This is a genomic window from Actinomadura oligospora ATCC 43269 (assembly GCF_000518265.1).
Classification (GTDB): Bacteria; Actinomycetota; Actinomycetes; order Streptosporangiales; family Streptosporangiaceae; genus Spirillospora; species Spirillospora oligospora.
Window position 1 is genome coordinate 114,007 of sequence record NZ_KI912411.1, and the last position, 115,343, is coordinate 229,349.

102 protein-coding genes, 4 pseudogenes and 2 CRISPR repeat arrays (2 of these 108 only partly in view) are annotated in these 115,343 nt (G+C 69.1%); of the genes and pseudogenes, 49 read left to right on the top strand and 57 right to left on the bottom strand.

Translation table 11 applies throughout. From position 1 onward, the window contains the following. From P696_RS0137560 to P696_RS0137600, 9 genes are all read left to right on the top strand, one after another. Positions 1-292 carry the 3' portion of a hypothetical protein gene (locus tag P696_RS0137560; RefSeq protein WP_026416349.1) on the top strand. 104 nt of this gene lie to the left of the window's left edge, so 292 of the gene's 396 nt are visible here — the last part of the coding sequence; its start codon lies beyond the left edge, outside the window; it ends in the stop codon at positions 290-292. After that, entirely contained in the window at positions 289-1,032 is a 744-nt protein-coding gene (locus P696_RS0137565) for a hypothetical protein (protein WP_026416350.1), read from the top strand. Before P696_RS0137560 ends, P696_RS0137565 begins: the two co-directional genes overlap by 4 nt. Continuing rightward, positions 1,029-1,433 (top strand): hypothetical protein, encoded by a 405-nt coding sequence (locus tag P696_RS0137570; protein WP_026416351.1) that lies wholly within the window; start codon positions 1,029-1,031, stop codon positions 1,431-1,433. The genes P696_RS0137565 and P696_RS0137570 overlap by 4 nt, the downstream gene beginning before the upstream one ends. Beyond that, entirely contained in the window at positions 1,417-2,946 is a 1,530-nt protein-coding gene (locus tag P696_RS0137575; protein WP_157430154.1) for a hypothetical protein, read from the top strand. The genes P696_RS0137570 and P696_RS0137575 overlap by 17 nt, the downstream gene beginning before the upstream one ends. Before the next feature lie 10 nt (positions 2,947-2,956). After that, complete coding sequence (locus P696_RS53365) at positions 2,957-3,916, top strand: DUF2637 domain-containing protein (protein ID WP_051468745.1); 960 nt, start codon at positions 2,957-2,959, stop codon at positions 3,914-3,916. 133 nt (positions 3,917-4,049) lie between these two features. Further along, positions 4,050-4,388 (top strand): hypothetical protein, encoded by a 339-nt coding sequence (locus P696_RS0137585; RefSeq protein WP_026416353.1) that lies wholly within the window; start codon positions 4,050-4,052, stop codon positions 4,386-4,388. Further along, complete coding sequence (locus tag P696_RS0137590; protein WP_026416354.1) at positions 4,385-6,334, top strand: toprim domain-containing protein; 1,950 nt, start codon at positions 4,385-4,387, stop codon at positions 6,332-6,334. The genes P696_RS0137585 and P696_RS0137590 overlap by 4 nt, the downstream gene beginning before the upstream one ends. Positions 6,335-6,360: 26 nt before the next feature. Continuing rightward, positions 6,361-7,257: a hypothetical protein gene (locus P696_RS56590; protein WP_157430155.1), complete on the top strand. Its 897-nt coding sequence runs from the start codon at positions 6,361-6,363 to the stop codon at positions 7,255-7,257. 14 nt (positions 7,258-7,271) lie between these two features. Further along, positions 7,272-7,547 (top strand): hypothetical protein, encoded by a 276-nt coding sequence (locus P696_RS0137600; RefSeq protein ID WP_026416356.1) that lies wholly within the window; start codon positions 7,272-7,274, stop codon positions 7,545-7,547. Between the two features lie 134 nt (positions 7,548-7,681). Here P696_RS0137600 and P696_RS53370 read toward each other — a convergent pair whose 3' ends face one another. Then, positions 7,682-8,164: an ATP-binding protein gene (locus P696_RS53370; protein WP_051468747.1), complete on the bottom strand. Its 483-nt coding sequence runs from the start codon at positions 8,162-8,164 to the stop codon at positions 7,682-7,684. A gap of 297 nt (positions 8,165-8,461) precedes the next feature. Next, on the bottom strand, positions 8,462-8,656 hold the full coding sequence (locus P696_RS0137610) for a hypothetical protein (protein ID WP_026416357.1): 195 nt from the start codon (positions 8,654-8,656) through the stop codon (positions 8,462-8,464). Positions 8,657-9,071: 415 nt separating this feature from the next. Here P696_RS0137610 and P696_RS0137620 point away from each other — a divergent pair, with 415 nt between their 5' ends. Together P696_RS0137620 and P696_RS50770 are read left to right on the top strand one after the other, a co-directional pair. Further along, positions 9,072-10,604 (top strand): helix-turn-helix domain-containing protein, encoded by a 1,533-nt coding sequence (locus tag P696_RS0137620; RefSeq protein ID WP_157430157.1) that lies wholly within the window; start codon positions 9,072-9,074, stop codon positions 10,602-10,604. Then, on the top strand, positions 10,597-11,145 hold the full coding sequence (locus P696_RS50770; protein ID WP_051468749.1) for a GNAT family N-acetyltransferase: 549 nt from the start codon (positions 10,597-10,599) through the stop codon (positions 11,143-11,145). The genes P696_RS0137620 and P696_RS50770 overlap by 8 nt, the downstream gene beginning before the upstream one ends. Before the next feature lie 160 nt (positions 11,146-11,305). Here the strand turns inward: P696_RS50770 and P696_RS0137630 are convergent, their stop codons facing one another. Then, on the bottom strand, positions 11,306-11,836 hold the full coding sequence (locus P696_RS0137630) for an NUDIX domain-containing protein (protein ID WP_026416360.1): 531 nt from the start codon (positions 11,834-11,836) through the stop codon (positions 11,306-11,308). 58 nt (positions 11,837-11,894) lie between these two features. After that, positions 11,895-13,280 carry an NsdA family TPR-like regulatory protein gene (locus P696_RS56595; RefSeq protein WP_245627965.1) on the bottom strand — a complete coding sequence of 462 codons (1,386 nt, stop codon included), beginning with the start codon at positions 13,278-13,280 and terminating at the stop codon, positions 11,895-11,897. A gap of 174 nt (positions 13,281-13,454) precedes the next feature. Here P696_RS56595 and P696_RS50780 point away from each other — a divergent pair, with 174 nt between their 5' ends. The 4 genes from P696_RS50780 to P696_RS0137655 are packed head-to-tail and all read left to right on the top strand — an operon-like array spanning position 13,455 to position 17,509. Continuing rightward, positions 13,455-14,645 carry a hypothetical protein gene (locus P696_RS50780; RefSeq protein ID WP_064744262.1) on the top strand — a complete coding sequence of 397 codons (1,191 nt, stop codon included), beginning with the start codon at positions 13,455-13,457 and terminating at the stop codon, positions 14,643-14,645. Positions 14,646-14,666: 21 nt separating this feature from the next. Continuing rightward, entirely contained in the window at positions 14,667-15,635 is a 969-nt protein-coding gene (locus tag P696_RS50785) for a phosphotransferase (protein WP_051468750.1), read from the top strand. A gap of 13 nt (positions 15,636-15,648) precedes the next feature. Then, positions 15,649-16,644, top strand: a complete 996-nt coding sequence (locus P696_RS0137650; protein WP_026416361.1) for a hypothetical protein — start codon at positions 15,649-15,651, stop codon at positions 16,642-16,644. 31 nt (positions 16,645-16,675) lie between these two features. Further along, entirely contained in the window at positions 16,676-17,509 is an 834-nt protein-coding gene (locus tag P696_RS0137655) for a class I SAM-dependent methyltransferase (protein ID WP_026416362.1), read from the top strand. 142 nt (positions 17,510-17,651) lie between these two features. On the opposite strand, the gene P696_RS0137660 is transcribed toward P696_RS0137655, so the two are convergent. Next, on the bottom strand, positions 17,652-18,167 hold the full coding sequence (locus P696_RS0137660; protein WP_026416363.1) for a hypothetical protein: 516 nt from the start codon (positions 18,165-18,167) through the stop codon (positions 17,652-17,654). Positions 18,168-18,438: 271 nt separating this feature from the next. Next, positions 18,439-19,728 carry a helix-turn-helix domain-containing protein gene (locus P696_RS0137665; RefSeq protein ID WP_026416364.1) on the bottom strand — a complete coding sequence of 430 codons (1,290 nt, stop codon included), beginning with the start codon at positions 19,726-19,728 and terminating at the stop codon, positions 18,439-18,441. Positions 19,729-19,937: 209 nt separating this feature from the next. Here P696_RS0137665 and P696_RS0137670 point away from each other — a divergent pair, with 209 nt between their 5' ends. Then, entirely contained in the window at positions 19,938-21,086 is a 1,149-nt protein-coding gene (locus tag P696_RS0137670; protein ID WP_026416365.1) for an alpha/beta hydrolase, read from the top strand. Positions 21,087-21,216: 130 nt separating this feature from the next. On the opposite strand, the pseudogene P696_RS55285 reads toward P696_RS0137670, so the two are convergent. Both P696_RS55285 and P696_RS0137685 read right to left on the bottom strand, forming a co-directional pair. Next, positions 21,217-22,171, bottom strand: a pseudogene (locus P696_RS55285) (transposase). A 330-nt stretch (positions 22,172-22,501) separates the two neighbouring features. Continuing rightward, positions 22,502-22,735 carry a hypothetical protein gene (locus P696_RS0137685; protein WP_026416367.1) on the bottom strand — a complete coding sequence of 78 codons (234 nt, stop codon included), beginning with the start codon at positions 22,733-22,735 and terminating at the stop codon, positions 22,502-22,504. A 165-nt stretch (positions 22,736-22,900) separates the two neighbouring features. Here P696_RS0137685 and P696_RS50790 point away from each other — a divergent pair, with 165 nt between their 5' ends. Beyond that, entirely contained in the window at positions 22,901-25,573 is a 2,673-nt protein-coding gene (locus tag P696_RS50790; protein ID WP_157430159.1) for a tetratricopeptide repeat protein, read from the top strand. A 30-nt stretch (positions 25,574-25,603) separates the two neighbouring features. Here the strand turns inward: P696_RS50790 and P696_RS0137695 are convergent, their stop codons facing one another. Beyond that, on the bottom strand, positions 25,604-26,218 hold the full coding sequence (locus tag P696_RS0137695) for a recombinase family protein (protein WP_051468754.1): 615 nt from the start codon (positions 26,216-26,218) through the stop codon (positions 25,604-25,606). Between the two features lie 690 nt (positions 26,219-26,908). Then, complete coding sequence (locus P696_RS56600; protein WP_157430160.1) at positions 26,909-27,046, bottom strand: hypothetical protein; 138 nt, start codon at positions 27,044-27,046, stop codon at positions 26,909-26,911. 1,007 nt (positions 27,047-28,053) lie between these two features. Here P696_RS56600 and P696_RS53375 point away from each other — a divergent pair. The 4 genes from P696_RS53375 (at position 28,054) to P696_RS0137720 (ending at position 30,520) form a co-directional block, all read left to right on the top strand. Beyond that, positions 28,054-28,734, top strand: a complete 681-nt coding sequence (locus tag P696_RS53375) for a DUF4145 domain-containing protein (RefSeq protein WP_170026698.1) — start codon at positions 28,054-28,056, stop codon at positions 28,732-28,734. A 572-nt stretch (positions 28,735-29,306) separates the two neighbouring features. Beyond that, positions 29,307-29,798, top strand: coding sequence for an RNA polymerase sigma factor (locus tag P696_RS0137710; RefSeq protein WP_026416369.1), 492 nt, complete (start codon positions 29,307-29,309; stop codon positions 29,796-29,798). Between the two features lie 252 nt (positions 29,799-30,050). Further along, positions 30,051-30,263 carry a helix-turn-helix domain-containing protein gene (locus tag P696_RS58550; RefSeq protein ID WP_026416370.1) on the top strand — a complete coding sequence of 71 codons (213 nt, stop codon included), beginning with the start codon at positions 30,051-30,053 and terminating at the stop codon, positions 30,261-30,263. Beyond that, complete coding sequence (locus P696_RS0137720) at positions 30,260-30,520, top strand: hypothetical protein (RefSeq protein ID WP_026416371.1); 261 nt, start codon at positions 30,260-30,262, stop codon at positions 30,518-30,520. Before P696_RS58550 ends, P696_RS0137720 begins: the two co-directional genes overlap by 4 nt. Before the next feature lie 701 nt (positions 30,521-31,221). Here the strand turns inward: P696_RS0137720 and P696_RS0137725 are convergent. From P696_RS0137725 to P696_RS59465, 3 genes and pseudogenes are all read right to left on the bottom strand, one after another. After that, positions 31,222-32,742 (bottom strand): serine/threonine-protein kinase, encoded by a 1,521-nt coding sequence (locus P696_RS0137725; RefSeq protein ID WP_051468760.1) that lies wholly within the window; start codon positions 32,740-32,742, stop codon positions 31,222-31,224. A gap of 152 nt (positions 32,743-32,894) precedes the next feature. After that, positions 32,895-33,143 (bottom strand): hypothetical protein, encoded by a 249-nt coding sequence (locus tag P696_RS58555; protein ID WP_245627966.1) that lies wholly within the window; start codon positions 33,141-33,143, stop codon positions 32,895-32,897. Positions 33,144-33,274: 131 nt separating this feature from the next. Next, positions 33,275-33,484 (bottom strand): annotated as a pseudogene (locus P696_RS59465) (recombinase family protein); the annotation flags it as partial. Between the two features lie 257 nt (positions 33,485-33,741). Here P696_RS59465 and P696_RS0137735 point away from each other — a divergent pair. Next, positions 33,742-34,140 carry a hypothetical protein gene (locus P696_RS0137735; protein WP_157430161.1) on the top strand — a complete coding sequence of 133 codons (399 nt, stop codon included), beginning with the start codon at positions 33,742-33,744 and terminating at the stop codon, positions 34,138-34,140. Positions 34,141-34,718: 578 nt separating this feature from the next. After that, entirely contained in the window at positions 34,719-35,660 is a 942-nt protein-coding gene (locus P696_RS0137740) for a hypothetical protein (protein WP_026416374.1), read from the top strand. 357 nt (positions 35,661-36,017) lie between these two features. On the opposite strand, the gene P696_RS56605 is transcribed toward P696_RS0137740, so the two are convergent. The 6 genes from P696_RS56605 to P696_RS53380 all read right to left on the bottom strand — a co-directional run bounded on the left by P696_RS56605 (position 36,018) and on the right by P696_RS53380 (position 42,970). Then, positions 36,018-37,772, bottom strand: coding sequence for a relaxase/mobilization nuclease domain-containing protein (locus P696_RS56605; RefSeq protein WP_157430162.1), 1,755 nt, complete (start codon positions 37,770-37,772; stop codon positions 36,018-36,020). A gap of 52 nt (positions 37,773-37,824) precedes the next feature. Then, on the bottom strand, positions 37,825-38,250 hold the full coding sequence (locus P696_RS0137755; RefSeq protein WP_425394175.1) for a plasmid mobilization protein: 426 nt from the start codon (positions 38,248-38,250) through the stop codon (positions 37,825-37,827). A gap of 167 nt (positions 38,251-38,417) precedes the next feature. Continuing rightward, positions 38,418-38,963: a hypothetical protein gene (locus P696_RS0137760; RefSeq protein WP_157430163.1), complete on the bottom strand. Its 546-nt coding sequence runs from the start codon at positions 38,961-38,963 to the stop codon at positions 38,418-38,420. Positions 38,964-39,141: 178 nt separating this feature from the next. Beyond that, positions 39,142-40,377 carry an MFS transporter gene (locus P696_RS0137765; RefSeq protein WP_026416379.1) on the bottom strand — a complete coding sequence of 412 codons (1,236 nt, stop codon included), beginning with the start codon at positions 40,375-40,377 and terminating at the stop codon, positions 39,142-39,144. After that, positions 40,374-42,176: a S9 family peptidase gene (locus P696_RS0137770; protein ID WP_157430164.1), complete on the bottom strand. Its 1,803-nt coding sequence runs from the start codon at positions 42,174-42,176 to the stop codon at positions 40,374-40,376. The genes P696_RS0137765 and P696_RS0137770 overlap by 4 nt, the downstream gene beginning before the upstream one ends. 41 nt (positions 42,177-42,217) lie before the next feature. Further along, positions 42,218-42,970, bottom strand: coding sequence for a helix-turn-helix transcriptional regulator (locus P696_RS53380; RefSeq protein WP_170026700.1), 753 nt, complete (start codon positions 42,968-42,970; stop codon positions 42,218-42,220). Between the two features lie 755 nt (positions 42,971-43,725). On the opposite strand from P696_RS53380, the gene P696_RS0137780 reads away from it, so the two are divergent. After that, complete coding sequence (locus P696_RS0137780; protein ID WP_026416381.1) at positions 43,726-44,133, top strand: hypothetical protein; 408 nt, start codon at positions 43,726-43,728, stop codon at positions 44,131-44,133. A 557-nt stretch (positions 44,134-44,690) separates the two neighbouring features. Here the strand turns inward: P696_RS0137780 and P696_RS56610 are convergent. Continuing rightward, a complete protein-coding gene (locus tag P696_RS56610; RefSeq protein ID WP_157430166.1) occupies positions 44,691-44,924 on the bottom strand; it encodes a Mur ligase domain-containing protein in 234 nt (77 codons plus the stop codon). 106 nt (positions 44,925-45,030) lie between these two features. Between P696_RS56610 and P696_RS0137790 the strand changes: the two genes are divergently transcribed. The 3 genes from P696_RS0137790 (at position 45,031) to P696_RS59470 (ending at position 48,945) form a co-directional block, all read left to right on the top strand. After that, the gene (locus P696_RS0137790; RefSeq protein WP_084338815.1) at positions 45,031-46,344 is read left to right on the top strand and encodes a helix-turn-helix domain-containing protein; all 1,314 of its coding nucleotides are present in this window, start codon (positions 45,031-45,033) and stop codon (positions 46,342-46,344) included. Further along, positions 46,341-48,134: a S9 family peptidase gene (locus P696_RS50810; protein WP_051468763.1), complete on the top strand. Its 1,794-nt coding sequence runs from the start codon at positions 46,341-46,343 to the stop codon at positions 48,132-48,134. The genes P696_RS0137790 and P696_RS50810 overlap by 4 nt, the downstream gene beginning before the upstream one ends. Before the next feature lie 436 nt (positions 48,135-48,570). Next, the gene (locus tag P696_RS59470) at positions 48,571-48,945 is read left to right on the top strand and encodes a protein kinase domain-containing protein (protein WP_084338817.1); all 375 of its coding nucleotides are present in this window, start codon (positions 48,571-48,573) and stop codon (positions 48,943-48,945) included. A gap of 22 nt (positions 48,946-48,967) precedes the next feature. Here P696_RS59470 and P696_RS56615 read toward each other — a convergent pair whose 3' ends face one another. The 8 genes from P696_RS56615 to P696_RS50820 all read right to left on the bottom strand — a co-directional run bounded on the left by P696_RS56615 (position 48,968) and on the right by P696_RS50820 (position 58,918). Continuing rightward, the gene (locus P696_RS56615) at positions 48,968-49,474 is read right to left on the bottom strand and encodes a hypothetical protein (protein WP_157430167.1); all 507 of its coding nucleotides are present in this window, start codon (positions 49,472-49,474) and stop codon (positions 48,968-48,970) included. A gap of 23 nt (positions 49,475-49,497) precedes the next feature. Continuing rightward, the gene (locus P696_RS56620) at positions 49,498-50,739 is read right to left on the bottom strand and encodes a hypothetical protein (RefSeq protein ID WP_157430168.1); all 1,242 of its coding nucleotides are present in this window, start codon (positions 50,737-50,739) and stop codon (positions 49,498-49,500) included. Positions 50,740-51,244: 505 nt separating this feature from the next. Then, positions 51,245-51,955, bottom strand: a complete 711-nt coding sequence (gene cas6e / locus P696_RS0137810) for a type I-E CRISPR-associated protein Cas6/Cse3/CasE (protein ID WP_026416386.1) — start codon at positions 51,953-51,955, stop codon at positions 51,245-51,247. A 7-nt stretch (positions 51,956-51,962) separates the two neighbouring features. Beyond that, positions 51,963-52,709, bottom strand: a complete 747-nt coding sequence (cas5e, locus tag P696_RS55300) for a type I-E CRISPR-associated protein Cas5/CasD (protein ID WP_211245956.1) — start codon at positions 52,707-52,709, stop codon at positions 51,963-51,965. Beyond that, positions 52,706-53,851: a type I-E CRISPR-associated protein Cas7/Cse4/CasC gene (gene cas7e / locus P696_RS0137820; protein ID WP_026416388.1), complete on the bottom strand. Its 1,146-nt coding sequence runs from the start codon at positions 53,849-53,851 to the stop codon at positions 52,706-52,708. The genes cas5e and cas7e overlap by 4 nt, the downstream gene beginning before the upstream one ends. Positions 53,852-53,863: 12 nt before the next feature. Further along, positions 53,864-54,598, bottom strand: coding sequence for a type I-E CRISPR-associated protein Cse2/CasB (gene casB / locus P696_RS50815; protein ID WP_084338819.1), 735 nt, complete (start codon positions 54,596-54,598; stop codon positions 53,864-53,866). Continuing rightward, positions 54,517-56,223: a type I-E CRISPR-associated protein Cse1/CasA gene (gene casA, locus P696_RS0137830; RefSeq protein ID WP_051468768.1), complete on the bottom strand. Its 1,707-nt coding sequence runs from the start codon at positions 56,221-56,223 to the stop codon at positions 54,517-54,519. Before casA ends, casB begins: the two co-directional genes overlap by 82 nt. Continuing rightward, entirely contained in the window at positions 56,216-58,918 is a 2,703-nt protein-coding gene (locus P696_RS50820; protein WP_051468769.1) for a CRISPR-associated helicase/endonuclease Cas3, read from the bottom strand. Before P696_RS50820 ends, casA begins: the two co-directional genes overlap by 8 nt. A 371-nt stretch (positions 58,919-59,289) precedes the next feature. On the opposite strand from P696_RS50820, the gene P696_RS56625 reads away from it, so the two are divergent. After that, positions 59,290-59,436, top strand: coding sequence for a hypothetical protein (locus P696_RS56625; RefSeq protein ID WP_157430169.1), 147 nt, complete (start codon positions 59,290-59,292; stop codon positions 59,434-59,436). A gap of 168 nt (positions 59,437-59,604) precedes the next feature. Next, a complete protein-coding gene (locus P696_RS0137840; protein WP_026416390.1) occupies positions 59,605-60,375 on the top strand; it encodes an IS5/IS1182 family transposase in 771 nt (256 codons plus the stop codon). Between the two features lie 21 nt (positions 60,376-60,396). Here P696_RS0137840 and P696_RS0137845 read toward each other — a convergent pair whose 3' ends face one another. Further along, positions 60,397-61,170, bottom strand: a complete 774-nt coding sequence (locus tag P696_RS0137845; protein WP_026416391.1) for an IS5/IS1182 family transposase — start codon at positions 61,168-61,170, stop codon at positions 60,397-60,399. A gap of 731 nt (positions 61,171-61,901) precedes the next feature. After that, positions 61,902-62,663: a CRISPR direct-repeat array (repeat unit 29 nt; unit sequence CTGCTCCCCGCGCACGCGGGGATGGTCCC). Positions 62,664-62,912: 249 nt separating this feature from the next. On the opposite strand from P696_RS0137845, the gene P696_RS0137850 reads away from it, so the two are divergent. Beyond that, entirely contained in the window at positions 62,913-63,212 is a 300-nt protein-coding gene (locus tag P696_RS0137850) for an NIPSNAP family protein (RefSeq protein WP_026416392.1), read from the top strand. Here P696_RS0137850 and P696_RS58565 read toward each other — a convergent pair. From P696_RS58565 to P696_RS50830, 6 genes and pseudogenes are all read right to left on the bottom strand, one after another. Further along, on the bottom strand, positions 63,206-64,042 hold the full coding sequence (locus tag P696_RS58565; protein WP_157430170.1) for a WD40 repeat domain-containing protein: 837 nt from the start codon (positions 64,040-64,042) through the stop codon (positions 63,206-63,208). The genes P696_RS0137850 and P696_RS58565 overlap by 7 nt on opposite strands. Before the next feature lie 30 nt (positions 64,043-64,072). Next, positions 64,073-64,288: pseudogene (locus P696_RS59475) on the bottom strand (hypothetical protein); the annotation flags it as partial. Continuing rightward, a pseudogene (locus P696_RS59480) lies at positions 64,225-64,599 on the bottom strand (WD40 repeat domain-containing protein); the annotation flags it as partial. The pseudogenes P696_RS59475 and P696_RS59480, both read right to left, overlap by 64 nt. Then, positions 64,556-66,793: a WD40 repeat domain-containing protein gene (locus tag P696_RS55315; protein WP_084338825.1), complete on the bottom strand. Its 2,238-nt coding sequence runs from the start codon at positions 66,791-66,793 to the stop codon at positions 64,556-64,558. The pseudogene P696_RS59480 and the gene P696_RS55315, both read right to left, overlap by 44 nt. 292 nt (positions 66,794-67,085) lie before the next feature. Then, positions 67,086-67,847: direct repeats of the CRISPR family, unit length 29 nt; unit sequence GGGACCATCCCCGCGTGCGCGGGGAGCAG. Positions 67,848-68,278: 431 nt separating this feature from the next. After that, positions 68,279-69,631, bottom strand: a complete 1,353-nt coding sequence (locus tag P696_RS0137860; RefSeq protein ID WP_211245958.1) for a tyrosine-type recombinase/integrase — start codon at positions 69,629-69,631, stop codon at positions 68,279-68,281. Positions 69,632-70,246: 615 nt separating this feature from the next. Further along, positions 70,247-70,705, bottom strand: coding sequence for a MarR family winged helix-turn-helix transcriptional regulator (locus tag P696_RS50830; RefSeq protein ID WP_034489042.1), 459 nt, complete (start codon positions 70,703-70,705; stop codon positions 70,247-70,249). A 239-nt stretch (positions 70,706-70,944) separates the two neighbouring features. On the opposite strand from P696_RS50830, the gene P696_RS0137870 reads away from it, so the two are divergent. Next, positions 70,945-72,351, top strand: coding sequence for an FAD-binding oxidoreductase (locus P696_RS0137870; RefSeq protein WP_026416394.1), 1,407 nt, complete (start codon positions 70,945-70,947; stop codon positions 72,349-72,351). 21 nt (positions 72,352-72,372) lie between these two features. Here P696_RS0137870 and P696_RS0137875 read toward each other — a convergent pair whose 3' ends face one another. Next, positions 72,373-73,647: a cytochrome P450 family protein gene (locus tag P696_RS0137875; RefSeq protein WP_157430171.1), complete on the bottom strand. Its 1,275-nt coding sequence runs from the start codon at positions 73,645-73,647 to the stop codon at positions 72,373-72,375. Positions 73,648-73,826: 179 nt separating this feature from the next. Between P696_RS0137875 and P696_RS0137880 the strand changes: the two genes are divergently transcribed. Next, positions 73,827-75,158: a phthiocerol/phthiodiolone dimycocerosyl transferase family protein gene (locus tag P696_RS0137880; RefSeq protein WP_026416396.1), complete on the top strand. Its 1,332-nt coding sequence runs from the start codon at positions 73,827-73,829 to the stop codon at positions 75,156-75,158. Between the two features lie 84 nt (positions 75,159-75,242). Here P696_RS0137880 and P696_RS0137885 read toward each other — a convergent pair whose 3' ends face one another. From P696_RS0137885 to P696_RS0137905, 5 genes are all read right to left on the bottom strand, one after another. Then, positions 75,243-75,923, bottom strand: a complete 681-nt coding sequence (locus P696_RS0137885; RefSeq protein WP_026416397.1) for an O-methyltransferase — start codon at positions 75,921-75,923, stop codon at positions 75,243-75,245. A gap of 33 nt (positions 75,924-75,956) precedes the next feature. Continuing rightward, positions 75,957-76,889 carry an NADP-dependent oxidoreductase gene (locus P696_RS0137890; RefSeq protein ID WP_026416398.1) on the bottom strand — a complete coding sequence of 311 codons (933 nt, stop codon included), beginning with the start codon at positions 76,887-76,889 and terminating at the stop codon, positions 75,957-75,959. A gap of 82 nt (positions 76,890-76,971) precedes the next feature. Continuing rightward, entirely contained in the window at positions 76,972-77,772 is an 801-nt protein-coding gene (locus P696_RS0137895; RefSeq protein WP_034489045.1) for an SDR family oxidoreductase, read from the bottom strand. Between the two features lie 7 nt (positions 77,773-77,779). Beyond that, positions 77,780-79,021 carry a cytochrome P450 family protein gene (locus tag P696_RS0137900; RefSeq protein WP_034489050.1) on the bottom strand — a complete coding sequence of 414 codons (1,242 nt, stop codon included), beginning with the start codon at positions 79,019-79,021 and terminating at the stop codon, positions 77,780-77,782. Next, a complete protein-coding gene (locus P696_RS0137905; protein WP_026416401.1) occupies positions 79,018-80,097 on the bottom strand; it encodes a methyltransferase in 1,080 nt (359 codons plus the stop codon). The genes P696_RS0137900 and P696_RS0137905 overlap by 4 nt, the downstream gene beginning before the upstream one ends. 286 nt (positions 80,098-80,383) lie before the next feature. On the opposite strand from P696_RS0137905, the gene P696_RS50835 reads away from it, so the two are divergent. Next, the gene (locus P696_RS50835) at positions 80,384-81,226 is read left to right on the top strand and encodes an AfsR/SARP family transcriptional regulator (RefSeq protein WP_051468772.1); all 843 of its coding nucleotides are present in this window, start codon (positions 80,384-80,386) and stop codon (positions 81,224-81,226) included. 31 nt (positions 81,227-81,257) lie between these two features. Here the strand turns inward: P696_RS50835 and P696_RS0137915 are convergent, their stop codons facing one another. Next, a complete protein-coding gene (locus tag P696_RS0137915; RefSeq protein WP_026416402.1) occupies positions 81,258-82,061 on the bottom strand; it encodes an AfsR/SARP family transcriptional regulator in 804 nt (267 codons plus the stop codon). A 164-nt stretch (positions 82,062-82,225) separates the two neighbouring features. On the opposite strand from P696_RS0137915, the gene P696_RS0137920 reads away from it, so the two are divergent. The 7 genes from P696_RS0137920 to P696_RS50840 all read left to right on the top strand — a co-directional run bounded on the left by P696_RS0137920 (position 82,226) and on the right by P696_RS50840 (position 87,907). Beyond that, a complete protein-coding gene (locus P696_RS0137920) occupies positions 82,226-83,062 on the top strand; it encodes an aromatase/cyclase (protein ID WP_026416403.1) in 837 nt (278 codons plus the stop codon). Beyond that, complete coding sequence (locus P696_RS0137925; protein ID WP_026416404.1) at positions 83,059-83,811, top strand: cyclase family protein; 753 nt, start codon at positions 83,059-83,061, stop codon at positions 83,809-83,811. Before P696_RS0137920 ends, P696_RS0137925 begins: the two co-directional genes overlap by 4 nt. Next, a complete protein-coding gene (locus P696_RS0137930) occupies positions 83,808-84,182 on the top strand; it encodes a lipocalin-like domain-containing protein (RefSeq protein WP_026416405.1) in 375 nt (124 codons plus the stop codon). Before P696_RS0137925 ends, P696_RS0137930 begins: the two co-directional genes overlap by 4 nt. 254 nt (positions 84,183-84,436) lie before the next feature. Beyond that, positions 84,437-85,705, top strand: coding sequence for a beta-ketoacyl-[acyl-carrier-protein] synthase family protein (locus tag P696_RS0137935; protein ID WP_026416406.1), 1,269 nt, complete (start codon positions 84,437-84,439; stop codon positions 85,703-85,705). Continuing rightward, on the top strand, positions 85,702-86,964 hold the full coding sequence (locus P696_RS0137940) for a ketosynthase chain-length factor (protein WP_342669059.1): 1,263 nt from the start codon (positions 85,702-85,704) through the stop codon (positions 86,962-86,964). Before P696_RS0137935 ends, P696_RS0137940 begins: the two co-directional genes overlap by 4 nt. A gap of 38 nt (positions 86,965-87,002) precedes the next feature. After that, the gene (locus P696_RS0137945; RefSeq protein WP_026416408.1) at positions 87,003-87,275 is read left to right on the top strand and encodes an acyl carrier protein; all 273 of its coding nucleotides are present in this window, start codon (positions 87,003-87,005) and stop codon (positions 87,273-87,275) included. Further along, positions 87,275-87,907: an NADPH-dependent FMN reductase gene (locus P696_RS50840; protein ID WP_051468774.1), complete on the top strand. Its 633-nt coding sequence runs from the start codon at positions 87,275-87,277 to the stop codon at positions 87,905-87,907. The genes P696_RS0137945 and P696_RS50840 overlap by 1 nt, the downstream gene beginning before the upstream one ends. Here the strand turns inward: P696_RS50840 and P696_RS0137955 are convergent. The 14 genes from P696_RS0137955 to P696_RS50870 form a co-directional block, all read right to left on the bottom strand. Next, entirely contained in the window at positions 87,889-89,001 is a 1,113-nt protein-coding gene (locus P696_RS0137955; protein ID WP_051468777.1) for an acyl-CoA dehydrogenase family protein, read from the bottom strand. The two genes, P696_RS50840 and P696_RS0137955, sit on opposite strands and share 19 nt — an antisense overlap. A 126-nt stretch (positions 89,002-89,127) precedes the next feature. Further along, positions 89,128-89,865, bottom strand: a complete 738-nt coding sequence (locus P696_RS0137960; protein ID WP_026416410.1) for an SDR family NAD(P)-dependent oxidoreductase — start codon at positions 89,863-89,865, stop codon at positions 89,128-89,130. A 258-nt stretch (positions 89,866-90,123) separates the two neighbouring features. Continuing rightward, on the bottom strand, positions 90,124-91,299 hold the full coding sequence (locus P696_RS50845) for an IS701 family transposase (protein ID WP_084338827.1): 1,176 nt from the start codon (positions 91,297-91,299) through the stop codon (positions 90,124-90,126). Between the two features lie 166 nt (positions 91,300-91,465). Next, the gene (locus tag P696_RS50850) at positions 91,466-91,783 is read right to left on the bottom strand and encodes an STAS domain-containing protein (RefSeq protein WP_051468781.1); all 318 of its coding nucleotides are present in this window, start codon (positions 91,781-91,783) and stop codon (positions 91,466-91,468) included. Continuing rightward, positions 91,780-93,768, bottom strand: coding sequence for a glycogen debranching protein (locus P696_RS50855; RefSeq protein ID WP_051468783.1), 1,989 nt, complete (start codon positions 93,766-93,768; stop codon positions 91,780-91,782). The genes P696_RS50850 and P696_RS50855 overlap by 4 nt, the downstream gene beginning before the upstream one ends. Continuing rightward, positions 93,765-95,582 carry an AGE family epimerase/isomerase gene (locus P696_RS0137980; RefSeq protein WP_026416411.1) on the bottom strand — a complete coding sequence of 606 codons (1,818 nt, stop codon included), beginning with the start codon at positions 95,580-95,582 and terminating at the stop codon, positions 93,765-93,767. Before P696_RS0137980 ends, P696_RS50855 begins: the two co-directional genes overlap by 4 nt. Continuing rightward, the gene (locus P696_RS50860; protein WP_211245959.1) at positions 95,572-96,210 is read right to left on the bottom strand and encodes a DJ-1/PfpI family protein; all 639 of its coding nucleotides are present in this window, start codon (positions 96,208-96,210) and stop codon (positions 95,572-95,574) included. The genes P696_RS0137980 and P696_RS50860 overlap by 11 nt, the downstream gene beginning before the upstream one ends. 64 nt (positions 96,211-96,274) lie before the next feature. After that, the gene (locus P696_RS0137990; RefSeq protein WP_157430173.1) at positions 96,275-96,919 is read right to left on the bottom strand and encodes a nuclear transport factor 2 family protein; all 645 of its coding nucleotides are present in this window, start codon (positions 96,917-96,919) and stop codon (positions 96,275-96,277) included. A gap of 35 nt (positions 96,920-96,954) precedes the next feature. Then, on the bottom strand, positions 96,955-98,583 hold the full coding sequence (locus tag P696_RS0137995; protein ID WP_026416413.1) for a thiamine pyrophosphate-binding protein: 1,629 nt from the start codon (positions 98,581-98,583) through the stop codon (positions 96,955-96,957). A gap of 40 nt (positions 98,584-98,623) precedes the next feature. Further along, a complete protein-coding gene (locus P696_RS0138000) occupies positions 98,624-99,451 on the bottom strand; it encodes a type 1 glutamine amidotransferase domain-containing protein (protein ID WP_026416414.1) in 828 nt (275 codons plus the stop codon). A 270-nt stretch (positions 99,452-99,721) separates the two neighbouring features. Beyond that, on the bottom strand, positions 99,722-100,882 hold the full coding sequence (locus P696_RS0138005) for a PQQ-dependent sugar dehydrogenase (protein WP_211245960.1): 1,161 nt from the start codon (positions 100,880-100,882) through the stop codon (positions 99,722-99,724). Between the two features lie 5 nt (positions 100,883-100,887). After that, entirely contained in the window at positions 100,888-101,676 is a 789-nt protein-coding gene (locus P696_RS0138010) for a glucose 1-dehydrogenase (RefSeq protein WP_211245961.1), read from the bottom strand. Between the two features lie 247 nt (positions 101,677-101,923). Further along, positions 101,924-102,823, bottom strand: a complete 900-nt coding sequence (locus P696_RS50865) for a helix-turn-helix domain-containing protein (RefSeq protein WP_051468786.1) — start codon at positions 102,821-102,823, stop codon at positions 101,924-101,926. 261 nt (positions 102,824-103,084) lie between these two features. After that, complete coding sequence (locus tag P696_RS50870) at positions 103,085-104,557, bottom strand: MFS transporter (RefSeq protein ID WP_084338829.1); 1,473 nt, start codon at positions 104,555-104,557, stop codon at positions 103,085-103,087. A gap of 318 nt (positions 104,558-104,875) precedes the next feature. Between P696_RS50870 and P696_RS0138025 the strand changes: the two genes are divergently transcribed. The 7 genes from P696_RS0138025 to P696_RS0138055 all read left to right on the top strand — a co-directional run bounded on the left by P696_RS0138025 (position 104,876) and on the right by P696_RS0138055 (position 110,273). Beyond that, positions 104,876-105,742 carry an LLM class F420-dependent oxidoreductase gene (locus P696_RS0138025; RefSeq protein ID WP_026416417.1) on the top strand — a complete coding sequence of 289 codons (867 nt, stop codon included), beginning with the start codon at positions 104,876-104,878 and terminating at the stop codon, positions 105,740-105,742. Then, positions 105,739-106,332: a nuclear transport factor 2 family protein gene (locus P696_RS53385; RefSeq protein WP_051468788.1), complete on the top strand. Its 594-nt coding sequence runs from the start codon at positions 105,739-105,741 to the stop codon at positions 106,330-106,332. The genes P696_RS0138025 and P696_RS53385 overlap by 4 nt, the downstream gene beginning before the upstream one ends. Next, complete coding sequence (locus tag P696_RS50880; protein ID WP_084338833.1) at positions 106,329-106,826, top strand: nuclear transport factor 2 family protein; 498 nt, start codon at positions 106,329-106,331, stop codon at positions 106,824-106,826. The genes P696_RS53385 and P696_RS50880 overlap by 4 nt, the downstream gene beginning before the upstream one ends. Positions 106,827-106,844: 18 nt before the next feature. Continuing rightward, positions 106,845-108,281, top strand: coding sequence for an ankyrin repeat domain-containing protein (locus P696_RS0138040; protein WP_026416418.1), 1,437 nt, complete (start codon positions 106,845-106,847; stop codon positions 108,279-108,281). A 153-nt stretch (positions 108,282-108,434) separates the two neighbouring features. After that, positions 108,435-108,743 carry a muconolactone Delta-isomerase family protein gene (locus P696_RS0138045; protein ID WP_026416419.1) on the top strand — a complete coding sequence of 103 codons (309 nt, stop codon included), beginning with the start codon at positions 108,435-108,437 and terminating at the stop codon, positions 108,741-108,743. 11 nt (positions 108,744-108,754) lie between these two features. Beyond that, on the top strand, positions 108,755-109,447 hold the full coding sequence (locus P696_RS0138050) for an EthD domain-containing protein (RefSeq protein ID WP_026416420.1): 693 nt from the start codon (positions 108,755-108,757) through the stop codon (positions 109,445-109,447). A gap of 28 nt (positions 109,448-109,475) precedes the next feature. After that, on the top strand, positions 109,476-110,273 hold the full coding sequence (locus tag P696_RS0138055; protein ID WP_051468791.1) for an SDR family oxidoreductase: 798 nt from the start codon (positions 109,476-109,478) through the stop codon (positions 110,271-110,273). A 73-nt stretch (positions 110,274-110,346) separates the two neighbouring features. On the opposite strand, the gene P696_RS0138060 is transcribed toward P696_RS0138055, so the two are convergent. Then, positions 110,347-111,768 (bottom strand): trehalose-6-phosphate synthase, encoded by a 1,422-nt coding sequence (locus P696_RS0138060; protein WP_157430174.1) that lies wholly within the window; start codon positions 111,766-111,768, stop codon positions 110,347-110,349. A 433-nt stretch (positions 111,769-112,201) separates the two neighbouring features. Here P696_RS0138060 and P696_RS0138065 point away from each other — a divergent pair, with 433 nt between their 5' ends. Together P696_RS0138065 and treS are read left to right on the top strand one after the other, a co-directional pair. Beyond that, entirely contained in the window at positions 112,202-114,166 is a 1,965-nt protein-coding gene (locus P696_RS0138065) for an alpha-1,4-glucan--maltose-1-phosphate maltosyltransferase (RefSeq protein WP_026416423.1), read from the top strand. A 65-nt stretch (positions 114,167-114,231) separates the two neighbouring features. Further along, positions 114,232-115,343, top strand: partial view of a maltose alpha-D-glucosyltransferase gene (gene treS, locus P696_RS50885; RefSeq protein ID WP_084338939.1) — the 5' portion only. Its footprint extends 562 nt past the window's final position; 1,112 of the gene's 1,674 nt are visible here — the first part of the coding sequence; its start codon is at positions 114,232-114,234; its stop codon lies off the right edge, out of view.

Here is a 115,343-nt window from a genome sequence, read left to right on the forward strand (position 1 = left end):
CACCGCTCTCCTCGCCGAAACCGCCCCCGAGCACCTCCGGACAGACTGCAACGAGGCGTTCGAAGCCGCCATCGACGCTTGGTGGGCCCTTTCCGACGCGCCGACCTGGAGTGACCCCGGCGGCTCTCCTCCGCCCGAACTTGCAGCCCAGGTCTCGTCGCTGGTGCTCCTGGTGAGCCAGACCCTCCTCAAGGCAGCCAACAGGGCCACCGTTCCTGCTGATCGGGTCGCCTGCCTGTCCGCCGTCCACCATGCCGGACGTGCCCACGCCGCGTTGAAGAAGGTCGCATGAACACCGTCCCCGCTTCCATCACTGCCGGATCCGGCGACGACCCGGCAGTCCAGCGCATCGGCGCCGTGACCGAGGCGCTCCGCACCTACGAACGCCGCATGTTCGGCGACGGGCCGTCCGCGGTGCCCGGCGAGCGCACCTACGTGCAGACGCTGACGTCGGCGCTGCTCTGTGACCTGGAGCACTTCGCGTCCGCGAACGGCGTAGACTTCACGGAAGCCGCTGTCGCAGGACACGAAACCTACGCTGACGAGATCGCAGCCGCCCGCCGGTACGCGATCGGAGACGCCGTCCAGCTACGCCACAGTCCCCACCGGCGCGGCATCATCAGCGGCATCGACGACGCCCACAAAGAAGACCCGTCGTACCTGGTCAGAGTCCCAGGGCTTCCGTACGTCCACCATGAGCACGCCGTCTCCCTGGAACCCGTGGGGTCGTTCCCGCCGGTCAAGGGGATGTTCCGGGCCGCCGTCACTGTGGACCAGGCCGAGGCCGAGTTGATCGACGCATGGGCGCACCTGCATCTCGGCTCCGCTGAGGCCGCCTGGACGCAGACCTACGACCGCGTGCTGAAGGCGCTGACCGCCTGGAGTGGCAGCACCTCGCACGAGCTCCTCACCAACCTCCAACCGCAGATCAACGAACGGGTGCGGCAGCTGCGCGCCGCCGTCCCGCTCCAAGAGCACCCCGCGCGTCTCGCATCACACGACAACACCACCCACCCGAAGGGATCAACATGAATTTCACCGCGACCAAGCCCGAACCGGCATCCGTCCTCGAAGCGGTCTACGCCGAGCTCTCCCGCGCCAAAGCGCTCATCACCAGGGCCATCGACCAGACACCGGACGGCTACATCCGCCTTGGATTCGCCGAGGGCGAGGCCAGTGACGCCCTCGGCGCCCTACGAGTCGCCCCGTCCCTGCCGTCCACAGCCATCTCTCGCGCGCAGACAATGGCCGCTGCGGTGGCCGACATGACCGCGGACGACCTCACGGCCGCCTTGGACCAGATCGCCACAACCGCCGCCCGCGCGTGCGCGACCCTGATCGGCTTGGCCGAGACCAGCTCAGATGCCAGTGACGTACTGGCCTGCCTGGATGCGGCCCGGTACGTGGGACGGCTGCGTGAGCAGTTCGAGTAGCGGCCAGTCGGGCGTGGCGACGTTCGGGCAGTTGGCGGCGGTCGCCGACCGCCATCGGTCCGAGGTCCACGAGGCCCTGCGCCGTCCGGACATCGCCGTCCAGGCCAGCCGCCCCGGCTCGATCACCGAGCTGGGGCGGCTGGCCCAGGTCCTGACGCGCTACACCGACCGCATCGCCCATGGCTTCGGCCTCCCCAGCGACGACGGGGCGAGCACCCGAGATATCGCCCGCCAGGCCGGTGCGTCCCTGCGCCACGCGACGGCCTACCTGGACAGGCCCACATCCGACGCGGAGCAGGACACGTCCCTGGCGCAGAACCTGCGAGCGTCCGCGGCGGCACTCGGCTGCGGCCTCGACCTGCTGTTCACCCACCTGCCGTCCCCAGAGAGCAGTCGGCAGCCGACATCCGTCGCGTCCGTCATCTCCGCGCCCGACACCGCAGGCCAACTGTTCCGCCTGATCAGCGACCACGCCGCCACCGCCGGGCAGCTGGCTCTCAGAACCGGTCCCACCCCACGCCCGGCGGGCCAGTTCCTGCTGCGGGCGGCAGCGCTGACCGGTATGGCCGCCCACAACCACGAAACGGGCCTCCAAGCCGTTTCCCTGCCCAAGATCCCTGACCGGATCCGTCCCGAGACGCATGAGGATCGCGATCAACTCCTGGCCGGTATCGACACCAGCGTCCGCCGACTGGACGCCACCCAGGCCGAGAGCTCGGTGACCACCTGGCGGTACCTCGCCCGTGCCGCCACCATCACCCACGAGCTCGACCACCGCCTGGTCTGCCTGCTCCGCCTCCGCCTGGAGACCCTCGAAGGCTCCCAAGCCGCCGATCAGCTGTGGCCCGTGATCAAGACGATGAGCCTCATGAGCAGGCGATGGCGGAGCATCGCCCGAACCTGGAACGAGCTGACCGCCGGGCTCCGCGACCCCGAGATCGGCCCAGCCAGGGATGCGAGCGACCTGGTCCTCCGCCTCGGACGGCTCAGCCGCACCGATCCGACCTGGAAACCGGGCCACCGCACGCCGCCCACGGCCACCGATCCCGCGCTGCTCGCACCGGCTCTGTCCGATGTCGCCAGGATCGGCCTCACCGTCATCACGACCCTCGGCGCCTGCAACCAGATCGCCGCCCAACACCGCCACGCCATCAACGACCTGGCCCGCGCCCTGAGCATCCACAACATCAAGCCGGAACGCGCCTACGTCGGCCCGAGGAACCACGGCAGTCCGGTGGAGATCGCCAAGCTCCGCCACAACTACCCCGCCAACTACGCCGACGGGCGCGAAGCCGTCGCTCGCCTCTCCGGCTTCTTCGGCGAGATCGCCCCTGCTCTCGACCCGCAAATGACCCTCGCGCTGCGCAGTGCGGCTTTGCCTTCCCCTTCCTCCCTGGCCAGCGCCGACTGCCCATTGCCGTTACTCGCCGACGGGGCCTTCCACATGGGCCCGCCTCCTCCGACTCCAATCCACCAGCCCGCCGATCCCCGGCGGCCGTCACCACGCCTCTGAGAGGAGGGGCATGTCTGACGCCCCGACCGCTGCGACCTCGATCGCACATCCCGCCGAACGCCCCGTTCCGGCCGAGTTACCGGCCGCTGAGCAGGTTCGAGCCGTCCGGATCGTCGCCGGAATACTCGCCCCGCTGATCGTCGCCTTGGCGTTCCTCGGCGCGATCGGGTCGTTCACCACGGTCCGCATGATGGCCGAACCGTGGTTCGGCGGACACGCCTGGATCGTCCCGGTCGGTATGGACGTGGGAATCCTGGTGCTGCTCGCCTGGGACCTGCTGATGGAGTACCTGGGCATGCCCTGGCCCATGCTCCGCTGGGTCGCCTGGGGATACATCGCCGCCACGGTCGCGGTCAACGTCGCGGCGGCGCGCGGCGACCCCGCCGGAAGCCTCATGCACGCCGCGATGCCCACCCTGTTCATCACCGCCATCGAGGGCATCCGCCATCTCATCCGGCGTCGGGTCGGGCTCGCCACTGGCACGCGCCCCGAGCCCATCCCCACCTTGCGGTGGCTCCTGGCACCGCTGTCCACAGTGCTGTTGTGGAGGCAGATGGCCCTGTGGCACATCACCTCCTACCGGGAGGCACTCGACTTGGAGCACCGCCGCCTCATCGAGGTCGGACGGCTCCAACAGCGATATGGGCGGCTCGCGTGGCGTTGGCGCGCCCCACTTCCCGAACGCCTGAACCTCCGCCTGCTCGCCGTCAACCACGAGCCGCCCGAGGCGGCCGTTCCAGCCCAGGCTTCACCAGAGCTCGAACCGCCGACCCCGGACTGGCTCAATCCTGAACTGCTTCTCGCGGCACGGCACGTCCTGCGCGATGGCCTCGCCGAGGGACGCGTGCTGAGTCGCACCGAGCTCGGGCAGCAGCTACGGAAGCTGGGCTTCAGCATCTCCAACGAGCGCCTCGCCGAGCTCCGCCAGCTCGCCAGCGCTGGTCCCACGGCCACCAGGACAGAGCCGTAACGCGAAGACGACAGCTCATTCAGGTCGTCGCTCATGGTTGACATCGATTTACCGAACGTGCATTGTCGAAGATCCAACAACTTTAGTTAATGAGATCGAATCACATTAACGATCAAGCACTGGGAGGACGTCCATGACCGCATCCGCCTCGTTGCCCGCCACCCACCAGACCGTCCCCGGCCCCAGGAGCCGCGTCCAGCTCGACCCCGACCAGAGGGCCCGCGAAGTCGCTCTGCACCGACTGCGCACTGTGCTGACAACCCTCGGCGTCCGGACACGCCTCACCCGGCCCCGCAGCCGCATCTGGCGGCTACGCGTCCACAAGAACGGATGGCACGAGACGGTGATGTGCGGAGGCAGTGACGGGACCTTCGCCTTCGTCACCGCCCACGGACGTCTCCTCGGCCCGACCAGCGATGTCCAGTCCATCGCCCGCCTGCTCATCTGGATGCTGGACCACCAGCAGCGATGACCTCAGCCGACTTCACCCCGCCCACGCAGGACGGCGGCACCGAGTCCAGTGCCAGCATCGACCAGGCCCACGCCGAGCGACGGAGCCAGCTCGCCGTCCTGCGAGGCATCGCCGCTCACCAAACCCAGCAGCTCCTGGACGGACGACTCGCCTGGACGGCCTGGCTAGACCTGGCTGCCAGGCACGGACGATTCGGGTTCAGCAACACCTTGCTGATCGGCGCACAACGCGCCACAGCAACAGAAATCCGCACCTACAACGACTGGCAGAGCCGTGGGCGCCAGGTCCGCAAAGGTGAGCGCGGCATCCGCCTGGTCTCCCGCCGGAACATCCCCTACTCCGTCTTCGACATCACCCAGACCGACGGCCCAACGCTGGACAGCGCCCCGCCCACTCAGCCCACTCCTGCCTCCGACGCCCTCGAACGACTCCTGCGGGTGACCGCCGACCTGGGCATCTACGTCGACCGAGGAAGCTGGCCCTATCTAGGACGTCCCGACCGCCGAATCGTCCTCCCGGGTGAACTCGGCGACGAGCTGGCCCTGTCCGTCCTGGCCCACCAGCTCAGCCACGTCCTCCAACGCGGCGAGCAACCCGACCCTGATCTTCAAGCGCTCTGCCGCGGTGTCCGTCGCGTCCGCGCCGACTCGATCGCCCACCTCACTCTGTCCCAGCTCGGAGCCGACACCGGCGAGATACCGTTTCCGCCCGTCGACTCATGGGCCGGGACCGACCCTCGCTCGCCTTCTCTGGCTGCGGTCAGCAGTACGGCCACGCAGATCGTCCGCACTGCCCAGCAGATCTCCCGTCGCTTGGAGTCCGCGTTCCCGGCGCACGCGGACCGTCCTGCAACGCGAGCCACAACACCCAAAGCGGCAGCCGCATCCAAACACGAAGACTTGGTCGATGCCCTCGCCAGCGCACATGAATACTTCCGCACCCGCCTGTCCAACAGCTGGGTCCCGGGCTACCTGTCCGAACGCGGCATCACTGCAGTCGACCTGGACGCATGGGCGATCGGATACGCGCCCGCTGAGGGCATGGTGGAACACCTCGCGGCACTCGGGTTCACCGACTCCGCCCTCCACGATGCCGGGCTCACCCGTGACATCGGCAACCGCCGGCGACCACTGTTCGCTGATCGGCTCGTCTTCCCGCTCCGCACACCAGATGGCACGGTGATGGGTTTCGTCGGCCGCCGCCCCGACGCCGGCCGCGGTCCCAAGTACATCAACACTCCCACCAGCAGCCTGTTCAACAAGGGCCGGCTCCTCTTCGGCCTCCACGAAGGCCGGGAGCAGCTGAACGCTGGAGCACGCCCGCTGCTGGTCGAAGGCCCGCTGGACGTCATGGCCGTCACCGCAGCTGCCCCGGACGGCCTCGTCCCGGTTGCGCCCTGCGGCACTGCTTTCACCGCCGAACACCTCGCGAGCCTGCGCGATCTCGCCGACCTCGACACCGTCGGCCTGGTGCTCGCGCTGGACGGAGACACGGCCGGACAGCGCGCGATGCTACGCGCCTGGAAGACACTCCAGCAGGTCAAGGGGCCAATCGACGCGGTAGTTCTCCCCAAAGACCAGGACCCTGCCGACATCCTGCGTTACCAAGGGTCCATGAGGGTACGCGAAGCATTACGGTCGGTGACTCCACTGGCTGACCTGGTCATCGACGCGCAGATCGAGCGGTTCGGCGGAACGCTCGACCACGCCGAGCAGCAGGTGACGGCCGCCCGCGCCGCCGCCACCCTCATCGCCCAGATGCCCCAAGAGCAGATCACCCGCCAGGTCCCCCGCGTCGCCACATCAACCGGCGTTCCCATCGACACCGTCACTGCTTTGGTCGCCGACGTGATCAGCCCAGATGTCCCAGCCGCACCCACCCCCAGGCACAGGCGCCGCTCCGCCACTTCAGACCCCTATCCCGGGCCGAGACGGCACACCCGCTAACCCGCCCAAACGACAGGAGACCAGCCGTGAGTGAGAACCATCCCGATCCGTTCACTGAGGGCCTCACCCTCGGCGGCCAGCGCCTCAGCCAGTTCGCCATGGCCGCAGTGATGGGCGTACAGGTATGCAACGCCATCATCCGCCGGTTAGAAGAGGCTCGCCGCGCGCAGGACGAAGCCGCTGCCGAAAGGGAACGTGCAGCCCTTCGCGCCGCGCGCGAGGAAGCACGGACACGATGGACGCCCGCCCACGATCGAGAGTGGCTGAGCCAGTCCAATCTCTATGACGTCGGGCAGGCCTGGGCCGCGGCGCTCCCTCACATCGACAGCTCGAAGTCAGCACGGTCGGCCGCTGACAAATGCGAAGCCCGCCTCCGCGTCCTCCACCCGTACGCCATGCAGCGCTACGACGAGCTACGCCGCGAAGGCGAGAGCCGGCCGGACGCAATGTTGGGAGCAGCTCCCTACTTCGCCAAGGCCCCCAACACTCGCTCCGGCCAACCCGCGCCCATACGCCCGGCCCTCGCCCAAGGGACAGGAGCCACCTGGGCCGCCAATCCTCACGGCCCCACCCGTGCTGATCTGAACACCGCTCAACAGGACGCACGCGCTCAGCAGATCGCCGCCGACCTCCGCACCCAAGCCCGGGAGAAGGGGCACGACCCGAATCCCATCGAACTGCGCACCATGCTCGAGGTCGCGACCAACCTCCCTGAGGAGGCCATCACCAGGGCCGTCCCGCTCGAACCACCCCGCCGCACCGGCAGCGGAATCGCCACCCCTGAAGGCGAACTCGCGGACAGAGGCTTCCCCTTCACCATCGACGAAGCCCTCGCCGTGTCCACAGCCCGACCGGCCGAGCATGCCCCGTCCCGCCGGAAGCCGGGCCCGACCCCAGACCGCAACCGCCGACGCAACCTCTGATCAGGACGGAGACCATGACCATGCAGCTCCCCACCGGAAACGCCGGCCTCTCACTCGCCTTCCTCATCATCGTCGGCGTCGTGACGCTCCCGCTCCTCCCCACCTGGATCGCCGTGATCAGACGCGCCGAAGCGATCTCCTTCGTACTCCTGTTCAACATCCTCTGCTGCGCAACCGTCCTGGGCTGGCCACTGGCCCTGGTTCTCGCCTTCAAAATGCCCAGACGAAGCGAGTTCCGGCTGCCCCCTTCCTCCCATGTCCGGTCGCCGCCGCCCTGGCGGGGATACTGAGCAACCCACACCGCAATCTACGCAAGAAGACCCCTCCCATTACGCCCGAATCGGCGTAATGGGAGGGGTTCTCCGGTCTGTTCCTCTATCCTGGCCTCCGGGGACCAGCCTGATATGGACAGGCTGGTCCCTCCCTAGGACGCCAGCGGAATGCTGAGTTCGCCCAAGGTCTCCAGGGTCTGGCGGCGATTGAGGTCCACCCACACGGTATGTCCGAGGGCAGGACTCCCGTGGATGCCCATCGCGAGCGCCAGCTGCGAAACCATGTACAGGCCGCGTCCGCTCTCCTGCCTTTCGTCAACCTGCCGAACCGCGGGAATGCCGCCACCGCCCAGGTCGGTCACCCCGACATAGACGGGATCCCCGTAGGCCAGCTCAACGCCGAACCAGCCGCCCTCCTCGCCTGAGCGTGTATGCCGGAGGGTATTGGCCGCCAACTCCGCGACAGCAAACTCGACCACGTCGGCGCATTCGTCCCCAGCGAACATCATCCGGGCAAGCCGACGCACTTTCGACACCTCTTGCAGTTCACCGCGGTAGGTGCGCCGCCACCGCATAGGGCCTGAGTCGTGCAGCCACTCGGCCGCGGTGCTGTATCTCCACGTTGTTGTATCCATTCTTTCTCCTCTGCCTCTGGTTGCATCTCTTGGTTCGAGTGAAGGCCCTGAAGCGAATACGAAGCAGTCCGCGTTCGCCGTCGAAGGCCCAGCTCCTCCGGCCCGCAGTGCAAAGGAGGAGGTGGGCGGCGTCGGTGTCCAGAGGGACCTTGGGTGTCGCGGACCACGTCGAACGTTGCGCGGATGTCCGCTTGGGGACGCTGAGTGGTGGCCGTGACCCGAACGCGCGAGCTCAGCGTCCGGGCCACGGCAGCTTGCGGAATGAACCACGAGTCGCCAGCGGTCCCCTGGGCGGAGCTAGGAGGCGTCTTCCATGCGCAGCGCCGCGATGTTGTCGGCGGCGTAGCCGCTGATCAACGCAATCGTGCTGTTCAGGAGACCGTGGTCACGCATGGCCTCTTCGTAGGCGGCCCGGGCGACCTCGAACGCCTGATCCACGGCCTGACCAGGTGCGAGCGCGGACGAGTCGACCTGGGTTTCGTTCATCGGCATGGGCCTTCCTTCGTGCGGGTCAGCTCCGCTCTGATCGCGGCAGCCGCTCTTTCCGGCATCACCACCGGCGCGATCTGTGCGCCCGACCGTTCCCACTGGAAGACGGCTGCGGCCTGGTCCTCAAGAGGCGGTCTCACGGTGACCCATCGTTGAAGACCGTCACCGACGAGCAGGCGTGGACAGCCTCCGCTGAGGCGGTCCAGGCGGGCGTACAACGTCGGATCCAGGCGGTGCAGCGCCATCCGCAACATGTCCAAACTCGTCATGGCGGCTTCGGCGCTGAAGCATGATGCTTCTCCCGGCGTTTCCATCGGCGCCGCTTGGGCACGGTCGAAGGACACTCGGTGACGGGGCTCGTGTCGGAACCTCACTGTGTCCTCCGGGTCGCGGCTTCGCGGGTGCCCCAAGACTTCACTTGATCACGCTGCGCAACCACATCAGCACTGCATCGGAAACAGCCGTCGGTGATGCAGCGATGAATAGCTGGGGTGCCGCCGACCGGGAAGGCCACAACATGAGCACGACGAAGAGAACGTGCACTCGCTGTGGAACACCGCTGAGCCGCTACACCCAGGGAGAGATCTGTGGCCCCTGCATCACCGCCGCACGCCTTGCCCCCAAACCGCCCGAAATTCAGCTCCCAGTGGAGTTCTGGTTCTCTGATCCCATCAGCAGAGCCTTGGCCCGATGGGACTGGTCAACCCTCCTGGTCGCCGTCCACAACCACACCAAGGCAACACAGAGCGCCATCGCCTCGCAGACCGGAATGTCCCAAGGCTCGATATCGAGGCTCATGGCGGGGCGCAGCGGTGGGCAGACGATCGAGACCGCGCTCAAGATCGTGGATGGGCTCGGAGCCCCTCGAACCCTCGCTGGCCTCACTCCGAAAGGACTCAGCCACCTCTCCGAGGACCGCGGCGATCAGGGATCTCAAGGAACGGGTACGGCAAACCACGTGAACCGCCGCGAATTCTCCACCAAGCTGGTACTCGCTGGCCTCACAATCCCGTTGATCGGCCGGTCAGCGAGTACCTCGGGGGCTGACGTCGACATCGTGACCGGTCTCGACCGTCCCGCCGATGCCGTTGCCGACCTGTACGCCCTGGACGCCAAGCACGGCGGGGCCGCCCTTGTTGAACTGGCCGAAGCTCGATTGTCGAGCCTGCTCGCACAGCTCAGGCAAGTCACCCTCAAGCCATCCGATGAGCCCTTCGTGTACTCAGTGGTCGGCCAGGTCACCACTGCTGCCGCATGGTTCGCCTACGAGCGCGGCGACCTCGACCGTGCGGAGAACCTCCTCAAGGACGGCCTGTACGCGGCACACTGCGCGAGCGACGTCGGGCTGCGGCTCCAGGTACTCAACATCCTTGCCATGGTGAGCCGGTCCCTGAACCACCCTGCCAAGGCCGTCGCAGCCGCCCAAGGAGCCATCGACGCAGGCTCACGAGCCGACCCTCAACTGCGGGCGCTGTTGTCCATGCGTCTCTCGCTCGGCCACGCGCGCCTCCGAGACGCACACGCGTACGAACGGTTCAAAGGCGAAGCCTGGGATCTCCTGGGCATGTCTACCGGCCAGACCGACCCCAGCGAATGGTTCCGCTTCTTCGGTGAGGAGGAGATGCACGGTCTCGAAGCGATCGGCCAGACCTTCCTTGGCCGCCATGCGGAAGCCGCCGATCTGTTGGAGGACACCACCGCCTCGATGCCCCCACGCAACCGCGCCTACTACCGCCTCACTCACGCCGAGGCTCTCGCGCGGTCGGGCAACGGCAAGCACGCGATCGATGTCTTCCACGAGAATCTGCCGCTGCTGACCCAGATGACCAGCGCCCGCATCACCGACAAGGTCCGCGACTTCGCAGGGACGCTGCGCACCGTCCCCGGCGATGACGCCTTCCAGACCCGGCGCATCGCGCTCAGCCTGATCGGAGAGCCCCCCCATGCCTAACGGCGCCGACTACACCTTCACCAAGCACGACGGCTCCGCCACCCTCGCCATGCTGGACGAGATCGCCACCGTCTACGTCCCCGCCTACGCCGATCCGCCCTACAAGCCGCACCCGATGTTCAGCCTCGAAGGATTCACAGAACGCACCACCAGCCAAGCCAAACGCGATGGCTTCTCTCTCATTGCCGCCCGCAGCCCCGACGGCGATCTCGCAGGCTTCAGCTTCGGACTGCCCTTCGAAGCAGGTCGGTGGTGGCGCGACGCTTCCGGCTCCATGCCACCGGCCGAGGTTGTCCAGGCGCCCAAGTTCGCCGTCATCGAGCTCGTAGTCGCCAGCCCTCACCGCGGCCGGGGCCTCGCCCACCGCCTCATCAACACCTTGCTGGAAGACCGCCCAGAGCCCTACGCCACCCTGCTCGCCAACACCGACGCTCCCGCCCGCAGGATGTACGAACGCTGGGGCTGGAACAAGGTCGCCGACGTCCAGTCCTACCCCGGGGCTGACAAAGACGATGCCCTCATCCTCAGACTGAGGAAATAGGGGAACGCGAGCTGCGCTGTATCGCCGCCATTCCAGCGGAGTTGTCAACTCTTTCCTGAGCGCCACAGTACGAACCACGTCGTGGGGACGCCGCCTATCGCTGCTGCGGCGGCAAAGGCGGCCACGACGAGGACGGCGAGGTAGAGCCAGCTGCCGCCCGTCACGGTGTCTCCGGCGTGTGCCCGGTCGCGGGCCGGGCGGGGTGTTCGCTGTAGTCGACCGTGTGGGTGCGGAGAGCCCGGAGCGCCCGTTGGAGTCGTTGGGCCATGTCAGGGCGGAGGCGCCGGTGAGCCTCTTGTGGTGCCAGCATCGCAAACTCGCTGATTTCGCCATCAACGACGCGCAGGGCGGCGAGTTCGGCGCCGATGAGGATCCCGCCGTCGAAGATGAAGACGAGTTCGTCGTCCCACGGGCCGTGGGGACCCACCCAGTCCAATACGAGAAGGGCGCCGGGTTCGAGGTCGATGCCGAGTTCTTCGGCGATCTCACGGCGCACGGCGGAACGCGGCGGCTCGTTACTTTCCGCCATCCCACCGGGAAGGTCCCAATGCTCCTTGTAGGTGGGGTTGACCAGCAGGATCCGGCCCGCTTCGTCGCGGACCAGGACATCGGCGGCAACGCGTTTGCGGGCCTGCCGGGCGTTGCCCTCAGCTAGGTAGGCGAAGTGGGCTTCGTCGTCGGTGACGGCCACGCGGGGTCCTGGCCTTCCTGTGCACCGGGGATCTGGCTGAGTCTGGTGAAGGAGCTTGCTACCTCGGGGGCCGTGCCCGCCGACCTGTCCGTCCGTAGATGTTAGTGAGGGCGTGTTCGGCCTCCTGGACCCGTTCCTCGGATCGGTAGGCCACCCATGATGTGCGGATCCGGGCGACCTGGTGCGCGACGCGTGCTGAGCGGACGGCCGTGAGGTCGTCGCGCAGGCTCATGATGGTGGCGGCTGCTTCGTCGGGGTGGCGCTGGTGGAGTTGGGCGGCGGCGAGCCGTACGCCGATGAGGGCCCTGGTCCTGCGCTCGGTTGGTCGGCGGGTGGCGACGGAGGCGGCGAAGTGCTTCTCGGCTCCCACGTGGTCGCCCCACTGGGTCAGCGCCAGGCCCTGCTGGTGCTCGTAGCTCTCCTGGTGGTAGCCGCCCACGCTGTGGGAGTCACCGAGGGAGTCTGCGCGGTTGAGGTCCTTTTCGGCTGCCTGGAGCAGGTGGCGGGCCCGTGCCCGGTTGAAGCCGGTCGCGGCCTGTGCCTCACCGGCCATGCCGTTGGTCCAGGCGCGGCGTCGGGCGGTGCTGCCGGGCCGGAGGCTGTCCTGGGCTGCGGAGGCGAGGGCCAGTGCGGCGCCCGCGTGTCCGAGTTCGACGGCCTGGGCGGCCAGTGACCGGAACGCGGCCGAGCGCATCTCGTGGTCGCCGGCCTCGTCGGCCAGCCGTACGGCCCCGATGTAGTACCGCTGTGACAGGCCAGCGCATCCGTCGTCTGCCGCCATCCAGCCGAGCAGGTACAGAACCTCCGCCGCGGCGCTGAAGAGCCGGGGCCGTACCGGCCCACCGGGGGTGCCGTGCAGGAGCGGCGCGACCTCGGTGACGTAGTAGGCGGCGGCAGCGGCGCGGCCGTGGCCGCCGCCGTGCAGGTCGTCCAGGGCGCCGAACATCTGGCAGGCCGAGTGGATGCGGGCGACGTCGCTGGCGCCGGCCCGGCGCCCGCCGGGCCGCAGCACGGGGGTCGTAATGAGGTGTCCGGGCAGTTTGGGTACGGCTGCGGCGGCGATGCTCCACAGGCCTGTTGTGAGGGTGGTGCGCCGGTTCATCATGTCGTGAGTCCCCAGGGTGATGGCCATGGCGACCGGATCTCCACGCCAGGGGTTTGCAGGGGGCACGGCGGGCTCCGGCCAGCCCAGGTCGGTGGCGGACAGGTCCGGCCGGTCCGCCAGCCGCGCGAGCGCCTCCACCACGGCGGCCCTCGTCACCGGCACAGGAACGGCCCCATTAAGCCATTGCCCAAGCGCCGCGCCCGTACACGACAGGGCGACACCGTTTTCCGCTCCGACCTTGTTCACCGCTGACGCGATCGCTCCGTAGGTCTTGCGGGTCTCGTCGATGACACGGGCGAGACTCGGGTTGCTGATCGGCGTCTTCCGAGGTCGTCCCATACACCGGCCACCTCCTCCGCCACATCGCGCGCCTACCGGGTCTCCACAGAGTCCCCTCCGGCGGCGGGCGCCGCAATAAGGCGCCATAGGCGTAATACGACGCAATACGCACAGCTCTGGAAGCCGCCCTGGCCCAAGGCTTTCCTGAGTAGGCGAGCTCGGGAGGAGGAACCGATGAAGACGCAACTTCGGCCCCGCCCACTGGACGGGGCCACGGCGCGCGAGACGGTCGCCTACTTCAACGGTCCTGTGCAGAACGGCGACTTCACGCTGGCCGATGACGTGGGGAAGGCGACGGGGATGCGGATTGCCGCGGCCGCCAACGCGCTCCTTGACGTGGGGCCCGTGCCGCATCTGTGGAACACCGTCACCCTCGCCGGAGATCTGGCGCGCCGGGGAGTTGCCGACCGTGCCGGTGCCGAGCTCGCGGCGGTCGTCGACAAGTACGACGGCGGGCTGCCCGGAGCAGGAGTGCTCACCGACACCGACCCGGACGTGGTCCGTCTGACGCTGGAGCTAGTCGAGCACGGGCTGACGGCGGGGACCTTGGCGATCGAGCCGCTCGCGGTCCCCACCTGCGTGAGTTGCGGTCACCTGGCCGGGACCGCCGGCACCTGCCGCGCCTGCGGCAGCACCACTCTGCGCTCCTGCACCCGGCCCCTTCTGACCGCACGCCGTCCCGGTCGCGCGCTCGGACGGGACGACTTCCACGCCACGGCCTGCCGGCCACCGGCCCATTTGATCGGTGTCGCCGCTCATGTGCCCGACCCGCTGATCCTGTCGCGGACCCGCGCTCACGGCGTCGGCCTGGAGGACGTCGGGCTGCCGGGCCTGGTGCTGGACCCCCGCGCCGGCGTGCACGTCACCGTCCTGGCCGCCGCCCGGAAGATCGGCGCCGGGACGGCGGTGATGACGGCGACCGCCGTCCCGATCGCTCATGTCGCCGCCTACGGCGCTCCGTTCCGCGCCGCCCCCGGGCTGCGGCTGCGCTACGGCCTGCACGGCTTCATCCCGTACGACCACCACGAGCCGCATCGTCGGCACGGGGAGGTCGGGCGCGGTGAGCAGCTGCGGGAGTTGCTGTGGGGGTGGTTCCTGCCGCTGTACAGCTTGCACGCCCGTTCCGGCGTGCGGGGCGACCAGTTGCCCGCTCTGGTTCGGTTTTTGCGTCGCGCCCTGCTGGCCCGTCCGGACCGGCCCGACGCCGCCGCGGTCGAGCGGGTGCGGGCTGCGCTCAGGGCCGGTGACACCCGCTGGCTGACCGACGCCGCGCTGCTCCCGCACGTCCTTCCCGAAACCGTCCCGGATGACGGCGCCACGCGTCCTACGCTTCCGGTCACGACCCGGCCGCGAAGCCGCAGGTGAACCAGCCGAAAGGGAGACGCCATGACCGGCGAGACGTGGGAGATGGTGCAGCACCGGACCGGAGGCGACGGTGCGGTGTGGCGGTCCTGCGACGGCCGCCGCTACAAGCGGACCGGGCCGGACGTCCTAGCCGAAGCAGCATTCCTGCGCCGCATCGAAGCCCTGGGCTACCCCGTCCCGCGAGTGCTGGACGAAGGACAGAACGAGGACGGGACGGCCTTCTTCGTCGAGGAGGCGCTGCCTGGCTCGTCGCTGCACGAGATGGCCGACCGCCTGGCGGCCGCCGGCGGTGCGCTTGACGCCGAGGTCGCCGCGACGGCCGCGAAGGTGTCGGCCGAGCTGCTGCGCGCCCAAGCCACCCACCCGGTCGCCACCTCCGCCAAGTTGCTGGCCGAGTTCGGAGAGAAGGCTGGATACGCCGCGAACGTGTGGGCGGAGAACCCCGACCTGGACACCCCGCACCGTCGCGCGGTAATCACGTCCGCCCTGCGGAGGCTGGAGAGCCTGCCGCTGTGCGCCTCCAGCCTGGACTACGGCCTGCCGAACGTCTTTCCCACCGGGGTGATCGACTGGCAGCACCACGGTCTGGCGCCGGTCGGATATGACGTCGTCCCGGCCCTGGAGATCATCGTGTTCCGCGGTGGCACGGGCCGCTACTCCCCCACGGCCGTGCAACGCGCCGCTTACCTGACGGCCGTCGACGACGCGGTCGTCCCGCTGCTGGACCAGCGGCCCAGCGGCTTCCTCGGGGAGTTCCTGGTCGTCAAGAGCATGTTCTTCCTCGCCCTCACCCGCCCCGCCGAGGCCTCGCCCGACAGCACCCTCGACGGCAAGGCGGGCAAGTGGCTGTACCGCCGGCACCTGTTCACCGAGTGTCTGGAGCAGTATGAACACGCAGGGACGGTCGACACCGCCGCCTTCCCCTCCTTCGCCGAGTTCCGCCAGCACTTCGCCGGACGGTCCGAGAGCACGGCCCCCAACGATCCGTGACCGGGACTACCTCTTGGACAGCGCGGGAATCATCTACAAGGTGATCGGGGACTCCCACCCCGGCAGCCACTACCTCGGGTACGTCAAGTACCACCCCGACCCGCACGGCGACCGGCACCTGTTCGGCGTCACCTACCGCTGCAACAGCGTGGTGTCCAAGGCGGTCGGGATCCTCGCCGACCGGCCCGAGTGCTATGTCTACTCCGACGCGGTCGGCTGCGTGATCACCGGAGTACCGCGCGACGACGTCGTCCACCACTACTCCTGCCGCCAGGCCCTGGCGGCGATCCTCGCCGATCCGGCCCTGGTGCGGGATTCGGCGACCGGCCGGGACCTGCTGGCCATCATCGACGCCGCCGACACCGCGGGAGCCGCCGACCTGATCGGGGTCACCGGGTCGTTCCTCGTCGGCTGTTTCAACGGCCGCTCCGACATCGACCTGGTCTGCTATGGGCCGGACGGGTACGCCGCCGCCCGCGACCTGTTCACCGACCGCGCCCTGATCCACCCCTACGAGGGCGACGACCTGCACCGGCTATACCTGCGCCGCGCCAAGTACATGGCCGGGTCGTCCTTCACGGCCCTGATGCGCCAGGAGGCCCGCAAGCTCCAGGGCCTCACCCCGTCCGGCGCGCACATCAACTGCGAGCCCTTGCGGGTCGACGGCGACAAGACCTTCACCGACGTGATCGTCAAGGAGATCGGCGAGATCGAGCTGCTGGCCACCGTCACCGACCACGCCCACGGCCTGGCCACGCCCGCCCTGTACGGGATCACTGTGGACACCGTCATCGGCTCCACCGTCGACGACCCGGAAACCTTCGCCCCTCGCATCACCCACATGCGGTCCTACCTGGGCGCCTACACCGGCGCGTTCCGCGACGGCGACGCCGTCTACCTGCACGGCAAACTCGTCCACGCCACCGGCGGCCCCCAGGAGGGCTTCGGTGTCGAACTCACGCCCTGGACCGCGGCCCGCTCCTACCTGGCCACCCTCACCCAGCCCTAACCGTCCCGCTCCCCTCGGACAGGAGGACGTCATGGCCTCTCCCCACCACTCCCCTGCCAGCCTGCCCAACGACGCGTTCGCCGGGACCGCCGCCTACTACGCCCGCTACCGGCCCCGCTACCCCGCCGACCTGTACGACTACCTCACCGCCCGGTTCGGCCTCGACGGAACGCAGACCACCCTCGATCTGGGGAGCGGGCCCGGGATCATCGCGCTGCCGCTCTCGCGGCTCGTCGCCCACGTCTACGCCGTCGACCCCGACGCCGACATGCTCACCGAAGGCCGCGCCGCGACGGAGGCGACCCGAACGACCAACATCACCTGGGTTCGCGGCCGGGACGCCGACCTGCCCGGCCTCGGCCTGCCCGCGCTGCACCTGACCACCATCGGCAAGGCCTTCCACTGGATGGACCGCCGCCAAACCCTCACCGACCTGGACGCCCTCACCGCACCCGGCGGCGGCGTGGCCCTGATCTCCCCACACGCCTACCCCGACGTGTTCATCCCTTCCCGCTGGCGGCCGGTCATCGACGAAGTCCGCATCCGCTACCTCGGCCCCGACCGCCGCGCCGGCAACGGCCTCTACCCGACCACCGGCCGCCGCCACGAGGAACTCCTGGCCACCTCCCCCTTCAACCACGTTGAAACGGTCACCTGGACCCAGACCGTCACTCGCACCCTGGACGAGATGGTCGGGCTCCAGCTCTCCCAGGCCTACACCAGCCCCGCCCTGCTCGGCCCCCACCAGGACGCCTACGAACACGACCTACGAGAAGCCCTGACCGAGCTTCAACCCGACGGCGTGTTCACCCAGGACCTGCCCACCACGGCAATCATCGCGACCCGGGCGCACGAGGAACCGTGACCCCGCCCGCCCACCGTCGCCGATCTCTGCGTTGCCCCAGAACAGCGAACCGCCCGCCGACACGTGGTCGACGGGCGGTTCGAGGTTCGGGCTTTGCGGCGGTCTCTCACCGCAGCTCAGCCACCGGGAGATTGGACCAGCCTCACGAGGCGTGAGGCTCGTCTGTCGCGGCTGGGACGGCTTTGGCGTCGATGACGACTGGAGGCACAGCGGTTCCGGGGGCAGCCGCCGGGTCAACCTGGCTGACCACAGCCACGAACGCCGCGTAGAAGCGCGTGCCGAAAATTCGCCGCTCCTGGTCCTCGCTCTTCTGGTGCCAGTACAGCCTGCTCATGATGTTCACGAGGACGGGACCAGACAGAGCCACGGTCAGCACGTTCGGGTCGTCTGGCGCAGCGGAACGGATGCTGTCTTGGGCCTTGGCCTTGGTCTTCTCCCAGATGATGCACCACCTGTAGATCCAGAGCCATGTGTCGCGATGGCACACCAGGTCCAGGCTGGCGATCCCGGCGGCCGTGGTCAAAAGCTGCTCGTGCTCCATGAAGCGTTCGAGACGCTCACGTTCGAGGAGCTGCTCGGCAGCCTGCTGGGCTTCGCGCTGCTCTTGCCGGACGCGCCGGGCGGCCTGGCGCTCTTCACGGGACTTGAACAGAGACATGGCAACTCCAGCATCCTTCGGGGGACGGGGCTCCCCGGCAACGTCTCACAACAAGCCGCGCGGCGCAGCCGGGCAAGGTTCTTTGCCTCCAGGCATGACGGTCGCCCTGGCCGCCACTGTGACACCTAATCCGCATTAGGTGTCACACACCCGTCCGGCGTGCCATGCTCGACCCGAGCCCGTCCAGCTCACCGCCTCGGCCCGGTCCGGCCCGTCCGGCGGCGAATCGGGTGGATTATGTGTCACAGCCTTCGAGGGGCCCGCCTTGCCCCTACGACGCGTTGCGGGGCTCCCAAACCTTGATGTCGAGGGCGATTCGGTCGGGTTGGCCGTCGGTGTGGTGGACGGAGGTGACATGGAGCAGGGCGTAGCGGCGTTCGCTGGTGATGACGCACATGAGGGCGCCGGTTTCGGGTCTGCCGTTCTCGGTGTAGACCTGCTGGGTGGCGCATTGGTGCCAGGTGCCTGTGCTGCCTGCGGGGAGGTTCGCGACGACGGCGGGGTCGACCGCGGTCAGGCGGCGGTCGGCGATGCGGAACTCCAGGTCGTTGACCCGCGACCGCGCCGCCGAGGTCGTCCAGGTGGGGGCGAGGGAGTCCAGGTCGATCTCGTGGCTGCTGCCGGGGACCATCACCACGGTGCCCGTCCGGCGGACCGGCTGGTCACCGCTGCCCCCGTCGCCGCCATTCCCGTCGCCGCCGGGCCCGGGGCCGGGCGCGCCAGAAGGTGGGGTGTGGCCCGGTGGGACCTGGGCGTTGGGGGACGGACTTGCGCCGCCGGTGCCCGACGGCGTCACCTGGCCGGGGCTGGGTGATCCGGTGCCGGTGGTCGAGGGCGTCGACGGGCTCGGGGTGAGCGTTCCTCCGCTGCTGGGCGGTGTCGGTGCCGATACCGGCGGGGTCGCCTCGGATCTCACCGTGGTGGTGCCGTGGGTCGGGCGTACGAGCATGGCGGTGACGGCTGCGGTGGCCACCAGCACCGCGGCGCCGGCGAGGTAGTGCGGGTATCGCCGCCCGGCAGCCACCAGGACCCGCCGCATCCGGGCGTCCTCGAGGACCTCGGCATCGATGACCTCGACGCGGATGCTCGCGTCGGTGCCCCTGTCGACCGCGGCCGAACGCCAGCGGCGTACTCGACCGGGCGGCGGCGAGGCCAGGTCGGAGGGCCGTCTGGCGGCTGGCACCAGCTCCGCGTCGCCGTCGCCCTGGCCGAGGGGCTCTCCGGGGATGTCGGGGTCACCAGTCGGCTCTTGAGGGGCGATGGGGACCAGCGCGGTTCCCGGCTTCGCCGCGGCCTCGACCTCGCGCAGCGCCTGGAGTCGGCGGACACGCCAGAAGTTGAGGTCGCCGCCGCACACACCCACGAACGCGTCCAGAATCTGCTCGGACGGGATCTGCTCACCCCCGGCCGCTTTCGACAACGCGCTTCTGGACACCCCGCACTTACGTGACATTCGCCCGTAGGGCAGGTTCCCCGCCTGCTGGCGAAGCGCCCGCAGCTCGAGCGCGAAGCGGGCCACGGGCCCGTCATCCGGGTTGATTCTCTTCAGCGGCCGCCCCACCCGTGCCTCCTTCGCTGCACCCTGGCGTCTGCCCTGGTCACAGGCTCGTGGACAATTCCCGTGCCACTGGTGTGGACAACCAGCAACCCCGATTATCCACACAAACTCGTGAATGGATAACTGCGGCCTTACACAGATGGCACCGGGCGGTTCGAACGAGGTTCCTCGTTCTTCCCTGTCAGGCCCGGCCAGTCACGAAAGGCTCACAAATGCGACACCCGACCACCGCCCTGCGGCGGACGATCCTGCTGATCGCCCTGGCGATCACCACGACGCTCGCCGGTGGAACCCTCGCCCTACCTGCCCACGCCGACACCGGCAGGCGCCTCACTCCGACCGATTCGCCGTGCCCGTCGGACCTGGCCGGTTACAACACCTTGTCCATCGCCGACCGCGACAGGTGCGCCCGGGCCGTCCTGACCCGCGACCTCACCGGACAGAAACAGAACCTGATCGACGCCAGCACCGACGGCATCAACAGCGTCAACGGCCCGTGCCCTGCCCCGAACGAAGGGCTGTGGCACGAAGGAGACAAAGACACCGCCCGGATCCTCTGCAACGGCCTGCAGGTGGTCAACGACCGCCTCGACAAACAGCCCCGCGCCTACCTGCTGGGCATCGACGGCCGGACTCAGCGGCTCGGCCGCGCGATCGTGGCCATCGGCAACCCCGAAACCGCGAAGAACATCGTCGTCAGCGTCCCCGGCATGACCGCCCGCCTGGGAGCCGGTTTCAAGACCGACATCGCCCACGCCGACATGTTCGCCGCCGCCTCCGCCGCCACGGGGAACGACACCGCCTCGATCATCTGGCTCGGTCACGACGCCCCCCAGGACCCCTGGTACGACAGCGACGGTCGCGACGCCAAGGCAGCCGCCGGGCCGCTGGCCGACTTCCTCACCGGCCTGCAGAAGATCCGCCGGCAACCCGCGCATCTGACCCTGATCGCCCACAGCTACGGCACCGCCATCGCCGGAGACGCCCTCACCACCGACGCCCTTCTCACACGCCCCTCCTCCCCCGTGGACGACGTGATCTTCCTCGGCTCCGAAGGCACCGGCACCGCCACCACCGCCGAAAGCCTCCACATCAACAACAAGGCCTGGGCCTGCACCGGCGGCCTCGACAGGCTCGCCGGAAGCCGTCTCGTCGGCCCCTTCCCGGATGCCGACCGCTTCCACGCCACCCAACTCGACTGCGGCCAGGACGAGCACACCGGCTACTGGGCCGACGACGACCCGAACAAGGCCCTCAACGACCACGGCACCAAGAACATGCTGGCCATCATCAACGGCACCTACAACACCACCGCCGAACCCCCGGACACCATCTCCGGCCCGATCAACCCCTGGGGATAGCCCAAGCGGCCCCAAGAAGTCCGAGCACGACACCAACAACACCGCCCGGGAGCACTGCGCTCCCGGGCGGCACCGTCACGGGGCAGGAGGGAAGATCTGGCCGGGTGTTAGGGCCTGTTCGTTGTTCGGATCATGTGGGCAGGCTGCGTAGCCAGATGATGGATCCGCGCAGGTGGAGTCCGGCCATGTAGCTGTCGGGCGTCTTGTCGTAGCGGGTGGCCAGGCCCCTCCATTCTTTGATCCGATTGATACAGCGCTCGACGGTGTTGCGTTGCTTGTAGAGCTCGGTGTCATGGCTGACCGGGCGGCCGCTGGATCGTCCCTTCCTCCTGCGTTGGCCGCTTGGTCGGCTTTCTCGGGGATCACCGCTGCGATGCGGCGTCTACGCAGGTAGACGCGGTTGGCTCGAGAGGAGTAAGCCTTGTCTCCCACGGCGGCACCAGGCCGGGTTCGAGGACGACCGACCGGCCCGCAAACCTTGATCTTGTCCATGACCGTGGTGAAGCGGGGGCTGTCGGCGGCCAGGTGAATCTTGCTGGTCAGGCCACCCCGAGACCGGCCCAGGTCGGCGGCCTTCAGCCGGGCCATGCGCCGCCGCCGCACCAGACGCCGCCGCTGCCGCTCCGGATCGTCCTGCTCGGGGGTGGGCCCGTCGTCGCTCTGGCCCCTCACCGATGCGTTTTGCCTCTTTCGCGCAGCCCCTTTTCCTCGGTCACGGCCCGCTCCAACTCCTCCAACCTGCCCGGCGCGACCACCATCCCAGCGGCGTGGTGATGCGCACGCGCAACGGTCGAATCCACGCTGACCAGGCCCAGATCGACGTCGCCACGGGCCGCCGCCTCCCCGATCATCGCGTTCATCAAGTCCTCGAAGACCCCCTGACCCGCCCAGGCCCGGAACCGGTCATAGACGGTCGACCAACTGCCGTACTCGACGGGCACGTCCCGCCACGGACTGCCGGTCCGGAACCTCCACATCACCGCATTGAACTGATTACGCAGGTCAGGGATGGGACCGGACACTCCCAACGGCAGGTGCGGCTCGATCAGTTCCCACTCGGTATCAGTCACATCACCGCGCGTCATACACCGGTGATACCGCCCACCCCCACCACCAGCCAGAGCAAGTCACTCGATCGTGACCACCAACAACTGATCCGAACTACGAACAGGCCCTAGCGCTTAGCGCCGAGATGTGACCTCAGCGAGGCCCACTGCGGAGGCCGGGCCGTTCTTGGTGTCGGTGCCGTTGACGGGGCTGACCGGGCCAGCGGTCGCCGCCCTGGACGAACTCACCGCCGCCCACCGCCGAGGGCGGTGGCGGTCTCCACGGCGGAGAAGCCGTCCAGGTGGAAGGCCATCACCTGGCTGGACCGCGCCAAGGTCAACCGTCTCGGCAAGATCCGGAAAGACTGTTCAGGCATGGCGGCGTTCGTGCCAGAAGGCGTAAAGGGCGAGGCTAAGTCCGGTGATCTCGATGCCGGCGCCGACCGGTAGCCACATCGTCGGGAAGAGCGACACCAGTACTGCGGTCGTCAGGCCCAGCAGGAGGCAGATCGTCGTGGCAATCACGTGTTGCGGGACGAAGACGCCTGGGCCGTTCCCCGAGGGCTGGGGTGGGTGGTGGTCGCGGGCGGTGCTGTTCGCCACCGTGGTGTCCTTCCTGGTGGAGGGGTCGGTGACAGCACGATCGCGCCGAGGGGTGTTCGGGTTCGAGATGGTTCAGCGATATCGATCGATCCTGGCGGGATGGCCTGGTCAGGGTTGTGGGTATAGGTGTGGAACCGAACGTTTCCGAACAGTTGGGTGGTGTGGATGGCTGCGATCGACCCGGCCCGGATCAGGACCAGCCAGGACCTGGCCGAACAGTTGGCTGTGCTGTCCGCCCGGTATCCGCACGGCGTGCACCACCTGGCCGCGGCCGCCGATTTGAGTCCGGCGACCGTCCACGCGCTCATCACCGGTCGCACCGCGGTCCCTCGGGCGGGAACGCTGGAGAGCTTCGTGGAGACGTGCGGTCAGGACCCGGTGCCTTGGCTGGCGGCACGGGCACGCCTGGTCGAGGGCGCGCGGTCGAAGAGAGCGGAGGTTTCGCCTGATCCGGACCGCCCCTCGGAAGGGCCGCTGGGTCGGGTGATCGGTGAGTTGGATGAGCGGGATGCGCTGGCGTTGGGGGTTCACCAGGCTTTCGCCGCCACGGGCATGGCGTCCGGGGCGGCGCCGATGCCGGTGTTGCCGCCGTACCTGGACCGGGCGGGGTTCGACGACCGGCTGAGGGAGGCAGTGACGGCGGCCAGGGAGGGCAGTCGGCTGGTGATGGTGATCGGGGACTCCTCAACCGGCAAGACGCGGGCGTGCTGGGAAGCGATCCGGGCCGAGCTGCCGGACTGGCGGGTCTGGCATCCACTGACCCCGGAGCGGCTACTGGCGGTGGTGGAGGCGCTGCGGACCAGGCGGGTGGCGGCGCGGTCGGTGATCTGGTTGAACGAGGCCCAGTTCTATCTGCAGCCCCAGCAGGTCGGTGAGCTGGTCGCGGCCGAGTTGCAGGCGCTGCTGGCCGACGACTCCCGGGGACCGGTGCTGGTGCTGGGCTCAATGTGGCCGGAGTTTCGGCGGTTACTGACCACCACACCCCAAGAGGCGTCGGCCCCGGACCCGCACCGGGCTGCCCGCGCCCTGCTCGACCGGGGCGAGGAGGTCACCGCCCCGGCCTGCTTCACGCCCGGCCAGCTCACCAAGCTGGCCGCGGCTGTTGCCGCCGATCCCCGGCTGGCCACCGCCGCCAAGCGCGCGCGGGGTGGGCAGATAAATCAGGAGTTGGCTGGGGCGCCGGAATTGCTGCGCCGCTACCAGCAGGGCGGTCCGGCGGTCCGAGCGGTGCTGTGGGCCGCGATGGACGCCCGCCGGCTGGGCCACGGCCCCTACCTGCCCGAACCACTGCTGCAAGAGGCGGCCCCCGGATATCTCGACGACCACATCTGGGACCAGGTCGCCAGTGACCCCGACTGGTTCATCGCCGCCCTGGACGAACTCACCGCCACCCACCGGCGACTCCCCGGCCCCCTGATCGAACACCGACCCCGCCCCGGCCAAACACCCCCACCCACCCCGCAGTACCGCCTGGCCGACTACCTGGAACAACACGGCCGCACAGAACGCATCTTCCTCTGCCCACCGGCCACCTTCTGGAACGCTGCCGCCCACCACGCCCGGACCCCCGAAGACCAGGCTGCCCTTGGCAAGGCCGCCGAGGACCGGTGGCGCCTCCGCCATGCCGATCACCTGTACCGACACGCCGCCGATACCGGAGACCCTCACGCGTTGAGCTACCTGGCGAAGCGGTGCTATAAGGTCGGTGACCATGCGGGCGCCGAACGGCTTGCCCGGCAGGCCGCCGACGCAGGGAACCCCCATGAGCTGATCGTCCTGGCGAGCCAGCGCGAGGGGGCCGGTGACCGTGCGGGCGCCGAACGGCTTGCCCGGCAGGTCACCGACGCCGGGAACCCAGAGGTGCTGAGGTACCGGGCGGCCCTGCATGAGCGGGCCGGAAATCCAGCAGGCGCCGAACGGCTTGCCTGGCAGGCTGCCGACGCAGGGAGCCCAGAGGTGCTGTTGTATCTGGCGGACATGCGCGAGCAGGCCGGGGACCGCGCGGGCGCCGAACAACTTGCCCACCACGCCGCCAGGGCCGGACACCCCGGGGTGCTGATGCACTTGGCGCGCCGACGTGAGCGGGCCGGGGACCGCGCGAAAGCCGAACAGCTGTGCCAGCACGCCGTCGACGCCGGACATCCCGCCGCGCTGACGTACCTGGCACACCTGCGCGAGCGGGCCGGGGACCCTGCGAGCGCCGAACAACTTGCCCAGCACGCCGTCGACGCCGGACATCGCGGCGCGCTGATGTACCTGGCACACCTGCGCGAGCGGGCCGGGGACCCTGCGAGCGCCGAACAACTTGCCCAGCACGCCGTCGACGCCGGACATCGCGGCGCGCTGATGTACCTGGCACACCTGCGCGAGCGGGCCGGGGACCCTGCGAGCGCCGAACAACTTGCCCAGCACGCCGCTGACGCCAGGAACACCGGCGATCTGATGTACCTGGCGGACCTGCGCGAGAGGGCCGGTGACCGGGCCGGCGCCGAACAACTTGCCCAGCACGCCGCCGGGGCCGGACACCCTGGGGTGCTGATGCACCTGGCAATCCTGCGCGAGCAGGCCGGGGACCCTGCGAGCGCCGAACAGCTGTACCGGCAAGCCATCGATGCTGGGAACCCCAACGCGCTGTGGTCCCTGGCGGACCTGCGCGAGCAGGCCGGGGACCCTGCGAGCGCCGAACAGCTGTACCGGCAAGCCATCGATGCTGGGAACCCCAACGCGCTGTGGTCCCTGGCGGCCTTGCGTCATCGGCACGGTGACGCCGAAAGTTCCGGTCGGCTCCACTGGTTCGGTCTGGATGCTGATGGGGAAGTCGAAGATCCTTGGGAGTGAGCAGCCGCAGCGCGTGTGTCGGGAAGTCGTCTACTCGCTTTGCGGTTGATCGCTGGCCGTCAGGTAGCGGTGCAGCGAGGTCTTGGGGATGCCGGTCTTGGTCGCGATGACGCCGAGGGAGTCACCCTGGGCCTTCAGGAGCCGTGCGTACTCGATCTTGTCGTCGGGGTGGGCGACGGGGCGGCCGATGTGGCGACCGGAGGCTTCGGCGACGGCGCGGGCGTGAGCGGCGCGTTCGGCGGTGAAGGTGCGCTCCATCTCGGCGAACAACGCCAGCAGGAGGAACGCAATCCGGGCCATGCCCTCGTCGGCGGTGTTGATGGGCAGCGGGTCGGCAAGTGACCGGACCCCGATCCCGCGCTCGGCCAGGTCATGGACGAGGTTGAGGACCTCACGCAGGTTGCGGCCGATCCGGTCAAGAGTGTGCACCACGATCGTGTCGCCGGGCCGGGCGTAGGTCAGCAGCCGGTTCAGTCCGTCGCGGTCGACGGTGGTCCCGGTCTTCTTGTCGACGTAGATCCGTTCGTCGCCGATCCCGGCGGCGGTCAGGGCGTCGAGTTGGCGTTCGAGGGACTGCTTGGTGGTGGAGACGCGGGCGTAGCCGAGTTCCATGCCGCCCTGAGAGTGATCGTTTCCGGTTCCCATCCTCGAATCGTACCGAAAATCATCCCCGTACGGCCTTTCTGGAACGTTCATTGTGGAACGCTTTCCGGAACGATTCGTGTCCGGCGGTGTCCGGTTCCGCGGTTCGGGAGGGGGGGCGTGGCAGGCCGTTCCAGTTCCAAGGAAGTGGAACAGGTGGCGAGCCGCGGCGCGGTCACCCCCGAGCACGCCCCCGCAGCCCGACGACACGCTGAAGCCGACGGCTTGGTCCGCAGGTCGCCTAGACCACGGGCCAGTTCAGCGGGTGCGATGCCTCATGGATGCACCTGGAGACTCTGGCCGAGCCGCTGCCGAACTGCACGCACGAGCCGACAGCCCCTTGCGCGACCTAGAACAACGCATCGCACACAAGGCCCGTTATCAACCAGTCGCTTCAAAGTATCGGCGATATATCTTCGATATATCGCTACAGCGAAGCCTAATTAATAAGGCCGGAGGCCAAATACATATGGCCCAATAAATTTGGCGTCTGCCGTAGGCTCGCGGGGTGGGAGGACGCTGCCCGGCCGCCTGGACGCTGTCGGTCTAGGTGTTGGGTTTCCCCTCCTTCCACGGCGGCGTGCCCGCCGGACCCGGCCAACGTGGAGGCCGGGCACGGCAGCGGAACGCGAAAAGGGCCCCCACCCGGCTGGAGCTCCAACTCACCGGGGTGGGGGCCCTTGGACCCGTCGGCTACAGCCAGGGGCCCCACGAGCCGTACTTCAGCCACTCGATCGCGGCCCAGACGGCGGCCTTCGCAAGTTCCAGCCGCGTCCGGAACCGCCAGTAGCGGCGCTCAGACGACTCGTCCCGTTGGCCGAACGCTCTCATCGAGCGTCCTCCCTTCCCGGCTCTTTCGTGGGGGGCGGCCGGGTGTCCCTGCAGCCGGCCCGTCCGGCGCTAGCGTCAGGACGGATTCGACTGCGAGCACGACGATAGACCAGCGGGGTCCCCAAACCCCGGCAGACCGCGCGGATGCAGGGCGGATCCGGGCGGACGTGAGCGGACGTGAGCGGACCCGGACGGACGCAGCCGCGCACCCGAACCCGCTTCGCTCCGTAGGGGACGGGGCCGTCCCGTCGGCCACCGCCGAGGGCGCCGCACGCCTCCCGACCAGGCCGATGTCCGATCCGAGGCGGCGTCGCGGGAGGCCCTCGTCATCTCGCCCCGGGCTCGGCCCTGCCCATGCTCATCGGCTCAGGAGTGGTGCACGACAAGCACGCCAGTAAGGGGTGCCAGCCAAACGTCAATTACCCACCCATCCCCGAGGAGTCGGGAGGTGGGGCGGCTCGGACCTCCGCCTCACCCGCGCCGTCATCATGTTCGTCGGCAGGGGCATCCACAGAACGACGCGGGGCTCGCAGCAGGGGGTCCGGCGGCGGCAACGTCTTGGGCATGTGCATGATGAAGCCCATGCCGAGGCCGACGCCAGGCGTCATGAAGCCTCACCGCGGCGCCGCCTGGCCCGCGCCGACCTCGCTGGCCTGGCGGTCGCGCTCGCCGTCAGATCCGCACTCGAGACCAGACCATGGCCCGCCAGAAGGCTTCCCTTCAGAGCGGTGGGGGCTTGAGAGCAGCAACCGAACGGCCAGTCACGTTAAGGAGCCCGGCGGGCTCGTCCTGCCGTGACTGGTCGTTCCGATGCGGGTGGCTGGGGGCCGGGGTCAGCGGCCGGACACTGCAACCTCGCGACGACCATGAGCTACGACCGGCGCAGGAAGAGCCTCGTAGACGACCCGGCGCTCCAGTTCTCCCGCAGCAGAGGCACCTGAACCCCGGCCCGGAATACCGTGTGAAACGGGTGGCGGCCAGCACTTCGAGGCGATACCGGTATGGGCATGACACACCAGACCGGGCCGGGGATTGAGCTGTTCGACCCGGAGATGGCCGCCTACTGCGGACACTGCAAGCTCCACGTTTCGATGTATGAAGAGACAACCCGGCAGGTGTTCCCCAAACTCAGAGGCCCGGGCGCGAACCTCTCCCACGATGCCGCGGTCTTCGAGAAGACGATGTACTGCACGTACTGCGACGGTGGCACCCTCTACCTGTTCCAGTACGACGCGAGCGACGAGGTAGCGCGGCCCCCGGCAAAGGTGGTGCTGCTGTACCCGGCACCTGCCCCGCGTCAGCTCGACGACAGCGTCCCGGAGAAGGTACGGAGCCTCTTCCACGAAGCCGCGCTTTGCGAAACCCACGGGGCGCTGCGGGCCGCCGCCGTGATGTATCGCGGCACCGTCGAGGAGATGTGCAAAGACCTAGGGGCCAGCGGAGGCAACCTCTACCAGCGGATCAACGGCCTCGCCGGACTGGGGCTGGGCCGGGACGTCGTGGACGACATGCACGAGGCCCGGCTTCTGGGTAACGACAGCATCCACGACGGACTCATCTATGCCGCCGACGAGGTCGCCGACGTCGCTGAGCTGGTCGAGGAGGCCCTTACCGCATTGTACGTGCAGCCCGCCCAGCGCCAGGCATACCGCCAAAGGCGGCTCGCGCGCCGCCAAGCGGGGGCTTGACCGTCACGAAGGCCAGCCGTATCTGAGCCTTCGCGGTCCGGCACGACGAGTCCGCCGGGCTCCTTTACGTGACTGGCCGTTCGGTTGCTGCTCAAGCCCCGTGTGCCATACGCAGCCGACAAGCGAAGGGCCCGGGCAGTGGCGCTGTCCGAGCCATCCTCGCCTCAGGTCACTTGGTCGGCGACCGCCGCCCCCGCAGTAGGCGCAGCCCGGGACGGCGGGCCAGTCTCGTCGCTCTGGGCGCCGTCCGCGAGAGCGAGCAACGGACGGCCCTGACGCTCACGCTGCGGCGCGAGCCCGGTGACCTGCACGGATCCCCCAACCAACAAGTTGGCAGGATCCGGCCATCCTCACCTCTTGCACATTTTGGCCCGGACGGACTCTAAGCCGTGCCGTCGCCCCCGGGTGAAGGGGCGGCGGACCACGGACGTCCGGCAGAGAGGTGGCCAACGGGTGGGCTGTGCTCGGTTCGGGATTTGTGGTGATCGGGTGTCCGGCCGAAGGCCCGGGCGAGAGGAGTGTGGTGGTGACGGGTCAAGCGGCGGGACACCGCACGTCGCAGGGGGTGGCCGATGAACGTTGAGGCCGTCCCCCAGCCCGACGGCGGGGACCAAGAACTCGAGGCGCTGTATGGGCAGCTGATCAAAAAGCACTGGAAGCGGCTGGTAGGCCTGTGTCAGGCCGAAGGGGTCTACGGGGCGGCCGCCGACGACATCGTCGCCGACGCGTTCGAGAAACTGCACGCTCGCCGCCACGCGGTGCGGCACAAGGCGGCCTACCTGTCCGCCATCGTGCTGAACCGGCTGAAGCGACCGGGACGCGAAGAACCGCGGGCCGAGGTCGAGATTGCCGCCGCCTCCGGCCAGGGCCCGCACCAGCAGATGCTGGGGGCCGAGATGGTCCGGGCCGCGCTGGCCGCCCTGACCGGGCAGCAGCACCAGGTGTTCGCGCTCCACCTGGTCGGCCACACCCAGGCCGAGATCAGCGAAGCGCTGCAGATGACCCCGGGGACGGTGCGCTCGAACCTGCGGCACGCCGCGACCGGCTCAAGAGCTGGTACCTGACCGAATGGATGGAAGGGGGCTGCGATGACCGCTGAGGACACCCCGCAGAACGACACGACGGCCGCGGGTCCGGAGGACGCCCTGTTCACCGCCTGGGCCCAGATGGTGGAACAAGTCGAAACCGAACGCGACATGGCCCAGGTCAAGCGGCAGCTGTACGAGCGGATCCGCGAGCACGACGCGGACCTGGACGACGCGGAGCTGCAGCCCGCCCCTCCCCCGCGCCCGGCCGCGCGGCCACAGGGCGACAACCTGCGGCGGAACGGTGGCCGGCCGCTCTCGGAGGTCCAGTTCCTCACCGTCGCCGAGGTCGCGGCAGTCATGCGCGTCTCCAAGATGACCGTCTACCGGCTGGCCCACGCCGGAGAACTCCCCTCGATCCGCGTGGGCCGCTCGTTCCGTGTCCCGGCGGCGGCGGTGTACGACTACCTGCGCGGCGCCTTCAACGATTGCGAGGCCCTGTGAGATCCCCTGGGAACGACGTCGCCCTGGACGAACCGGGCCCGGCCCCGGCCGTCCGGCGGCGCACCCCCGTCCGCCGCCGGACGGCCACCCGGCGCCGCGGCTCGCCCCCACCGCAGACGGCGGCCATCGCGCTGGTGCTGGCGCTGCAGCACCTGCTGACCGACGCGATGGACTCCACCGCTCGCACTATCCGCCTAGCGCTGCTTCTGGTGATCCTGGGCGCCCTCGCGCTCGGCGTCGCCTGGATGTGGCGATGACAGAGGGGCCGACCGCCGAGGGCCTCCCGCACCATGCTCTTCGCCATCCACGCCAGCGCCGACGGGCACCGCGAAGCCGGACCAGGCCAGTCTCGAACTGAATCCCGAAGGACCGCGTGAGCACCGAGTGCAGCTGCGACAAGGCCCACCACCCGCGTCCTACGACCACGTGCACACCGCGGACAAGTTGCCCTTGGCGCGCCGCGGCGAAGCCGGATCGTGGTGCACGGCTACGTGGTGGAGTTCGGCGGTTCCAGATGCCTGCCCTCGACCAAGGCCCGGCCCGCTCTCGGTGCTCACCCCCAGCCTCGTCCTGGCGCCCGGGCGTCCGCCGCGCGCCCTTCGCGGTGTTGGGTGCGAGCAGTAACCCCTGCGTGGCGCTGCCTGGCGTCGAATGCTGGGGAAGGCCGGTCAGTGGACGTGGCGGTGTCACCGGGAACCGCTCAGCGATCAACGTCGCTGATGGGCTCCGTGTTGTCGCCGTCCTTCCGTGGCTCGGGGAGAGGCGGGGAACCGTGGGCCAACGTGAGGTTCTCCTCGTGGGCCTTCACACCGTCAGCCGACCGGCTGGTAGGCATCGTGCTCGGCATAGTGGATGATCACTCAACACGCTTGCGTGGTGATGGAGTGGAGCCCGCCTCCCCAGGTAGACCAGAGCCTAGAGACATGCCCCGTGTAGGGGTAGAGCTGACACCCTGGTTTTAGAGGCTGCCTTTCTCAGGGAAGAGATCGGCCAGTCCCGCCCGAAGGACTGGGTGCAGGGTGCGCACGGTCGAGTCACCGAGGGTCCATTCGGCGGTTCCGGGTTCTGCCTCCCTGAGCCCTTCGAGGGCGGCGAGGGCCTGGTCAGTATCGCGGATGCGCTGGAGCATCGCGACGGCCACGTCGCGGACGTGCCACCGGTTGTGGTGCGTTCCGAGTTCAGCCAGTCCACACACGGCTTCTTTCAGGATCGTCAGGTCCTGGCTCACCTGAACCGCGCGATCGGCGAAGTTCGCCAGGCGGTCGCATTCACTGAAGCCGAAGCTGCCGCCGAGCCGCCGAACGAACGCCCGGAAGACCTGGGTGAAGCTCGTCGGGTTGTTCGCCCACCAACGCTCCACCGACTCGACGGGCAGCGAGCTGAACGCCCACGCGAACTCGCCCATGTCGTCCTCGTCACTCAGGTCGATCTCGTTCGCCCACTGCTCCAGTTCTGCGAAGGCCGCGGGGTCGGCGATGCAGCCGGCCTGCAGTCGGGGCGACAGCCGCAGGGCGCGTTCCTGGGCCGTTTCCCAGTAGCCGTTAGGGACCGGTCGAAAGCCGGCTTCGATCGCGTCGAGCAGTTGGGTCGCGCTGCCATAGCGACGCTCCCGGTCGGGCGAGATCGCGCGTTGGATCACTCCGCGGAGCGGGCCCGCCGGTACCTGGTCGTCAACGGGCAGGCCGTTGATGACGAGCGCCTGCATGATCTTGCCCGCGGAGTAGACGTCGGCGCGGGCATCGATGTGCTTGGAATCCCTCATCTGCTCGGGCGCCATGTAGTAGTGGCTGCCCATGACGTCGTAGGTCTCGGTGAGCACGCTGCTCTCGTCCACGACGCGGGCGAGCCCAAAGTCGGCGATAGCCCATGCTCCCCCCCGGGACCGCAGCACGTTCTCGGGCTTCAGGTCGCGATGGAAGATTCCCTGGCTGTGAATGTGGGCCAGACCCCTGCAGACCGCCCGCATCACCTCGGCGATCTCCTCCGGCTCGGTGATGGCGCCGACCTCGTCGGCGAGACTTCCCAGCGCGAGGGGCATGGCGTACCACATGCCCACGTCGGGATCACTGCCGCTGGCGACGACCGGCATCACGTTCACATGGTCGAGTTCGGACATGAGCCGGAGCTCGCGTGCAAAGCGCGCGACGATGTCCGGATCCGCTTCCCGAAGGACCTTGACGGCGATGTTGGACTGGTCACCGGTCGTGGTCAGATCCCGCGCCTGATAGACGCTGGCGAATCCGCCTTCACCAAGCTTGTGGCCCAGCTCGAACCGTCGGCCTACCGACCGGGGGCCCGGGGCCGCTTCGGGACGTCCGGCTCCGCGGCGCAGGCCACTGTCGCGCCACCGGCGGATGGTGCCCAGGTCCCAGATGGCACCGGCGCTCAGCTCGGCGATAGGGGCCGGGAACCCGGGTTGCTGGCGGAGCTTGGACACCTGCTGCCTAGTCACTCCGAGCTCGCCCGCGACCTCGGTCACTCCACCAAGATGGAGAGGCGACTGATTGGTTGTCATGACGGCAACCATATCGAAATAGGTGACATCATGACGCTCATTCTGCTGCCCTCGAGGCCATCTCCACCCTGGCCGACATTCTCAGAAACCCTCGATTCCGCGACCGCCTGCGGTTGTCAGTCGCTGAGGTAGCGGTCCAGGGAGGTCCTGGGGATGCTGGTCTTGGTTGCGATGACGCAGAGGGAGTCGCCCTGGGCTTTAAGGAGCCGGGCGTATTCGACCTTGTCGCCCGCGTGGGCGATGGGGCGGCCGGTCTGGCGGCCGGAGGCTTCGGCAACGGTGCGGACGTGGGCGGCGAGTTCGGGGGTGAAGGTGCGTTCCATCTCGTCGAACAGCGCCGGCAGGAGGAACGCGATGCGTCCCATGCCCTCGTCGGTGGTGTTGATCGGGAGCGGGTCGGCCAGCGACCGGACGCCGATGCCGCGCTCGGCCAGTCGTGGACGGGGTTGAGGAGCTCTCGCCGGTTACGGCCGAGCCGGTCCAGGGTGTGGACGACGATGGTGTCGCCGGGCCGGGCGTAGGCCAGCAGGGCATTCAGTCCGTCGCGGTCGACGGTCGCGCCGGTCTTGTCGACGTAGATCCGTTCGTCACCGATCCCGGCGGCGGCCAGGGCGTCGAGTTGGCGTTCGAGGAACTGCTTGGTGGTGGAGACGCGGGCGTAGCCGAGATCCATGCCGCCCTCAGGATGATCGTTGCCGGCTCCCATGCCCGAGCGCACGAGACTCGTCTCCGTACGGGACTTCTGGAACGGTTCTTATGGGACGACTTCCGGAACGATGCGTGTCCGGCGGTATCCGATTTCCAGGCGTCGATTCCCGTAGTCCTCTGCACTGATACCCACAGCCCTCTTCACTACTGACTCTGACACGCCTGCTCTCCCGCGTTTCGCATCCGTGAGTCGAGTGTCGGGTGATTTCCGAGGAACGGGGGTAGCTCGGGAGCTCTGTGCGCTTGAATGCCTCCATGTCCAACCAGTCCAGCCCAGAGGACGAGGAGAAAACCTCCGTCGTCGAGAACGCGAAGAACATCTTGAAGAAGCACAAGAAGATCATCATTGGCGGAGGGCTCGCGATTCTCGCCATCACGGTTGCTGAGATCGCGAAACGCGCCGAGGGTCCGAACGACCCGGAGGAACGGAAAGTCCCCGAAGTCGATCAGGGTGGAAAACGCTGGAACCACCTGAGGGGCAACTGGGAGATCGACGGAGAGCCGGTCTCCTACAGGGTGAGCTGGACCGACATAGATAGCGGTGACAGGCACGTGAAGGAGTGCGCGGACATCGACCAGGGCTACACGATCTACGAGCAGATGCTGAAGACCGCGGGCGCCCTTGGGGTGAAATGGGACCACATCCCCTGGTAAGGGTCGGGTTTCCGAAGCCGTCTGCACCGATGTCTGTAGTGCTCTGTACTCGGCTGGTACTGATCAGTTGCCGCCCATCTCACGCTAGCGTCGGGCACGGGCTGCAGACAGGGCTGTTGGGGGCTGCCCGCGATGCTCGGCGACGGCCCCGTGGGGCAGATGCCCGTTGCGATCGAGTGACACCCAGCTGAGGCGGTGCGGGTGTCTGCTGTCCGGGTTGGCGTCAATCTGAGGGGCCTCGCGTTTTCCGGACAGGGCCCCGTTCTCGCTGGCACCCGGGACCTGGAGTGGAGGGCCAGCGAGGAGGCCGCGTAGGCGATCCGGGTAAGCGGCAAGGTTCCCCTGCCGTAGACGCGATCCTCCACGACTGCTGATGGGCAGTCGGTTGCAGGCGTCCGCTGAAGGCTGGCTGGGCGACAAGATCGGCGCGAGGAAGGCCGACGCCGAGGTTTTCGGCGAGCCGGTAGAACAGGCCTCGCCCGCACATGACCCCTCCAAGAGCTCCCTCAGAACCCAGGCCTACCACTCCACCCGAAAACCCCTAGTCGATTCGTGCGAGTGGTCCATACCCTTCCGCTATGCCAGCTCCACAGGCCAGCGCCTTCCACTTCATGGCCGACACGCTCGACGCCATGGCCGACGCGCTGAACTTCGCCTCTTCCGTCAACGGCAACACCCAGCGGCCCTCGTCACCTGCAGCCTGGGAGAACACCGGTGGCGGCCGCCTGGAAGGCGAATGGAGTAGCAACCCCCTACAGGACGCCAACCTGTCCGCTGGCCTGCTGGCCAACTCGGCGAACGACCACGCCTCCGGTCTCGCAGCGGTGCTGCGCATGCCTGCGGGCGGGATCTTCTCGACCTACACCGTCGCGCGCGGCTTGCTGGAGAGCGCAGCTCGGGCTTGGTACCTGATGGAACCGGACATCGAGGTGCTGGAGCGCGTCCGGCGGCACATGAACGAGCGGCTCCACAGCCTCAATGAATCCCGGCTTCTCCTCCACGGACAAGGCCAGGCCGCGACGCACCAGGACAACCAGGAGAAGAAGATTCTCGACACGGGCGGGGAGCACTTCTCCTTCCGGGTGAGCAAGAAGTACAAGGCGGCGCGTCTGGGAGAGGAGCGGCCCAGCGCCATGAAACTCGCCGACGACTGCATGGCCGCGGCGGCGGGCGAGACGGGCATGGGAAGGCTGGTCTACCAGTTGCTGTCCGGGAAGGCCCACGGCGTCGCCTACGCGCTCCTACAGCTCCTAGGCGCCCCCTCGACTCCGCAGGATCCGGAGATCCCCGGGGTGGCTCTGCGCCAGGTCCAGCACAACGCGGTCGATGTGGCGCAGATGCTCTTGGTCCCGGTCGTCGTGTATGCCTCGATGTCGCAGCGGTACTTCCAGCACCAGGGCTGGGATCCTGCCGGATGGCAGGAGGCCTCCTCCAATGCCTACCGGGGGTGGGCTGCCCTCGCCCAGGCCGTCCCCGATGCCAAGGGTTTGGTGACCGTTCCCCAGGCTCAGGTGACATAGCGTCCGCGTGGTGCCGTCGACGAGGGCACCGCAGGCGTGGGCACCGGTCATTCGCTGCGTCTTAGCAGGGGGACAGAGACACACTAGGACGCCTGATCCGTCGCGGGCGGGAGTTTGTCGGTGCCCTGGTCTATCGTCGTGCTCGACTCCCCGTATCGAGGGTTCGTCCGGGCCGCGCGCGCCGGATGAGCCGGGCGCGGGGGTTGCCTGGCCGCCCCTCCAGGATCGGCCGGGGAAGGGAGTCCGCTCGATGAGAGCACTCCGACAGCGGGACGAGTCGTCTGGCCGCTACTGGCGGATGCGGGCGCGGCTGGAAGTGGTGAAGGCGTCAAGTCCAAACTCGAATCGCTGCGCTGCTTACCTCACTCGCCTGCTGAGCTGGGAATGCCTTGTACCGGGTACACCTCCTGGCGAAGGCTGAGGAACGCCGAGAACCGGCGGGGCCCAGGGGTGCGGAACGTCTGCCATCGCGACGGCTACGGGGCTCTGCTGTCGAGACTGGTCTGCTGTGAACCAGGGCGTGCCATCGTGGATGACCTCAGAGAGGCTTCTGCGTGCGGCCTTTGCACCATCACTTTGGGCTTCGCGGCGGTGGAGATGGTGCAGGTCGGCGATGGTGTCGATGAGGGTCAGCATGGCTGCCGCGAGCACGGTGAGGATTTGGATGCCTGGGCTGCCGCTGGTTCGGGCAATGGCCATGATGCGTGCGGCGCTGCGGAGTCGGTTTCCGCTGGGTGTGGGGTGTGGGATGCGTCCATGTGGTGCGCGGGCTGCGCGGTCGTAGGCGTCCGCTGCCCGTGCCAGGTGGTGGTTGCCGGTGGCCTGGGCTGCGGAGTGGAGGAGGTCGGCGGTTGCCCAGCAGGCGTCGCGTGCCGCGTGGGGGTTGGTCACGGTGTGGCGGCGGATCTCGGCGGTGGCGAACGCGGCTGCTCGGGCGGCGTCGTTGTAGATCGCGCGGCGTTCGTCGGCTGATAGTTCGACACCCGGAGTTGGGGATGGGATGCCGCTCCAGGCTCGGCACAGGTTCGTCCAGGATAGGGCGGCGGCGAGCTTGCCTCCTGAGTACCAGGCGGGCTGGCCTTGGGCGTCGTGGTGGTCTGGGAGGGTGACGGCGTACCCGGTGATCGAATTGGGGTCTTGGATGCTGCGTCTGGTTTTGACGATGATTCCTGCGGCGTCCAGGTGGGCGAGGAAGTCGGCGGCGGTCCGGGAGCTGTCCGCGGCTTGGCGGACGGTGGTCCGGAGGTAGGCGCGGACGGTCCGTTCGTCCAGGCCCCGTCCGGACACTGGCGGGCTGTTGGCGGACCAGCGGGTTCGGAGCTTGGGCAGGGTCAGGTCGGCGGCGAGTTTGCCGCCGCCGTACCAGACCGCTGGTCCGGAGGCGGTCCGGTAGGCCGGGAGCGCGACCGCGTATCCGGTTACCTGGTTCGGATTCCGCTGGCTGTACCGGTGGCGGACCAGCACTCCGGCCTCGTGCAGGAGTTCGTAGAACTCGCTTTCCGTCCGTGCGGCTGCTGCCGCTTCTTGGACGTGACGACGCAGCGTGGTTCGAGGGTCTTCTGTCCTGCCGCTGCGGCGTGCTTTCTCGTGCTCGGCTCGGGTGGCGCGCCGGGCGGCGGTCCGGTCGGCCGGGGCGGTCCGCCGCAGGCCGTACTCGTCCTCCGCGGCGCGGCAGGCTTCGCGGACCAGGTGTCCGTCGTTCCAGACGTCTGGCCGGATGCCGTCGGTGCGGGCCAGGGTGGCGACTACGTGGATGTGGTCGTCGGCGTGCCGGACGGCGATCCAGCGGACGGCGTCCGGATCGCCGTCCGGCGCGAGACCGACCCGGTCCATGATCTGGTCCGTGATCCGGGCCCACTGCGCATCGGTCAGGATCGGGTCTTCCGGCGCTGCCCGGAGCGAGAGGTGCCAGACGGGCTTGCGGTAGCTTCGCTCCCCCAGTTGCTTCACCGGCTGGGTAAGCAGCGCGTCCAGTTGGCGAAGGTCCCGACCGCCATTGGGGTGCCACGATGGTTCGAGTTCTCCTGGAGCGTCGAACCCTGCGACGACATGCGCGTCCCGGTGCTCGCCGTCCGTTCCGGGACCGAACAGGTAGCGCAGGAGCCCTTCCACCCGGGTTCCCCGCCGGACCTTCCCGATCACACTTGAGGCTCTCGTCGCGCCGTCACGGGAGCCGCTGGCAGACCTCGTCGGCGGTTCGATCGAGCTTGTCCACCGTCCGCGCGCATGCCTGGGCATAAGCGCCGAGCTGGTTGGTCAGCTCCCCCGAATGCAGAGCCGCCACGGACTGGTTGAGGTTCACGCCGAGCCTGCGAACCTGACTGCGGGCCTGCATCAGCTCCTTCAGCAGCTCACGCAGGAGAGAGTGATCCGCTCGGGGAACGTCGGCGGCCTGGGCGAGAGCAGCCTGGGCCACGTACGCGCCCAAGGCCAGGTGCTCGCGTTTCGCTGCGGTGTCCAACAGCGCGTGTTCCTCGTCGGACAGGTAGGCGAGAACCGCCTTGGAACGACGAGGGCTCTGATGTGCCCGGGTGTTCCGTCCTGTCGCGTCCCGCTTCTTCCGGCCCGGCGGACAGGGTCCTTCAGCCACTCACACCTCCAGCCAGATCGCGCCCGATCTGGCCCTCCTTGTTGGACCGCGCTCGGTCCAACTCGCGAAGACGTAATGTTTTCCATTTCTTGCTCCGCGCGGAGCAAGGCTCGTGGGGACAGCAACGCTCCAGCGCGGACGCCGATGCTCAACGCAGGTTCCACCCGCTACGGCCCTCGGCGGGGAGCCCGCCGGGGGATGGTCGGACGAGTCGGCGGAAGCGAGTGTGCTGGTGATGGTGGACCGTCAGCGTCGGCCGGGAGGTCGGCACTCGCCACCGCTGCCGGGTTGGACTGGCCGACCAGCGGGATTCTCGGGGAGAGGGGACTTGGTGGGGTGCCGGTCTCGGGGACGAACAGGACAGCGATTTCGCGCTGCGCGCCCTCCAGCACGTTGCTGAGTTCCTGGGCGTACTCGGCCGCCTGACGCATCTCGTCCTGTGCGCGACTCACCGCCAGGTCCGGCCCGTCCTCGCTGGTACTGGCCAGCCGTCCGGCCGAGAGCTGTTGCTCCAGGAACTCGCCCATCTGCTCAAGCAGTTGGTCCAGTCCGTAGGCGGCCTCGTTCAGGCTGCCCAGGACGGCGTAGACGGTCTGCGGTGCCGTCAGTCCAGGTGGGCCTGACGCCGCATAGTTCAGATCTCGAACCCGCTCGCGGAGTTCGCAGGCAAGCTCAAGAGTGTGGTCATCGTTCGGAATACCAGGCTCGGTCACGAAGGAGCTCCACAATCAGGCTGAATCCGATCATCTGAGCCATTCCTTCCTCTGAGACTGATTACGGATAGCACGTCATTGGATGCAGTGACGTGCTCTGCGCTCCATACTCCTCTACTTGTGACACAGGGTCAACGCTCGCACTCATCGAGTAGTCGACAACCTCGTCCTTGAGGATCTACGAGGCCGTGAGCGCCTCGTCCCGTTCCTCCTCTTTGCGGCTCTTCACGCGCACTCCCAGCAAGAGAACGAGCAATGCGGCGGCGGTCGAGATCAGGACGATTGCGGTGACCAGGAGGGCGGCATATTCGGGGCCGTTGGCTTGAGTGAGTGGGCCGACCAGCAGGAGCGCGATGGGCGCGAGGGCGTAGGCGGGGAGGATGCTCCAGGCGTTCACGCGGGCGAGCGTCTCGAGGGGCAGGGTCTTCTGGAGCTGGGTAAGCCACAGCACCAGGCAGACCGCTTTGGCGACACCGGACACGAGCATTGTCACCGCGATGGCCTCCGAGGACGCCGCGACGCCGACGGCCAGGACCGGCGCTCCCGCAAAGGTCAGCAGGACGACCGTGAGGAGGATCGATTGGCGCGGCTTCCACCAAACGGCCAGAACCGCCCCGGCGAGAGCGCCGAAGGCTTCGCACGCGCCGACGATTCCCCAGGTCGTGGCGGTGCGACCGTGGTCGGTCATGAACAGCGGTCCGATGATCTCGGTGAGCGTCGCAGTGGCCATGACGGCGGTGGTGAACTGCAGCGCGATCGCCCACATCCAGGGATGGCCGGCGAAGTGTCTCCAGCCGGCCGCAAGCTCGGAGATCAGTCCCGGCGTCTTCGTCCTGCGGCGTGGGATGTCGAGGCGGAGGAGCAGTGCGGCGCTGACGAGGCACATCGCGGCCTTGAGAACGGAGGCAGACGACGCGCCGAACGAGCTCACCGCCACTCCCCCCGCAGCAAGACCGATCAGTGCGCCGGTCGCCTCGGCCTGCCACACGAGCGCGTTTCCAGCATGGCGCTGTTCGCCGGGAAGGAGATCGGCAACGATGCCTCGGACGGTGGGCAGGAAGATGAAATAGGCCGTTCCTGACAACAGCGCGAGGACGCACAAGAGAGCCGTCGGGGTGTGACTGTTGAGCAGGCAGGCGCCGATGGCCAGCCAGGTGAGGCTCGCGGTGAGGTCGGCTCCGGCCAGGACGTGGTGGCGTTTGAAACGGTCTCCCAGGACGCCGCCGGCCAGGATCAGCAGTGCCGGTATGGCCTTGCATGCCGCCACCAGGGAGATCGCGTCGGCGCTGTACCCGTTGGTCTTCAACCCCCAGACGAGGGCCACCTGGCCGAATCCCACCCCTGCCGAGGAGAGAAGTCGTGCCACCAGCAGTGGGGTGACCGCCCGGTTGGTGAGCAGGCGGAAGTCGGTCACCGGCCGACCCCGCAGAGGTGCTCGATCAGGAACACGGCGGTTTCGGAGTAGGCGCGCAGCTCGTTGGCCTGTGTGGTGAAGCCGTGCCCCTCGTCCGGGAAAACCTCGTAGCGAACGTGGACACCGCGGTCGCGGAGGCTCTTGACGAGACTGTCGGACTCGGCACGCGGGACCCGCGGATCGCGGGCGCCCTGCAGGACCATCAGCGGGGCGTCGATGGCGTCCGCGTACGTGATCGGGGAGTTCGCGAGCAGGCGCTCGGCATCCTTCTCCGGGTTGCCCAGAAGGGTATCGACCACCTTCCGCCAGGTGGGCGGCGCCTCGGAGGCGAGGGTGACCAGGTTGGACGGACCACAGATCGAGACACCCGCCGCCCAGCGGTGCGGCAACCGGGCCAGGCAGGACAGCGCGGCGAACCCACCGTAGGAGCCACCGAAGACCGCGACCCGGTCGATGTCGAGCTCAGGTCGGGTGCGCAGGTACCGGACCGCGTGGTCGAGATCTTCCAGGTCGATACCGCCCCAATCGCGGTAGATGAGCTTCTGGTGAGCAATCCCGTAACCGGCCGATCCGGCGATGTTGGGCGCGAACACCGCGATCCCATGATGAAGCAGATGCTGGTAGAGCGCCGCGTAGCGCGGACGCTCCTGCCCTTCCGGACCACCGTGGATCGACAACAGCACCGGGTGCGGACCCGGCGTCGTCGGCCTGTAGACGAAGGCGTGCACCTCCCGTCCGCCAGAGGTCGGGAAGTTGATCGACTCGGGTTCGACAGCCGCGACCGAGCGAAGCGCCGGCGGCCTGCCGTCGGTGAGCCGGCGCGAAGAGCTCTCGTTGAGGTCGACCAGCAGGATCTCCTCCGGACGCGTCGGCGAGTCCAGCAGCATCGCCGCCTTCCGGCCGCCCGGCGACAGGCTCAGGGTCGAGATCACCCCGCCGGGCACCTCCGGAACCCCGACCGCCCCCTGGCCGCGCCGGACGTGCAGGACCGACCGACCAGCCTCGTTGACAGTCCAGGCGAGCGCCTCGGCGCCAGCGTCGAGCTCCTCCACGTCCCATTCGTGCTGCGCGACAGGAGTCAGGGTGCGGTCGTCCAACCGGTAGAAGGCCGCCGCGGTGAATCCCCACAGATCGGTCAGCAGGTAGAAGCCGGACGAGTCCGGCGCCCAGCACTGCGGCAGGAAGAACCCTGTTCCGTACGCCTCGGTCACGCACTGCGGCTCGGCGTCCGAACGGGTGAGGTCGAGCAGGTACGAACTGACCTCGGTGTTGGAGCGGAAGCCGAACACCAGCAGCCAGCGGGCGTCCGGAGAGAACGCCACGGGCATGAACGCCACACCCTCCTCCGGCTCGAACCGCTGCACAACACCGGTGACCAGGTCCCGGATCAGCAGATCTTGAACGGTCGCCTCACGATCGTTGGCCGCGTACAGCAGACGGCGGCCGTCCGAGTCGAAGGGACGGTGCGCGAGATGGCGCTGGCACTTCACACTTGACGCGATCGGAGTCGGCTCGGCGTCATCGAGACCGACCAGGAAGATGCCGTACTGCTCGTCCCCCTCGAAATCCGCGGTGAACACCACGGCGGCCCCATCCGGCGTCCAGGCGGCCTGGCGGACAATCCGCCCAGGCATCTGCGCGAGCTTGCGCGCGGGCCCACCGTTCACCGAAACCATCCACAACGCGGACGTGCCACCCGCGTTACTTGAGAACGCGATGTGATCGCCTGCCGGTGAGAAGGCCAGAGCACGCTGGAACCGCTGATGGGGGACGAAGTCCTGGTACTGGAACGAGGGCATGGCGCTCCTGACGTGGGAATGGGCACGGCCGCTTGAGCGGGCTACTTGATCCAGCCGCGGCGGACAGCGGCGACGCCGGCAGCGAAGCGTGAGGCGACTCCCAGCTCCTCGCGGAGGAGGGTGAATCGCCGCCGAACCGTGGTGGTGCTGATCTTCAGACGGCGGGCAATGGCGTCGTCATCGGCCCCCTGGGCCAGCAGTTCCAGCACCGCACGCAGGTCTTCGCTGAGCGGGTTGTCGGACTGGACCGCTCCGATCGGCGTCGCCCGCTCCCAGAGCATCTCGAAGTACTGACGCAGCGCCGTGACGATGACGGGTGAGCGGACAAGCACCGCACCCGTCATCCCGGTGGGCCCGAGTGGGAGCAGCGCCACACTCTGGTCGGCGAGTTTCATCTTCATCCCGATGCCGGGCAGCATCCGGGCTTCCTCACCGAGTTCGACGGCACCGACAATGTTCTCGGCGACGATGGGATGGTCGGCCCAGCGGCTCTCGTAGATGGTGCGACTCCGCACGCCCTTCCGCAGGGCGGGCGGGGGCTCAATGAGCACGGTGTCCTGAAGTGGACATTCGGTCAGGTAGCTCTCCAGCGTCAGCCAGTCGCTCCTTGCCGCGTTCACCAGAGCCCCGGACAGCCGTACGATCTCTTCCGGCTCGGTGACGATCTCGATCAGCCCGCGTGATGCCCCCTGGCCGCTCGCCTTTGGGGCGGGCGTGTATTCGATCAGGCGGCGATGACCGTCCAGAAGGCGTTCGTGCTCGCTGCTCAGCCGCTGGTTCAGCTCGACCAGCACAGCCTGAAGCGCCAGGTGTGGCGGCGCCGGAAACAGCGGCGGAACTTCCCCCCGTTCAGGTCCCCGGTAGGCCATCCCCCGATCGAGCAACGCAGTGACGATCTCCGCGTCCCCCAGAGTCTCAGACTCTTCTTCCGGGGGACATCCCTGTCCCTCCAGTAGCACTCGGTAAGCGCGGTACAGCTCGTCCGGGACGATGCCCTCCAGGAGACGCGCTGCCACCTCTGGCCCGTCCGCCACATCACTCCTCTGACGCTCAGCCGCAGTGAAGTCACGTAGCGTAACAGGACGGTGACGCAGGTGAGCGTTTCTTGCCACAGACAAGAACTCATCACCCCGGCTCGGCGCAGGTGAGGCACCGCCGAAAGCCTTGGCCAATAAGCACTTCAGCCGCTCGCAACACGACGCTACGACGACTTCGCAAGACCACTTCCTGTCTTGGTGACTTTGAGCGTGGCCCCTGGCCCAGCCGGTCGGCTTCCATCTAGGCAAGCACCCAGCAACGACCAGGAGACACCGTGAGTAATCAGCCTCAGGCGAGCACCAAGACCGGCCTCGCTTGCGCTTCAACCCCTTCCGGCCACTCGCCCCTCGACTCAGCAGCGGCGCACCCCAGCCGCATCCCTCCTACGAGGGGTGACCACAGACCACCGCGCAGGCAGCGACTCCTCCACAGCATCACCCGACCGCTCCACAGCGGGATCGAAGGCCCCTTCGCCAACGACTGGCTCCGCACAGCCTTCGTCGAAGCCCTCATGGAGGACGAACGCCTCCCCGATGTCGTCACCACTCGTCACGACCTGAACCTCATACTCCGCGGCAACCAACTCGCAATCACCGATGACGCGGTCGCCGGCCGGCTGTCGGTGTTCGACACCCTTGAGGACTCGATCGAACATCTCGAAGCCAAGGCCGACCACATCCGCTCAGGCCACACCGCACCGACCACCATTTGGATCACCGCCCCCGGCGAAAACACCGACGTGATCCACCAGACCATCGACTACTGGACAGGCCTCGACCTCATCGCCCTACTCCGCGGCCACTGGCCCCACGGCCCCAACCGCCGTCCCCACCTCGCCCACTGGCCGACGACCATCACCCACGCCTTCAGCCCCCAGCCACCGCAGGACGCCTTCAGCGCTCTTCAGTCGCCGGGATAGTCTCCGCCGGTACTCAAGCTTCAGAGCTCTGGGTGCCGCGAACGAGCCCACCCACCCGGCTGGGCACCTGACATGCACTGAGCACTCCGTCAGACTGAGGCCAAACCGGATCGGAGCCACCGAGTAGGAGCATGACCCATGCGCCGACAGGCTTGGAGCTCCCAGCGCCGCACCCTAAACACCGACAGCTTTTCCATCTGCGCTTGTGAAGCAGCAGGTCGGAAGTGTGGTCCCCACGCACGTGGGGGTGGCCCCGCAGGACGCAACCCGTCAGGGAGCGCAGCCATGTGGTCCCCACGCACGTGGGGGTGGTCCGGCCTACCAGGTTCGCAAGCTCCACCAGTGGTAGTGGTCCCACGACCGTGGGGGTGGTTTGAACAGGTCGGGGAGGTGTGGAAGCGCCCCCGCCTCATGGCAGCCTCACCAACCTGGAGTTCTCCAGGGAGTTGGCTACGCAACGTAAGACTCTTCCCGCTATCGGCAAGGGGGCGCAGCGGAGGTTGGTGGGCACATGGTGGGCACGGAATGTGGGTGATCATGGAACCTTCCGGCACACTCTATGGACCTCTGACCTGCAAAAATAAGAATCGGGCGGATGTCGAATCACTACAAAGCACGCGGCTGAAGGCTCTGCGCTTGCGGTCCCAGCCGGTGAACGTGCGCCCGGCCCCGATGTACAGCGCCGCCAGCGCCGACATCCCGATGCCATCGCACCCGATCAGGTGCGGACGACTCACGTCCACACCCGGCACCCACGTGGGAGCGGGTGCGCCATGACGTGTCTCGGTCATCGCATCTCCTTATCTGGAGGTTGCGGTCCCCTGTGGGGTTGTAGTGACAGCACACGCCCGGGTTCGATTTGCTCGCAACGACGAGAAAACCGGAGAGAGTGAGCCGATGTCCCGCACCTCAGACGGCTCTGGGAGACGGAAGGCGGGGCGTCCTGCCAAACAGGTGAACGCGTCCGCCTCCGTGCGTCTCCAGTTGGCCGCCGATTTGCGAAGACTGCGGGTGGAGCAGGGATTGACCCTGGTCGAGCTCGGTCGGCTCGTCGACTACTCCAGTCAGCACCTCAGCGCAGTGGAACGCGGCGAAGTCGCCCCTGCGGAGCCGCTGGTGGCTCGGTGTGACCAAGCGCTGAACGCAGCGGGCCAACTCATCGCACGATTCCCGGCTGTGGTCCGTGAGAAGGCCGCAGACCGGCACGAGCGTGAAACAGCGCGCCATCAAAGAGCAAGGAGCGCGGCTGGCTCCACACCACTCGACCTGGACTGGGCGCGGTTGGCAGCCGTCGGCGGAGCGTCCGCGACCGTGTCACCGGAGATCGTCGCTGATCTGGAGCTGATCACCGATCGGCAGCGGGTCCTGTACCACCAGTTGTCTTCCACTCAACTGCTCGTCCCGGTCGAAACCCAGCTGGGGCTGCTGCTCTCCCTGCTGAAAGGCTGCCAGCCGCAGTCGCTCCGCCGTCGAATCGCTGCAGCCGCCAGCAAGGCCGCCGGATTCGCCGCGTGGATCTGGTACGACCTCGGCGACGACTACAAATCGAACCTCTACTACCAGCGGGCCGAGAGCCTGATCGCCGAGTCACAGGACACCGCGCTCGGCTCCTACATCAGCGCCTATCGTGCGTTGGCCTGTGAGGGCATGGGGCTGCTTCCCGAGGCGCATCGGCATGCCGAAACCGCGCTGGCCACGGCCCCCAAGAGCATCAGCCGCCAAACACGAGCCTGGTTAAGCGCGGTGAATGCCGCGGCCTTCGCCTTGGTGCCAGCTCGCCGCACGGACGCTCGACGGCTCCTCGCCGACGCCCAAGACCTCCTTGATGCCGCCGCACACCGTGAAGAGTGGATGTATGACTTCGACCGCGCTGCGTTGGCGGGCTATTCCGGAACGGCCTTCCTGCGGATGGACGACCCTGGCTCGGTCGCAGCCGCCTTCTCCGAGGGGATCTCCGCACTTCCCCACTCCTGCGAGCGGCGTGGCGCCCAGCTCAAGGTCGGCTTGGCCGAAGCACACCTTCGAACGGGCAAGATCGATGTAGCGGTGGCGGCGGCCACCGACGCGTTGGAGGTGTTCGCGATGCGCGGGTCAGTCTCGGGAATCCGGCGGGTGCGCCGGTTCCGCGACGTCTTGGGGAGCCTGGGTGAGCAGAGCCGGGCTCACGAGTTGGACGAGCTGGTGCGTGCACGGCTGCGAGCCGTGCAATGAGCGATGTCCCGGCGGAGCTGGTCGCCCGGTCGACCGTGGCCTACGACGCGGTTCAGGCCGTCGACGATGCGATCTTCTGGATTGAAGGACGGCCGGACGGACGAGACGTCCTGGTGCGCTGGACACCTGAAGACGGCCCCCTGGACGTCCCCACGGGAGGTCACAGCGTCGCATCGCGGGTCCACGAGTACGGAGGCGGCGCGTACTGGGCCACCCGCCAGGGCGTCTGGTTCTCGTCCGCCGACGACCAGCGCATCTACTGGGCGTCGAACAACACCACGCCGATCCCAATCACACCGCCCTCCGGCGATCACCGCTACGCCGACATGCGCCCAAGCGTCGACGGGCACGGGCTGTGGGCCGTCCGCGAACGCCACGACGGTAACCACGTCAGCAACGACCTGGTCCTGATCGACCGTGACGGCTCAGTGCGTTCAATGGCGTACGGAGCCGACTTCTACTCCGCGCCCCGGCCGAGCCCAGACGGCCGCTGGCTCGCCTGGACCAGCTGGAACGCACCCCTCATGCCCTGGGACGGCACCCAACTCTGGGTCGCCGAAATCCGCGACAAGCATCTGGGAACGCCGCTCCTCGTCGCAGGCGGCCCAGAGGAATCGGTGTTCCAGCCCGAGTGGAGTCCCGCCGGAGTGCTCCACTTCGTCTCCGACCGTTCCGGCTGGTGGAACCTCTACACCTGGCAGCAAGGGCACGTGCAAGCCCTCCTCCAGGACGAGCGCGAGTTCGGCATCGCCCAATGGGAACTCGGCTACTCGACCTACGCCTTCCTCACCGACGGACGCATCGTCGCCGCCATCCAACAGGGCAGCCAACACACTCTGGAAGTCCTCACCGACGGCAAACCCACCCCGCTGGACCAGCCCTACACCTCAATCAAGCCCTACCTGTCGGCGTCCGGCACGCAGATCGCCTTCATCGGCTCGAGCCCAACCCGCGCACCCGAAGTCGCCCTCCTAGACACGAACGACTCAGCCCTCCAACGCATCAACACGCCACCCTCCGAAGCAACCGACGTGGTACTCCCCCACCCCTTCGCCTTCCCCACCCGCGACGGCGGAACGGCACACGGCCTCTACCACCCACCGCGCAACGGCCACCGCACACCGCCACTCATCGTCAAAGCCCACCCCGGCCCCACCGCGAACGTCCCGCTACGCCTCGACTGGCACACCCAGTTCCTCACCAGCCGCGGCTACGCCGTCGCCGAAATCGACTACCGCGGCAGCACCGGCTACGGACGCCCCTACCGGCAAGCGCTCAAAGGGAACTGGGGCATCACCGACGCCCACGACTGCGCCGACGCCGCCCTCCACCTCTCCGAAAGCGGCCTAGCCGATCCCCAGAGACTCGCGATCTGGGGCGCAAGCGCCGGCGGCTACACCGCGATCCGCGCCCTCGCCCTCACCAACGTCTTCGCCGCCGCCATCGCCCGCTGCCCAGTCGTAGACCCCACCACCTGGCGCAACGTAGCCCCCAAATTCCACGCCCACCACACCGACGGCCTCATCGGCCCCTGGCCCGAGACAGTGCACCTCTACCAAGAGCGCTCCCTCCTCACCCAACCAGAACAGATCACACGCCCCGTCCTGATTCTGCACGGCGAAAATGACCCCATCACCCCGGTGAACCAATCCAGAACACTCACCCAAAACCTGGGCCAACTCGGAGAACTCATCACCTTCCCCAAAGAAGGCCACACCCTGCGATCGCCCGAGGCCGTCCAGACAGCGCTGCAGTCCGAACTAGCTTTCCTGAGGACGCACATTCCCTGAAACCTGGTGCCACCACAGGCACCAGCCTGGCGAGCACACGCGCCAGGCGATTCTTCCTACAAGAAATGTCAGACCCTATCTGATGCCTGTTCAATCGACGGTGGACTGGACGACTTGGAAGAGACGCCAAACGACCACGAAGCCGTACTTTCGATGGCCCTACATGGAACCTTTTCCAGCAGCCTCTTCGAGGCTGCTGATCACAGCATGATCGCTGGCGGCGTGGCTGGCTGTGGACGTGAAGAAACCCCTGGCAGAAGAGGTGGTCTCTGACCTCCGCGGTCTACGACTTCGGCGAACACCTCTACACCGATCGCCACGGCCGGGTTCGACTCGTCCGTTTCCTGATCCTGGAATTCCTGAACGCCACAACCTGGGCCTGCTACTGAACCAGTCCCCTGCGGGCCTGCCGTTCGACAGGGTTCTGGACTGAGGCATCCAAACGTGCGCCGGACTCGCGGCGGCACACCGCGCAGGCATCGTGCACCGCGCCATCAAACCCGCCAACCTGATGTTCCTCACCGACGGCACCATCAAGATCTGCGACTTCGGAATCGCCAACCTCCCCGACGTCGCCCTCGGCCTGACCAGCCACGGCATCCCCATGGGCACACCCGGCTACATGCCTCCTGAACAGGGGCACGGCAGGCCGGTCGGCCATCGGGCCGACTTGTACGCGCTCGGAGTGACCCTCCACCGCCACTCACAAGCCCAGACCAAAACGGGGCCTCGTCCGGCGTCTACCGGACCGGAATTAAGGTCCCCCCAACAACAACCCGCCGCTATCCCCGCCGACCGAACAGCTGGATAGAACGATATCCCTTCCGCTCCGGTCAATTCCAATCACCAGAGCGGATCAGGATGAGGGCAGCAGCGACAGTTAGCAGAATGACTGCGGCGAGTTCGCCGAGGAGTGCACCGAGGAGCAGCCGGCCAGCGATCCGGTTACCCGCTCGAAGACTCGTAAGGAGATCAAGCCTTGCCTCATAAGCACTCACATGCGCGTTTCGGTCGCGACGTTCCCAGGCTTCGCGAAGCCATTGGACATCCACGACACCGTGGCGGCGGGGGGCATTTACGGCGAGCGCTGTGAACGCGGCGGCGATAAAGCAGGCGAGCGCTGCGATGACGAACGCTACCGCCAGCCCTGGCAAGCGGCTATTCGGAGCCCGGCTCGCCAGGGATGTTGCACCCAGCGACAGTGCCACCAGTACTCCGCTGCTGGTCACCACTGCGAGACCGCGTTGCGCCAGAGATTCCTTGAGCTTGCGTTCCTCGCCGAGTTGATCGTCGACCAGTTCTGCGAACGCCTGCCCTGAATTGTCTTCCGATAGCGCCACGCCAAGCCTTCGCTCGAGGGATCTTAAGTAAGGACTCGCCGCACGGGTTGTGAATAACTACCCCGCCGTTGCAGGTGGGTGAAAGTCCATAGCGGCAGTGTCCGCGGTTCCCGAAGCGGAGACTCCTCTACCGGACCCAAGAGCTCTTGACCTACACTGATCGCTGCCGCTGACAAATTGACCGACCGCTTGATGGCTGCGATTTCATCAGGCAACTGATGCTGTCGGGTTCTCAACTTGGAGACTTCCTCAGCTACTCGGTCAAGCCCGGGAGGCTTGCTGACATTCAAGAACTCGATTCCAGGATGCCCGCGCTCGAGCTTAACGACGACTCGGCGGATACGCTTGGGCAAGCCGCTGCGAATGTTCATCTTGATGGCCTCGGGACCGGGAGGCAGCAGATCGATCACCCGGAGCAGGTTCTCGGCGAGTTCTCTGTCGGAGCCTCCGGTGTCTCTGATCTCGCTGAGCCTGCGGCGGCAATCCCCAACAAGACTCGCATCAAGGTACTCGACCTCACCAAGGTGACGATCGAGTGCATCGACTTGCCTGGGCCACTCTAGAGGCACCCGGCGACGCGCGACCTCCCAATCCCACAGGGCCTGGGCCAACTGCGGCAAGTGGTCATCCACCTCAGCCTGCTCACGTGCGAGTTCCTCGAGCCTGCGCGGAGCAGGCCCCATGTTCTCAACCAGCTTCTTGAACAGGCTGTAGACCGATACACGCTCGTCGACCGCGAGTAGCACCCCACGGCGCTCCCACATGCTGAGCACCAAGACACTGGGCAGCAGCGACTCTTCGATGCCAAAATACGAAGCGGTTCTGGTGGTTGCCTGGGTCCAGGCGGCGTGATGCTCCTCCGCAGACAGCGAGATACGGGCTGCCCTCTCACCAAGGCCGCGGAATCCGCGCTCGCCTTCCAGTGACCACCAATACCGAGTCGGGAACGACGACCAAGTTCCCACCTGAGGACAGTTCAGCGTCAAACCCTCGACACCCACGGCGATTGACCCCTCCGGATGAGGAACACCGCCTCCGCGGACAGGTCTCGGTCCGTCCTGCGGGTAGGGAACCGGACACACCACCGCAAGCATCGGGCCCGTGACGTCATGGACGCTCGCCCAATCGCGGGTGACCTCCTCCTGCTGAGACCGCGCATCGGCAGTCCGGGCAAGCAAGAGCACCACGCCCGCATAGCCACAATCTTCGGAAGCCGACAGCACGTGCCTAAGGAAGATATCGACTGGCAACGGGGTGATGAACACGGCAGGCCCTCCGTCGGCATGGTGAGCCCATTGTCCCACCCAAGCCAGGCCGCTCCCCGAACTCCGCCGCGCACGGTTCCCGGACCAGCGAAGCCCCTAGAAACTAGACCATCCCCGCGTGCGCGGGAGCAGTCGCGACAGCTCGATGGCCAGGTCGGAGAGCGGGGACCATCCCCGCGTGCGCGGGGAGCAGACCGTCCTCCCCGCACACCCCAGCAGTGGTCGGTGGGACCATCCCTGCGTGCGCGGGGAGCACCAGCGCGGCCTGGCCCTGCTGGGCACTATCTCGGGACCATCCCCGCGGGCGCGGGGAGCACCCCGTCTCGTCCGTGAGGTAGGCGAAGAGGGTGGGACCATCCCTGCGGGCGCGGTCATGATCAGCAGCTTGCGCAGCCGGCCGATCTGCTTGCGTTCGGCGCGCATCCTATCGCCGGTTTACCGAGCAGGATCGAGCACACCGCGGTCGTCCCAAGTCAGCGTGGCCAGCTTGTACGTCCCCGGCCAGCTACCGCTTGACCTCCGGTGATGGGTCCAGTGCTGGTGGGGCAAGGGTCAGGAGTCCGCAGCCGTAGGCGCGGGCGCGGCCGATGCCTTGGGTGAGCGTTGCACGGAGGGCAGCTTCGTCGGATACCTCAAGGAGCCCCTGGAACGTCACTCGGTGAAGGGTGACCTGCTTTGAGCCTGCTCCCCGGGAGAACTTGATGCGGTGCCGGTCGACGAGGCGAAGGTTGTATGCCTGTTCGGAAGGCAGGGGATGCGGGGTTGGGGAGGGCAGGATCGTGAACCCCGCCTTTGAAGACTTTTCGAGCAGCCAGGTTGTTTGCTGCTCCACCGTGACGTGGGGACGGCGGTCGCCGCGCTGGCCTCTGCGGAAGACGGCATGGGTCGGGTTGGCCGTGAGGCGGAAGGAGTACTGTTGTCCGGCTTTGAGGCGCTGCAAGAGCGGATCGTAAGACTTCGTCGCCCACGACGGGACGTCGGAGTGAGGCCACCCTGCCTGTTCGATCAGGTGGGTGAGATCTGGACGGTGAGCCGAAACGACGTACAGGGAGGTCTGGTGATTCGACTCATTGTCGACGCGCCACAAGACTCGGTCGTCGGAGGCCAGAACGGGCGGGAAAGCTGCCATGACTGCCGCATGCATGCGCTGCGGGCTGCCCAGGAGGTGGATCGCACCGGCCCGGCGCGGGTTGAGGAAAGCACGTGTCAGGTACATCGGTATCTCATCCCAGCAGGTCCATGGGGTCGTGAGGGGGTTGAGCGGAGGGCTTGGGCCGGACGGGGAGACTCACTCGGGTATGCCTGGTGCGACGGCTGCCGAAACGACGCTGGGATGGGAGAGAAAGGACCGGGAGGTCAGTCAGGACATCGTCCCCCTCGATGTCGTCGAGGATGACTTCCAGGCGAACATGGTCCTGATCGCGATGGCGTCGTCGTTCGGCATGACCTGCCTGCCACTCTGCCTGTTCCAGGGCGGTCGTGACTGACGTATGGCCAGTGACGTCCATCAGCACGGGCCTTGATGGCGGACATGATCGCCGCCCCAGGTAGAGGGGATGCCGCGGCATACGCAGCGCCTCAGCGAGTCGTTCGATGTCCGGTCCCCCGAACGCGGCCACGAAGACTGCGTCCGCCAGGTAGTGGCGACGAGTGACCTTGGTTGAATCCTTCGGCGGGAGGCTGGCCCCAGCTGCGGTCGGCAGGCGCTGCAGAGCCGGGTCGGCGCTACGGGATGCGGCGGTGACCACGTGATAGTCAACGACCAGCACCCCTGGCTGGTCGATGCGGACACCAAAGTCGAGTGAAGCAAGATCGGACAGATCAGCTCCGCGAGGGCGGCCCAGAGCAGACGCGAGCATCCCCACCACCCCCGACTTGGTGGGGCTGGTTCGGGTACCTCGAACGTTGTGGCGGCTGGTCATGCCCCAGGCTTGCAGCGGGCCGGCGAGCCGCAGGAGCAGGACGCTCACGTGGTGATCCGCTCCGCCAACGCGCCGCGGGCAGCCTCAAGGGCCGACTGGAGCGGCTGAGCGGACGCGAGCTCGATCCGCTTCTCATCGTGAACCCGCTCCCCGAGCCAGGCGGGGTAGGTCAGAGCGCTAAAGGCTGGCTTGGTGCCGTACATCTCGTCCTGCTGGCCGTGGTAGTTGATCAGTTGGACGACGGACGCGGGGACGATGCCGCCTTCGACAGCCTTCACGGGCTCCTCGAACGCGCCGACGAGATTGACCGGCTGGTCGGTCCGGACGCTGAGCATGATCAGATCTGGTCGGGTGTGGGCGGCGAAGGTGTTCTGCTTCCCCGTGGGCATGGCGGTGGCGAAGGTGCGGGCGAACGCCACGGTAAGATCCAGCGCCCTGTCGAGCTCACCGTCCAAGTTGGCGACCAGATCCTCCAAGGATACGGTGGCGAATCGGTACAAGGTCGCCGAGTTGAACTCGATGGTGCCGATCATCCCCGCGCCCGTTTCGTCCTGCCGGCGCGACTCGTCGTCGACGGCAGTGAAGTAGTCGAACTGATCGGCAACGACCTGGTGGGTCGACAACGCGTGAGCAACCTGGCAGGCGGCGTCGACGTTCAGTTCGGGCGCGTCTGCGACCATCCGCCCGAACAGCGCGACCGCGCCAGCATGTCCCTTGATGCCAAGTTCGTGCAGCTTGAGCCCAGTGATGCGCTCGCGCAACAAGTCCAGATCGTCGGCGACCCCCTCGAGGTCAGCGGCCACCAACGCATCCGCGACCTGCTCGACCTGGTCATGACCGAGGAACAGAAGGTACTCGGTGGTCGGCTTGTTCTTGGCGAGCTTGACCTTCTTGAACAGCGAGACCGTCGCGGCAGCCCCGACCGCATCCGATACCGCGCCCAGCGCGGGCCGGCGGACGGTGACGGCATCGCCGATGACGCGGGGAAGCTGCCGGGTGCGCAGGCCGCCGTCCTTGGCCAGGTCAGGGTTGATGAGGAACGCATCCCGCACGGCACGCTTCCACGCTTGGGACGACACTCGGGCGCGCAGCACTCCCCCGTAGACCGCGGTCTTCGGACTGCCGGACTCGTCGCGGTTCAGGTTGGACGGCGGCACCGACTGCAGAACGTGAACGTCGAGAAAAACCATCGGACGTGCCCCCTAGGCGTGAGATTGGGTGGAATCGGGCTTGTCGGCTTCGTCGCTGGGGACCCAGCGGTAGTCCAGGCCCCAGCGGCGTCGGGCCCGCGCCCGGCGCTGTGAATCGGGCCAGTTGAACAGGTCGTCGGCCAGCACGATGTAGTCCAGGGGAATGGCGTGCTGACGCAACTGGGGAACCAGAACCCGCAGGTGCCCGACGACCTCCTCGACACTGTCGGCGGTCATGGCGGCCAGGAAACGCCGGTCGACGCCTTCGGGGGTGTTGCTCTTCAACGCCTGATGAAGACGGCTAGCAGCAGCCCCCACGCTCGGCCCATGGTGCTGGGAGAAGGTTTGATGCATCCTGCGGTCCTGCGACTGCTGATGGAAGCCATACATGGCCAGGGTGTAGTGGGTGGCCGCCTCGACACGTGCCTGAGCCTGGGCGCCCCAGTGACGCGGAACCGACAGACTCACCGGCGCGATGTACTGGTACATCGCGGGTTCGGTCATGGGTTTCTTGCTGAGTCCACGGCGGCAGGAAGCCAGCCCGGCCCGATCGTAATCCGGCTCTCCAGCCCGGCGAATGACGAACCCGTCCAGGACATTCGCCAGTTCAGATTGCCATCGAGCAGGTTCAGCCTTGGAGCGGGCTGGTGAAGGGGACACCATCGTTATGCCTCCTGGTCGGGGCGGGGGAGATCCTTGTTCAGAGCCCTGCGGAACCAGAACTCGGCCAACGCGGCGGAAAGCCATTCGGTGCGGTCTCGATCTATGCGGACCAGACGGCCCCGAACTGCCGTCGCAGGCACCCGGAGGAGCAGCTCATCGGCGATGCGGAAAGCTTCGGCCCGCACCTTGGACCGCCACCGGTCACGCGCCGCCCTCTGAAGGGCCCGCGGCTCCTGGTGAGCCTCGCCCTCCCCCAGCGTCGCGATCCAGCGCCGGAACTCCGGATCGAGCGTCGCATACAAGCTCATCTGAGTGTTGTCTCGACGACCGTCCAACACCCGGTCATCGCGGCATCCAGCAGCCTTGGCAAGGTTGGTCGCCAGGTGCCCCAGATGGCGGGCGGTTGCCTCGGCGTCGCGGACACCGTCCAACGCCACCGTTTCCCAACTGTCCGATCGCAGGACGGCGACGGGCAGGGGAAGGTCATCGAAGTAGGTTTCGTTGATGACCGCGCTCTGGGTTCCATAGGTCATACCGATGGCCCGGAGAAGCAGCGGATGCCCCTTGAGGTGCTCTTCCAGAGGCCCGTCAGCGAAAACTCGAAGCTGAACCAGAGCGTCCGCCGGTTTGAACTTGAAATCGGGGGGTGCGGTGGCCTTCTCGTGCGCCAGGATCGTGCCCAGCCCCCGCCACAGCTGCCGACCCGGACGATGAGTGACCGGCATGAAGACAGTTCGACCGAGCTTGGCCGTCTGCGCTTTGCTCTGTCGCCACGCAGTATGGGGCTCCATGCCGTCAAGGTCAGCTGTGCGGAGCCGGTCGCCCGCACACAAGACGATCCGGCGGACCCGCGGACCGTCAGGGGTGTGCTCAACCAGCAACCGGATACGCCGCCCAAGCCAGGTGTACAGGTCAAGGAGTCCAGCCGGGGTACGCTCTCGCCACGTCGCATCGACAGGAGGTCGCTCCCAGGACGGAACGTCGCCTGAGCCGCTGCACCGGTTGTTGAGAACGAGCAGGTTGTACATCAAGGTGTGCCAGAGGGTCTGGCCAGTCGGAATCAGCACGCCGAGCTGGCCGAGCGGGCCGGTGGGGTTCCCGGTGGTCTTACCTGCCTTGGCTTTGGGGTCCCCGGCAGCGGCCGTCTTGATGGCCGCTGTATCCCAAGCGTGTGCGTGCAAGAGCCAGCGTGCGGCCTCGGGGGGCGTTAGCGAGGGTGGTGCCTGATCCCGGACGGTGGAGAACAACGGCGTGTTGTTACCCGATGCCAGATACGGAATGACCAACGCGATCGTCTTCGTCTCGCCGCTGGGGCTACGCAACCCAGCCACCTGCGCAAACGGCGCCTCAGGATGAAACAGATCGAAGCGATGCCGGACCTGGTCGAGGTATCGATGGATCTGGTCTCCCGGCAGCCGACCCTGCCCCCAAATCGCGAGCCATTCATCGATGGTTCGAGGCCCGGGCTGCCCGCCGCTTCCCACCGCCCGGTGAAGCACCGCCAACACCAACCGGACGATCGGCGGGTACTGGGTGGGGACGTCGAGAACCAGATCCTGGATCTGGTGGGCCTGGTGAAGAAGCTCCCTGAGCGACAATGTCGTGACGGTGCCATCGACATGCAGGCAAGGCAACCAGGGATCGTCCACGAGGTTGAACGTGAGGGTGTGGGACTGCCCCTCAGGCGTACCGGAAATCTGCTCAAGCACGAGCATCCTCCAGACCGATGGTGGAGTCGTAGGTAACCAACCGATCGCCCATGCGCAGTGGGCCCTCAGGAGGCAACAGCAACACGCGGACCCGTGACAGCCACGGATTACCGCTCCACGCCCGCACACGGAAGCTCTGCTCGAGAGCAGAGTTGGTGAGCTGCTGCGGAAGCCGGATCGCCTGATCAAGGATCGTGTCCACAGCACCCTCAGACGGCCGGCGCTGCAAAGGGATCTCGGTCTTGTCACCAGCCGAGACCGGAAGCCCGAACTCGGGAGCGCCATCAGCGGTCGTGGCCCGCAACAGGATGACCTCAACGGTGGGGGGCCCGAGCCGCACAGTGGCCTGGACTTCGGGAGAGTCTTCGTCGCGTGCCTCACCGATGTTGCCGATGTCAGCCAGAGACCCACAATCGGGCGGGGGAAGAATGACCTGACGGGCCGCGAGCCTCATAGCGTCCAGAGCGTCCTGCTGATCGTCGGCTGCACGACGCAGATCCCACTGCCACGTATCAGGCCCGATCGGCTCGGCTCCATACACCTGCTCGATCAGGGCCGGAATGTCCTGGGGAAGGTTGATCTGGTCGCGCCCCAACAACGCAGCCGCGGTCCGCCAGAGCAGGTGCTCGCCGTAAACCATCACGCTCCCGAACGGCAACCGTGGAGGACCGTCCGGCACCACCGAATGCCCCGCGACCAGAAGGCGCGGCTCACTCAGCCCCCTCCGTCGGTCTTTCCTTTCGTGGCGGTGGACGCGCCCAAGACGCTGCAGGAGAAGATCGACGGGCGCCAGGTCACTGACACCGACGTCGAAGTCGACATCGAGTGACTGCTCGGCTACCTGTGTCGCCACAACGACATGCGGGCTCGGCCGGCGTTTGCGTTTCGGCCCAAAGTCCGAGATCAGCTTCCGGTCACGGTCTCGCCGGTCCGCTGTCGTGAACCGAGAGTGAGCCAGGCTGACGTTGTCGGACCCCAACTTGTCGACGAAAGCGCGCCACGTCCGCTGAGCCCGGCCGACTGTGTTGCGGATGACCAGCGCGCAGCCACCGTCGGTGAGTAGCCCGCAGACGGTGTTGACCACGTCGTCGGGTGAAGCACCCGGTTCGTTGACAAATCCCAGCCGAACGGGAGAGCCGGACTCGGCTCTCGCCGGAACCGACCGAACCTGAGACGAACCACGACCAACCCAACTGATCTGCGGATACGAGGTCCTACCATCGGCGGCCGTGACCTCGTCACCGGCGTAGGCGTCCAACAACTCCTGACGAACGCCTCGTGGCAGCGTCGCCGACAACAGTACGACCGGGACATTGAGCGCACCCAGCCACGACAGCACACGCCGCAAAATGACCGACATGTAGGCGTCGTAGGCGTGGACCTCGTCGACCACCATCACCTTCCCGACCAGCCCAAGCACGCGCAGTGCGACATGACGCGCAGCGACTCCCGCAAGCAGCACCTGATCGACGGTCCCCACGACCACCGGAGTCAGCAGACGCTTCTTCCCACCCGACAGCCACTGCGACGCGACGATCCCACCGTCGCACTCGTCGATCCCGACCCCTCGCGGCAAGAACAACTGGCGATACTCCTGCTGCCGCCGGGCCTTGCCATGAGCGAGGGTGACAGTCGTCTGGGCCCCCTGCGTCCCCAGCCACTCCCCCACGCGGGTGAACATCTGATTGCTTGTCGCCTGAGTCGGCAACCCGACGAAAACGCCCTGCGACCCCGCACGCACGGCCAGCACCTCGGCAGCCGCCAGAGCTGCCTCTGTCTTGCCTTCTCCCATCGGCGCCTCAATGATCATCAGACCTGCGCCGGTGGCCTGCTGCGCCTCCCTCAACGCTTTGACTTGAACGTCTCGAGGAGTAGCGATCGCAGGCCAACGCGCTGCGAAGAACACCGGCGCTGTTGCTGGAGCCAGGGCCTGGTCCGGTCGCCAAACGTCCCGGAAGCCGATCAGGTCCCGGATTCGCGTGGTCGTCGCCGCGGACTCCTGCGGGTAATCGCGAGAGAACGGTTCTTGGTAGGAGTAGAGCTCCTCGTTGCTCGCCAGCCAGTCAGCGAGAATGACCGCGCCGGTGATACACAGCTGAAGCGGGACAGCAGGACGAACCTGCCTCCACGTCTCAGGTTTCACGCCGAAATGATCGGTGACAGCTTCGAACAGCTCGCCCCGGATCGGTCCCCACCCCGGATGCTCGAACGTCAACGCCCGCCGAGCCACACTTTGCCAGAGCAGGCCAGGGAAAGCGCCATGATGACCGCCCAGAACCAGCGCAGGCCAGTCCGGATCATCCCAGCTCATCGCGTTGAGCAGCTGCCACAGAGCGGACGCCGACACCAACGAATGCGGCGTCTGTGTCCGCTCAGAGAACGGAAGCCCTGCCCGACGCCCCAGCCGGGCATGCAACGAGCTCTTGGACTGGAAGTCGGACGCCTTGCCAAGGTCATGGAGGGCGGCGAGCCAGCACATCAGCCGTTCAGCATCGGCTGCACCGCCGGGCATAGCGTCAGACAGCTGAGCCTTGAACGGCGTGGGCAGGAACTCGCGCCACAACCACCGAGCCACGTTGCCGGTGTCGATGAGATGCGAGACGAGGGGGTGCCAAGCCTCTGCCGGGATCGAACGCTTACGGCTGGCCTCACCGGTCTTCCCCCAGGCAGCCCGTGCAGCAGCCGACAGCTCCATGAAACCCCCTCATGCGACTGCCAATGTTGTACCGCCCCACACCGACAAAACTCCGGCGTTCCTTGATAGCGGAAGGCGCGCGAGAGCACAGCTTGGTTTCGGTCAGCCGATAATCCCCGCAAGGGCGGGGCAAGTTTCCTCGCTAGCTCCCTACAAGGGGTGATCTCCGCGTCTGCGAGGCGAGGTCCAAGCTAGTTAATGATCAATGTCCGTGCGGCCAGTCCTGGAAGACCGTAGCCTCCAATTTGTAAGGAGACAAGCGCCGATGTGATGTGAGGTATAACGAATCTGCCCAATCCTTGTGCTCGGCCGCCGGCATGTGAGGTCATGAAGTCGCCGTTGCGCCCGGCACCTAGAGACACGGAGGGCACATGAGACTCAAGAAGCTCGTGGGTGGATGGCCGAGCCCGAACACAGCCATCGGCGCATTGCTCTACGCGATCATAGGAGGGGTCGCCACCTGGGTGATCGTGGATTTCCTGCCGCGCCATCTGATCTTCGCTGTCGGATGGCGCTGAGAAATCCGGTATGGCGACTCGTTGCAGCCAGTGAACGTTTTTCAGTGGGGTTTGTGGGGTGTGTGATCACAGGATGATCGCGGGCGGCGCGGCAGCCTCTGGAACGTGGAAAGCCCCTAGTAGGACGGGTGATCTCTCACAACCCTCCGCCCCCACCAGAGGCTTCACATGCTGTTCTACCGTGCTTCGCTGCCGTTGTCGCGTCAGACCCTGAACTACACGACCGGAGTGGTCCGCCGGCATCGCGCGAGCATCGGCAGTAGAGGACGAGCACTCACGCCGGGCGCGCAGGCGTTGATGGTGCTGGTCTACCTGCGCAAAGGTGAGACGTTCGCCGACCTGGGCGCAGGGTTCGGAGTGTCCACCTCCACAGCGTGGCGCTACGTCAACGAGACCATCCAACTGCTGGCCGCCCGCTCACCCAAACTCACCAAGGCGTTGCGTAATGCCACCCGTGACCGCCTGCTGTACCTGGTGCTGGACGGCACGCTCATCCCGATCGACCGCGTCGCCGCCGACCGCCCGTTCTACTCCGGCAAGCATCGGAGACACGGCATGAACCTGCAGGTTGTGGCCGCACCCGACGGAACGATCGTGTGGGTGTCGGGAGCGCTGCCCGGCTCGGTCCACGACCTGACCGCCGCCCGCATCTGGGGCATCCCACGCGCGTTGAAGGCCGCAGGGTTCCTGGTCTTGGCCGACAAGGCCTACCAAGGCGCGGACGAACCATTACTCGTCCCGTATCGAGGCAAGGGCAAGCCCGCGTCGCAGAAGTCCGCCAACCGAGCCCACGCCCGCCTGCGCGCACCCGGCGAACGCGCGAATGCCCAGCTCAAACACTGGGCCATCCTGGCCAAGCTCCGCTGCTGCCCACACCGCGCCGGCCGCCTCGCCAAAGCCATCCACGTCCTACACGCCCGCGAAACCCAAGCTCACTGAAAAAGGTTCACTGAGTCTTTTTCATCCTCGGTTGGTCTCGTAGTTCTGTAGGACGGCGATGGCTTTGACGAGGTGGCCGGCCTTGCTGGGGCTGCAGCGGAGTTTGCGGAGGATGCGCCAGCTCTTGAGCTGCGCGTTCGCGCGTTCGCCGGGACCGCGCAGCTTGGCGTGCGACCGGTTCGCCTGCTTCTGGGACTCTGGTTTGTTCCGGCCCTTGTACGGAGTGAGAACGACCGAGGTGTGGGCACCTTGGTAACCCTTGTCCGCCAGGGTGACGATCCCGGCGCGTTCCAGTGCGCGCAGGACGCCCCAGACTCTTGCGGCGGTCAGGTCGTGGGTGCGGCCGGGCAGGGCGCCGGAGGTCCACAGGATCGTGCCGTCGGGGCCGGCGATGACCTGGATGTTCATCCCGTGGCAGCGGTGCTTGGCCGAGTAGTACGGCCGGTCGGCGCGGACCCGGTCGCAGGCGATCAGGGTGCCGTCCAGGACCAGCAGATGCAGGCCGTCCTTCTCTGCTTTCCGCAACGCCCGGGTGAGCTTGGGCGACCGCGCCGACAGCAGTCCCACAGCTTCCTCCACGTACCGCCAGGCCGTGCTGATCGACACTCCGAACCCGCCGCTGAGCTCGGCGAACGTCTCGCTTTTGCGTAGATGGACCAGCACCAGGAGCGCCTGCCGTCCCGGGTTGAGCAGTCGCCAGGACGAGCCGATCGTCTTGCGGTGCCGCCTGATCAGCCCGGCCAGGTAGTTCAGCGTTGAACGCGACAAAACGACGGCAGCACGGTAGAACAGCATGCGGAGCCCCTGGTTCGGACGGTGGAGATTGTGGTGATCAACCCGTCTACCAGGGGTTTCTTCGCGTCACTGGCCGAATGACCCGATCGCGATCACGCTGTGATCAACACCCCGCCCAGGCAGACGAAAAAGGGTCACTGTCCGCCATGTGACGCCACAAAGGCAGATACCCGTCCGAGCCGTGATCATATTTGGCCCAAGCAGAGCGCGCCGCGATAGACAGCCCCTCATCCAGCCGAAGATCTTCCCCCTCATCACTGATCATGACGGCATTTAACAACAGATGGTCGGTGTCGTCCCTCAATTCAGCCAACTCGCAAGCGTCAACCCCCAAACGATCATCTTGCCCCCTGGTGAGCCCACTCCACATGCACAGCGATCACCACGTCCGGACACCGAACACCGCGTCCACTCGCAGTACGCGCCTCGATCGAGTGATACGACGAGCAAGCCATCCCGTACACCCGAGGTCCCACCGACATGCATGTTGCACTCGCCAAGCCTTCGGAGACGTCCCATGCCTGCACTTAACGCGGGGGATGTAGGTTTCAAGCCAAGCGACCACGTCCCGTGGGCCCCAGCCACCCAACCCCCACACCGGAGCCCTCGTGAAAGTCCAGCACCTTGCCGGCCCCTCAAACCTTCACAAATCACATACGTCCGATTTGTCCAACCCGCAGGAAGTACTCGAAAACGGCCCCACGGCCCGGTAGACCTGCAGGTCGCGGAGTCTGCTCCCCGCGCACGCGGGGATGGTCCCTGGAAGAGCGGTTCGGATTGAGCGTGGTGGAACTGCTCCCCGCGCACGCGGGGATGGTCCACGTCTCCTCCATCCGCCCGGCCCGGCTCGTCCGGCTGCTCCCCGCGCACGCAGGGATGGTCCCACGGGGACGAGCGCGGTGTAGACCTGCTGGATCTGCTCCCCGCGCACGCGGGGATGGTCCCAGGGCGCTGATCAGCGCTTTGCGTCCGGCGGCCTGCTCCCCGCGCACGCGGGGATGGTCCCGGCGCTCCGCTGATCGGCCCGTTCTCGGGCTACTGCTCCCCGCGCACGCGGGGATGGTCCTCGGGGGCCGCTGCATCCCGTGGGCGCGGTCCTCTGCTCCCCGCGCACGCGGGGATAGTCCCCTCTTGGTGTGGTGGGTGATGCCGGGGGGAACTGCTCCCCGCGCACGCGAGGATGGTCCCAACGGGGTGGTCGTCGTGACGACCGACTCGATCTGCTCCCCGCGCACGCGGGGATGGTCCCAAGGCCGGACACGTGCGGGAGAACCCGAGCTACTGCTCCCCGCGCACACGGGGATGGTCCCGGAGGTGAAATGCACGTCCACGTGAGCCCCGTCTGCTCCCCGCGCACGCGGGGATGGTCCCTTCCCGTGGTGCGACGCGCTGATCACCTACTCCTGCTCCCCGCGCACGCGGGGATGGTCCCGGCCCGATGAACCGGTCCGAGGCTGCGGCGACCTGCTCCCCGCGCACGCGGGAATGCTCCGAGGCTGGTCTCGTGGCCGGAGCCCAGGGCGGGTACTACCACGCAGGGTGGTGGAAGATCCCTGAATTGGAACGCGGCGGACGGCGGGACGGGGCTTCCGGCGCATGCGGGAGAATTCCTACGTATGGCTCGCTGGCGGTTGGTGGGTCGCCTCCCCGCATCAAGGAAGCGTGATCGCCCGGTGCTCAATCAGGTGTGGGGCGTGGCGCATCGCACGGCGCGTGGAGGCTGAGGTAGGGCGGGGGACGAGGTGGCGCGGACGACGCAGTTGCGGACGTACACGATTCGGGATGGGCTGCTGGACGAGCGGGCTCGGCGGTGGCGGGACGAGATCGTGCCGTTGAGGTTGGAATTGGGTTTCGAGATCGGCGGGGCCTGGCTGGATCACGAGCGTTCGCAGTTCGTGTGGGTGATCGCGTATCCGGGGCCGGAATCGTTTGAGGAGGCCAACCGCCGGTACTGGGCGTCGCCGAAGCGTGCGGTCATGGGGCTGGATCCGGCCGATTATTTGGTGGACCGTGATGTCAGGACGGTCGCGGCGGTCTACTGATCGGTGACCGGGAGCAGGTGGGCGCGGCGTTCTTCGTCGGTGAGGGTTCGAAAGACCCTGCGGCGGGCGGCGGCTTGGAGCGCGTTCAGGTCGGGGTCGGCGGCCCAGAGGCGGGCGGTCCCGTCGTAGGAACCGGTGATCAGGCCACTGCTGTCGGCCGTCCACGCCACACTGGTGACCTTGTCGCGGTGCACGCCGACGACTCCGTTCTCAGTGTGCTTTCGGGCGTCCCAGACGCGAACGGTGCGGTCGTAGGAGGCGGTGGCGATTCGTGTGCCGTCCGGGGCCCAGGCCACCGCATGGACTCGGCCCTCGTGGCCGGTCAGCACAGCAATCTGGCGTCCTGACGCGACTTCCCAGATCCGTGCAGTGCGGTCGGCTGATCCGCTGACCACGAATCGTTCGTCCGGCGACCAAGCGACCGAGTCCACCCAGTTGGCGTGACCTCGCAGGGTCGTGAACTCCTGCATGGCGAGCATGTCCCAGATGCGGACCGTCCGATCGTCGGAGGTGGAGGCCAGCCAGTGGCCGCTGGGTGCGGTGGCCAGAGAGACCACCCAGCCTTGGTGGCCATGGAGGACGGCGACAGGCGAGCCGTCGGTGACGTTCCAGATGCGGATCATGCGGTCTCTGCCGGCTGTGGCGAAGCGAAGGTCCACGCCCGCGACGGCCTCGGGGATACCGCTCGTGTATGGGATGACGGCACGGGGTTCCCCGTGGACGAGACCTGTCCAGAGGCGGACGGTGCGATCGCTCGACGTTGTGACCAGGCCATGCGGGCTCAAGGTGACGCCAAGGACGGTGTCGTCATGGCCGGTGATGGTGTCCATGGGGTCGGCGGTCTCGGCGTCCCAGACGCGAAGGGTCCGGTCGTCCGATCCGGTGACCAGCAGTCCCGGCGATCTCGTCCCGTGCCGCTCCGACGGCGCGCGGTAGGCCAGGGTGCGGATGGGGGCTTGGTGACCAGCGAATTGGAGGCGTTCACCTCCGCGTGGGTTACGTCCCAGACTCGTGCGGTGCCATCGGAGGAGGCGGTGGCGATCCGGGTACCGTCGGGAGACCAGTTCATGGCGCACACATCGCTGGTGTGGCCGCGAAGCACGGAGATTTCCTCGGCGTTGCCGGGATTCCAGATGCGGGCGGTTCGGTCGGCTCCGCAGGTGGCCAGTCGCGTTCCGTCGGGAGACCAGGCGACGTTCCAGACACGGTCGGTGTGGCCGCGTATCAGCATCAACTGACGGCCGCTCTCACTGTCCCAGACGCGGGCGCTCTGGTCGCCCGATGCGGATGCGAGCAGCTTTCCGTCCGACGTCCTTCGACCAGGTCCTCGTGGCCTTCGAGGGTCATGGCGTCTCCGGTCTGGAGGTTCCAGACCGGACCGTCCGATCGTGGGAGCCGGTGGCCAGACGAAGGTTGTCCGGGGCGAAGGCGATACCGAGGATGTTGTCGGTGTGCCCGGTGAGTTGGCCGGTGAGGGCATGTGTTTCGGCGTCCCAGATGCGGACGGCCAGGTCGCGTGATCCGGCTGCGATGCGTCGTCCGTCCGGGGACCATGCGACCGTCCACACGACGTCGGTGGCCTCACGCAGGACAGCCAGCGTTTCCCCGGCCTCGGCGTTCCAAATCCGGACGGTGTTATCGCGAGATGCGGTGGCGATCCGCATGGAATCGGGCGCCCAGGCCACCATCTCGACCATCCCGCCATGGCCCCGCAGGACGGTGACGCACGCACCAGTGGCGGCGTCCCAGATTCGTGCGGTTCCGTCCCGGGAGGCGGTGGCGATCCTCCGTCCGTCCGGGGACCAGGCAAGACCACGGACGACGTCGCTATGGCCCCTCATCACATGGCTCACATGGCTGAAGGCCAGGGCGGACAGCAACGCGCGGACGGCGGCGGGAGTCGGCGGACACTCCGACAAAGCCGCCAACGACAGCAGGATCGACAGCTCGGGATACCGCTCGGCGTTGGCGATCACGTGTTCACCGATGCCTTCCGACACCCTGCGCAGGAAGGCCAGGTCACGCCGTTTGGACGCCCGGATGAGCGCTTCGGCTCCCGTGGGCGCCTGCCCCGCCTGCTGCAGGGCCTCGTACCAGGTCTCGGCCTGGACCAGGCGTTCTCCAGTCAGCAGGTAATCGCGGCTGCATCCTGCGCGCTCCCAGTCGACCGCCCATCGCTCCAACTCGGCCCGCTGTCGCAGCTGCTCGATCCGAGCCTCCACCTCTTGGCGCAGCGGCGGCCACTGGCGAAACAGCGCCTCGTGCGCGACTTGGGCGAGGGAGCGCCCGTTACCGACGTCAGTAACCAGTAGACGGGCGTCGACGAACGCATCCACCACGATCCTTTCGGCGGAGGCTAGTTCGTGGAGCGGAACGCGTCGGCGAGTGGCGCCCTGCCCGTCCACGGTGACGAACTTCAGCAGTACTGCGAGGACGTTCTCGCTTCCGTCCTGTCCTGAGAGTTCGGCCATGACGAGATCTGCCTGGCGGGCCAACGCACCAGCAACGCCTCCTTGAACACGGTAGGCGTCCTCGGTGACCGTCCCTCCGGGGCCGGCTGCGAAGTACAACTCTTGGAGTAGGTAGGCGAGCAGAGGGAGCGCATCAGCGGTCTCCGCGTCGTCGACGATCGCCCCGACCAGCCCCGGCGCGAATCTCAAGTCCGCCAGCTCGGCCGGACGCTCGACGATCTGCGCCAACTGTCTCCGGGTGAGCGACCCGATCGCCACCGGGTTCTGAAACAGTTCGACCTGTGCGGTGTCCAGCAGGTCGCGGAGGAATTCGATCCGGACGGTCGCCAGCACCCACAGGCGCCGATCACGCCGAAGCGCCTCCGCGATCGCCTCCAGGAAGAGCGCCCGGTCCCGTTCTCCGGCGAGAGTGATCAGCTCCTCGAACTGATCGATCACCAGGAGGATGCGCCGATTGCGCGGACCGAGACGTCGAAGCTCAGCCAGGACGAGGGCCAGCCCGTCCGCCGAACGACGGATTCGGCGCTGCAATGTGGAGGCGTCCGTCCGCGCGTCCGCCTCGGCCAGCGCCGCTGCCAAGGCCCCACCGGGTTGGGGCCGGGCGTCGCGACCGGCAACACCACCCAGCGCCGCTCCCGAAGCCGTGGAATCACCCCCCTGCGCCAACGACGACTTCCCGCTGCCGGACGCGCCGACCAGGGGGACGAACCGCTCGGCAGGACGCTGAGGCGAATCATGCAACCGCCGCACCAGCTCGAGCACTTGCACCTCGCGGCCGAAGAACACCGCCGCCTCGTCCTCAGTGAAGGCGTCCAGCCCGGGGTACGGCGTGCGCGAACGATCCCAGACACGGGACGGCGGAGGAGGAGGTGCGCTCAGCCGGAAGGCGACGACATGCCCCACAACCAACACAACGACCAGCACCAAGATCGCGGGCACCGACGCCCGCTGGAGCCAGCGCAGCGCCCCGGACACTTGGTCGCCATTCGTCGCGAAGTTGGTAGCGATCGCGAACAAGCTGGCGACGAGCACCAACACGACCTGCAGCAGGAGCTCGAACCACCGACGCCGCATCATCTCCCCTACATGCTCGAAAACCCGAACCAGCACCCGCAACCCTCAGGCCACAAGAGGCCCCGCCTCCACGTGTGCAGAAAGCACCGACCTGACAAGCGCCCAACGGTCAGAGCGGAGAGCATCGCCCGCGGGCAGGCAACACTCCAAAAATCTGAACGCAACGCACGTGGAGCGCAGACCAGCAACGCCTTGCCTGTGACCAAAGGCGGTCCGTCCGCGCCTGCACCCGAGCAGGACTGACCTGCACGCACTCACCCCGACCTGCTGGAGCCACACCCGCGCGCGGGGAGCAGACCGCCGTCAGCGCGGAAGGCATGTGGGAGACGGGACCATCCCCGCGTGCGCGGGGAGCAGGTGCTGGCCCCGGTCGACGGTGACGGGCGGCAGGGACCATCCCCGCGTGCGCGGGGAGCAGATGTCCGGCACGCCGCCGTCCTCCGGCCCCGTGGGACCATCCCCGCGTGCGCGGGGAGCAGGTGCTGGCCCCGGTCGACGGTGACGGGCGGCAGGGACCATCCCCGCGTGCGCGGGGAGCAGATGTCCGGCAGGCCGTATTCCTGGAGTACCTGGGGACCATCCCCGCGTGCGCGGGGAGCAGTCGAACCCGCCGCCCTTCCGCGAGACCTGCGGGGGACCATCCCCGCGTGCGCGGGGAGCAGGCCGGTGTAGTGCTCGACCATGGCGCAGCCATGGGGACCATCCCCGCGTGCGCGGGGAGCAGTCGACTACGGCGCCGCCGACCTCCGGCCCCGTGGGACCATCCCCGCGTGCGCGGGGAGCAGTCGTCGAAGGCGGGCATCGGCTCGCCCCTGAAGGGACCATCCCCGCGTGCGCGGGGAGCAGATCACCGTCCGCGGCGACAAGTTCCGCGCGACGGGACCATCCCCGCGTGCGCGGGGAGCAGTGAAGTGCGAGCACTGCGACGTCGAGTTCCGAGGGACCATCCCCGCGTGCGCGGGGAGCAGGGCCTGACTCTCCAGGTACTTGGACAACGCCTGGGACCATCCCCGCGTGCGCGGGGAGCAGGGCCTGACTCTCCAGGTACTTGGACAACGCCTGGGACCATCCCCGCGTGCGCGGGGAGCAGACTTACTGACCTGCACGTTTGCGCGGCCGCAGCAGCAGTTTCGAGCACTTCATGGGAGACGGGCAAATCGGACATGCTTGCTGCGGAACCTCCAGTGAAGAGCCCGTCGCCGCCAGAGCGGACGCAGTATGCGGTGGACCAGCGGGTTGGCCCCAGCAGCAGGTGCATCGAGAACCGTCTCGCATCGCCAGGCAGTGCACCAATGGTCAACAATGTGGGGCTTTGTCCGGGAGATGTCGCTGATCCTCCGGTCCGTTGGATGACCGACCACGCTTTCAGGCGCGCTTCGTCAATAGTGGCGGATGGATGTGCATCGTGGCCCGCTTTGGGTGGTCCACTCGGAGCACCCTGGCCGAACGATGCGGACGGCCTTCAGTCGACTCGGCGAGGAAGCCGTTCCCGTCCGGAAGGTTGGTAGCCGCGAGGATGCTTCAAGGGGTGGTTCGGCGGCGGCTGCGGATTTTGTCGAAGGCGGCGAGGGCGGTGTCGTCGGCGTCGTCGAGGGTGTGAAGGTAGCGCTCGGTGGTGGAGATCGAGCCGTGGCCGAGTCGTTCCTTGACGACCTGAAGGTCAGCGCCGCCGGCCAGGAGCCAGGACGCGTGGGCGTGGCGTAGGTCGTGGATACGGACCTTGATGTCGAGGGCGGCGGTGTTGAGGGCGGGTTTCCAGACGTGGTTGCGGAACCAGTTGGCGGGGATGTGGCCGTCGGTCTCCCTGCGACGAGGCTGCCTCGGGTTGTCCTTGCCAGCAGAACGGCGGCGGGCGCGATAGAGGGCGAAGGCCAGTTTGCAGTGGTCACAGCGGCACCTGGCGGCGTTGTAGGCGCTGAGTGTGCCGTGGCGGTAGCGATGGCCCTTGGCGTTCTCGTTCGTCCAGCCGAGCTTGTCGGGGCGGAGAGCGGGTTTGAGCTTGCGCTCGGTCATGGTGTCGGGCCTGTAGACGAACAGGAGATCGTCGCGACCGAGTTTCTCGGACTTCACGTGGTCTTCCAGCTTGTCGACTATCTGCTCGCTGAGCTTGAAGCGGCGCCATTCCTTGTCCTTGGGGTAGTCCTTCACCAGGAAGCGCTTCCCTTCGGGGTGGAACTTGGGATTCAACTCGACGACGGCTCGGCTCACGGTCAGGATGCGCGAACGGGTCTTGAGGTCGCGGACCCGCAACTCGGTGAGTTCGCCCCAGCGCAGTCCGGTCTCGATGGCGGTCTCGACCAGGAGCTTGGAGTCGGCGTCGGGCAGCCGGTGGTAGAGGTCGTCGAACTGCTCGGGAGTGATGATCTCTAGGGGCTTCTCCGGGACGGTGGGGGAACGGATCCCTTTGCACGGATGAATGTAGGCGACCTGGTCGTTGAGCGCGGTTGTGAAGATCGCACTGAGGACGACTTTGTTGTAGCGGATGGTCGCGGGAGTGACCCCGTTCTTCTTCATCCGCCTGATCCACGCACGGACGTGCTCGGGGAGGATGTCCATCATCCGCATCCCGCCGAACTCCGGCATGACGTGCTTGTAGATCGAGTAGTGGTAGCTCTGCATGGTGGTCGGCTCGACCTCGTGGTTGGGGAGCCAGGTCTCCTCGACGTACTTCTTGAAGGTCTGGCGTCCCCGCTTGAGGTTGACGTCACGTCCCCTGCCGACCTCGCCTTCGGCACGCTGCCATGCCTTGTCGGCGTCCTTTTTGGACGAGTATGTGCCCGCGGACGCGATCTTCCCCTTGAGGTCTTCGTAGCAGGCGGTGTAACGCGGCTTGCCGTGGCGGTCCAGCCGCTTGAACGTGTACCCCAACTCCACTCCCCCGAGTGATCGTTCGTTAGTCGTTCGTTAGTGAACTCAGACGGACGACGGCGGATCCCGAATGATCTCGCGGTATTCACTTTAGGCCTCTGACCTGCATCTTCTCACGAATCACCAAGATCTGCAGGCACACGTTTGAACCTTCATAATTCACTGGGGGTCAAGGGGTCGTGGGTTCAAATCCCGCCGTCCCGACCGGAAAGTAGCAGGTCAGAGGCCGGTTCTCCACCACGGAGAACCGGCCTCTTGATCGTTGTTGGCCATGAGTGGCTCAGCTCCCTCCACAAGGCACTCCGCCGGTTCGCACGCCGCTCCAACGGAACCGGTCCGCCTCCGCAGCGGATCCATATGGTTCGAGTAGTTCATGCGAGTCCGGCACAACGGACACGTCCGATCCCCCCCTCATTCGCATGTCGCTCTCCCTCGTCCTCATCTGCAATCCGTGCATGGGTTGCCGCTTACCCCGTCAGAGCCGGAGGAGTAGCGGCGCCGCGGGCAGGCCGCTCAATTCCTCAGGCCTTGTTGCTTCTGCAGGGACGGCTTGCACGGGCGAGGCATGGGGAGGCCATGCGGATCCGGGCGCTCGTGAGCATTCGTAGGAGCCGAAGAAGGCTAAGCACGGCCAGGAAGTTGCAGGCGGATGACTTCCTCGAGGGTGGTGCGAAGGGCATCCACCCGGTTCTGGCCCAGCTCGGCGGCCCAGGAGCGTTCGATGTCCATGAGGATGCGGGCGGCGGCGATCTGGCTCTCGCGGCCCCGGTCGGTGAGGCGAATGATCTTGGCACGACGGTCGGCGGGATCGATGATGCGCTCGACGTGCCCACCCTGTTCGAGCTCGCTGACCAGTTCGCCGAGCGCCTGCTTGGTGAGGCCGGAGCGTTCGGCGAGCACGGTGAGGCGCGAGCCCTCGGGGTCGATGTGGCGGAAGACCGAGCCGTGCCGGTAGCGAATGCCCTCGAAGCCCTCTTCCGCGAGGCGACGGTGGAGCTCCTCGACCGAGAGGTCCTTGGCGTGCGCGAGCAGGGCCGGGATCGGCACCTTGGGCGCGACGTCCCCGTCCCGAGCGGCCATCGCGGGCGCTCCTTCCGCTCACGTCATTTCGTCAGGCTACTTGACAATATGGTCCCGACTGATAGTACGGTTAGCTTACCAATCCGCGGGTACCGGGCACCCACTCCGAGGCCAGGGGCGATCTCCGCACCGGCGCGACGTCGTCGGAAACGTCGCGCGTGCGCGCCCTGGTCAGTCGAATCCGTCGCGCAGGGCCGTTCGAGGCGATGAGTCCTGCGCACCTAGCGTAGGGAACGAACATGAACCGTTTCGACCCGCAACGCAGCACCGCCCTCGCCCCCTCCGAGGTCGAGGCCCTGGCCGGACGGGTGTCGGGGCCCGTGGTCACCCCCGGTGGCGAGCAGTACGACGCGGAGCGCGCCGGGTACCAGATCGTCCGGTCGCACCGTCCGGACCTGATCGTGGGCGCGGTCGGCGCGGCCGACGTGCGCACCGCCGTGGAGTTCGCGACGGACCACGGGCTGCCGGTGGCCGTGCAGGGCACCGGGCACGCGCTGTCGGGCATCGCCGCCGAGGGCGGGGTGCTGGTCAACACCACGCGGATGAGCGGCGTCCGGGTGAACCCCGAGACCGGCGAGGCGTGGGTCGCGGCGGGAACGCCGTGGAGCCGGGTCGTGCACGAGGCCGCGCCCGCCGGGCTGGCCCCGCTGTCCGGGTCGCTGCCCTCCCTCGGCGCGGTCGCCTACACGCTCGGCGGCGGGCTCGGCCTGCTGTCGCGGCGGTACGGCTACGCCGCCGACCACGTGCGCGGCCTCGACGTGGTGACCGCGGACGGACGGCTCCGGAACGTCACCGCCAACTCCGATCCGGACCTGTTCTGGGCGCTGCGTGGCGGACGGGACAACTTCGGCATCGTGACCGGCATGGAGATCGGCCTGCTGCCTGTCACCGCACTCTACGGGGGCGGGATGTTCTTCGACGGCGCGAACGCCATCGGCGTCTTCGAGACCTGGATCCAGTGGACGACCACCGTGCCCGACGAGATGAGCTCGTCGATCGCGCTGATCTCGTTCCCAGACGTCCCGGCGCTGCCCGAGCCGCTGCGAGGCCGGCACATCGTGCACGTCCGGTTCGCCTACACCGCCGACGACCTGAGCGGCGGCGAGCCCTTGGTCGCGCCGCTGCGCGCGCTCGACCCGATCATCGACACGCTCAACGAGCTGCCGTACACGCAGGCCGGGACCATCTACAACGACCCGCCCGTGCCGGGCGCCTTCGAGGGCGACACGGCCATGATGGGCCCGCTCGACGCGGGCGCGGTTCGCGCGATCCTCGACCACGCGGGTCCGCACGCGCCGGTCCCCCACATCGTCGAACTGCGGCACCTGGGCGGCAGGATCGCCGCGCCGCCCCCTGTCGGCAACGCGGTCGGGCACCGCGACGCGAGCTACCTGTTCAACATCTCGTCCCGGCTGGAGCGCGCCGACATCGACGAGATCCGGCCCGCGCACGACCGGCTGCTCAAGGCCATCGCGCCGTGGACGACCGGCGGGCGCGCGCTCAACTTCATGAACGGCGAGAACGCGGGCACGGTGGTGGACACCGCCTACGAGGCGACGACCCTCCGACGGCTGACCAGGCTGAAGAGCATCTACGACCCGCAGAACACCTTCCGGCACAACCACAACATCCGCCCGGCCGAATAAGCGGCGGCGGGGCGGGCCTGGTCACGGGCCCGCCCCCGGCCCGCCGAGGTGGACGGGCAGGCTGGTCGTGGAATTGAACACGAAGGACGGGACGGGTGGCAGCTCGGCGGCATCCACCGCGAGCCGCAGGCCGGGGTACCGCCCGAACAGCGCGGGCAGCGCGGCCATCACTTCCATGCGGGCCAGGTGCGCGCCGAGGCAGACGTGCGGTCCGCCGCCGAACGCGAGGTGCTTCTCCGCGGGGCGGGCGGGGTCGAACCGTCCGGCGTCCGGGCCGTACCGCCTCGGGTCCCGGCCGACTCCGCTGAAGGGCGCGAGGATGGCGTCGCCCTTGGGGATGGTGATCCCGGCGATCGTGATGTCCTCCAGCGGGTACCGGGCCGGGAAGTTGCCCACCGGAGCGTCCCAGCGCAAGGTCTCCTCGACCACCCCGCTCCAGGCGTCCGCGCCGCCCGCGCGGACGAGCGAGAGCCGCTCCGGATGGGTGAGCAGGGCGCGCGTCGCGTTGAGCATCAGCCCGAGCGTGGTCTCGTGACCCGCGCCGATGAGCATCCACAGGGTGTCCTCGAGCTCCCGGTCGGTGAGCGGGTCACCGTCCTCGGCCCCGACGGCGAGCAACGCGCTGGTCAGGTCGCCGGTCGGCGCCGCGCGGCGCATCTCGATCAGCCGGCTCCACAGCTCGTGCCGCTCACGCTGCAACGCGCCGGTCTCCTCGGCGGTCGTGTTCGCGCGGACGACGCCGTCGATGAGCCGCCGGAACCGGGGCCACCACGGCTCGGGGACGCCGATCAGCTCGCAGATCACCCGCATCGGGAAGGGGTAGGCGAAGTGCTCGCGCAGCTCGACCACGCCATCGGGGCGGGCGTGCCGGGGCAGCTCGTCCAGCAGCGCGGCCACGATCTCCTCGATCCGGGGCCGCAGCGCCTCGACCCGCCTGCGGGTCAACGTGCGGGTCAGCGGGCGACGCAGCCGCTGGTGCGCCGCGCCCTCGCGGGACATCACGCTGTCGATTCGGATCACGTTCAGCAGCGGCCAGTCCGCGGGGATCTCGCCGCGCCGCAGCGCCTCCCAGTGGTGCCAGTCCCGGCTGACGCGCGGGTCGGTGACCAGCTCGGCGAGCAGCGCGTGTTCGGTGACGGCCCACATCCGGACGCCACCGGGCAGGACGGCCCGGACGACCGGTCCGAGCGCGCGCATCCGCGCCGCCTCGCCGTGATGGTCGGCGCCCGACGGGTCGAGCCGCACGACGGGGACTTCGGGGACGCTGGGGACCTGGGCGGCCATCGGTTCTGCCATATCCGAGATTTCTCCACGCCCATCTTGAAAATCGCTGGATTCTGGCTGGCACACCCCCTCCCACGGCTCGTGATTTACGTCACCGCTATTTCTTCGGGCCCATTTTTCCCCGTCGCGCTAGAGTCGCGGTCAACCATCATTCTCATCAATTCTTGACGCCTTCTTCTAGGACGGCCCGCATGGACGACACCCGCGCGTTGAGCCCCTCGGAACGCTGGTACTGGATCGCCGACCAACTCGCCCCGCTCACCGTCTGCGCCCGCGTCCGCCTCGAGGGGGACCCCTCGTCCGAGACGTTGACGAGAGCCCTCGGGGCGCTTCAGGCGCGGCACCCGCTGCTCCGCGTGGCCGTCAGGACGAACCCGGCCGGCGGGGATCCGCACTTCGTGCCGACCGGCAGGGCGATCCCACTGCGCGAGGTCGTCCTGTACCGCGCCGACGAGGAGCGCTGGGCACGCGAGGCGGACGAGCAGGAGCTCCCGACCCCGATCGACTGGCGGCGGGGCCCCCTCTCCCGCGCCGTCGTGATCCGCCAGCCGGACGGGGTCAACGACCTGATCTTCGCCATCCCGCACTACATCGCGGACGCGACGACCGCGGTCGTCCTGCTGCGCGAGTGGGTGCGGCTCGCCGCCGACCGGCCGGAACGGTCCGCGTCCGCACCGCACGGCGACCGCGGGTCCGTCACTCCGCCGGTCGAGGCCGCCTTCCCGGCGCGTTTCCGCAGGCTGCCGGGCACGCTGCCGAACAAGGCCGCCGCCGAGGAGACCTCCGGCCCGGCCGGGGCCGAGATGGGACGGCTCGAAGCCGAGCGGTTCGTCCCGTTCGACCGGCGACGGACGCGGCTGCTGCACCGGTCGATCCCCGGGGACGCGCTGGAGGGTCTCGCCCTGGCCTGCAAGCGGAACGGTGTGTCGATGCACGGTCTGCTGGCCGCCGCCCTGGTCTCCGCGGTCGCGCGCGACGCCGCGGGATCGCCCGCGACGCACTTCGCGGTCGGCTCGCCGATCAGCATCCGTGACGAACTCGACCCGCCGGTGCCCGAGGACGAGGTCGGCGCGTACGCGTCGGCGCTGCCCTCGGCCGTCCGTTACCGCCCGGACGACCCGTGGACGATGGCCCGCGACATCGCCCGCGACCTCGCCGAACGCCGCGACCTCGGCGAGCACTTCGCCGCCGCCGGGATCCTGGAGGAGCTGGGTCCGGCCACCGTCGCGGAGAGCGAGCCGTTCGTCCGGTACATGGAGGAGCACGGCCCGTTCAACTTCTACTTCTCCAATCTCGGACGCTTCGACTTCCCCGCCGAGATCGGCGGTTGGCGGCTGTCCGGCGCGACCTTTTGCGGCGGCATATCGGTGGTCGGCTATTTCGCGTCGGTGGCCATCAGCTGCCATGACCAGATGTCGTGGAACTTCACCTATGTCGAGGGCGCGATATCGCGTGACCGCGCCGAACGCCTCGCCGGGAACACCATCGACATCGCGCTCGCGGCAGCGGAAACCGTTGAGTAGGACGGTTCGGTAGGACGGTTCGGTAGGCGTGAAACTGCCGTCCCCGGGGTGAGGACACCCGGGGACGGCAGTGCCTCGCGGGGGTCAGCCGAGGTTGAGGCAGAGCTGCACGCCCTGGTGGACCGGGATTCGCATGCTGAGGAACCCGTTCGCGGGATCGTCGACGTGCGCGAGGAACTCCTCGCGGATGTTCAGGCCGACGTCGAGGTCGATGTCGTCCACGACCACGATCGCGCCCGGCCGGAGCCTGGGCCGAACGAGGTCCAGCACCGGCAGGCGGAGCGTCGGCCAGCCGTCCAGGTGGAGCAGGTCCACCGTGTCCGGCAGCGTCCGCAGCGTCTCCAGCGCGTCGCCCTCGCGCAGTTCGATGATGTCGTCCAGCCCGGCGGCGGCGAAGTTCTCGCGGGCACGCCGGGCCTTGTCCGCCTGGAACTCGGTCGTGATCACCCGTCCGCCGCCGTTGTCCCGCACCGCCGACGCCAGATAGAGCGCCGAGATGCCGAAGGACGCGCCGAACTCCACCACGGTGCGCGCGCCGATCGACCGCGCGAACAGGTGGAGCAGCTGTCCCGCCTCCGGTGAGACCGCCATGATGATGTCCTTGGCGCGTTCGGCCAGCTCCGCCGGGCTCAACTCGACGGGATAGTCGGCGGTCACGTCCACGCCCGCCGCCGCGAAGGCGGCCGCGACGTCCTGCCGTTCTTCGGCGGCCAGAAGCCGGTCCAGCGTCGAGGCCACCGCGGCCGATCGCAGCGTCGAGGGCATGAGGGCGCTCCTTGCGTTCGAGGTTTCTCCCCGTCAGGGGACCAGGACGATCCGACCGGGCAGATCCCCGGCGAAGGCGGCATCGTGCACGGCGGCGAGGTCGGTCACCGGCCGCCGCTCGGCCACCGCGATCTCCAGTTCCCCGGCGTCCACCCGCCGGACCAGCTCGGCGAGCTGCTCGGCGTCACTGCGCGCGAACATCTGCGCCGCGCGCACTCCGCGCCCGATCTCCTCCGGGCCGGGCACGGTCGTGCTGACGAACGCCCCGCCGTCCGCGACGAGACCGGCGAACAGGGCGGTCTCCTCCGGCTCGGTGCGCACCAGGTGCAGCACCACGTCGAAGCGCTGCCCAGCCAGCTCCTCCGGGACGGGGACCTTGGTGTAGTCCACGATCCGGTCCGCGCCGTAGGAGTGGACGCGGTCCGCGCTGCGCGCGCTGGCGGTCGCTACCACGACGGCCCCGGCCCGCTTGGCGAGCTGCACCGCGTATCCGCCGACCGCGCCGCCCGCGCCGTTGATCAGGATGGTCTGGCCCTCCTTGATTCCGGCGTGCTCGAACAGCGCCTGCCAGGCGGTGACCGCGACCGACGGCAGCGCCGCCGCGTCGGCCAGCTCGCCGATACGCGGCGCGACGGCCAGCGTGTCCGCCGGGACGGCGACGTACTCGGCCGCCGCGCCCGGCGCGGTCATCGGCAGGAACGCCACGACGGTGTCGCCGGTCCGCCAGCCGCTCACACCCTCCCCGACCTCGGTGACGACGCCGGATACGTCGTAGTTCGGGATGTGGGGGAACGCCACCGGGAACACCTCTCGGATCACGCCCGCGCGGATCGGGACGTCCACCGGGTTGAACGCGGTACCCGCGACCCGCACGACCACCTGGCCGACGCCCGCGACCGGGCGGTCCGCCTCCTCGTGGACCAGGACGTCGCTGTCTCCGTAGGAGTGGTAGCGCATCGCCTTCATGCCTCTCCCCTTCACTGTGAAATCTAGTCAGGCATCTTTATAAGGTTGCCGGACTAATAAAGTCAAGCAGCCTGACCAATCTTCAGTGCAGCGTTCGGGGATGCAGTGCCAGGCCGCCGGTCGCGTCGATCACCTGGCCGGTGATCCAGCGGGCGCGGGGCGAGGCGAGGAAGGCGACCACGTCGGCGATGTCCTCGGGACGGCCGATCCGGCGCAGCGCGGTCGCCGCGCGCAGGTTCGCCTGGACGGCCGGGTCATCACGCAGCCCGGCGAACACGTCGGTGTCGGTGACGCCGGGCGCGACCGTGTTCACCGTGATCCCCCGGTCGCCCAGCGCGGCGGCAAGGCTGCGTCCCATGATGTCGAGCGCGCCCTTGCTCATGACGTAGCCGACGGCCGGCACCGCCGTGCGGGCCGCCAGCGTGGACAGGCTGATGATCCGCCCGCCGTCGCGCAGTTCCGGCAGCAACCGCTTGACCAGGAACAGCGGCACCCTGGTGTTGACCGCGACCAGCCGGTCGAACTCCTCCGGCGTCAGCTGGTCGAGCGTGGCGAAGCTGACCGTCGCCGCGTTGTTGACCAGGATGTCGAGGCCGGTCTCCGCCGCGTGCTCGGCAAGCCCGGCCGCCAGGCCGGTGGCGAGGGTCTCGACGTCGCCGGCCACGCCGAACTCGGCGCGGAGGGCGAACGCGCGCCCGCCGTCCTTCTCGATCGCGGCGACCGTCTCCCCGGCCGCGTCGGCGTTGGTTCCGTAGTGGACGGCGACGAGCGCGCCATCCGCGGCGAGGCGGCGGGCGATGGCCCGGCCGATGCCGCGCGAGGCGCCGGTCACCAGCGCTGTCTTCCCGGTGAGTTCCACGTTCGGCGCTCCGATGGTCGTCATGGGGCGGTCATGAGGTCGGTTTCGTCAGGCGGACGGGCAGGGCGGCGTGGGCGTTCATGATGAACGACCCGCGCGGTTCGAGCCGTCCGGCCGGGACGGCGAGGCTCAGGTCGGGGAAGCGCGCGAACAGCGCGGGCAGGGCGATGCCGGCCTCCACGCGCGCGAGGGAGGCCCCCATGCAGAAGTGCGCGCCGTGCCCGAAGGAGAGGTGCGTCTTGTCGGCGCGGGTGATGTCGAAGACGTCGGCGGTGTCGCCGTGCACGTCGGGATCGCGCCCGACGGCGGCGTAGGCGATCAGGATGGGCTCGCCGCGCGGGATCGTCACGCCGGGAAGCTCGATGTCCTCGGTCGCGAAGCGGAACGGCAGCTGCGCGATCGGCGATTCGAACCGGAGCGCCTCCTCGATCGCGTCCTGCCAGGAGCAGTCTCCCTCGCGGACGAGATCGAGCTGCCCGGGATGGGTGAGCAGCGCGACGATCGCGTTGCAGAGCAGGTTGGTGACCGTTCCCGACCCCGCGCTGAGGATCAGGTTGAGCGTGCCGAGCAGTTCGGCGTGGCTCAGCCGCGAGCCGTCCTCCTCGCGCGCCCGGATCAGGGCGCTGGTCAGGTCCTCGCCGGGCTCTCGCGTCCGTGCCGCGACGAGGTCGCCGATCGCCCGCTGCCACAGCTCGACGTTCCGCCGCGCCTGTGCGCCGTCGATCCTGGTGTCGGTGTTCGCCTCGCCACCGCGCAGGACGGCGCCGCGGTCCCGCTCGGGGACGCCGAACAGCTCGCAGATCACCCGGCCCGGAAGCGGCGTCCCGAACCCCGCCTTGAGGTCCACGACCTCGCCCGGACCGGCCTTCGCCAGCTCGTCCAGCAGCGCGCCGGTGACGCGCTCGACGCGCGGGCGCATCGCCTCCACGCGGCGTGGGGTGAACGCCTTGGCGATCAGGCTGCGCAGCCGCGTGTGGTCCGTGCCGTGCGAGGTGGTCATGTTCTCGGCGGCCCAGTCCAGCAGCGGCCAGTCCGGGTCGAGCTCGCCGTTCGCGAAGGCCGTCCAGTGGCGGCGCGGGTCCTTGGAGATCCGCGGGTCGGTCAGCAGCCGCTGGACGAGGTCGTGCCCGGTGACCGACCACGCGGCCACGCCACCCGGCAGCACCACCCGCGTCACCGGCCCGCGCGCCCGCAGCAGCGCCGCCTCGCCATGGATGTCGGCGCCGGTCCGGTCCAGGATGAACGGGGCCGGTTCGATGCTCTCGGCCGTCATGACGCCGTCCGGCCCGCGTCTCCGCTCTTCACCCCGGAGATCACGATGTGGTCCACGAGGTTGTTCACATAGGCGCGGCCCGCCGGGCGGAACCCGGCCTCCGACATCCAGCTCTCGTACTCCTTCGGCGTGTAGACCATGCCCTCGCCCGACGCGACGGCGTGGAAGTACGCCGACAGCTCGGCGGCGTGCTGAGGTCCGGTCTCCGCGTCGTCCTGGAACGGGGTGACGACGAACATCCCGGCGTTCGGCCCCGCCGCCCGCGCCGCCTTCCCGACCACCGCGCGGATCCGGTCGACCGACCAGATCTCCAGGAAGTGCGCGAACAGCACGCAGTCGTAGTCGCCCTCGGGGAACTCGTCCCCGAACGCGTCCAGGCCGATCGCGCGCACCCGGTCACCGAGACCGGCGCTCGCCGACCGTGCGTTGGCCTCCTCGGCGACGGTGGGCAGGTCGAGGATGGTGACCCGCAGGTGCGGCCAGCGGCGCGCGAGTTTGGTCGCGTTGACGGCCGTGCCGCCGCCCACGTCCAGGACGTGCGCGTACGAGGAGAGGTCGAGAGTCGCGGCGAGCTCATCCGACACCTTCTGGCTGAACCCGCCCATCGCGTTGTGGAACGCGCGCTCCAGCCCCGGGTCGGTGGCCAGTCGCGCGTAGAGGGTCGTCGCGTCGTCCCCGAACTCCCGGTGGAGTCCGACGTTGGTGTTCTTCTTCAGCGACTCGTGGAACCAGCCCATCGAACGGTAGGTGATGTGCTGGTGGTACGGGATGAACGCGGCCGGGACCTGGTCGGTGTTGGACGCCAGGGGCTCGGTGATCGCGCTGTTGGAGTACCGGTCACCGTCCTTGCGGACCAGCCCGAACGCGGTGAGGCCCAGCAGCAGGATGCGGGCGGGCTGCTCCTCCAGGCCGAGCCGTCCGGCGATCTCGGCCCGTGTCAGCCCGGGGGCCTCGGCGAGAACGGAGAACAGCCCGAACTCGAAGGCGGCACTCAGGTACTGGAAACGGTAATGCGCCACATAGATCGCACGGAGCTCGTCCTGGGGGTCGACTTGGGAAACCTGCGTCTGGGTCATGCCGCGCTTCCTCTGAGAGTCCAGGATTCGGGAGTTCAGCGAACAACGAGAACGCTGGCACCCCGGTCTCAAAGTTCGGTCGAACGGCGGTAGCAGGTCCGAAGGCGCGGGAGGCCCGCTGGCAGGCAGTCCCGGGAGTAGTACCAACAGTGCAAGGCGACAATCTTGACGGGAAAAGGCCGCAGGTCCGTTACTGCTGTACCTAGGCAACTCTCGGACGCTTGGTCGCCGCACACCTCGTCAGCGGTCGTCTCCCTTTCTTGACGCTCCCACACGGAGGGTGCAAGTGAACATCAGAGTGCTCGGCCCCCTGTCCATCGACAACATCTCCGTCGACATGACGCCGACCGCGCGGAAACCGCGCAAGGTGCTCGCGCTCCTCCTGCTGAACCACTCCCGCGTCGTGCCCATCTCGGCGCTGATGCAGGAGCTCTGGGACGACGATCCGCCGAAGACCGCGCCCGCCACGCTCCAGACCTACGTGTTCCGGCTGCGCAAGCAGCTGGCCGAGGCCATGGGACTGTCGGCGGCCGAGGTCGCCAACGACATCCTGCGCACCACGCAGAACGGCTACCTGTTCGTCCGCGAGAGCGCGGTGTTCGATCTGTCCGCTTACCACCGGCTCAGCAAGGCGGGCAGCCGCGCCATCGACGACGCGGACCTGCGGACGGCGGCCGAGAGCTTCGGGCGGGCGCTGCGGCTGTGGCGTGGCCCGGCGCTGACGGACGTCGTCCCGGGCCCGCTGATACGCGCGGCCGTCGCCGGACTGGAACAATCCAGGCTCACGATGCTGGACCAGCGCATCGAGCTCGAACTGAGGCTCGGCATGCACCGGGAGATGCTGGGCGAACTCGCGACACTCGTCACGCACTACCCGTTCCGCGAGGACCTCCACGCGCAGTTCATGATCGCGCTCTACCGGTCCGGGTACCGGGGGCGGGCGCTGGAAGCGTTCCAGCAGCTCAGGCAGAACATGGTGAACGAGCTCGGGCTGGAGCCGTCGCATCGGCTCCAGGCGCTCCAGCAGTCGGTGCTCGCCTCCGACCCCGGCCTGGACGAGGTGACCGTGGTGTCCCTGCCGCGCTCGTCCGGCATGCCCGAGGTGCCCGCGGTGGCCAGTTCCTTCTGATCCCGCGCGGGCCGCCCGGTGGCCGGGGGCGCTACGCCCCGGCCGCCGGAACCATCCGTCCCTCGAGGATGCTGGCGTCCGAGACCCGGATCATGTGCCGCAGCCGCACCAGCTCCGCCGACGGCCCGCCGCCGAGCTCGCGGAACATGTCCTCCCGCAGCCGGGCGAAGACCTCCAGGGCTCGCGCCCGATAGCCGGAGCGGTGCAGCGCCACCATGAACTGCCCGTGCAGCCCCTGGTCGAACGGGTGGTGGACGACCAGCCGCGCCAGCACGCTCAGCACCTCGCGGTGCCGTCCCTCGCTCAGCTGCGCGTCGAGCAGCAGCCTCAGGACGTTCAGCCGGGACTCGTCGAGCCGCGCGACCGCCGCGCGCAGCAGCCGGCCCTGCGCGACGTCCAGCAGGGCGGGCCCGCGCCACTGGTCGAGTGCCTCGGCGAACCGGTGGCTCGCCGCCACCCGGTCGCCGGCCCGCAGCGCCTCGGCCCCGAGCGCTTCCAGCTCGCGGTACTCGCGCAGGTCGAAGCTCGTCGCGCCGAGCGTCAGCCGGTAGCCGCCGCGCCGGGTCTGCAGGATGTCCCCGGCGACCGCCGCGGGAGTCAGGCCGAGCCGCTCGGCGAGCATCACCCGGAACCGCAGCACGTGGGTCTGGAGCGTGGTCATCGCGCTGCGCGGCGGTGACTCGTCCCACAGTTCGGTCAGCAGCGATCCCGTCGGGACGACATGGGATTCGTTGAACAGCAGAAGTGCGAGAATCTGCCGCAGTTTGGGCGCACTGGGAATCAGTTCAACGTCACCCTCGGTGACGGACAGCGAACCGAGTATCCGGATTTCCACATCCGCAGATTACCAAATTCCCACGGAGACCCGCCCCCGCTTCGGCACATGGTTCCGCACGGCCCCGTTCCGCGCCCCGTCCGTCAGCGAGAGTTCAGCGGTCTTCGAGATCGCCTCCATAGCCTTACGCACACTGGGCGGGCAACCTGAACGGAAGTATCCCGTTGATTATCCACACGCTGATTTATCGCTTCGCCGACTCGGTGACCGCGCCCGAACGGGAGCAGTTCTTCGCCGAACTGGGAAAGGTGGCACTGGACTCCGGGCTGGTGCTTGACTTCGGTCACGGCGACCATTTCACGCTGCCGGTGGACGCGCACGCCAGGGGCATGACCGGGCACACCGTCGCCCAGTTCGCCGTCCCGGACCTGGAGACGCTGCGTGCGTTCTCCGAGCTGCCGCACGTCCACGAGCACATCTCCCGCTGGCGCTCGAGGATCGATTACGAGGCCGCCTACGCCAACCACGAGAACCTGCTCACCGCGCCGTCCAGGAAGGGATCCGTCATGCACCACACCGAGCACACCGTCACGATCGAGGCTGCCGCGGACATCGTCTGGAAGGTCCTCGTCGACGTCGAGGGGTACGCGCGCATCTTCCCTCCGACGCAGGAGGTGAAGATCTTCGAGGAGTCCCCGTCGCACCAGATCGCGCGGCTGGTGGTGGACGTGAGCGGGTCCATCCAGTCCTGGGTGTCGCGGCGGGACATCGACGCCGAGCGGCGGGTCATCGCCTACCGGCAGCTGGAGAACGCGCCGCTGATGGGTTACATGGGCGGCGAGTGGCGGGCGCTGGCGCTCGGGACGGAGCGCACCCAACTCGTGCTGACCCACGACTTCAAGCCGCGCGACCCGGAGGACGGCAAGGTCGCGGGCCGGTACACCTACGAGCAGGCCGACGAGATGATCAAGGCCGCGGTGGAGCGGAACAGCGTGGCCGACCTCGGCGCGGTGAAGGACGAGTCGGAGCGCATCGCCGCCGCGCGGGAGCGCGTCGCGTGACGCGGCTCGTGGACCTGAGTGTCACGCTCCGGGACTCCCCCAGCGAGGCGACGCCCGTGAAGGTCGACCTGCTCGACCACCGGACGGGCGCGACCGTGCTCGGCCTGTCCCCGGCGGACTTCCCCGACGAGATGGCGATCTCCAACGAGACGGTGACGCTCACCACCCACACCGGCACGCACATGGACGCGCCGCTGCACTACGGCCCGCTCAGCGGCGGCACCCCCGCCAAGAGCATCGACCAGGTCCCGCTGGAGTGGTGCTACGGGCCCGGGGTGCGGCTGGACGTGCGCCACGTCCCGGCGGGCGAGGCCATCACCGTCGCGCATCTGGAGGACGCGTTCGCCGCGATCGGCCACGAGCTCACCGCGGGCGACATCGTGCTCCTGTGGACCGGAGCCGACGCGCTCTGGGGATCGGCCGACTACCTCACCTCGTACGCCGGGCTGAGCGGCGAGGGCACGGCGTACCTGGTCGAGCGGGGCGTCCGGGTGATCGGCATCGACGCGTGGGGACTGGACCGGCCGATGCGCTCGATGATCGAGGACTACCGGCGGACGGGCGACAACCGGCATCTGTGGCCCGCGCACCTCTACGGCCGGACCCGCGAGTACCTGCAACTGGAGAAGCTCGCGAACCTGGGCGACCTGCCCGCGCCGACCGGGTTCACGGTCGCGTGCTTCCCGGTGCCGGTCGGCGGCGCGGGCGCGGGCTGGACGCGCGTGGTCGCCATCACCGGGGAGCCGTGACGGCCGGGGAGCTCGTCGGGACGTGGCGGCTCGCCGCGTTCCACGACGTGGACGAGGCCGGGCGGGTTGTCGACGACCCGCTCGGCCCGGCCCCGGAGGGGCTGCTGATCTACACCTCCGACGGGCACGTCGCGGTGAGCATGATGCGCTCCACGCCCGGTCCCGGGCCCCGGTACATGGGTTACGCGGGCCGCTGGACGGCGTCGGGCGACCGGGTGTCGCACCGGATCGAGGTCGCCGAACGGCCCGACTGGCCGGGCACCGAGCAGACCCGCCGGGCCGAGCTGGACGGCGACCGGCTGACGCTGCACGCCACGACGACCATCGACGGCCTCGTCCGGAACCGCGTGCTCAGCTGGCTGCGCGCCTGAAACACGAACCGGAACACGGCCGGAACACGGGCCGGGAACGGTCCCGAAAGACGAACCGGTCCGGACGCGTCATCGCGACGCGTCCGGACCGGTTTCGTTATCGCCGCCACGCGACGGAGGGCAGGAGACCATTCTTCGGAACTCGACGGTCCCTAGCGCGCGGCTTGTTTTGGGGCTCCACCGGCGCGCTAGCCGTTGGCGACATTTCCGGACCATTCTGGGCGTTATCGTGTTCCCGACGGGAAAGGTTGCCCATGAGCCGGCGAGTCGTCATAACGGGAATAGGAGTCCGGGCCCCGGGCGGCCCGGGGACGAAGGCCTTCTGGGAAATGCTGACGGCGGGCCGCACGGCGACCCGCCGCATCTCACTGTTCGACCCCGCGAACCACCGGTCACAGGTGGCGGGCGAGTGCGACTTCGTCCCGGCGTTCGAGGGGATCTCGCCCCGGCACCGGCGGCGGCTGGACCGCGCGGCGCAGTTCGCCGTGGTGTGCGCGCGCGAGGCGGTCGCCGACAGCGGCCTCGACCTCGACCTGCTCGACCCCGGACGGGTCGGGGTCAGCGTCGGCAGCGCGGTCGGCGCGGCAACCAGCCTGGAGCAGGAGTACCTGGTGCTGTCCGACAGCGGACGGCACTGGGTGATGAGCGAGGACCACCTGTCCCCGCACATGTTCGACTACCTGGTCCCCGCCGCGATGGCCCGCGAGGTCGCCTGGGAGGTCGGCGCGGAGGGCCCGGTCACGATGGTCTCGACCGGCTGCACCTCGGGCATCGACTCGGTGGGGTACGCGGTGGAGCTGGTCCGCGAGGGCGCGGTCACCACGATGATCGCGGGCGGGTCCGACACCCCGGTCACCCCGATCGTGGTGGCGTGCTTCGACGCGATCAAGGCGACGACACCCCGCAACGACGAGCCGGAGCGGGCGTCCCGCCCGTTCGACGCGAGCCGCAACGGGTTCGTGCTGGCCGAGGGCGCGGCGATGTTCGTGCTGGAGGAGTACGAGCACGCGCGCCGCCGGGGCGCGCAGGTCTACGCGGAGATCTCCGGCTACGCGACCCGCTGCAACGCCTACCACATGACCGGGTTGCGCAAGGACGGCGCCGAGATGGCCGAGGCCATCGACGCCGCGCTCGACGAGGCCCGGCTGGACGGCGCGGACGTCGGCTACGTCAACGCCCACGGGTCCGGCACCAAGCAGAACGACCGGCACGAGACCGCCGCGTTCAAGCGCAGCCTCGGCAGGCACGCGTACCGGGTGCCGGTGAGCTCCATCAAGTCGATGGTCGGGCACTCGCTCGGCGCGATCGGGTCGATCGAGATCGCCGCGTCGGCGCTGGCGCTGACGCACGGGGTCGTCCCGCCGACCGCGAACCTGCACGTGCCCGACCCGGAATGCGACCTCGACTACGTCCCGCTCGAGGCCCGGGACCTGTACCTCGACGCGGTGCTGACGGTCGGGAGCGGGTTCGGCGGGTTCCAGAGCGCGATGGTCCTGCGGCGAACCGACCTGGCGGCGCGGTGAGCGCGCCGACGGTCGCGCGGGGCGCCGCCGCCTCGTACACGCGCCCCCATCCCGTCGTGGTGGGCATGGGCGCGATCACCCCGAGCGGCCTGGACGTCGAGCGGCACTGGCAGGCGGTGCTGAACGGCCGCACGAGCGTCGGCTCGGTGTCCGGGTTCGACGCCTCGGCGTGCTCGGTGCGGCTGGCCGGGCAGGTCCGCGGCTTCGAGCCGGAACGGCATCTGCCGGACCGGCTGCTGGCGCAGACCGACCGCGTGACGCGGCTGGCGCTCGCGACCGCCGCGGCCGCGCTCGACCAGGCCCGCCTGGACGGCTCCGGCCTGTCCGACCTGGACCTCGGCGTCGTGTTGTCCAACGGGCAGGGCGGCTCGGAGTTCACCCACCGCGAGTTCCGCAAGCTCTGGAGCCAGGGCCCGAAGCTGGTCAGCGTGTACGAGTCGTTCGCCTGGTTCTACGCGGCGAACACCGGCCAGATCTCGATCCGGCACGGAATGCGCGGGCCGTGCGGCGTGCTGGTCGCCGAGCAGGCGGGCGGTCTGGACGCGCTCGGCCAGGGCCGCCGCAGCATCCGGCGGGGCGCGCGGCTGATCGTCGGCGGTGGCTTCGACTCCGCGTTCGACCCGTGGGGCTTCATCGCGCAGAACTCGCACGGCCGGGTCAGCCGCGAGAGCGACCCCCGGCTCGCGTACCGGCCGTTCGACCGGGACGCGGGCGGGCACCTGCCGGGCGAGGGCGGCGCGGTGCTGGTGATGGAGGACGCCGGATCGGCGCGGGACCGGGACGTCCCGCCGCTCGGCGAGATCGCGGGGCACGCCGCCACCTTCGACCCGCCACCAGGATCAGACCGTCCGCCCGCGCTGCGGCGGGCGATCAAGCTGGCGCTCGCGGACGCGGGTGTGACCACTGTGGACGTGGTCTTCGCGGACGCGGCGGGCCTGCCCGGCCCGGACAGGGTCGAGGCCGACGCGCTCGCCGCCGTGTTCGGACCGCGCCGGGTGCCGGTGACCGCGCCGAAGGCGGGCTTCGGACGGCTCGGCGCGGGTGGCGGCCCGGTGGACGCGGTCACGGCGCTGCTCGCGATGCGGGACTCGGTGATCCCGCCGACCCCGCACACCGCCGACGTCCCGGACGGGTACGGCATCGACCTCGTCACCGGCGCGCCCCGCGAGACCCGGATCGGGACGGCCCTGGTGCTGGCCCGCGGGCACGGCGGCTTCAACTCCGCGCTCGTCCTGCGCGGCCCCCGACCGACGAACTGACCGACGAACCGACCGACCGACGAACAGAGGAGACACCGATGACCGAGCTGACCGCCGCCGACCTGTTCCGGATGCTGGTGGAGGCCGCGGGCGACACCGGCTCCGGGCTCGCCCCGGAGGAGAGCCTGGACGTCGCCTTCGAGGACCTCGGCTACGACTCGCTGGCCCTGATGGAGACCTCGGCGCTGATCGAGCGCACCGTCGGCGTCGGCGTGGACGACGAGGTTCTCGCCGACCTGCGCACCCCCCGCGAGCTACTGGACCTGGTGAACGGGGCGGCGCTGGACGGGTCCGCCGCGAAGCGGGTGTGATGTCGAGCCACTCCCGACCGCTGGTCGTCGGTATCGGCGGGACCATCCGCGCCGGGTCCACCAGTGAGCGGACGCTGCGGTTCGCGCTGTCGGCCGCGGCCGACCTCGGCGCGGAGCCGCTGTTGCTGACGGCGGCGGAGCTGCACCTGCCCGCCTACCGCCCCGGGTCGTCCGCACGGACGGCCCGGGCCCGCCGCTTCGTGGAGGCGCTGCGCGCGGCCGAGGGCGTGCTGGTCGCCTCTCCCGCCTACCACGGCGGCATGTCCGGGCTGCTGAAGAACGCCCTGGACCACGCGGAGGACCTGCGTGACGACGCCCGCCCCTACCTGGACGGACGGGCGGTCGGCTGCATCGCCACCGGAGCGGGCTGGCAGGGCCCGGCCGCCACGCTCGCCCAGATGCGGGGGACGGCGCACGCGCTGCGCGGCTGGCCGACACCGCTGGGCGTGGTGGTCAACTCGTCCCAACCGTGCTTCGAGGAGGCGGGCGTGCCCGTCGAGCACTACCGGACACAGTTGCGGATCATGGCAGGACAGGTCGTCGGCTTCGCGCGGCTCCGCATGGGCGCCGCCGCGCTCGGGCGGGCGGACCTGTTCCGCCCGGCGGGCGTCGTTCAGCCGACGGGCCAGTAGGCCCGCTCGGTGAAGGGCGCGGCGGAGAACTCGGGGCGCAGCATCGCGTGGGAGAGCGCGCCGTTCACGTCGCGCCACGCCCGTTGCAGCGGATGCCCGTCGGTCTGCACGGACGTCCCGCCCTGCCGGACCAACCGGTTGACGGCCGCGCGGACGAGGTCGGCGGCGAGCGTGGCGTCCCGCGCGGCCCGCACCACGTCGTCCTCGCTCACCTGCCCGGCGTCGGCGACGGCGCTCGCCCGCTCGACCACCAGGCGGGCGGCGTCCAGCTCGGCCGACGACCGCGCGAGCACCTCGCGCAGGCCGGGGTGGCGCGGGACGGGCAGCCCGTCACGCTTCTTGGCGCGCAGCTCGCCCGCCCACACGGTGAGCGCCGCCAGCGCCGCGCCGAGCGCGGGGGCGACGAACAGCGGCGGCATCGCACCCCGGACCGGGACACCCCTCCCGGCCGGGGCGGCCTCCCCGTTCCGTCCCGCGACCACGTCCCGCTGAGCGCAGGTCCGGCGGTCGGGGACGAACACACCGTCCACGACGACCGTGCGGCTTCCGGTGCCGCGCATGCCCAGGGTGAACCAGGTGTCATCGATCCGGTACTCGTCCCTGCGCAGGGCGCAGAACAGGGGCTCCACCTCGTCCTCGCGCTTCGTCAGGACGCAGACCAGGGCCCACTCCGCGAAGTCGATCCCGCTGACGAACGCCCAGCGCCCCGACAGCTCCCAGCCGCCGGGCACCCGGACGGCCCTCCCCGCCGGGGGCAGCGCGGACGCCAGCGGCGTGTCCGCGCCGAGGTCCCAGATCTCCTCGCGTCCCTCGGCGGGCAGGAACGAGGCGATGCGTCCGGACGAGGCCAGCGTGAGACCGCACCACGACGCCGAGGCGCAGCCCTTCCCGACCTCGACGAGTGCCGCGAGCAGCTCTGAGAACGACGCCTCCGCGCCGCCCTGCGCCACCGGAACCGAATGCCGGGCGAAACCGGCGTTGACCAGCGCCTGAACAACCTCGGGCGACAGGGCCCGCCGGGCATCGGCCTCGACCGCGTGCTCGCTCGCCAGAACCGCGACCTTCCCGGCCGCGAGCGTCAACGTGGTCGTCATATCCCGTGTCTGTTCGAGCATGACTGCCTCCGGTCCATGGGCGATCCAGCCGTGGGACCGACCTTCGCACGCCGCCCTTGAAAGGCGCTGGCATGCCACTGTCTCGCCCGGGCTCCGTCGGCGGGGTCAGGACCAGAGCAGCCCGCCGCTCACCTCGAGCACGCTCCCGTTGACGTAGGACGCCTCGTCCGAGGCGAGGAACACCGCCGCGCGCGCCGCCTCCCGCGCCTCCCCGACGCGGCCGAGCGCGAACCGCCTGCGGTAGGCCTCCCAGACTTTGTCGTTGCGGCTGACCGCCCGGCCCATGCCCTCGTCAAGGAAGCCTGGGGCCAGCGCGTTGACGCGGATGGAGTAGCGGCCCAGCTCGATGGCGGTGACGCGGGTGAAGGCCTCGACCGCCGCCTTGCTGGCCGAGTACCCGGCGGCTCCGACGGTCGGCCTGGACGCCATGATCGAGGACAGGTTGACGATCGCGCCGCCGCGTTCGCGCAGGTGAGGGACCGCGGCCCGGGTGCACAGGAACACGCCGGTCAGATTGGTGTCGATCATCACTCGCCAGTCCGGCACGGCGAGCCGTTCGGCCCTGCCGTCCCGGTTCACCCCGGCATTGGCGACGACGACGTCGAGCGCGCCGAACGCGTCGACGGCCGACGTCATGAGGGCCTCCACCGAGTCGGGGTCGGTGACGTCCGCCCGCTGGTAGCGGACGTGGCCCGGGTGGTCGTCCAGCAGCGTCTTGAACTCGCCCCCGGTGCGGGCCGCGCAGACCACCGAGGCCCCCTCGCGGAGGAACTCCCGGGCGATCGTGAGGCCCAGCCCGCGGGTGCCTCCGGTGACGACGGCGACCCGTCCGTCCAGTTCCATGGTGTCTCCTTGTGCCAGGTCAGGGCGGCGGCGGTCGCGAGGTCCGAGGTGGTCGTGCCGGGCGGACGATCCCGATGGGCACGCTGGAACTCCTCGCCGGTGGGTGGGGCGCTCACGCTATTTCCGCACGCTCGACAAGCAATAGCGCGCCACTCGCGTCGGCGTTCCCGGGCGCTGTCGCGGGGAGACGGGCCGGGCCCAGAGCCCGGGACGGCCGGGTCCGCCGCGCTGTGAGGTCGCAGCGGACCCGGCCGTCCGTCACTCGTGCGTGCGCTGAAGGGGCAGGTCGAGCTCGCGCTCCCCCGGGTCGGGCCAGAGCGAGTCCTGCCAGCCCAGGTGATGGAACACGAACGCGGCCGAGACCAGCGTCATGTGGTGGTGCCAGCCCCGGTACGAGCGCCCCTCGAAGTCGCGGAGCCCGAAGTTGCCCTCCAGGTCCCGGACGTCCGCCCGGACGCGCTCGCGCAGTCGGCCCAGCGAGATCGCCTCCTCGACACGCATGTCGAGCAGGTTCGTGACCCAGAACCGGGTGACCCGCTTGCGGGCGGGCGACCACATGCCGATCAGCCGCCGCGCCCGCGGGCCGTTGTGCACCACGGTCGAGCGGAGCTGGAGCCGGCGCGTCGCCGAGAGCAGCACGTCATGGCGCTGGACCGTGCCGTTCAGCAACCGGTCGGCCGCCCTCGTTGGCACGTTCCCCTGTCCCGTGCCGGGCCGGCAGACCTCCGCCATGCCGTCGGTCTCCACCATGAACCCGAGGTCGCGGCGCTCCAGGTCGTCGATCAGCCGCTCGGCCGACCGCGCCTCGGCCAGGGTGGCGCCGCGCAGGTCCGCGACGACCGGGGGCAGCACCAGCCCCCAGTCGGCGGTCATCTGCTCCAGCATGTCGATCATGTACGCGCCCTCGTCCGGGAGCACGGCGTCCGCCGGGACGGGCACCGACCGCTCCGGTTCGGCCAGGCGCTGCCCGGACAGCACGATCCGCCAGTTCACCGGGACGCTCAGGTCGTCGCCGAGCAGGAACGCGCCCAGCCCGACCTGGCAGTTGATGACCCGCTCCTCCTGCGGGACGTACCGGCGTCCCACTCCGACCGAGTGCCCGCCCCGCTTGGGGATGAACACGCGGTTCATGACCAGCACCCGCGACGGACGCTGCCGGGTGACATAGTGCGCCAGCAGCATCCGCACCGGATCCCAGTCCCATGGGCTCTGGTTCAGGAACTGCTGGAGCGACTGGGTGGCGGGCAACGACAGGATCTCCTCGGCGATGCGCCGCAGGGACTTCTTTCCGGTGAGGAGCACCAGGCCGCGCACATATGCCTCAGCCCAGCGTCGTTGGTCCACTCGGGGAAGCGGACCGAAGATCTCCTGCACGAAGGTGGACAGCGAATCGTACGGAATGGTCAGTGGATCGCCTGATGCTTCGTTTAGCATGCACGCCCCTGGGAGCCAGGTCCGACCGCGAACAGCCTTCCCACAGTCGGTACGAGCCTGATCTTGAGACAGTACTTGAGCTGCGAGTCACCGGGAATCACCGGATTGTGATGGCGTGATCCGGCAATTTTTTTAAAGACTTGGCAAAATGGCTGACGTTTCCTGATCATGCGGCCACTTGTGCGGCGACGACCGCGTGCGCGTGCCCGGCGTCGGTGAGCGGCTCGACCAATTCGGGTCGCACCCCGGCGAGGATGAGCTCGGTGCCCCGGCCGGTGAGCTGTGGCGCGAACGCCAGGCAGCGCAGCCCGGCGGGGCTGATGGCCGTGAGCTCGTCCAGGCGCAGCACCAGGCGGCGCGGGCGCACCGCCGCCGCCTGCTCCAGCAGACGGCGGAACTGAGGGACGGCGGCGGTGTCGAGCTCACCGGTGAGGTGGACCGTCGCGGTGACGTCGGTGCGGCTGAGGTAGGCCGTGAAAGTCATGGGCGGGTCTCCCGGTCGGGTTCGGTCGTGGGCTTGGCCACCAGCACGAGGGCGGAGCGTCCCGCCAACGTGGGGGGTCGGACGAGCGGCGGCTCCCGCCCGGCCGGACGGGCGCAGGGCTCCGGCCCCTCGCCGGTGGCGGCGAACACGTGCCACTGGGTGCCCGCGGGCGGGTCCGGCGGCCGGATCGGGCGTGCGTCGGGCGTGGCGTTGACCGCCAGGTACACGGTGTCTCCGGACCGTCCGTCCGGGGCCGTGCCGTGCCGGACCACCTCCACGACACCGGCGTCCCGCGACAGGTCGCGCGAACCGGCGGGGTCGGTCACGGCCGGGTGGGCCTTGCGGAAGGCGAGGCACCGGCGGACGAAGTCGAGGAAGTCCTCGTTCTTCTCGGCGAGGGTCCAGTCGACCCAGCCGATCTCGTTGTCCTGCGGATAGGCGTTGTTGTTGCCGTGCTGGGTCCGGCCGAACTCGTCACCCGCCGGGAACATGGGTGTCCCGGTTCCCAACAGCAGCATGAGCATGGCGGACCGGGTCTGCCGATCCCGGAGGTCGGTGACCCGTGGGTCGTCGGTGGGGCCTTCGTGACCGCAGTTCCAGCTGTCGTTGTCGGGAATCCCGTCGCGGCCGTCCTCTCCGTTGGCGGTGTTGTGCCTGTCGTCGTAGGAGGCCCAGTCGGCGAGCGTGAACCCGTCGTGACACGTCACGAAGTTGACCGGGACCGCCGGGCCGTCCCCGGCGTAGAGGTCGGGGGAGCCGAGCAGCCGGGGGGCCACGTCGGCGGCGTCCGCGCGGCCGGTGAGGAACCGGCGGACGTGGTCGCGGAACCGTCCGTTCCACTCCGTCCAGCGCCCGCCGTGCCGGGGGAAGCGTCCGGTCAGGTCGAGACCGGTCGCGTCCCACGGCTCGGCGATGAGCCGGACGTCCGCGAGCACCGGGTCGTGGGCGATGGCCTCCAGCAGCGGCGGGTCGTCCAGCACGCGCCCGTCGCTCCCGCGCGCGAGGATCGGGGCCATGTCGAAGCGGAAGCCGTCCACGTGGAACTCGGTGACCCAGTATCGAAGGCAGTCCAGAACGAACCCGCGGACCGCCGGGTGGTTCGCGTTCACCGTGTTGCCGGTGGCCGTCAGGTTCAGGTGCGCCCCGTCCGCGCCGAGCATGTAGTAGACCGGCTCGGCCAGGCCCTTGAACGACAGGACCGGGCCGCGCTCGTTGCCCTCGCCCGTGTGGTTGAACACCACGTCGAGGACGACCTCGATCCCCGCGCGGTGCAGGTCGCGGACCAGCTCCCTGAACTCCCGCGCCGGGCCGTCCCCCCTCGGGTCGGACGCGTACGCCGCCTTCGGCGCGAAGAAACCGAGCGTGTTGTAGCCCCACAGGTTCACCAGTGGACGGCCCGTGTCCGGCGAGACGTGCACGTTGTCGGTCTCGTCGAACTCGAACACCGGCAGCAGCTCGACGCAGTTGACGCCCAGCTCCGTCAGGTAGGGAATCTTTTCCCCCACTCCCGCGAAGGTGCCCGGACGCGCCACACCCGCCGACCCGTGCCGGGTGAACCCACGGACGTGCAGCTCGTAGACGACCAGGTCGCGCGCCGGGATCCGGGGGCTCCGGTCGTCGTCCCAGTCGAAGTCCCCGTCCAGTAGCGCGCTGCGGTAGCGGGGCCGTTCGCCCCAGACCTCGCCACCCGCCAGCGCCCTGGCGTACGGATCGAGCACCGGGCCGTTCGCGCCCTCGGGAAGGAATCCGTAGTGGACGCGGGGGTCGAGCCCGACCACGACCATGCTGTGCACGTCGCCCACCCGGTACTCGTCGGGGAAGGGCAGGTCGGCCAGCGTCCGGCCGTCCGCCGGGTCCATGAGGACCAGGCGGACGCCCCGCGCGCCGGTCGTGTGCACGGCGAAGTTGACGCCCTCCGGCACCTTGGTCGCGCCCAGCGGAAGGGGACGCCCCGGACGCACCCGGTAGCCCGTGTGGGTGGTCACGGCCGTCGCCCCCCGGTGCCGAGCCGGACCCGGACCGTGTGCTGCTCGGCACTGTCCGGCAGCCTGACCTCCAGGGCGTCCGCGTCGAAGTCGGTGTACGGCTCGTCGTCCACCAGCACCCGCTCGACGTGGACCCGGCCGCGAGGCAGGACGTCCGGGGCGACCCGCAAGAGGCCGTCCGGGAAGTCCGCGCCCGCCTGCGGCCGGAACCACAGGTCCAGCGGCTCGCCGCGGGCGAGCAGGTCGCCGTAGACGGTCGCCAGGTAGCAGAGCTCGGACGTGTGGTACATGCTCATCGAGTGGCTGCCCTTCAGCCGCTCGGTGCCCAGTAGGTACGGCACGCCCTCCGCGAGCACGTTGAAGTAGACGGCCCCCTCGTCGTGGTCCAGGAAGAAGGCGTTGTAGAACGCCTGCGCCTCCCGGGCCGTCCGCGCGTGCTCCTCCCCGCCCCGGTGCGCCGCGAGGATCAGGTACGCGAGGATCGCCTGCTCCTGCTGCCACCACGCCTTACGGTCGTTCCAGACGAACCCGTGACTCCCCTGGTCCGGCGCGCGCTCGACCATGTCGAACCAGCCGCCGCGCTGGCCGTCCCGCCCGGCCTCGGGGATCGTCCGGGCCAGCCGTTCGGCGAGCTCCGCGTACTCGGGCTTGGGCAGCAACGCGCCCATCCGGGTCAGATTCCAGACGATCTTCATGTTGTGGCCGACGACCGCCCGGTCGCGCTGCCAGCCCCAGTCGCGGTCCGGCGTCCAGTCCGCGTGGAACCGCTCCTGGACGAACGGGGTCTCCGGGTCGGGGAAGCGGGTCGCGATCAGGTCGAACGTGTGCTCCAGCATCTTCAGGTAACGCTCCTGGCCGGTGGCCAGGTACAGGTTGAACAGGTACGCGGGCGCGTGGTCGCCGATCGAGTTCCAGTTCTTGCGCGACCTGTTGTGGCCCAGCGCGTCGTGGTGCGGACTGAACGTCACCGGGTCGATGTGCGAGTAGTAGCCGCCGAGCGCCGGGTCGGCGAAGTACCGGTCGAACAGCCGGATCGTTCCCTCGATGTCGCGCCGGACGGCCGGGTCGCCGGTGAGGCGGTAGGTCTGCACCGACCCGGCCAGCGCGTAGATCTGCTCGTAGGCCGGGATCGAGCGGTAGTCGTCGTCGAACTCCGAGGCGAACAGCTTGCGCTCCCGGTCCCCTTCGACGTCGATGCCGTGGTACCAGTACGTGACGTCCGCGTCGGCGTCCACGAACCGCATGTGCGCGCGCAGGTAGTCGGTGCCTCGCGTCGCGACGTCCAGGAAGTCCTCCTCGCCCGTGAGCATGTACGCGGTCGCCATGCCGTAGACCAGCCGGGAGAGCGTGTCGGTCTCCTGGACGTGCCGCTGCGTCTTCGCCCCGCCGAGGCGCAGCTCGGTGCGGTACTCACGGAAGTCGATCTCCGCCGCACCGAACTGGGCCCGCCGGTAGAAACCGCCGAGCTCGCGCAGCTGGTCCACCCACCAGCCGGCGCGGTCGAAGACGTACTCGCCCGCCTTGTCCTGGACGAACGTGAGCTGCGTGCCCTGGAAGTCCACGCCGTCCGCGCCTGTCCGAACCGGCCCGTAGGCGAACACGAACCGGCCGGGCAGCAGGAACTCGTCCAACCGCCCGGTGGCGTCGGCGTACGGCTCGCCCAGGTTGCGGGCCACCTGCGCGTAGGTGACCTCGGTCAGCCGAACGGTCACGTGGCGGCCGTCCTGGGTGCGCAGCAGCAGCCGGTTCCCGGTCCGCTCGACCACGTACCCCGCGACGAGGTCGGAGTGGGTCGCGCTCAGCTCACTCGGCACGTCCGCCCCCGCTCGCCACGCCCGCCGGCTCCCCGACCGAGGACTCGACCCGCGCGCCGTCCGACAGCAGCTCGATGACTTTGCGAGCGAGCAGGTGGCACTGGTCCACCGAGCGGCCCGTGACCAGGTCGCCGTCCACCACCACGTCCTCATCGCGGTAGCACGCGCCCATGTTCCGCACGTCGCCGACCAGGTTGTTGTGGCACGTGACCGCACGGTCGCGCACCAGCTCCGGGGCCGCCGACACCAGCAGCAGCCCGTGGCAGGAGAACGCCTTCACCAGGTTGGGCAGCCGGAACGCGCGGCGCATCAGCTCGACCGCGGGCGCGCCCACCGCGAGGTTCTCGCTGTACCGCAGCCGGTCGGCCACCATGCCCGAGGGCACGACCAGCGCCGAGAGCCGCGCCAGCGCGCCGTAGTCCAGCCGCTCCAGGTCGCCGCTCACGGTGAGCGGCGCGCGGTGCTCGTGGCCGGTGAAGGTCAGCGACTCGTTGCCCCAGAGCCGGGTCACGAGATCGACCCGCGCACCCTCCTCGGCGAACCTGCGTTGGTAGTAGGAGACCTCGTCCTCGACGTAGTCGCTCTCCATCAGGACGGCGATCCTCTTGCCCTCAAGTGTCGCGGGCACTTCTCCTCCTCCGTCGGTGTCCGGGCGGGGCCGCCTCTCCCGGCCCCGCCCGGGTCACTGCTGGTCAGGCGGCGGTGACCGCCAGCGGTCCGGAGCCCGCCATCGGTCGCATCTCGCGCACCGCGCAGATCCGGATCTTCGGCGCACCGTCGTGCAGGACGACGGTCCACTCCTCCACGACGTCGAAGCCGAGCCACCGGCTGTGCGCGGCGGGCGGACCCCACTCCGACGCCTGCCAGTTCAGGTGCACCTCGACCGCCGCGTGGATCGGCGAGAGGGGGCGCACCGTGAGGCTCCTGACCTCGCGGACCTCGTCGAAGAAGGCCCGGGTGGAGCGGTCGTACCAGTCGCGGAACGCGTCCCGGCCACGCAGCGTCCCCCAGGGGAAGGTCACCACCAGGCCCGCGTCGGCGAGCAGGTCCAGCAGCGACTCCGCCGGGGCGTGCCGGTCGAGCGCGGTGTACCAGCCGCGCACCAGCCGCCGGACCGCCCCGGTCGTCAGCCCGCCCGCCGGGTCGGCGGACGGCCCGTCACCGACGGCGAGCCGCTCACCGGACCCGGCCCCGCGAAGGGCGGGCGTCCGGTCGGTCGTGGCGAGCGCTCGGCTGGTGGCGAGCACCGTACCGGACGCCCCGGTCGTGGCGAGCGCCCCACCGGAAGCGGCGAGCGTGTCGACGAACGGCTCGTCGGCGAGGGAAAGCTCGGTCATGCCGGACAACCTCCTCAGTCGTCGGGTCGGGATGGTCAGGGGATGCGCAGGTCGACCAGGAGCGGTCCCGAGGCCGTGAACAGCTCCTCGACGGCGGCGTCCACCTGTCTCGGCTTCTCGACCGTCAGCGCGCGCACGCCCATCGCCTCGGCGAGTCCGGCGAAGGCGATCGCGGGGCGGGTCAGGTCGAACGCCGCGGGCGGCTCGTGGCTGGGCACGCCCAGTTCCGCCCAGTACTGCTCGATGTTGTCGTCGAGCAGCCGGTACCGGCCGTTGTTGCAGATCACGAACTTGGCGTCGATGCCGTGCCGGGCGGCCGTCCAGAGCGCCTGGATGGTGTACATGCTCCCGCCGTCGCCGGTGAGGCCGACGACCGTCGCGTCCGGTCGGGCGAGCTTGACGCCGAGCGCGCCGGGGATGCCCACGCCCAGCGAGCCGCCGCGGGTCTGGAAGAACGTGCCGGGCTCGCGTGGCGGCAGCCCCCGCAGCAGCGGGCCGGACGCGGTGAGCGCCTCGTCGAACACGATCAGGTCGTCCGGCGCGCGTTCGGCCAGCCGCGCGGCGAACGCCTCCAGCACGCCGCTCTCGCCGTCCCCGACGGCCGGGGCCGCGACCGGCTCGGCGCCCGCCGGATGCCGGGTGGGCCCCGGCCATCCGGCGGGTCGCTGCCGCTCCAGTTCGCGGGTCAGCGCGCCCAGGCTCAGCTTCGGATCGGCCACCAGCCCCACCGAGACGGGGAAGTTCTTGGCGATCTCGTAGGCGTCCAGGTCGATGTGGACGATCCGGGCGTCCGCCTTGAACGGGCTCGCCAGGTGCGGGAACACCTCGGGGAACACGTAGGTTCCGACGATGAGCACCGAGTCGGCGTCGCCGACGACCCGCGCGCTGTCGCGGCCGAACATGTGCCCGAGCTGCCCGCCGTAGAGGCGATGCGTGGTGTCGAAGTTGACCTCGGAGGAGTTCACGCCCCACACCGGCGCGTCGAGGCGCTCGGCGACCTCGGTGAGCTCGCGCTGCGCGCCGCTGGCCGCGACGCCGTCGCCCATCAGGATCAGCCTGCGCTCGCCGGCCAGCAACTCCTGGACGGCGGTGGCCACCAGCGACGGTTCCGGGACGACCCGGGTCGCGGGCAGCGTGCTCGGCACGGCCGGCTCGGCGGTGGGCTGGTCGAGCACGTCGCCGGGCAGCGCGACGACCACCGGACCGCACGGCGGGGTCATCGCGATCTTGATCGCGCGGCGCAGCACCCGCAGCACCGACCCCGGGTCCAGCACCCTGGTGGCGTACTTGGTGACGGGCTCGGCCATCGCGACCAGGTCGGCCGCCATCTGGGCGTCCATCGCGTCGTACCGGACGCCGGCCTCCCCCACCAGGGCCACCAGCGGTGAGCCGCCCCGCTTGGCCTGGTACAGCAGGCCGATCGCGTTCCCGAGGCCCACCCCGGCGTGCAGCTGGACGACTCCGGGCCGCTGGGCGGCCCGGGCATAGCCGTCGGCCATGCCGACCGCGACGCCCTCGTGCAGGGTCAGGACATAATCTGTCGCGGCATCGGCCCCGGCGTCCAGGAAACCTTGTTCCGTAGTCCCCGGATTGCCGAAAATATACTCGATTCCGTCGGCCGCGAACTGCTCGTATACGGCTTCTTTTCCCGGTCTTTCTCGCATTGCGTTCCCCACTCGGCGAGCGAAGTTGACAGGCGTGGAACTACCAGCCGTAACGCGTGAGCCCCTGCTCCAGGACCTCGACGAGCTTCGCACCGGAGAGCTCGGAGTCAGGGGTGGAGCGCGCGGTCACGAACGGAAAGTCCACGATGACGGAGGTCTCCTTGCCGACGTTCCCGTGGAACGCGCCCTCCGGGCCCACGGCGTCGCGCAGGATGTACTCGAGCGGGTACGGCGGCGGGCCCATGTTGAACTCGACGCCGACGAATCCGGTGCCGTCCTTGTAGTCGTACTCCTTGGGGTGGCCGGTCACGTGCTTGCCCTCGATCAGGCTCCGGCGGCTCTCCCAGTCGCGGGCGAACGCCAGCACCGCCACGCCATAGCACTCGGCCAGGATCGGCTTGTCCGCGCCGACGAAACGCAGCACCAGCTCGTGCAGTCGCTCGTTGTTGGCCAGGTCCACGATCGGGCCGCTTCCGCCGACGATGACCAGCGCGTCGAAGCTGGCGACCAGGTCCTTCACGGCCGCGTCAAGGCGGCGGTGGTAGTCCTCCAGCCCGCGCAGGTGGTTGATCGAGCTGAAGTACGGGCGCTCGGGGATCAGCTGTTCGAGGCTCAGCGGGGCGTCCAGCCGCGGCGAGGAGTCCAGCGCGGCGGCACGGCGGGCCATGTCGGGGGTGGTGACGGAACGGCCGAGCGGCGGGTCCACGTACTCGGGGTCCAGGCTCGGCGGCAGCGCCGGGGGCCGCTTACCGGTCGGGGTCGCGAAGGTGACGCGGTAGCCGCGGGCGTCGAACGCCTCGACCGGGCCGACCAGCTCCTCGCCCCAGTAGCCGAACTCGGACAGCACCACCAGTATTCTCTTCGCCACGGTTCCTCCATTGCTGTGGCACTTGATGGAGAATCCCGCCGCTGTGATGAGTCGTTTTGACTCCACTCCACCGCCGCCGGATTACTCCTTTGACTCCCTCAGTGAAAATGAGCGAGATGCGGAACCTCAAGACTTTGGGTTGGCGAGCCGACAACTATGTGAAGTTAACTGCCGAAGCCCGGTGACTCCACGCTCAGGGAACGTCACGCATTTGTGCAACGAAAAGGACCGGGGAGTGACCTCCGTCACTCCCCGGTCCGTTCATCGCGGTCAGCTTCGCGGTGGTGGCTTGATAGCGACGACGCTGTCGTCGCCGCTTCGCGGAGAGCCCAGGTTCCGATTGCTGATAAGAAGGTAGAGAAGGCCGTCCGGCCCTTCGGTCACCGCGCGGACGCGACCGAAACGCTCCCGGAGCAACACTTCCTCACTCGCCGCGCGGTCACCGCTGAGGGTGATGCGGCGCAGGCTCTCGCCCTTGAGCGCGGCCACGAGGAAACTCCCCGTCCAGGCCGAACCGGGATGTCGCACATAGGTGATACCGGACGGGGCGACACTGCGCGGCCAGAGCACCAGCGGCGGGGTGAACCCGGGCGCGCGCCGGCGTCCCGACACGTTCGGCCATCCGTAGTTCGCGCCGCGCCGGACGAGGTCGACCTCGTCGTCGCTGAGCACGCCGTGGTCGGTGACCAGCAGCCGGCCGGTCCCGGGCTCCCAGTCGAGACCCTGCGGGTTGCGGAACCCCGACGCGTAGATCTCTGGCCTACCACCTGTACCTCTCGCCGCAGCGGGACTCAGCCTGAGCACCTTCCCACCCAGTGAACGCGGATTCTGCGGCGTGGACTGATCCATGACATATCCGGTCGTCACGTACAGCCACCCGTCCGGGCCGAACCGGATCCGGCCGCCGACATGGTCACCGGCGGGTGGGATGCCCGTCAGGACCACGGTCTCGTCCGACAGTCTCCGGTCGCTGTACCGGTACCGCACGACCTCGTTGTCCCGCCGCGTCGTCCGGTACAGGTAGACGAAGCCGTTGGACGCGAACGACGGATCGAGCGCCAGCCCCAGCAGGCCCGCGGTGAGCGCGTACCCCTCCTGTGCGGGCGGGAAGGTCTGCGCCACCTTGATCTCGGCCACCGGCTCGCGTTCCAGCGCGCCGCCCGGGGTGATGCGGCGCAGCCGTCCGGGGCGCTCGGTGAGCAGCGCCGAGCCGTCCGGCAGGAAGGCCATGTCCCACGGCGCGTCCAGACCCGTCCCGACCGTCCGGACGACCTGCGCCCCGCCGCCCGCGTCCCTGGTGGTCGTGCGCGGTCCGGGCAGCTCGGCGCGGTCGTCGCCGCCGCGCCCCGCCTCCGTGCACCCGGTGAGCCCCAGCAGCACGGCGCCCACCGCGACGGCCAGCCTTCGCGCCGTGCCCGCCGCCCTCCACACCCGCGTCACCCCTCGGGGCCGAGGGCCAGGTAGCCGCCGTCCACGGCCAGGTCACTGCCGGTGATGAAGGACGCGTCGGACGAGCACAGGAACGCGACCGCGCGGGCGACCTCCTCGGCGTCACCGACCCGGCCGAGCGCCTGGTAGGAGCCCGCCATCCGGTCGGCGGCCCGGCGGTCCCCGCCCGCCATCGCCCCGATGATCCGGGACCACGTCCACGCGGGCGACACGCTCACCACTCGGATGCCGTCCTCGGCGAGGTCGCGCGCCGCCGACCGGGTGACCTGGAGCAGGGCCGCCTTGGAGGCGTTGTAGACCCACCGCCCGGCCTGTGCGCGGTGGCCGCTGACGCTCGCGACGTTGACCACGACACCGCCGCCGCGCCGCCTCATCAGCGCACGGCACTCCTGCGTCATCATCACGGCGGCGACCACGTTCACCTCGTACGAGCGCAGCCAGGTCGCCGTGTCCGCCGAGGCCCCGCCGTCCGCGGGCTCGACGGCGTTGTTGACGAGCAGGTCCACTCCGCCGAAGGTGTCCACCGAGGCGCGCACGGCGGTGGCGCGCCCGGCCGGGTCGGCGACGTCGGCGGGCACGAACGCGGCCCGCCTGCCCAGCCTTCCGGCCAGTTCCTTCCCGGCCCCCTCCTCGACGTCCAGGACCAGCACGCGGGCCCCGCGCGCGACCAGCTCGGTCGCGATCGCCGCGCCGATGCTGCGCGCGCCGCCGGTGACGATCGCCACCTTGCCGCCCAGGTCGTCCCGCACGGCGGGTCCCGGCTCTCCCACGTCCACAGACAGGCTCCCCTCGTAGCGCCCGGCCTTCCGAAGATCCCTCCTCGATGGTGCGGACCGGGCGCGGAGGTAGCCAGGGCCCGCCTGCGGCTAGCAGTCGGGTAGCTGGCAGTCCAAGTACCACCCAAACGGACGAGCGGCCCTCCTCGCGGCCCCATCCGTGACCTTCTCCGATCACCGGGAGTGCCCTCGGGGCTGCCCTCGCGGCGCTTCCGTCGCGACTCGCCGGAACCCTGCGGAGCCTCCGTCAGGAGCCTACGTTGTCCCCGTCCGTCTGGGGCTCGTCGGCGGTGAGGACGCCGGCCGCGGCGCCCATCCGCGTGGCCCCGACCACCGCGAGCAGGTCCAGCGCGCCACGTGACGGACTGTCGGCGGGCGCGGTGTAGGTGATGAGGTGCTGGTCGGGTCCGTCCGGCAGCTGGAGGGCGTCGTAGTCGAGGCTGAGCCTGCCGACGACCGGGTGCGCGAACTCCTTGCGCCCGCTGCGCCGGTCCTGCACGTCGTGCCGGGCCCACCAGGTGCGGAACTCCTCGCTCTTCACCGACAGCTCGCCGACCAGCCCGGCGATCATCGGGCAGTCGGGGTTGCGGGCCGCGGCCATGCGCAGGTGCGCGATGCCCTGCCGGGCGACACGTCCCCAGTCGACGTAGAGCTGGCGGGCGGCGGGGTCGCAGAACGCGTGCCACAGCATGTTCCGCTGCCCAGGGGGAACCGCGCCGAAGTCCATGATCAGAGCGGCCGCCATCGGGTTCCAGGCCAGCACGTCCATCCGGCGGCCGATGACGTAGGCGGGGGTCGTGCCCAGCGTCTCCAGGATCCGGTGCACGGACGGCCGGACCCGTTCGGTCGTGGCGGCCCGGCGCGGCAGGCCCTGGTCGGAGCCCGCCAGCCGGAACAGGTGGTCGCGTTCGTCCACGCTGAGCCGAAGCGCCCGCGCGAGCGAGTCCAGGACGGTCGCCGACGGCCGTCCGCTCTTGCCCTGCTCCAGGCGGATGTAGTAGTCGACGCTGATTCCGGCGAGCTGCGCGACCTCGGCCCTGCGCAGGCCCGGCGAACGCCGCTGTCCGGGCGGCAGCCCGAAGTCCTCGGGCTGGAGCCGGTCCCGGCGGGAACGGAGGAAGTCCGCGAGTTCTCGGTTGACGTTCATGGCTTCCAGTGTGGCCGACGAGCCCGTCCGGCACAGGACCCTGGCTGGTCTCGCCAGTACCAGCCCCGCCGCTGCCAGCCCCCACGCCCACCTGGCACGGCGACACGACACCGATCCCCGGCAGGCCGTCACAGCACCAGGCCCGGCAAGCCGACGCGGGCGGGCGGGCGGCCCGTGGTGGACCGCCCGCACGCCCGTGTCGGCACGTGGTCGCGGGATGCTCCGCGCTGAGAGGCGTGAGTCTCGGAGAGTGTGCGCCGGTCAGGCACCGTCGCCGACGGCGGCCGGAACACCGTCCGGCTCACGGGCGGCCGAGCGCTTCGCCGAACCCGCGACGAGCATGATGACCGCCGCGCCGACGAACGCCGCCAGGGCGGCCGTCAGGTACGCGGAGTGGTAGCCCTTCAGAACCTGCGCGTCCCCGGTGCCCGTGGTGGACGCGGTGGCGACGGCGACCAGGGCGACGGTGCCGATGCTCGCGCCGAACTGCTGGGCGGTGTTGTTGAACGCGCTCGCCACGCCGTGGATGCGTTCGGGGACGCCGCTGAGCGAGGCGACGGTCAGGGCGGCGTAGCAGAAGCCCTGGCCGGTGCCCATGATCGCGACACCGGGGAGGTAGTCCAGCAGGTAGTCGCCGTCCGGCCGGGACAGCATGAAGACCAGCAGGCCCACGCCGATGGTGACGGTGCCGGCCGCCATCAGCACGCGCGCGCTGACGCCGCGGCTGAGCAGCTTCCCGGCGAGGTTGGCGGTGATGATGACGGTGATGCTCATCGGCACCAGGCCGAGCCCCGACTCCAGCGGCGAGAAGCCGAGGATGCCCTGCATGTAGAGCGGGGAGAAGAACAGCAGCGCGATCACGACGCCGAAGAACACGACGGCCGCGACCGTGGACGCCCGCACCGACCGCGAACGGAACAGCTCCATCGGCAGCAGCGGCTCGGCGGTGCGCCGCTCCCACAGCACGAACGCGGCGACGAGGACCGCTCCGGCGGCCAGCCCGCCGATCGTCCCGGCGTCCGACCAGCCCGCGTCGGCGCTGCGGTTCACGCCGAACACCACCAGCAGCAGCCCGGCCGTGACCAGCACCGCGCCGGGCACGTCGAGCGGACGGTCGTGGCGGACGCCCGCGGGCAGGACGGTGCGCGCGCCGACGAACACCAGCGCGCCGACGACCGCGTTGAACACGAACACCGAGCGCCAGCCGGACAGCCCGGTCAGGACTCCGCCGGAGATCAGTCCGGCGGAGAAGCTTCCCGCGCCGACCGAGGTGTAGACCCCGATGGCCTTGTTCCGCAGCGGCCCCTCGGGGAAGACCTGGGTGAGCAGGGCCAGCGCGGACGGCACCGAGAACGCCGCGCCGACGCCCTGGAAGGCGCGTGCGACGATCAGCGAGCCCGCGTTGGGCGCGACCGCCGAGGCCAGCGCGCCGACGGTGAACACGGCGATGCCGAGCGCGAAGATCGCGCGCCTGCTGAACACGTCGGCGAGCCGCCCGCCGAGCAGCAGGAACCCGCCGAAGGTGACCGCGTAACCGGTCACCATCCACTGCAGGGTCGTCGCGGAGATGGCCAGGTCCTTGCCGATGTCGGGCAGCGCCGCGTTGACCACCGCCAGGCTGCTCTGGTCCAGCCCGATCGCGGACGAGATGACCACCAGTGACCAGAACTGGCGTCGGGAGAAGCGAGCCCGGTCCGCACCGGTGGCGCCGACGGTCTCGGTAGGTGCACTCATTACGAGTAGCCGACCTCTCTGCTGCGCAAACGGAATCCTTCGACCGTCATCATTCACGCGGCGAAGTGAGCCAGCCAGTGCCCCCTTAGTGGTAGTAATCGCGAAACCAGCAACGCCGATACCATCCTCTTTTCAACCCTTCCGAACATCTTCCGAAGTTGCCAGAGTCGCATCGGAACGGCACCTTCCGCTGGCCTCCCCACCGCCGGGCCGCCACGCTGAAATAGCTGGCGCCAAAGCGGGCGACGGGCAGCCGACAAAAGGCGCCGGGCCACAGCCGTCCGTGATTCTGGAACCGACCGAAGGAGTCCGAGCGAAATGAAATTCGGCGTCGAAACATTCATCTCGACAGAGACCGCGAGGTCCGGCGAACGGGCGATCGACCCGGTGGAGCTCGCCCGTGCCGTCGAGGAACGTGGCTTCGAGTCCCTCTTCATCGCCGACCACACGCATGTGCCGGTGGACAGCTTGGAGTACCCGGGCCCGGAGAGCGAGACGATCCCGAACTACTTCTACTCGATGCTCGACCCGATCGTCACGCTGACCGCCGCCGCGGCGGCGACCGAGCGGCTGGTGCTCGGCACGGGTGTGCTGCTGGTGCCGATGCGCGACCCGATCCTCACCGCCAAGCAGGTCGCCACCCTGGACGTCCTGTCGGGCGGCCGGTTCGTGATGGGCATCGGAGCGGGCTGGAACGCCCCGGAGGCCGCCTCGCACGGAGTGGACCCGAAGCGCCGGTTCGGCGTCATGCGCGAGCGCGTCGAGGCGATGAAGGCGATCTGGACGCAGGAGGTCGCCGAGTACCACGGCAAGTACGTCGACTTCCCGCCGCTGTACGCCTGGCCGAAGCCCGCTCAGCGGCCGCACCCGCCGATCCTGATCGGCGGGTGGGCCGACGCGGTGCTGCGCCGGATCGTCGACTACGGCGACGGCTGGTTCGCACCGAACCTGTGGCCGGTCTCCGAGGTCGCCACGACCTACGCGCGGCTGTGCGACATGGCCGCCGAGGCGGGGAGGGAGCGCCCCTCCCTGAGCGTCTTCCTGCCGGAGCAGCGGCGCGACGAGATCGAGGAGGCGGCCGAGCTGAAGCCCGACCGCGCCATGTTCTACACCGACCCGCTCCCCCGCGACGCCATGCTCCGCAAGCTCGACACGTGGGCGGCGCTGACCGAGGGCCACGAGTGACCGCCCCGAACGCGACGACCGGCGTGGACGGCGACACGCGGTCCGCCACGGACGCGACGGCCGGTGCCGACGGCACGACGGGGCCCGCCGCGGACGCCGAGGCCGGGTCCGGGCGTCCGCGCACGCTGCGGGACCTGCTGGACGCGCACGAGGTCGAGCAGGCCGTGCTGCGGCTCGGCTGGCTGGTGGACGGCCGCGACTGGGACAGGCTGACCGCCCTGTTCGCCGACACCGTGACCGAGGACAACACCTCCCTGTGGGGCGGCGAGCCGGTCACCGAGGCCGGGACCGCGCTGGTGGAGCGGTGGCGGGCCGTGCTGTCGGGCACCGACGCGAGCCAGCACCTGATCACCGGCGTCCTGTCGGAGGTCGGCGACGGCGCCGCCGTGGCCACCGCGAACGTCGTCATCGTCGTCCGACGCGCCGACCACCTGGGCGGACCGCTGTGGGCGTGCGGCGGCCGGTACCGGATGGAGCTCGCCGCTTCCGCCGGAGGGTGGCGGATCACGTCCTTCACGCTCACCGCCGCGTGGACGGCGGGAAACCCGAACGTCATCACCGGCGCCCCGCGACCGCAGGAGGAAGCATGACCGCACCCGACACGACCCGCGCCCCTGACGCCACCCGCGACACGATCCGTGACTCCACCCGCACGACGACGCCCGACGAGAACCTCGCCCTCGTCCGCCGCTTCTACGAGGCCTACGGCCGCTACGACCTCGACGCGATGCGGGAGACCCTCGCGCCGGACATCTCCTGGCACATTCCGGGGCGGCATCCGCTGGCCGGAACCCACCACGGCCTCGACGAGCTGATGGCCTTCTTCGGTGAGCTCGCCCGGTCCGCTTTCAAGGCCGAGGTGCTCTACCTGGGCGCGGACGAGAACTACGTGGTGGACCTGCACCGGGGCTGGAGCAACCGCGAGGACGGCGACGACCTCGACCAGGTCTGGGTGCTCGTCTACCAGATCCGCGACGGCCGCATCGCCGAGGTGCGCGATTTCGCCTCCGACCAGGCCGCGGCGGACGACTTCTTCAACCGGCACCACCGGCTCGCGCCGATCGACCGGCGTCTGGCCGGCTGACCCTGTCAGGAGGAACCGATGAGCACCATGAACACCCGCCAGGTCGTCGAGCGGTACTTCACGAGCCTCGAGCGGGGCGACCTCGACGACGCGCTGGCGCTGCTGGCCGACGACATCGACTTCGAGCTTCCGGTGGACGAGTGGAACGCGGTCATCCCCTACCTCGGCCGCCACGTCGGGATCGAGGCGGTGCGGCGGGCGTTCGCCGTGCGCGGCGAGACCACCGAGGTCCTGGACTACGAGTTGCGGGACCTGCGGGCCGAGGGCGACACCGCCTTCGCCCTCATCTACACCCGCGCCCGGCAGACGCGCACGTTGCGAGAGTTCGAGATCGAGGACTCGCACCGCCTCGTCGTCGGCCCCGAGGGCAAGATCACCCACTGGAAGGTCTACTTCGACCCCAACACCGAGGTCGCCGCGTTCAACGCCGACCTCGGCGAGCGGCTCGTCGCGGCGGTGTGGGCCGGTGACGTGGCGCAGGTCGGCGAGCTGCTGCGCGACGGCGCTCATGCGGACCGCCGCGACCCGGGCAGCGGCCTGACCCCGCTGATGATCGCGGCGGGCCGGGCGGACGCCGCGCTCGTCCGCCAGCTCCTCGACGCGGGCGCCGACGTGTACGCCGCCGACAGCCGCGCCGGGACGACCGCGCTGCACAAGGCGTGCCAAGGCGGCAGCCTCGCGGTCGTGCGGGCGCTGGTGGAGGCGGGGGCGTTCGTGGATGCGGTCGCCCCGACGACCGGTCACACGCCCCTGATGGATGCGCTCTGGTACAAGTATCCCGACATCGCCAAGTACCTGCTCGACCAGGGCGCGGGGCTGGGCTTGTCGACGCACTACGGGTTCTCCCTCAAGGAGCACTTCGAGTACGAGCTGAACGTCAACACGCACGGCAAAGACCTGCTGCTCCAGGCGGAGCGGCACATCAGGCAGCGCGAGCAGGACGACGCGCGCAAGGCCGAGTCGCAGCGGCTCATGACCGCCGTCACCGCCGGCGACGCCGAGGCCGTCCGCGCGCTGTTGCAGTCGGGGGCCCGGGTGGACGAGCGCTTCCCCGTCGTCAACGGCTTCAACGACGCGCACACGCCGCTGCTGGTCGCGTCCCGGGACGGGCACACCGAGGCGGCCAGGCTGCTGCTGGAGGCGGGCGCGGACGTCAACGCCACCGAGCCGACCTTCGGCGCGGTCCCGCTGCACAAGGCCGTCTACAACGGGCACGTCGAGCTGACCAGGTTGATCGCGAACTGGCCGGGCGTGGACCTGGACTACCAGGGCCCGACCAACGGCTACACCCCGCTGCACGACGCCCTGTGGCACGGCTACGAGGAGTGCGCCGACGTGCTGGTCAAGGCGGGCGCGCGCCTGGACCTGGTCGGCCACGACGGCAAGACGCCGCGTGACGTGGCCGTGGACACCTTCGGCGCCGACCACCCACTGGTCTCCCGGCTCACCGCCTGACCACCGGGCGGGCATCCGACCCCGCCCGCCGGGTGCCCGCCGTCCCGCTGCGGGCGGCAGCCGCTCAGCGCACCGCCCGCCGCGCACATCGCCCGCGCACATCGCACGCACGCACATCGCTTGCACATCGTCACGTTCGGAGGTCGCTTCGCCATGCTCTTCTACGTCCAGATGAAGTGGAACCACGAGGGCCGCATCACGCTCGACGAGCTCTGGGAGATCGAGCAGGAGGAGGCCGAGCACGCCCAGGAGACCGTGGACTCCGGCTTCTGCGTCGGGATCTGGAAGGTCGCCGCCCAGAAGCGAGTGATCGCGATCATCGACTCGCCCGACGCCGAGGAGCTGGACCGCACCGCGCTCGGCCGGCTGCCGATGCGCGAGTACCTGGAGTTCGAGGAGGTCTGGCCGCTGCGCGACTACCTGGGCTTCGCCGACGACGTCAAGTCCCGCTACAAGGTCTGAGAGGTTCGGTCATGATCCACCAACTGATTTTCGCCGCGCCCAAGCCGGGCATGTCCGAGGCCGAGTTCCAGCGCTACTGGCTGGAGGAGCACGCGGTCCGGTACGCCAGCAAGATCCCGCAGATCCGCCGGTACGCCGTGGACACCCGGATCGCCGAGCCCGGCGAGGCCGAGCCGCTGTGGGGCGGCGTCGCCGAGATCTGGCTCGCCGACGAGGAGGAGCAGCTCGCCTCGCTCCAGACCCCCGAGTTCCTGGAGGGCGCGCGTCCGGACGAGCCCAGGTGGGCCGCGTTCTGGCGGACGGTCGTCCTGGACACCGACACCGACACCGTGCTGCAGGGCGACGCGGCGGGCGCCGACCGGCCGTCCGTCAAGGCGCTCGTGCTGGTCAAGCGCAGGGAGGGGATGTCGACCGAGGCGTTCCGGCGGCACAGCCGCGAGACCCACGCGCCGGTCGTCCGCCGGGTCCCCGGCCTGCTCGGCGCCGAGCAGTCCTTCACTCGCGACTCGTGGTACGCGATCAGCGAGCCCCCGTTCGACGCCGCCTACCACCTGTGGTTCGAGGACGCCGCCGCACTGCGGGCGGCCCTGCGCTCCCCCGAGTACGCGGCCGTCGAGGCCGACCGCAAGAACTTCGTGAACGAGCGCTACGTGCACTCGCTCGCCCTGACGCGGCACTGGGTCATCGGACCCGAGGCGCGCTGACCCCCGGCGACTCCCAGGAAGGGCACCCATGTCCGCTCAACCCGAACTGCGCCCGGCCCCGTCCGCGCCGAGCGTTCCCTTCGAAGGCCGTGTCGCGGTCGTGACCGGCGCGTCCAGCGGCATCGGCGCGGCCACCGCACGGCGGCTCGCCGAGTCCGGCGCGGCGGTGGTCCTGCTGGCCCGCCGCTCGGGCTCGATCGAGGACACCGCGCGGGAGCTGCGCGCCGGCGGCACGACGGCCCTCGCCGTCCAGGCCGACGTGACGTCGGTCGAGTCCCTGGAGCAGGCGGCCCGCGACATCGTCGAGCAGGTCGGCACGCCCGACCTGCTGGTCAACAACGCCGGGACGATGTACCCGGGGCCGTTGGAGGAGCGACGGCTCGCCGAATGGCGGTCGATGCTCGACACCAACGTCCTGGGCCTGCTCCAGACCACCGGTGTGTTCATCGGGCACCTGCTGGAGGCGGCGTCGGCGGGCCGCCAGGTCGACCTGGTGAACATCTCCTCGATCGCCGGGACCCGGATGTTCCCGCCGGAGTACGCGGTCTACAGCGCTTCCAAGGCGGCGGTCAACGCCGTCTCCGAGTCGCTGCGCAACGAGCTCGGCCCGCAGGGGATCCGGGTGAGCGACCTCCAGCCGGGGCTGGTGGCCACCGAGATCGGCGACCACACGCCCCGCGCGGACTCCAAGGAGGCGATCGCCCAGCTGTTCGTCGACCACAAGCCCCTCACCCCGGACGAGGTCGCCGAGGTCATCGCGTTCGTGGTCAGCAGGCCCGCGCACATCAACCTGCCGCACCTGGTGGTGACTCCCGTCAGCCAGTGAGACGTTCCCGAGGAGAAGGCAGGGGCCGGTGGCCGCCGGGCGGCCACCGGCCCCTGCCTTCTCTCGCACCGGGTCAGGACGCGGTCTCGCGGGCCCCGGGGGCACGGCCCACGGTGAGCGCGCGCAGGAAGGACGCGGCCCAGTGGGTGGAGTCGTGGCGGGTCACGGCGGCGCGCATGCGGCGCATGCGGTCGCGCAGCTCGTGCTGCGGGGCGGCCATGGCCTCGGCCAGCGTGCGCCGCAGCCGGGCGGTGTCGTGCGGGTTGACCACGAACGCGCCGTCCAGGTCGTCGGCGACCCCGGCGAACTCGCTGAGCACGACGGCCCCACCGAGGTCCGCGCGGGCGGCGACGTACTCCTTGGCCAGCAGGCCCGCCACGTCGTGCATGGGGGTGACGGTCATGACGTCCGCGGCGAGGTAGAGGGCGGCGAGCTGGTCGCGGTCCACGGCGCGGTGCAGGTAGTGGACCGACGGGCTGGTGAGCCGGGCGCTCTCGCCGTTGACCCGCCCGACGAGGCGCTCGATCTCGGCGCGGGCCCGGCGATGGCGCTCGGCGCGGTCACGGCGCGGCTCGGTGATCTGGACGAGGACGGCGTCGTCCTGGTCCTCTCCCAGGCCGCCGAACGCGACCAGCCGCCGTCCGACACCCCAGATCTCGTCCAGGCCGTCAACGCCGAGCAGCAGGCGGCGTGGCTGGCGCAGCCGGGCACGCAGTCGCGCGGCCTGGCGGCGGACCTCGGGACGGGCGGCCAGCGCGGCCAGCCCCGCGGCGTCCACCGCCCCGGCGAACGCGCCGACCGACACCACCCGCCCGTTGTAGGGGATCTGGTCGGCGTAGACGCGCACGCCCAGCAGCCTGCGGCAGAGCCGGTTGAACTCGGTGACGGCTCGGGGCCGCTGGAACCCGACCAGGTCCGCGCCGAGCAGGCCGCGCAGGATCTGCTCGCGCCACGGCAGCCGCACGAACAGCTCGGCCGGCGGGAACGGCGCGTGCAGGAAGAATCCGATCCTCAGGTCGGGGCGTAGCCGCCGCAGAATCGCGGGGACGAGCTGGAGCTCGTAGTCCTGCACCCACACGACCGCCCCCTCGGCGGCGGCAGCGGCGGCGGCGCGGGCGTAGCGCTCGTTGAGCCGGACGTGGGCCGTCCACGACCGCTCCCCGAACGTCGGCTGCGTCGCCAGGTCGTAGTACAGCGGCCGCAGGACTCCGTCGGCGAAGTCCAACGCGAGCGCCGTCTCGTCGGTGTCGGGCAGCGCCACCGCCCGCGTCCGGACCTCGTCGCCGGTCGGCGACCCGCTGACTCGTCCCGCAACCCCGCCGCCGTCCCAGCCGACCCAGACGCCGCCGTGCTCGCGCATCGTCCGGGCCAGTGCGCCGCCCAGGCTCGCCGGGCCGTCGTGCCAGGCGGGCGCCCCGGACGCGTCCGCCGTGTCCCCCACCGGCAGCCGGTGGGTCACCATGACCAGTCCACCGCGTCCCATCCGCGATTGCATCGACCGCTCCTCACCATTCCGCCGGGCCGGAATACACTCCGCAGGAAGAATCGCACAGGCATCCTTACTGGAGAAATACCTGCAGTGGGGTACGGCCAGTACCAGCCTGGCCGAAGCTAGGCACTGCGGAATCTCCTACGGCCGGCGAACGTGATACAGAATGGCTTGCGTAACCCGGCGGAACCTCGCCGGAACGAGGGTCCCCCCACCCTCGGGAGTGCCGCCCGGCACAGCCGGCGGGCGGGACGCGTCGCCCCCGTGCGCGTCCCGCCCGCCACCCCAGAGATCGTCCACATCCACCTGCGCCGGACCGGTGGAAATTGCCGCCACTGGCCCAAGTTAACTCAATCGAAATCCCGGGCTCGCGCCGCGACCAACGCCCCCGTCATTATCCGGAAAGGAAGGCGCTAACACTCGGGAAGGAGTAGACGCGGTGAACGGACGACTCTGTATCGACCGGATTTTCCCGGTCGTGGACGGCGGGCGCCATCCGGCGAAGGCGGTCACCGGCGAGCCACTGCCGGTGGCGGCGACGGTGTGGCGGGAGGGGCACGGCGCGGTCGGCGCCGCGGTGGTGTGGACGGGCCCCGCCCCGGCCTCGCGCACGACCGTCCCGATGACCCGCGACCCGGAGGACGAGGACCGGTGGCACGCCGAGGTCACCGCCGACCGGCCGGGAGCGTGGACCTTCCGGATCGAGGCGTGGAGCGACCCGTGGGCGGACTGGCGCGCGGCGGTGACCGCGAAGGTCGCCGACGGCCAGGGCGCGGACGAGCTGCGCAACGACCTGGAGACCGGCGCGCGGCTGCTGGACCGCGCGGCGCGGCGGCCGAACCCGGAGCGGCGCCGCGTCCTGGTCGCGGCCGCCGCCACGCTCCGGGCCGAGGGCCTGCTGCTGACCGAACGGCTCGCGCCCGCGCTCGGCGACGACGTCCGGCGGATCCTGGCGGACGCGCCGCTCCGCGACCTGCTCACGCGGAGCCGCCGCCATCGCGTCTGGGCGGACCGGAGCCGCGCACTGTTCGGGTCCTGGTACGAGATGTTCCCCCGCTCGACGGGCGGCGTGGACGCCTCGGGACGCCCCGTGCACGGCACGTTCGCGACGGCGGCCGAGGACCTGCCGCGCATCGCCGCGATGGGCTTCGACGTGGTGTACCTGCCGCCCGTCCACCCCATCGGCGAGACCCACCGCAAGGGGCGCAACAACGCGCTGGTCGCCGAGCCCGGCGACGTCGGCTCCCCGTGGGCGGTGGGCTCGGCGCTCGGCGGCCACGACGCGCTCCACCCCGACCTCGGCACGTTCCACGACTTCGCCCGCTTCGTCGGCCGCGCCCGCGAACTCGGCATGGAAGTGGCACTCGACCTGGCCTTCCAGTGCGCCCCCGACCACCCGTGGGTCCGCGAGCACCCCGAGTGGTTCGTCACCCGGCCGGACGGCACCATCGCCTACGCCGAGAACCCGCCCAAGCGCTACCAGGACATCCATCCGCTGAGCTTCGACCGTGACCCCGAGGGCCTGAGCGAGGAGCTCCTGCGGATCGTCCTGTTCTGGATCGGGCACGGCGTGCGCGTGTTCCGGGTGGACAACCCCCACACCAAGCCGCCCGTGTTCTGGCAGTGGCTGATCGAGCAGGTGCGGCGCCACCATCCGGACGTGCTGTTCCTCGCTGAGGCGTTCACCCGCCCGGTGGTGCTCGAGGGCCTGGCCAAGCTCGGCTTCAGCCAGTCCTACACCTACTTCACCTGGCGCACGGAGAAGGGCGAGCTGGAGGACTACCTCACCGAACTCGCCGGGTCGACGCACTTCCTGCGCCCCAACTTCTTCGTCAACACCCCTGACATCCTGCACCGCAGTCTTCAGATCGGCGGTCCCAACATGTTCGCCATCCGCGCGGCGCTCGCCGCGACCATGTCCCCGACGTGGGGCGTCTACTCCGGCTTCGAGCTGTACGAGGACAAGCCGCTGGAGGACGACGGCGAGGAGTACCTCGACTCGGAGAAGTACCAGCTGCGGCCGCGCGACCACGCCCGCGCACGGGCGGCGGGACGCTCCCTGGAACCGCTGCTGACCCGCCTCAACGAGATCCGCCGGGACCACCCGGCGCTGCAGCAGCTTCGCTCGGTGCGCGTCCACAAGGTGGACAACGACGCGCTGACCGCCTTCTCCAAGACCGACCCGGTGACCGGCGACGCCGTGCTGTGCGTGGTCACCCTCGACCCGTTCGCCGCCGAGGAGGGAACGGTCTGGCTCGACCCGGCCGACCTCGGACTCGCCCCGGCGGGCGGCGTCGTCCGCGAGGAGCTGACCGGCGAGCGGGTCGAACTGGGCGTGGCGAATCCGGTGAAGTTCGAGCCGTGGAACGGCGTCGTCCGGATCTTCGCGGTGGAGCGGTCGTGAGCCGCCTGTACGCCAACGGCGTGATCACCGAGCCCCGGTCCGCGGACTTCACCGTCGCGCGCGCGATGCCGGTCGAGCCCGGCTGGTTCAAGCGGGCGGTCTTCTACGAGGTGCTGATCCGCGCGTTCGACGACGCCAACGGCGACGGGCAGGGCGACCTCGCCGGTCTCACCCGCCGCCTGGACTACCTGCAGTGGCTCGGTATCGACTGCGTCTGGCTGCTGCCGTTCTACCCCTCCCCCCAGCGCGACGGCGGCTACGACATCGCCGACTACCGGGCCGTCCTGCCGGACTACGGGCAGATCGAGGACCTCATCGCGTTCGTGGACGCGGCGCACGCGCGCGGGATCAGGGTGATCACCGACCTGGTGATGAACCACACCAGCGACCAGCACCCCTGGTTCCGGGCGTCGCGGTCGGACCCCGACGGCCCGTTCGGTGACTTCTACATGTGGTCCGACACCGACGACAAGTACGCCGAGGCGCGCATCATCTTCGTCGACACCGAAACGTCCAACTGGACCCACGACCCGGTGCGCGGGCAGTACTACTGGCACCGATTCTTCTCCCACCAGCCCGACCTCAACTACGACAACCCCGCCGTCCGGGACGCCATGCTGGAAGTCCTGCGCTTCTGGCTCGACCTGGGCATCGACGGCTTCCGCCTCGACGCCGTCCCCTACCTGTACGCCCGCGAAGGCACCAACTGCGAGAACCTCCTCGAGACGCACGACTTCCTGAAGCTCGTCCGCAAGACGGTCGATGACGAGTATCCGGGGCGCGTGCTGCTGGCCGAGGCGAACCAGTGGCCGGACGACGTGGTGGACTACTTCGGCGACCCGGGCGTGGGCGGGGACGAGTGCCACATGGCGTTCCACTTCCCGGTGATGCCGCGCATCTTCATGGCGGTGCGCCGGGAGCAGCGCTACCCCATCTCCGAGATCATGGCGCAGACCCCCAAGATCCCCGAAAACTGCCAGTGGGGCATCTTCCTGCGCAACCACGACGAGCTGACCCTGGAAATGGTCACCGACGAGGAACGCGACTACATGTACGCGGAGTACGCCAAGGACCCGCGCATGAAGGCCAACATCGGGATCCGCCGGCGGCTGGCACCCCTACTGGACAACGACCGGAACCAGCTGGAACTGTTCACGGCCCTCCTGCTGTCGCTGCC

What these genes read in the sequence shown, in the direction of transcription:
- P696_RS0137565 (WP_026416350.1), top strand. Translation starts at nt 289, where the DNA reads ATGAACACCGTCCCCGCTTCCATCACTGCCGGATCCGGCGACGACCCG.
- P696_RS0137570 (WP_026416351.1), top strand. Translation starts at nt 1,029, where the DNA reads ATGAATTTCACCGCGACCAAGCCCGAACCGGCATCCGTCCTCGAAGCG.
- P696_RS53365 (WP_051468745.1), top strand. Translation starts at nt 2,957, where the DNA reads ATGTCTGACGCCCCGACCGCTGCGACCTCGATCGCACATCCCGCCGAA.
- P696_RS0137585 (WP_026416353.1), top strand. Translation starts at nt 4,050, where the DNA reads ATGACCGCATCCGCCTCGTTGCCCGCCACCCACCAGACCGTCCCCGGC.
- P696_RS0137590 (WP_026416354.1), top strand. Translation starts at nt 4,385, where the DNA reads ATGACCTCAGCCGACTTCACCCCGCCCACGCAGGACGGCGGCACCGAG.
- P696_RS0137600 (WP_026416356.1), top strand. Translation starts at nt 7,272, where the DNA reads ATGACCATGCAGCTCCCCACCGGAAACGCCGGCCTCTCACTCGCCTTC.
- P696_RS53370 (WP_051468747.1), bottom strand. Translation starts at nt 8,164, where the DNA reads ATGGATACAACAACGTGGAGATACAGCACCGCGGCCGAGTGGCTGCAC.
- P696_RS0137610 (WP_026416357.1), bottom strand. Translation starts at nt 8,656, where the DNA reads ATGCCGATGAACGAAACCCAGGTCGACTCGTCCGCGCTCGCACCTGGT.
- P696_RS50770 (WP_051468749.1), top strand. Translation starts at nt 10,597, where the DNA reads ATGCCTAACGGCGCCGACTACACCTTCACCAAGCACGACGGCTCCGCC.
- P696_RS56595 (WP_245627965.1), bottom strand. Translation starts at nt 13,280, where the DNA reads ATGGGACGACCTCGGAAGACGCCGATCAGCAACCCGAGTCTCGCCCGT.
- P696_RS50780 (WP_064744262.1), top strand. Translation starts at nt 13,455, where the DNA reads ATGAAGACGCAACTTCGGCCCCGCCCACTGGACGGGGCCACGGCGCGC.
- P696_RS50785 (WP_051468750.1), top strand. Translation starts at nt 14,667, where the DNA reads ATGACCGGCGAGACGTGGGAGATGGTGCAGCACCGGACCGGAGGCGAC.
- P696_RS0137655 (WP_026416362.1), top strand. Translation starts at nt 16,676, where the DNA reads ATGGCCTCTCCCCACCACTCCCCTGCCAGCCTGCCCAACGACGCGTTC.
- P696_RS0137660 (WP_026416363.1), bottom strand. Translation starts at nt 18,167, where the DNA reads ATGTCTCTGTTCAAGTCCCGTGAAGAGCGCCAGGCCGCCCGGCGCGTC.
- P696_RS0137670 (WP_026416365.1), top strand. Translation starts at nt 19,938, where the DNA reads ATGCGACACCCGACCACCGCCCTGCGGCGGACGATCCTGCTGATCGCC.
- P696_RS50790 (WP_157430159.1), top strand. Translation starts at nt 22,901, where the DNA reads ATGGCTGCGATCGACCCGGCCCGGATCAGGACCAGCCAGGACCTGGCC.
- P696_RS0137695 (WP_051468754.1), bottom strand. Translation starts at nt 26,218, where the DNA reads ATGGGAACCGGAAACGATCACTCTCAGGGCGGCATGGAACTCGGCTAC.
- P696_RS56600 (WP_157430160.1), bottom strand. Translation starts at nt 27,046, where the DNA reads ATGAGAGCGTTCGGCCAACGGGACGAGTCGTCTGAGCGCCGCTACTGG.
- P696_RS53375 (WP_170026698.1), top strand. Translation starts at nt 28,054, where the DNA reads ATGACACACCAGACCGGGCCGGGGATTGAGCTGTTCGACCCGGAGATG.
- P696_RS0137710 (WP_026416369.1), top strand. Translation starts at nt 29,307, where the DNA reads ATGAACGTTGAGGCCGTCCCCCAGCCCGACGGCGGGGACCAAGAACTC.
- P696_RS58555 (WP_245627966.1), bottom strand. Translation starts at nt 33,143, where the DNA reads ATGGGACGCATCGCGTTCCTCCTGCCGGCGCTGTTCGACGAGATGGAA.
- P696_RS0137735 (WP_157430161.1), top strand. Translation starts at nt 33,742, where the DNA reads ATGTCCAACCAGTCCAGCCCAGAGGACGAGGAGAAAACCTCCGTCGTC.
- P696_RS0137740 (WP_026416374.1), top strand. Translation starts at nt 34,719, where the DNA reads ATGCCAGCTCCACAGGCCAGCGCCTTCCACTTCATGGCCGACACGCTC.
- P696_RS0137770 (WP_157430164.1), bottom strand. Translation starts at nt 42,176, where the DNA reads ATGCCCTCGTTCCAGTACCAGGACTTCGTCCCCCATCAGCGGTTCCAG.
- P696_RS0137780 (WP_026416381.1), top strand. Translation starts at nt 43,726, where the DNA reads ATGGAGGACGAACGCCTCCCCGATGTCGTCACCACTCGTCACGACCTG.
- P696_RS56610 (WP_157430166.1), bottom strand. Translation starts at nt 44,924, where the DNA reads ATGACCGAGACACGTCATGGCGCACCCGCTCCCACGTGGGTGCCGGGT.
- P696_RS0137790 (WP_084338815.1), top strand. Translation starts at nt 45,031, where the DNA reads ATGTCCCGCACCTCAGACGGCTCTGGGAGACGGAAGGCGGGGCGTCCT.
- P696_RS50810 (WP_051468763.1), top strand. Translation starts at nt 46,341, where the DNA reads ATGAGCGATGTCCCGGCGGAGCTGGTCGCCCGGTCGACCGTGGCCTAC.
- cas6e (WP_026416386.1), bottom strand. Translation starts at nt 51,955, where the DNA reads ATGTACCTGACACGTGCTTTCCTCAACCCGCGCCGGGCCGGTGCGATC.
- cas7e (WP_026416388.1), bottom strand. Translation starts at nt 53,851, where the DNA reads ATGGTTTTTCTCGACGTTCACGTTCTGCAGTCGGTGCCGCCGTCCAAC.
- casB (WP_084338819.1), bottom strand. Translation starts at nt 54,598, where the DNA reads ATGGCTTTCCGCCGCGTTGGCCGAGTTCTGGTTCCGCAGGGCTCTGAA.
- P696_RS50820 (WP_051468769.1), bottom strand. Translation starts at nt 58,918, where the DNA reads ATGGAGCTGTCGGCTGCTGCACGGGCTGCCTGGGGGAAGACCGGTGAG.
- P696_RS56625 (WP_157430169.1), top strand. Translation starts at nt 59,290, where the DNA reads ATGAGACTCAAGAAGCTCGTGGGTGGATGGCCGAGCCCGAACACAGCC.
- P696_RS0137840 (WP_026416390.1), top strand. Translation starts at nt 59,605, where the DNA reads ATGCTGTTCTACCGTGCTTCGCTGCCGTTGTCGCGTCAGACCCTGAAC.
- P696_RS0137845 (WP_026416391.1), bottom strand. Translation starts at nt 61,170, where the DNA reads ATGCTGTTCTACCGTGCTGCCGTCGTTTTGTCGCGTTCAACGCTGAAC.
- P696_RS58565 (WP_157430170.1), bottom strand. Translation starts at nt 64,042, where the DNA reads ATGGACACCATCACCGGCCATGACGACACCGTCCTTGGCGTCACCTTG.
- P696_RS50830 (WP_034489042.1), bottom strand. Translation starts at nt 70,705, where the DNA reads ATGGCCGCTCGGGACGGGGACGTCGCGCCCAAGGTGCCGATCCCGGCC.
- P696_RS0137870 (WP_026416394.1), top strand. Translation starts at nt 70,945, where the DNA reads ATGAACCGTTTCGACCCGCAACGCAGCACCGCCCTCGCCCCCTCCGAG.
- P696_RS0137875 (WP_157430171.1), bottom strand. Translation starts at nt 73,647, where the DNA reads ATGGCAGAACCGATGGCCGCCCAGGTCCCCAGCGTCCCCGAAGTCCCC.
- P696_RS0137880 (WP_026416396.1), top strand. Translation starts at nt 73,827, where the DNA reads ATGGACGACACCCGCGCGTTGAGCCCCTCGGAACGCTGGTACTGGATC.
- P696_RS0137885 (WP_026416397.1), bottom strand. Translation starts at nt 75,923, where the DNA reads ATGCCCTCGACGCTGCGATCGGCCGCGGTGGCCTCGACGCTGGACCGG.
- P696_RS0137890 (WP_026416398.1), bottom strand. Translation starts at nt 76,889, where the DNA reads ATGAAGGCGATGCGCTACCACTCCTACGGAGACAGCGACGTCCTGGTC.
- P696_RS0137895 (WP_034489045.1), bottom strand. Translation starts at nt 77,772, where the DNA reads ATGACGACCATCGGAGCGCCGAACGTGGAACTCACCGGGAAGACAGCG.
- P696_RS0137900 (WP_034489050.1), bottom strand. Translation starts at nt 79,021, where the DNA reads ATGACGGCCGAGAGCATCGAACCGGCCCCGTTCATCCTGGACCGGACC.
- P696_RS0137905 (WP_026416401.1), bottom strand. Translation starts at nt 80,097, where the DNA reads ATGACCCAGACGCAGGTTTCCCAAGTCGACCCCCAGGACGAGCTCCGT.
- P696_RS0137935 (WP_026416406.1), top strand. Translation starts at nt 84,437, where the DNA reads ATGAGCCGGCGAGTCGTCATAACGGGAATAGGAGTCCGGGCCCCGGGC.
- P696_RS0137945 (WP_026416408.1), top strand. Translation starts at nt 87,003, where the DNA reads ATGACCGAGCTGACCGCCGCCGACCTGTTCCGGATGCTGGTGGAGGCC.
- P696_RS50840 (WP_051468774.1), top strand. Translation starts at nt 87,275, where the DNA reads ATGTCGAGCCACTCCCGACCGCTGGTCGTCGGTATCGGCGGGACCATC.
- P696_RS0137955 (WP_051468777.1), bottom strand. Translation starts at nt 89,001, where the DNA reads ATGACGACCACGTTGACGCTCGCGGCCGGGAAGGTCGCGGTTCTGGCG.
- P696_RS0137960 (WP_026416410.1), bottom strand. Translation starts at nt 89,865, where the DNA reads ATGGAACTGGACGGACGGGTCGCCGTCGTCACCGGAGGCACCCGCGGG.
- P696_RS50845 (WP_084338827.1), bottom strand. Translation starts at nt 91,299, where the DNA reads ATGCTAAACGAAGCATCAGGCGATCCACTGACCATTCCGTACGATTCG.
- P696_RS50850 (WP_051468781.1), bottom strand. Translation starts at nt 91,783, where the DNA reads ATGACTTTCACGGCCTACCTCAGCCGCACCGACGTCACCGCGACGGTC.
- P696_RS0137990 (WP_157430173.1), bottom strand. Translation starts at nt 96,919, where the DNA reads ATGACCGAGCTTTCCCTCGCCGACGAGCCGTTCGTCGACACGCTCGCC.
- P696_RS0137995 (WP_026416413.1), bottom strand. Translation starts at nt 98,583, where the DNA reads ATGCGAGAAAGACCGGGAAAAGAAGCCGTATACGAGCAGTTCGCGGCC.
- P696_RS50865 (WP_051468786.1), bottom strand. Translation starts at nt 102,823, where the DNA reads ATGAACGTCAACCGAGAACTCGCGGACTTCCTCCGTTCCCGCCGGGAC.
- P696_RS50870 (WP_084338829.1), bottom strand. Translation starts at nt 104,557, where the DNA reads ATGAGTGCACCTACCGAGACCGTCGGCGCCACCGGTGCGGACCGGGCT.
- P696_RS0138025 (WP_026416417.1), top strand. Translation starts at nt 104,876, where the DNA reads ATGAAATTCGGCGTCGAAACATTCATCTCGACAGAGACCGCGAGGTCC.
- P696_RS50880 (WP_084338833.1), top strand. Translation starts at nt 106,329, where the DNA reads ATGACCGCACCCGACACGACCCGCGCCCCTGACGCCACCCGCGACACG.
- P696_RS0138040 (WP_026416418.1), top strand. Translation starts at nt 106,845, where the DNA reads ATGAGCACCATGAACACCCGCCAGGTCGTCGAGCGGTACTTCACGAGC.
- P696_RS0138045 (WP_026416419.1), top strand. Translation starts at nt 108,435, where the DNA reads ATGCTCTTCTACGTCCAGATGAAGTGGAACCACGAGGGCCGCATCACG.
- P696_RS0138050 (WP_026416420.1), top strand. Translation starts at nt 108,755, where the DNA reads ATGATCCACCAACTGATTTTCGCCGCGCCCAAGCCGGGCATGTCCGAG.
- P696_RS0138055 (WP_051468791.1), top strand. Translation starts at nt 109,476, where the DNA reads ATGTCCGCTCAACCCGAACTGCGCCCGGCCCCGTCCGCGCCGAGCGTT.
- P696_RS0138060 (WP_157430174.1), bottom strand. Translation starts at nt 111,768, where the DNA reads ATGCAATCGCGGATGGGACGCGGTGGACTGGTCATGGTGACCCACCGG.